Origin of the sequence: Microbacterium sp. JZ31 (genome assembly GCF_016805985.1) — a bacterium.
Taxonomy (GTDB): domain Bacteria; phylum Actinomycetota; class Actinomycetes; order Actinomycetales; family Microbacteriaceae; genus Microbacterium.
The window spans coordinates 2,313,051-2,427,707 of the sequence record NZ_CP017661.1 but is presented as its reverse complement, the minus strand read 5'-3'; the positions used below and the strand labels follow the sequence as shown (position 1 = coordinate 2,427,707).

Below are 114,657 nucleotides of genomic sequence, written 5' to 3'. Positions count from 1 at the left end.
AACACGAACCACCAGGATGAGCGCGGCACGCTCGTCGCGTTCGTCTCCGACGCGCAGGCGGACGGCGTGTTCGAGCTGCCCGCCGAGGAGCGCAAGGCGCGCATCCTGGACTCCCTCGCGGCCTACTACGGCCCCGAGGCCAAGAACCCCGTCGTGTACTACGAGAGCGACTGGGGCGCCGAGGAATGGACCCGCGGCGCCTACGCCGCGAGCTTCGACCTCGGCGGCCTGCACCGGTACGGATCGGACCTGCGCACCCCCGTGGGTCCCGTCCACTTCGCCTGCAGCGACATCGCAGGCGCCGGCTACCAGCACGTCGACGGCGCGATCCGCATGGGCCGCCTCGTCGCCGACACCCTGATCACCGACCTCGGAGCCTGATATCCCCACCCCGGGCCCCACCTACCCGAACCCCAGAGGAACCCGCATGACCGAAACAACCCGCCAGGCCGACGGCGCCGGCGAGACCGCACAGGCCGGCAAGCCCGGCCTGATCACCCAGGTGATCTCGAGCAAGGGCCTCGCCGTCGGCGCGGTCGGACTGTTCGGCGCCACCGTGATCGGCGTGTCCACCGTCGCTCCCGCGTACACGTTCACGATCTCGCTCGGCCCCGCGGCCGCCGAGGTCGGCACGCAGGCCCCCGCCGTCATCCTGCTCGGCTTCATCCCGATGCTGCTGGTGGCGCTCGGCTACCGCGAGCTGAACAAGGTCATGCCCGACTCGGGCACGACGTTCACGTGGGCCACCCGGGCCTTCGGGCCGTGGATCGGCTGGATGGCGTCGTGGGGCCTCGTGATCGCCACGGTGCTCGTGCTGTCGAACCTCGCGGCCGTCGCGGTGGACTTCCTCTTCCTGCTGATCTCGCAGATCACCGGCAACCCCGCCATCGCCGACCTGACGTTCAACCCCTTCATCAACGTCGCCGTGTGTCTGCTCTTCATGGTCGGGGCGGCGTACCTGTCGTTCCGGGACATGAAGGAGTCGAAGGTCTTCCAGGTCGTGCTGGTCGGATTCCAGGTCGCGGTGCTGGTGCTGTTCGCCGCGCTCGCGATCGGCAAGGCGCTCGAGGGCGGCGTGAACTCGATCCCGTTCGACGCGAACTGGCTGAACCCGTTCACGGTCGGCAGCCTCTCGGCGGTCGTCGCGGGCCTGTCGGTGTCCATCTTCATCTTCTGGGGATGGGACGTGACCCTCACGATGAACGAGGAGACGATCGACCCCGAGCGCACGCCGGGCCGTGCGGCCACGCTCACCGTGATCGTGGTCGGCGGGCTCTACCTGCTGCTGGCGTTCGCGCTCATCATGTTCGCCGGCGTCGGCGAGGGCGAGGGCGGCCTGCTCAACGAGGACGTGGTGGAGAACGTCTTCTTCGGCCTGGCGGATTCCATCATGGGCCCGTGGGCGTTCCTGATCTCGCTCGCGGTCCTGGTCAGCTCGGCCGCCTCGCTGCAGTCCACGATCATCGGCCCCGCGCGCACGCTGCTCGCGATGGGCCACTACAAGGCGCTGCCGGCGAAGTTCGACGCGGTGCACCCCACGCACAAGACCCCCGTGTTCGCGATCATCGTGTCGGTGGCCGTCGCGGGAGGCTTCTACGCCGTGATGCGCTTCGTCAGCGAGAACGTGCTGTGGGACACCATCCTCACGCTCGGCATGATGATCTGCTTCTACTACGGCCTCACGGCGTTCGCCTGCGTGTGGTTCTTCCGCAAGCAGTGGTTCGACTCCGTGTCGGCCTTCCTGACGCGGTTCCTCGCCCCGCTCCTGGGCGGCATCATCCTGCTCGCACTGTTCGTCATGACGCTGTCCGACTCGCTGGACCCGACCTACGGCTCGGGCGAGAACATCGCGGGCGTCGGCATCGTGGGCATCCTGGGCATCGCCATCCTCGTGCTCGGCGTGATCATCATGGCGATCATGGCCGTGCGGCAGCCCGAATTCTTCCGCGGTCGAATCCTCCCCGTGGGAGCACCTGTCAGCGCAAAGGAGAGCATCCGATGACCTACGCAGTCGTGAACCCCGCCACCGGCGAGACGGTGGCGGAGTACCCCGAGGCCACCGACGCCGAGATCCAGGACGCGATCGCCACGGCGCACGCGGGCTTCCAGGCCTGGCGCGCCACGCCGGTCGCGGACCGCGCGGCGGTCGTACGCCGCATCGCCGAGCTGCACCGCGCGCGCCGCGAGGAGCTCGCGGCCGCCATGACGCGCGAGATGGGCAAGCCGCTCGAGGCCTCGCGCGGCGAGGTCGACTTCGCGGCGGACATCGTGGAGTTCTACGCCGACAGCGCCGAGAAGATCACGGCGGATCAGCCGATCGACATCCTCGGCGAGGGCAGCGCGGTCGTGCGCCGCGCCCCGCTGGGCGTGCTGCTCGGGATCATGCCGTGGAACTTCCCGGCGTACCAGGTCGCGCGCTTCGCCGCGCCGAACCTCGTGATCGGCAACACGATCATCCTGAAGCACGCGCCGCAGTGCCCCGAGTCGTCCGCGATCCTCGCGGGCATCTACGCCGACGCGGGCCTGCCCGAGGGCGGCTACGTGAACGTGTACGCCTCGAACGAGCAGGCCGCGACGATCATCGCCGACCCGCGCGTGCAGGGCGTCTCGGTGACCGGATCCGAGCGCGCCGGCGCGGCCGTCGCGTCGCTCGCGGGGCAGCACCTGAAGAAGGTCGCGCTCGAGCTGGGCGGATCGGATCCGTTCGTGCTGCTGTCGACGGACGACCTCGACACGGTCGTGCAGAACGCGGTGGACGCGCGCCTGGACAACACCGGCCAGTCCTGCAACGCCGCCAAGCGCTTCATCGTGGTCGACGAGCTGTACGACGCCTTCGTCGAGAAGTTCACGGCGGCGATGGCTGCCGCCAAGGTGGGCGACCCGACGGACGAGGACACCGTGCTCGGCCCGCTGTCGTCGCTCGCAGCGGCCGAGCGGCTGCAGGAGCAGGTCGACTCGGCGGTGGCGCAGGGCGCGCAGGTCGCGGTCGGCGGCACGCGGGACGGCGCGTTCTTCCCCGCGACCGTGCTCACCGGCGTGACGCCCGACATGGACGTGTACCGCGAGGAGCTGTTCGGCCCGGTCGGCGTCGTCTACCGCGCGGCCGACGAGGCGGACGCCGTGCGCATCGCGAACGACACCCCGTTCGGCCTCGGCTCGTACGTGTTCTCGACGGACCCGGCCCAGGCCGGCCGCGTCGCGGACGCGATCGAGGCGGGCATGGTCTACGTCAACTGCGTGCTCGCCGACAGCCCCGAGCTGCCGTTCGGCGGCGTGAAGCGCAGCGGCACCTCGCGCGAGCTGGGCCTGCTCGCGGCCGACGAGTTCGTGAACAAGAAGCTCATCCGCGTGGCCTGAGAGCCGCACACGCGAGAACCCCCAGGGGGCGGGGAAGGAATCCTTCCCCGCCCCCGTTCGTCGGTCCGGGCGGTTTCGACTCGGTCGCTGCGCTCCCTCGCTCAACCAGCAGGCGGGTTGTTTTCCCTGTTGTTCGTTGAGCGAGCGAAGCGAGTCGAAACGGGCCGGTCCCTGTCGCTGCGCTCTCTCGCTCAACCATAGGGCGGGGTGTTTCCCCTGTTGTTCGTTGAGCGAGCGAATCGAGTCGAAACGAGCCGGTCCCTGCCGCTGCGCTCTCTCGCTCAACCAGCGGGCGGGGTGTTTTCCCTGTTGTTCGTTGAGCGAGCGAATCGAGTCGAAACGGGCCGGTCCCTGCCGCTGCGCTCTCTCGCTCAACCAGCGGGCGGGGTGTTTTCCCTGTTGTTCGTTGAGCGAGCGAAGCGAGTCGAAACGGGCCGGTCCCTGTCGCTGCGCTCCCTCGCTCAACCAGCAGGGGGTTGTTTTCCCTGTTGTTCGTTGAGCGAGCGGAGCGAGTCGAAACGGGCCGGTCCCTGCCGCTGCGCGCTCTCGCTCAACCAGCGGGCGGGGTGGGTCAGAGCGGGGGCGTGAGCGGGGGAGGAGTGCGGCGCGAGCCGGTCGCCTCGAACGCCGCCGCGAGCGCCAGCAGCGCGGCGTCGTCGTACGCGCGCCCCGCGAACGTCAGGCCTGCGGGCATCCGGGTGTCGGGCATCGTGCCCATGGGCACCGTGACGGTCGGCACGCCCAGGTGGCGGATCGCGAGATTGCCGTTCGCGACCCATACGCCGTTGCGCCAGCCGAGGTCGGCGGACGCGGGATCCACGTCCATGTCGGCCGGCGCGACGTCCGCCATGGCGGGGAACGCGACCGCGTCGAGGCCGAGGTCGTCCATCCAGCGCTCCAGGTCGATCCGGCGCGTCTCCTCGAGGCCCGCGAGGCCCGCAGCGAGGTCGGCGAAGTCCTGCAGCGTCGTGCCGGGATGCGCGCGCACCCAGTCCGGGTACGCCGCGATGTCGTCGTCGAAGCCCGAGTAGCGGTCGGGGAGCGCGCCCTCGGGCGCGGGGAAGATCGCCGCGCCGTCGACCTCTGCCAGCCCCGGGAGGGCCGGATCGCCGTTGGCCGCGAGGAAGTCGTCCCACGCCCAGGCCGACAGGTCGAGGATCTCCCGGTCGAGGTACTCCGGCGGGACGATGCCGCGCGTCCGGATCGTCGGCGCGCCGGGGCGGTCGCCCTCGTAGTTCGTCACGAGCGGGAAGGCGACCTCGACGACTTCGGCGCCGGCCGCCTCGAGCGCCGCGCGCGCGTCGGCCCACAGGCCGAGGACGGAAGGGCGGGTGACGATCCGCTTTCCCGTGGACCCGCCGATGCCGCCGTCCGGGTTCGTGCCGGCCTCCGGATCGCGTCCGATGTACATGCGCGGGACGCCGATCCGACGCCCCGCGAGCGAGGCCTCGCGCGCGAGCGCGGGGTACGACGCGGGACGGGAGACGGGCGGAACCGGCACCCATGGCTGGGAGCGCCAGAAGTCGCCGCGCGTGTCGGGATCGGGAGCGACCACGACGTCCAGCAGCTCGAGCAGGTCGGCCATGGTGCGCGTGTGCGGCACGACGACGTCCATCGTCGGCACGAGCGGCCAGTTGCCGCGCACCGAGATCACGCCCCGCGACGGCGTGTACGCGCACAGCGCGTTGCACGACGCCGGCGCGCGGCCGCTCGACCACGTCTCCTCGCCGAGCCCGAAGGCCGCGAAGCTCGCCGCCGTCGCGGTGCCGGAGCCGTTGGACGAGCCGGAGCCGAACGCGCTCGTGAGGTACGCGCGGTTGTAGGGGCTCTCGGCGCGGCCGTACAGCCCACGCTGCATGCCGCCGTTCGCCATGGGGGGCATGTTCGTCAGGCCCAGGCAGATCGCACCGCCCGCGCGCAGCCGCTCGATCGCGAACGCGTCGCGCTGCGCGACCAGGTCGGCGAACGCGGGGCTCCCCGCCGCGGCGGTGAGGCCGCGCACGAGGTAGCTGTCCTTGGCGGTGTAGGGGATGCCGTCGAGCGGGCCGAGGGACTCTCCGGCCGCGCGGCGCTCGTCCGACGCGCGCGCTTCGGTGACGGCCTCCGGGTTGCGCACCACGACGGCGTTCAGCTCCCCGTCGTACGCGGCGATGCGAGCGAGGTACGCCTCGACGAGCGCGACCGCCGTGGTGCGGCCGTCCTCGAGCGCGGCGCGCAGGTCGGCGATCGTCGCCTCGTGCACCTCGATCATCGGACGTCCCCCTGCGCACGCTGCGGGACCGCGGCGAGGGCGGGCTGCTGCTGCGTGATGCAGTGGATGCCGCCGCCACGCGCGAAGATCTCGCGCGCGTCCACGGTCACGACCTCGCGGCCCGGGTACTCGTCCGCGAGGATCGCGGCGGCGCGGGCGTCGGCCTCGGGCTCGCCGAATCCGCAGGCGATCACGCCGCCGTTCACGACGAGGTGGTTGACGTAGCTCCAGTCGACGGGGCCGTGCCCGTCCGTCAGCGTGGCGGGGGCGGGCAGGTCGACGATCTCGAACCGGCGTCCGGCGGCATCCGTCTGGTCCTGCAGGATGTCGCGCAGCTGGCGCGTGACCACGTGATCCGGATGCGCCGCATCCTGCTGGTCGTGCAGCAGCAGCCGCCCGGGGGAGGGGATGGTCGCGACGATGTCGACGTGGCCGTTCGTGCCGAAGTCGTCATAGTCGCGCGTGAGGCCGCGCGGCAGCCAGACCGCGCGCGTCGCGCCCAGGGTGCGGGCCAGCTCGGCCTCGACCCGCGCGCGGTCGGCGAACGGGTTGCGGCGCGGGTCGAGCTGCACGGTGTCGGTGACGAGCACCGTGCCCTCGCCGTCGACGTGGATGCCGCCGCCCTCGTTCACGAGCAGCGACGAGAGGACCTCCGCGCCGACATGCTCGGCGATCAGCCGCGCGTGCGCCGCGGACAGCTGCCACTGCGCCCAGTCGGGGGCGCCCCACCCGTTGAAGACCCAGTCGACCGCGCCCAGGCGCTCGCCGTCCGTGACGAACGTCGGGCCGTGATCGCGCATCCAGAACTCGTCGACCGGCGCCTCGATCAGCTCGATGTCGGCCGGAAGGATGCGCCGGGCGCGACCGATCTCGCTCGGGTCGACGAGCATCGTCACGGGCTCGAAGCGGGAGACCGCGTGCGCGACGGCCGCCCACGCGGCGTAGCCGGCTTCGCGCTCGACGTCGCTCTCGCCGAGCGTCGGGCCCACGCGCGGGAAGGCCATCCAGGTGCGCTCGTGCGGCGCGGTCTCTGCGGGCATGCGCCAGGACATCCGGGTCTCCGTTCTATTGATCATGCGATCAATAAGTCGACGCTAACGGCTACGCTGGCAGGGTGTCAACCGCATCACGCCCGCGCGCCCCGCGCCGCGCCCCGGAGGAGCGCCGCGCCGCGATCGCCGACGCGGCGCGCGCCGTGGCGCTCGCCGACGGCCTCGGCGCCGTGACCCTGCGCGCGGTCGCCGCCCGCGCCGGCGTCGCCCCCGCGCTCGTGGCGCACTACGCGGATGACGGGATGGACGCGCTCGTCGCCGACGCGTTCGCGGGCATCGTGGCGCGCGAGCTCGACGAGGTGACCGCGATCGTGGCGGGAGCGGGAGATCCCCGTGCGGCGCTCGCCGCGCTCATCCGGACGCTCGCAAGCGGCGAGCGCGACGAGGTGACCGCCGTGTGGGTCGAGGCGTGGGCGCTCGGCCGCCGCAACGACGCGCTGGCGGCGGCCGTGCGCACCCAGATGGACGCGTGGCAGCGCCTCGTGCAGGACGTCGTCGAGGCCGGGCTCGCGACGCGCGACTTCCGCGTGGCCGACGCGGCCGGGGCCGCCTGGCAGGTGCTGGCCATGATCGACGGCACAGGTGCACAGGGCCTCGTCCGCTGGGGCGCCGGCTCCGACCGCTCCGCGCTGCTGCTGCGGGCGGTCGAGGGCATGCTCGGCGCCTGAGCCGCTACTCCTCGAAGGCCGTGCGCCCGTCCACGACGGTCCGGACCACGCGTGCGCTCAGCAGCGCGGCCGGATCGCCGAACGGATCGGCGTCGACCACCGCGAAGTCGGCGGCGTAGCCGGGTGCGAGGCGCCCGCGCCACGATCCGTCGCCGATCGACGTCGCGGCGTCCCGCGTCGCGTGGGCCAGCGCGCGATCCAGCGGCACGGCCTGCTGCGGGTGCACGGCGGGCACGGCCGGGTCCAGGGCGGAGGCACGCGTGGCGGCCACGTACATGTTCGCGAGCGCGTCGAGTGGGGCCGTGGGCGCGTCGGTCGAGAACGCGAGGAGCGCGCCGGCCTCCTCGTACTCGCGCCAGGCGAAGCCGCGCTCGGCGCGCGCGTCGCCGAGCTGAGCGGCCCAGTTGGCGAAGATGGCCGGGTCGGCGTGGACCGGCTGCATCGACGCCGTGACGCCGAGCCGGGCCATGCGCTCGGCGGTGCCGGGGGCGGCGTACTCGAGGTGCTCGATGCGGTGCCGGCGCGGGCGCGGGCCGTTCGCGGCGATCGCGTGCTCGATCGCGTCGAGGGCCATGGTGCTCGCCGCGTCGCCGATCGCGTGCAGCGCGATCTGCATGCCGGCGGCGTCGGCGGCGGCCACCACCGGGTCCAGCCGCTCGGCGGGCCAGATCGGCTCGGCGTTCGAGCCGTTCGCGTACGAATCGCGCATCGCGGCCGTGCAGGCGTCGATCGTGCCGTCCAGCACCAGCTTGATGCCGACCACGCGCACGGCGCCCGAGGCCGCGGCGAGCTCCGCGGCGCGCGCGACCTGGGCGAGGTTCGCGTCGTCGTCTCCCGTGTTGGCCACGAACCAGTGGGCGGCCACGCGCAGGGGGAGAGAGCCGCCGCGGCGCGCGTGCGCCCGCTCGAACGCCGCCAGGCCGTGCGCGTCGAACGCCATGTCGACCACGCCCGTGACGCCGGCGGCGAGGTAGGCCGCGATCACGCGCTCGACCGACGCGTCCCGCTGCGCGTCGGTCGTCGTCGCGTCGCGGTGCGCCCACGCGAACTGCTGCGCGGCGGTCTCGTAGAGCATGCCGTCCGGCTCGCCGTGCGCGTCGCGTCCGATGCGTCCGCCGATCGGATCCGGCGTCTCGCGCGTGATGCCGAGCTCGGCGAGCGCCGACGAGTTGACCCAGCACGAGTGGTAGTCGTTCGCGTCGAGGTAGACGGGCACGTCGGCGACCGCCTCGTCGATCATCGCGGCGGTCGGCCGTCCGCCCGGCACCGCGTCGAAGAGCCAGCCGCGTCCCCGCAGGGGCGCGTCGTCCGCACCCTCCGCGCGCGCCCGGCGGAGCAGATCCTGGATGTCGGCGAGCGTCCGCGCGTGCGTCAGGCCGACCTGACCGAGCGCGTCTCCCGTCATCAGCAGGTGCGTGTGCGCGTCGACGAAGCCGGGCAGCACGAGGCGTCCCTCGAGGTCGACGGACGCGGCGGTCGGTCCCGCCTGCGCGACGGCATCCGCCTCCGTGCCGACGAACGCGATGCGCGCACCGTCCACGACGAGCGCCTCGGCGAAGCCCCGCTCGTCGGCCGTGAACACGCGTGCATGGCGATAGAGCGTGCGGGTCATGCGACGGTCTCCATCTCGCGCGCCGCGGCGCGGTCGAGCCGGGTGGAGAGCAGTGCGATCGCGCCGGCGGGGACGGCCAGCACGAAGCTCGCGACGCCGAGCGTGATGGCGAAGCCTTGGTACCCGAAGACGCCCACGAGCGCGGCGCCGATCACCGGCGTGAGCGCGGAGCCCACCAGGTAGACGGCGAACAGCGGGCCCGACCAGCGGCCGTCGGCATCCAGCGCGGCGGACGTCGCGACGAAGTACATGAACGCGACGGCGTAGATCGTGTTCCACGCGATGAAGACGACGATGAACACGGTCGGGTCGGTGACGAAGCCCTCGGCGATCTTCAGGGCGCCGCCCGCGACGAGCAGGACGACGAGCGGCACGGCGCGGCCCAGGCGGTCGCCGAGGATCATGAGCGCGAGCGAGCCGAGCAGGCCTCCCGCGGTCGAGCCGCTGAGGGCGATGCCGAGGCCCTCGGGCGTCAGGCCCGCGAGGTCGGCGCCCATGACTCCGGCCATGGCCCAGAGCGAGTCCTCGCTGACGGCCCAGAGCGCGAACACCGCGAGCAGTCCGAAGCCCGCGATCGTGACGGCGCGCGAGGCGGGGCGCGGTGCGCGGACGGTGCCCGTCGGGGCGACCTCGATCGGCACGGCCTCGGCGATCGCGGCGCCCGCCTGCGGCGCCGCGACGGGCGCGGCGGGCAGCCAGACGGAGACGAGCAGGCCGATGAGGCTGAACAGCGCCAGCGAGCCGAACACGTTCAGCGGCGCCAGGCCGATGGCCGGCACCACGGCCAGCACGATCGTCATCACGGCGCGGTTGGCGAGGCCGTTGAAGCCCGCCACGCGGTCGGGGTTGCGGAACGCGGCGAGCGCGGCGCCCGAGGCGGCCACGGCGCCGCCGGCGCCGATGCCGCCGAGGATGAGGCCGACCGCGATGAGCGACGGGACGAGCGCCGCGGCGGCGAAGCCGGCGAGCGCGACCACCAGTCCGATCCGCGCGACGAGCAGCCGGCGGGCGCCGGCGCACAGCGGGGCGATCCCGAGGCCCGTGACGGCGGTCAGCAGCAGGGTCGCGGTGACGAGCCAGCTGGCGGCGAGGACGTCGAGACCCAGGCCCTCCTGGGCGGCGGTGATCATGTAGGGCGAGAGGTTGACGCCGAGGTAGCCGGCGATGCCGATGGCGAAGGTGGCCGTCGCGGTGGGGAAGCGCAGCGGGACGCGCGTGGACAGGTCGAGGGCAGTCATGACAACTCCGGGTGGGTGGGACCGGCAGGGTGGGGGTGGGGCGGCCTTCGAAAACGAATGGCATTCGTACGAATGGTGTTCGTTATTATGCACACGGGAGCCGCCGGACGGAAGACCCGGCGTCCCTTCGATCCCATCCGGCGAGAGGACGGCCCGGTGCCGAGACCGCGCGTGACAGTGCTGTCGCCCGAACGGATCGCCGACGCGGGCCTGGAGCTCGTGGACTCCGGCGAGCCCTTCGGCGTGAACGCGATCGCGCGGCGCCTGGGCGTGCGGCCGTCGTCGCTGTACAACCACGTGGACGGGCGCGACGGCATCGTCGAGCTCATGCGCGGTCGGCTCGTCTCGCGCTACGCCGTGCATCCGGAGGCGGGGGAGTCGTGGGACGCGTTCCTCCTGCGGCTGATGCGCGCCCATCGGCGCATGTACGCGGATCATCCGCTGCTCGTCCCGCTGCTGGTGGGCAAGACGATCACCCACCCCGCCGTGATCGGCGCCTACGACGAGATGGCCACGGCGCTGGCGGGCGCCGGATTCCCCGACGGCGAGATCCTCACGATCGTCACGCTGATCGACGCGTTCGCGATCGGCTTCGGCTTCGATCTCGCGTCCCCCGCGGACGTCTGGAAGCCCGACGGACCGACGCGCACGCTCGGGCGCGTGCTGGCGGAGGAGTCCGACCGCGACGCGCGCGCCGAGCGGGCCTTCGACCTCGCCGCGCAGGTGCTGCTCGACTCGCTGCGCGCCCGGCTCGCGGCGTAGCGCCGCGGCGGCCGGGCGCGGCCCGGTCCGGAGCGGCGGGCCTCAGCCTGTGGCGAGCAGGCGCCGCAGGTGGGACCCCACGGCGGCCGTCTCGATCAGGAACCCGTCGTGGCCGAAGTCGCTGTTCAGCACCACGGCGTCGTCGCCGTCGAGCGTGCGGGGGATGCCGCGCGCGATCCGGTGCTGGCCGTCGATCGGGAACAGGCGATCCGAATCGATGCCGAGCACGAGCGTCGTCGCCGTGACGCGCGCGAGCGCCGCCTCGACGCCGCCGCGCTCGCGGCCCACGTCGTGCGAGTCCATCGCGCCGACGAGGCGGATGTACGTGTTGGCGTCGAAGCGCCGCGTGAACTTGTTGCCGTGGAAGTCGAGGTACGACTCCACGGCGAACCGGCCGCCGTGGCCGAGCGGGCTGACGCCCGACTGCCACGAGCGCTGGAAGCGGGAGTTCAGCTCCGTGGGGCTGCGGTAGTTCAGCAGCGCCATGCGCCGCGCGAGCGCGAGGCCGCGATGCGGGCCGTCGCCGTCCGCGGCGTCGTAGTACTCGCCGCCGCGGAAGCGCGGATCCATGTCGATCGCCTGCAGCTGCACGGCGTTCAGCGCGATCTGATCCGCGGTCGTCAGGGGCGGCGCCGACAGCACCGCGAGGCGCGCGAGCCGGTCCGGATGCGCCACGCCCCACTCGAGCGCGTGCATGCCGCCCATCGAGCCGCCGACCACGGCCGCCCACACGTCGATGCCCAGCGCGTCCGCGAGCCGCACCTGCGCCGTGACCTGGTCGCGGATCGTGAGGTACGGGAACCGGGACGCCCAGGCCTCGCCGTCCGGATGAATGCTCGCGGGACCCGTGGAGCCCTGGCAGCCGCCGAGGATGTTCGGCGCGACGACGAACCACCGGTCGGTGTCGATCGGGGCGCCCGGGCCGACGATGTCGCCCCACCAGCCGGCCGTGGGATGCCCGGGACCGGCGTCGCCGCGCACGTGCGTGTCGCCCGTGAGCGCGTGCGCGATCAGGATCGCGTTGTCGCGCGCGGCGTTCAGCTCGCCCCAGGTCTCGTACGCGAGCCGGAACGACGGCAGCACGCCGCCGCCCTCGAGTCTCAGCTCGCCGAAGCCCGCGAAGCGGCGGTCGCCGGCCGGGTCGCCGTCGCGCCAGGCGCCGGACGCGGGCGGGCGGCCCACCATGGACCGGGCGTCGGCCTCCGTGACGAGGCTCGACGGCACCGTGTCCTCGGAGATCTGCCAGTCCATGCGCTTCATTCTGCCTGGGCCGGCACGGGCATCCGCCCACTGTTACGCCCGCCGGAAACGCACGAGACCTCATCCCCGGTCCGAGTCATCGCCGTGCGGCGATGACTCGGACGCCGGATGAGGTCTCGCGGCGAAGGCGCCTCAGGCGCGCGCGGCGGCCGACGCGGCGCGCGCGGTCGCGAGCGCCTGCTCGAGGTCGGCGATCAGGTCCTCGACGTTCTCGAGGCCGACCGAGAGCCGCACGAGGCCCGGCGTGACGCCGGCGCTGAGCTGCTGCTCGGGCGTGAGCTGCGAGTGCGTGGTCGAGGCGGGGTGGATGACGAGCGAGCGCACGTCGCCGATGTTCGCCAGGTGGCTGAACAGCTGCAGCGAGTCGACGAACGCGCGGCCGGCGTCCACGCCGCCCTTGAGCTCGAACGACAGCACGGCGCCGACGCCCTTGGGCGCGTACGTGTTCGCCGCGGAGTACCAGGGCGAGGTCGGCAGACCGGAGTAGTTCACGGTGGCGACATCCGGGTGGCTCTCGAGCCACTCGGCGACGTGCTGCGCGTTGTGCACGTGGCGCTCGATGCGCAGCGACAGCGTCTCGATGCCCTGGATCAGCTGCCATGCGCTCTGCGGCGAGATCGCCGCGCCCAGGTCGCGCAGCAGCTGCACGCGCGCCTTGATGATGTACGCGAGCTCGTCGCCCACCGCGTCGGTGTAGACGGCGCCGTGGTACGACGGGTCGGGCGTCGTGAGACCCGGGAACCGCTCGCTGTTCTCCGACCACTTGAACGTGCCGCCGTCGATCAGCACGCCGCCGATCACGGTGCCGTGACCGCCGAGGAACTTGGTCGCCGAGTGCACGATGATGTCGGCGCCGTGCTCGAAGGGACGGATCAGGTACGGCGTCGCGATCGTGTTGTCGACGATCAGCGGCACGCCGTTCTCGTGGGCGATGTCCGCGACCGTGCGGATGTCGAGGACGTTGATCGCCGGGTTGCCGATCGTCTCGGCGAAGAACAGCTTCGTGTTCGGGCGGACGGCCGCGCGCCAGGCGCCCGGGTCGTCCTGGTTCTCCACGAACGTGACCTCGATGCCGAGCTTCGCGAGCGTGTACTTGAACAGGTTGTAGGTGCCGCCGTAGATCGACGACGACGAGACGATGTGGTCGCCGGCCTGCGCGATGTTCAGCACCGCGAACGTCTCGGCGGCCTGGCCGCTCGCGACCAGCAGAGCGCCCGTGCCGCCCTCCAGCGCGGCCAGGCGCTGCTCGACGACGTCCTGCGTGGGGTTCTGGATGCGCGTGTAGATGTTGCCGGTCTCGGCCAGCGCGAACAGGTTCTTCGCGTGGTCGGAGTCGCGGAACACGTACGACGTGGTCTGGTAGATCGGCGTCGCGCGGGCGCCCGTGACAGGATCCGGCGCGGCACCGGCGTGGATCTGCAGAGTCTCGAAGCGCAGCTGCTGCGGCGTGACGTCATCGGTCATGGGAACCTCCGGTCCGGGGTGAAGTCGGCGGCCATGCGAGGCCTTGCAGAGACGTTACGTCCGCCGCCCTGGGCGGGCAATCGAACGGACACGTGACGTCATATTGGCCGCGCGTGCCCGGGTACGGTGGAGAGGTGGCAGACACCCAAGCAGGCGCGGTGAAGCGCGCGGTCGTGACGGGAGCGAGCTCGGGGATCGGCGCCGCCGCGGTGCGGGCCCTGCGGGCATCCGGATGGGACGTGCTCGGCGTCGCGCGCCGGGCCGAGCGCCTCGAGGCCCTCGCGCAGGAGACGGGCGCCGCCGTGTTCGCGGCCGACCTCACGTCGCAGGCCGACGTCGACGCGCTCGCGGCGCACGTCGCGGCGACGGGCGGCCTCCACGCGCTCGTGCACGTGGCAGGCGGCGCGCGCGGCACGGACCGCGTCGAGGACGGCGATCCGGACGACTGGACCTGGATGTACGAGGTCAACGTGCTCTCGGGTCAGCGTCTCGTGCGGGCCCTGCTCCCGCAGCTGCGCGAGGCGATCCGGTCGGGTGCGTCGCACGCCGACACGCTGTTCGTGACGTCGACCGCGTCGCAGGTCGCGTACCCCGGCGGGGGTGGCTACAACGCCGCGAAGGCGGGTGAGGCGATGCTCGTGCACGCCCTCCGTCAGGAGCTGAACGGCGAGCCCGTCCGCGTGATCGAGATCGCGCCGGGGATGGTGCACACCGAGGAGTTCACCCTCAACCGCGTGGGCGACGCCGCCGCCGCCGACGCGCTGTACGAGGGCGTCGACGGGCCGCTGCTCGCGGAGGACGTCGCCGACGTGATCGCGTACGCGCTGAACGCGCCCCGTCACGTCAACCTGGATCTCGTGACGATGCGCCCCGTCGCGCAGTCGGCGCAGCACCTCCTGGCCCGCGGCCCGCTGAAGCCGCGCGACTGACGACGAAGGGAACCACTGTGGCAGACACCCACATCCGCGAGCACCTCACGTGGGACGGCTTCGGCGAGGCCACGCGCGACCTCGCGCGGCGCATCCTGGACGACGGATTCGAGCCGGAGGTCGTCGTGGCGATCGCGCGCGGCGGGCTGCTGCCCGCGGGAGCCATCGCCTACGGCCTCGGCGCCAAGAACTGCGGCGCGCTGAACGTCGAGTTCTACACCGGCATCGGCACGGTGCTGGACGCGCCCGAGGTCCTGCCGCCCGAGCTCGACATGGCGTACCTGGGCGGCCGGCGCGTGCTGCTCGTCGACGACGTCGCCGACTCGGGCCGCACGCTCGCCCTCGCGGTGAACCTGCTGAAGGCCCAGGGCGCGGACGTCCGCTCCGTCACCATCTACACCAAGCCCACGACGATCATCGAGCCCGACTACGCCTGGAAGGCGACGGACCTCTGGATCGACTTCCCGTGGTCGTGGAAGGGCACCGTCCGCGAGGAGGACGCGGGGCTCGAGGCGTCCGCCTGAACGCGACGCCCACGACGGGGGACGAGGGGCACATGGCCAAGACGCTGCCCGAGCTCGCCGCGGCGGGGCTGATGGACGCCGGCTGGGCCGAGGCGCTCGCGCCGGTCGCGGGGGACATCGCCTCGCTCGGCGAGCGCCTGCGCGGCGAGGTCTCGGCCGGGCACGGCTACCTGCCCGCGGGGGACCGGGTGCTGCGGGCGTTCCAGCGGCCGCTCGCGGACGTGCGCGTGCTGATCGTCGGACAGGATCCTTATCCCACGCCGGGACATCCGATCGGGCTGTCGTTCGCGGTCGAGGAGCACGTGCGCCCGCTGCCGCGCAGCCTCGTCAACATCTACCGGGAGCTGCGGGACGACCTCGGCATCGAGCCGGCGCCGCACGGGGACCTGTCGGCGTGGAGCGACCAGGGCGTCATGCTGCTCAACCGCGTGCTCACGGTGCGGCCCGGCGCCCCCGCGTCCCACCGCGGCTGGGGCTGGGAGCGCGTGACCGAGCACGCCATCCGGACGCTCGTCGCGCGCGGCGGGCCGCTCGTGGCGATCCTGTGGGGGCGCGACGCGGCGGGGCTCAAGCCGCTGCTGCAGTCGTCCGGCGCGGACGGCGGGGTGCCGTGGGTGGAGTCCGCGCATCCGTCGCCGCTGTCGGCGAGCCGCGGGTTCTTCGGCTCGCGGCCGTTCTCGCGCGTCAACGCGCTGCTCGAGCAGCAGGGCGCGGCGCCCGTCGACTGGCGCATCCCGGCGCGGCCGTAGGCTGGGCGCATGCTGGAGGAGGAGTACCAGAAGCGCCGCGTGCTGCCGCGCCACCTGCGCAGGCAGCCCGAGCCCGAGCGGCCGTTCTCGTACACGATCCGCCCCGCGACGCTCGCGGACATCCCCGACATCCGCGAGATCTACAACTACTACGTGCGCAACTCCGTCGTGACGTTCGACGAGAAGCCGTGGACGCAGAAGCGGTGGCGCGAGAAGTTCGAGCACCTGCAGAAGCTCGGGCTGCCGTTCCTCGTGGCCGTCGGCCCGACCGGTCAGGTGCTGGGCTACGCGCTCGTGTCGCCGTGGGCGGGGAAGTCGGCCTTCCGGTACACGGTCGAGAACTCGATCTATCTGGGGCAGGCGGCGGCGGGCAAGGGACTGGGCCGCGCGCTGCTCGAGGCGCTCATCGCGGCGTGCGAGGAGATCGGCCTGCGTCAGCTCGTCGCCGTGATCAGCGACAAGGGCGCCGAGGGATCGATCGCGCTGCACGAGAAGCTCGGCTTCGTCGAGGTGGGCAGGATGGGCAAGGTCGGCTACAAGTTCGACCGCTGGCTCGGCACCGTCTACCTGCAGAAGCAGCTGAATCCGAAGAAGAAGACCGGCATCCTGAAGCGGATCTTCGGCGAGGGCTGACGCCCCGTCACGCGGCCTGCGCAACCCGGGAGACGACGGAGGGCACGGGGCGGTGATCGCCCCGTGCCCTCCGTCGTCCGGGATCAGCGGATCCGCACCGGCTCGGACTCCGCGGTCGCGGGCAGCAGGCCGTCGACCTCGCCCGTGACGCGCACCGAGATGTCGCGCCCCTTCCACGAACCGGTCAGGTGGAACTGCTCGCTCGTCGCGCCCCGGATCGGCGTGCCGTCGGCCAGCCACTGGTAGCGGAACGTCGCCCCCTCGGTCCACTCGCCCTCGTCCACCGTCAGCTTCGCACCGGGCTTGATGCCGAGGCGGTGCGTCGAGACGATCCGCGGCTCGCCGGCCTCGACGGCCGGGGCCGCGACGGTCTCGCTGGCCACGAGCGGGTTCGGGATCATCACCTCGCGCAGCTGCTCGTCCGCCGCGAAGTCGTACGCCTTCACCACGAGGCGGTCGGCGTACGCGTCGAGCAGCAGGCCCTGGTCGATGTCGCGCGTGACGACCTCGCTGATGTCCGCCGTGTCCTCGCCGCGCGCATCCCACTCGACGTGCATCGCGAGCGTGTTGACCGCCCAGAAGCCGTCGGGGTGGCCGTCCGCGGTGCGGCGCTGCACGGCCCAGTCGCCGAGCTCGGCGGGGTAGTGCGTGTGGCCGCTGAACACGACGGCGTTGGGGTAGTTGCCGAGGATGCTCGTCAGGCGGTCGTTCATCTTGTGGTGCTCGTGGTAGTGCGGGATCCACGAGGCCGACACGGTGTCGCCGAGCGGGAAGTGCGTCATCACCACGACCTGCTTGTCGAGCGCGGTCCAGTGCGCGAGCCGCTCCTCGAGGAACGCCACCTGCGCGTCGCTCATCGCGACGTCAGAGGGCGAGGCGAACTCCTGCCCCAGGACGATGACGGGCACGTCGCCGCCGGGACCCTCGAGCACGTACTCGTCCCACACCCGGTCGCGCTGTGCGAACGCGAGGAAGCGGTCGCGGTTGGCGTCGAACCCGCCCGCGGCGTACCGCTCGTGGTTGCCGATCGCCGCGATGGTCTGACGGGGCCGGATGCCGGCCGTCGCGTCCATGACGGCGTAGATCTCGTCCCACTCGGCCGCGGTGCCCGAGTTGACCTGGTCGCCGACGAGCAGCATGCCGTCGGCCTCCGGCGCGAGCCGGGCGTAGTCGCCGAGCGCGTGCTGCCAGTCCTCGGGGTGCCCCTGGATGTCGCTCATCACCCACGCCTGCGTCGATGCGCCTTCGGCGTCGACGATGACCTCATGGACGGCGACGGAGTCGATCGCCCAGTACCGGGACGACGCGTCGCCCGTGAGGCGCCACGAGAACACAGCCTGCTCGGCGCCCGCGGGCACCTCGACCGTGACGTCCTGCGCCTCGTTCATGCGGCGGGCGTCGTAGCCGTCGGCGACCGTCGTCGAGTCGAGGCGGAGGACCTGCGTGCGCTCGCCGCCGTCGAAGCTGACCTCCACGACGCCGGCCTGATCCGGGGCGCCGCGGTAGTGGCTGTCGAACGTGAGGCGCACGGCTCCGAGACCGGCCACCGGCACGGGCGCGCCGGTCAGCGTCGCGTCGAACGGCAGGTCGCCGAACTGCTGGGGATCGGCGACCGCGATCGTGTCCTGCGCGCGGGCGAAGCGCGTGCGCATCTCGTCGATGCCCGCGGTCCACTCGGTGCGCGTGGTGAACGTCCAGCCGCGGTGCGCGTCCGCACCCGCGGCCGCCATCGCCTCGTCGAACGTCACGGCCCAGCCGGTCGCGCCGTCGGCGCCGAAGCCCTCGCGCGCGAGGACCTCATCGGTGGCGTTGTCCGTGACCACGGGGTCGATGTCGACCGGCGCGTCGGGATCGCCCGGCTGCGGCCGGTCGGGGTCGGCCGAGATCGTGAACGAGACGGGCGCGGCGAGCTGGGCGTAGCCGTCCTGCGCGAGCAGGTAGACGCTCCAGTCGCCGGCGGGCAGGCCCTCGAACGTGACGGTGCCGGACGCGCCGGGCGTGTACTGCCACTGCGTGGAGCCGGGGCTGCCGTCCGGGGTGCCGGCCGACGTCGGGTAGACGCCCACCCAGTTGAGGGCATGCGGCCGGTCCGTCGCCCACTCGACGACGAGCGGCTCGCCCTCGATCAGCTCGCGGTCCGCGACGGCGAGGGTCGATCCGGAGGCGGCGGCGGTCGTGGCGGGGGCCGCGGGCAGCGCGTCGGTGGCGAGGGCCGGGACGGCGGGGCTCGCGACGAGCACGGCGGCCGTGAGCGCACCGAGCAGTGCCCGGCGGGCGCGGGGCCGTGCGGGGGAGTGTGCGGAGGACATCGCTGGTTCCTTTCCGAAGGGCGCGCGGGTGAGAGCGCCGCGCCGAGTCTTCGAGCCGACGGGGAACGCCGGGTGAACGCGCAGGCAACGCCGCGCGACCGGGGCGCCGCGCGGCCGGAATCCGCGGGGACGGGTGTGCACACCTGTCCAGGACGGCGGTCTCGCGGGCGGGCTGACGTGCCCGCGGGTGCTCAGCCGAGGATGCGCCCGAAGGCGCCGGAGGACGCGCTCGCCCGGGCCTCGAAGGCCACCGTGCCGGGGAGATAGCGGTCCTCGCTGAGGTCGATGGGGCGGCCGTCGCGCGCGAAGGCCTGGCGCTTCACGCGCAGCAGCGGACTGGACCGGCGCACGCCCAGCAGGCGGGCGTCCTCGCCCGAGGCGGCGACGGCGTCGATGCGGTGCGAGCCGAACTCCTCCGCGAATCCGGCGTCGGCCAGCACGGCGGCGTACGACGGCGTGTCGCGGGGGAGCCCCGCCACGGCCGACGCCACGTGCGCGGGGTAGCAGCTGCGCTCGATCATCACCGTCTGGCCGTCGAGCGCCCGCAGCCGGGTGATCCGCAGGACATCCGCGCCCGCTCCGACGCTCAGCAGACGCGCCTCGTCGCCGGTCGCGGGCGCCGTCGTCTCGGCCACGACGAGACCGGACGGCGTGAGGCCGCGTGCGCGGGCCCACGATGCGAAGGATCCGAAGCCCGACAGGCCGTGCGTGAGCGACGCGGACTGCACGATCCAGCCGGCGCCGCGGCGCGGCTCGAGCACGCCGCGCCGCGCCAGCAGGGCCAGCGCACTGCGCACGGTGCCGCGCGCCACGCCGTGCACCGCGGCGAGGCGATGCTCGCCGGGCAGCGCGGCGCCGATGGGCACGTCCCCGTCGGCGATGCTCTGCGCGATCGCCGCCGCCACATCCCGGTACCGCGGAGCGGTCAAGGGCGGGTCCCTCCCGTCAGAACAGCTCGTCGACGACCGACTCGGCGAGTCCGAGGCCGGTCGTCATGCCGATGCCGGTCGTGACCGAGACGACCCGCACGCCGTCCATCGGGGCCGCGCGCAGGAAGTCCTGCGGAGCCGATGCGTAGACGCCCTGCCAGCGCTGACGGATCCGGATCGCCTTGCCGTCGAACAGCTCGCGGGCGAGCCGTGTGAGCAGCTCGAACGCCGCCTCGTCCTGGAACGGCGTGACGGTGGTGCCGCGGTAGTGCGTGTCGCCCACCACGAGCGTGCCGTCGGGCCGCTCGGTGTACATCTGGTTCACGTCGCGCGTCAGGATCTCCGGAGCGTCGGTCTCGAAGCGCCGGCGCAGCGCGGCGGCCGCGCGGGTGCCGGCGAACGCCGAGTAGCGCAGCATCGACGACCCGGTGAGCAGCGGGATCCCGAGTCCCACGCCGTCGGCGAGCATCATGTCGAGCCCGCACCGGACGATCCCGTGCTGCTCGGCGATCTCGGGGAACAGGTGGTCGACGTCGAAGTTCACCGCGAGCACGATGGCGGAGGCGGCGATCTCGCCGCGGCTCGTGTGCAGGACGCCCGGCTCGACGCCGAGCGCCGCGGTGCGCCAGCGGAACTCCACCCCGCGGCGCTGCAGATAGCCGGCGAGCGCCGGCGCCGCGCTGCGGGGATCGACCTGCACGTCGCGGGGCAGGTGGGCCCCCGCGACCGCGCCGGTGACCGGCACGCGGTGCATGACCTCCTCGCCCGTGAGCGCCACGCCCTCGCCCGCCTCGGCGAGCACCGCGCGCTCCTCCTCGGTGCGCGCGACGACGAGGGTGCCGGGCTCGCGCAGCCAGAAGCCCGCGCGCGGCGCGTAGCGCAGCCACAGCTCGCGGGCGCGCTCGGCGTACTCCCGCGCCTCTCCCGCGTGCGCCGACGTGCCGATGTGGCCGAAGTTGCGCACGGTCGCGCCCGTGACGGCGGTCGCCCGGTCGACGACGACCACCTTCAGCCCGCGCTCCATGGCGGCGGCGGCGTGGCCGAGGCCGACGATGCCGGCCCCGACGACCGCCAGGTCGTAGCGCTCCGCCATCACTTCAGAGCGCGGCGGATCAGCACGGACGCGCCCTCGACGATCACGACCATGGCGACGATCACGATGAGGAACGACAGCACCTGGTCGAAGTGACGTCCCTGCAGCGCGTTGAGGAGCAGGAAGCCGATGCCGCCCGCGCCGACGACGCCCAGCAGGGTCGCGGAGCGGATGTTGTGGTCGAGCACGTACATCAGGTGGCTGACGAGCGCGGGCACCGACATGGGCACGGTCGAGGAGAAGAACACCTGTGCGCGGCTGCCGCCCGCCGCCGAGACCGCGCGCTCGGGGCCGTTCGGCACCTCCTCCATTGAGTCGCCGATGAGCTTGCCGAGCAGGCCCACGCCGCCGATGCCCAGTGCGAGCGCGCCGGCCTGCGGCCCGAAGCCGGTCGCGATGATGAACAGGATCGCCACCACGAGGTCGGGGATCGCGCGCAGGAAGATCGTGATGCCGCGGAACGTGTTGCGCACCCACGGCGCCGGCGCGACGTTGCGCGCCGACAGCGGACCGATGACCGCCGAGATGACCGTCGCGAGGAGGGTCGCGGCGAACGCGACCTGCACGGTCGTGAGCACGGCGCCGATCACGTCGGCCCAGTCGCGGCTGCCGAACGACAGCGGCCACACGGCGCGGTCGAGAGCGGGGTTGTGGACCTGGTCCCACTGGGGCGCGAAGATCTTCAGCACGTCGGGCTGGGCGTAGAGGAACGACCCCACGACGATCGCGATGCCGAGCCAGATGCCGACGGTCGACGTGATGCGTCCGCGGTCCCACGGCCGGTGCATGGCGGCCTCGACGCGCTCGTGGCGCTGGGCCACGGCATCGGGGCGGGTCGGGCCGGTCAGGGCCGAACCCGTGCGCTTGGCGATCGCGCGCGCGATCGCGGCGCCCGCGCCCTTCCCGGTGGGTTTCACGCCCAGCAGCCGGGCCCGCAGCAGCGACGAGATGATCTCGAACGCGAGGCACAGCGCGATGATGATGATCACGAGCGGGATGACGCGGCGCATGCCCGACGGGCCCGCGTGCAGCGCCTCGTCGAGCTCGAGGCCGAGGCCGGCCACGCCCACGACACCCAGGATGACCGTGCCGCGCAGGTTGATGTCCGCGCGATGCAGTGCCACGGCGATCCAGGCGGGGAGCGCCTGCGGGACCACGCCGATCCAGAACTCCTGGGCCTTGGATCCGCCCGCGGACCGGATCGCCAGTCGCGGGCCCTCGTCGATCTGCTCGATGGCGTCGGCGAACATCTTCGAGATCATGCCGATCGAGTGCAGCGCGATCGCCACGATCGCGGGCAGGGCGCCCGAGTTGAACCACAGGAAGGCGAAGAACACCACGAAGGCGATGTCGGGGATCGCGCGGGCGAGGACCCCGATGCCGCGGCAGACGGCCATGACGATCGGGCCGGGGGAGGTGTTGCGCGCGGCGCCGTAGGCGACGGGGATCGACAGCAGCGCCGAGAGCGCCGTGGCCGCGATCACCAGCGCGAGCGTGATGACGACGGCCTGCAGGATCTCCCAGACCGGCTCCATGCCGACCCACTCGGACGTGAACGTCTTCACGCCGCCGGCGCCGACCGTGGCGTAGACCTCGAAGCCCGGCCACTGCATCGGCAGGGCCATGCCCAGGAAGCGCTGGATGTTGCCGGATGTCGCCTCGAGGCTCTGCATGCTGTAGTCGAGCGCGACGACCGACCAGATGCCGGCCGCGAGGATGCCGATGATGACGGCGTAGGAGACGACGGTCGAGACGCGCGGCGCGGGGCGCTCGACGAGGGCGATGCGCTCGGCGATCGCGGTCATCACGAGGGGTCCTCCGCGGCGAAGCCCTGCTGCAGGCGGTCGCCCGCGTTGCGCTTCATCTCGGCGGCGAGCACCTGCTCGCGCGCCTCGGCGAGCTCGGCCGCGACGGCGTCGATCTCGGCGGTCGTCGTGGCGACGCGGCCGTAGATCTCCATGACCTGCTCGCGCGTGAGGTTCTCGGTGGTCATGTCGAGCACGACCTCGCCGGCGCGCAGGCCGACGATGCGGTCGGCCCAGCTGAGCGCGAGGTCCACCTGGTGCAGCGAGCACACGACGGTGAGGCCGCGCTCGGCCGCGATCTCGCGGACGAGGGCCATCACCTGGCTGGAGGACTCGGGGTCGAGCGAGGCGACGGGCTCGTCGGCGAGCAGGATGTCCGGGTCCTGCATCAGGGCGCGGGCGATCGCCACGCGCTGCTGCTGACCGCCGGAGAGCGTGTCGGCGCGCTGGTACGCGCGCTCGAGGAGGCCGACGCGGTCGAGGTGCTCGAGCGCCTTCTGCCGCAGGGCCTTCGGGTAGGTGAAGATGCCGACGCGCGGACCCGCGAGGGTGGCCAGCGCGCCCGTCAGCACGTTCTCGAGCACCGTGAGCGGGCCCACGAGCTCGAACTGCTGGAAGATGAAGCCGATCCGGCCGCGGAGCTCCCGCAGGGCGCGGCCCCTGAGCGTCGCGACGTCCTTGCCGAGGGACACGACGGTGCCGGTCGTGGGCGTCTCGAGCCCGTTGATGTGGCGCAGGAGCGTCGACTTGCCCGAGCCGGACAGGCCGAGCAGGACGAGGATCTCGCCGGGGGTGACGGACAGCGACACCCCCGACAGAGCGGGGGTCGACGATCCCGGGTATGTCTTTCCCAGACCGTCGATCCGAACCGCGCTCGCGGTGCTCTGCGTGGGGGTGCCGCTGTTCGTCATCTCAGTTCGCTCTCTCGTTCGGTTCCGTGACGTGCCGGGCGCTTAGGCGCGGCAGGCCTCGACCTGGTCGGCGATCTGCTCGCAGACGCTGCGGATCGTGTCGAAGTACGCGTCGTCGACGGCCTCGAAGCCGAACCAGTTCTCGTCGAGGAAGGCGTTCGACTCGATGCCGGCGGCCTCGAGGTCGGCCGAGGTGCTGTCGGCGAGGTTCTCGACGAGCACGTCCTTGACGTCCTGCGGCAGCGCGGCCTGCATGACGATCGGGGCGCCGGGGACCAGGAAGCGGTCGATCTCCTCGAGCGAGCCCTCCTCGATCAGCGGGTCGGCGTCGGCGTCCTGCGCGAAGCCCACGCTGCAGTCGGTGCCCTCGGCGACCTTGGCGGCGGTCAGGTCGTGCTCCTCGCCGTAGACGATGTCCGACTCGGGGACCTCGACGCCGGCGTCCATGAGCGCGGCGGTCGGGATGGCGCGACCCGAGGTCGACGTCGGGTTCACGAAGCAGACCTTCTGGCCCGCGTACTCCTCGAGCGAGGCGGTGGGGTCGCCGGCCTTCTTGATGGCGACCGAGTAGTAGCCGGCGGGCTCGCCCTCGGCGGTGATCTGCGCGCCGATCGGCTCGATCTCCGCGCCGGCGGCCTGCGACTGGTAGTACGTGAACGACGAGATCTGCGCGACGTCGATCTGACCGGCGGCCAGACCCTGCACGACCGCGGTGTAGTCGGTCGCCTCGAAGAACTGGACCTCCTTGCCCGTGATCTCGGCGACCCAGTCCGCGATCGGCTGCGCGTCCTGGTCGGCGCCCTCGTGGTCGGGGAGGGTGGCGAACACGATCGTGTTCTCGTCCTGCGCGAACGTGCCCTCGGCCGCGGGCGCCTCGGCGCCGGTCGTGCCCTCGGCGGCGGGGGTCTCCGACGCCGACGGGGTCTGCGAGCAGGCGGCGAGGCCGAAAGCGAGCGCGAGGCCCGCGGTGAGCGCGAGGCCGCGCTTCAGGGTGGTCTGCATGAGTACCTTCCGGGTATGTGTGATGCAGCGGGAGATCGCCGGCCCGGGATCAGTCGTTGCTGTGGCCGACTCCGGCACCCTAGGGAAGCCACCGCCCGTCCGTGTTTCCCTCCGGTGGCCCGACGGTGAACGAGCCGTGAAGGTCCGTGGAAGCGGGGCGGGCCGGCGACGTCCCGCCTCGGCCGGGCGGCACCGCGCTCGGCTCAGTCGCGGGCGGGAAGCGTGGGGATGGCCGCGAGCAGGCGACGCGTGTACGCGTGCTGCGGCTTCAGGAGCACATCGGCGGTGGCGCCGTGCTCGACGATCTCGCCGTCCTTCATGACGGCGACCGTGTCGCACAGGCTCTGGACGACGCCGATGTCGTGCGAGACGAGGACGAGCGTGAGCGACTCGCGCCCACGCAGCTCGGCGAGCAGCTGCAGGATCTGCGCGCGCACCGTGACGTCGAGCGCCGACAGCGGCTCGTCGCCCACCAGGACGCGGGGGCGATGCGCGATCGCGCGGGCGAGCGCGATGCGCTGCCGCTGACCACCGGAGAACTCGTGCGGATAGCGTGCGGCCATCGCCGGGTCGAGACCGACGTCGGCGAGCACCTCTCGCACGCGCGCCGCATGGTCGCCCGGGATGCCGAGCGCCCACAGCGGCTCCGCGACGATCCTCTCCACCGTCATGCGCGGATCGAGCGACGCGTACGGATCCTGGAACACGATGCCGGTCGCGCGCCGCAGCCAGTGCAGCGAGCGGGCCCGCGCGGCGGCGTCCACCGGGCGGCCGTCGACCTCGACCGTGCCCCCCGTCGGGCGGTCGAGACCGAGCAGCAGCCGGATCAGCGTCGACTTGCCCGAGCCGGACTCGCCGATCACGCCCACCGCGGATCCGGCGGCGATGTCGAGATCGGTGGGGGCGAGGGCGACGTTCTCCCGGCGCGGCGCGAAGGGCGCCTCCCGGGGGAGCGGATAGCGGCGGGTCAGCCCGCGGGCGCGGATGATCGGATCGGTCATGAGCCGGCCCCCGTGCCGTCCGCGGCCGCCGGCTTCCACAGGGTCGCGGTCGCGTCGCGCAGCAGCCCCCGCGTCACGGGATGGCGGGGCGTGGACAGCAGCCCGGCGATCGGTCCCTCCTCGACCACACGCCCGTCCTCGAGCACCACGCCGTGCGTGGCGACCTGTGCGAGGACCGCGAGATCGTGCGTGATGAACACGAGTGACATCCCGCTGTCCTCCACGAGACCGAGCAGCAGCTGCAGGATCTCGGCCTGGATCGTCACGTCGAGTGCCGTCGTGGGCTCGTCGGCGATCAGCAGCCGCGGCGCGCAGGCGAGCGCCATCGCGATCGCGACGCGCTGGCGCTGGCCGCCCGACAGCTGGTGCGGGTAGCGGCGCACGATCGCCTCGGGATCGGGCAGTCGCACGCGCCGGGCCTCCTCCACGGCGAGGCGCCGCGCCTCGGTGCGCGAGACGTTCCGGTGGATGCGCACGGACTCGGCGATCTGGCGTCCGACCGTCCGGATCGGGTTGAGCGCGGTCTGCGGCTCCTGGAAGACCATCCCGATCTCGTCTCCGCGCAGCCCGGCGAGCTCGCGGTCGCTCCATCCGATCAGCTCGCTCCCGTTCCAGCGGATGCTGCCGCGCGCGGTCGCGCCGTCCGGGAGCAGGCCGAGGATCGCGAGCGCGGTGAGCGACTTGCCCGACCCGGACTCGCCGATGAGGCCGACGCGCGCGCCGTCCGGCACCGTGAACGAGACGCCGTCGACGACGCGGCGTCCGCCGATCTCGATGGCCAGGTCGGTCACCTCGAGCGTCATGCGACCACCCCCGGCGTCGTGTGCGCGATGGCCTTCGGCCCCGCCACGTGGTCGCGGCCCCGCAGGGTCGGGTCGGTCGCCTCGCGCAGGGCGTCGCCCAGCAGGTTGAGCGCGAGCACCGTGAGCGTGATCGCCAGTCCCGGCCATACAACTGACAGCGGGTGGATCTGCAGGTACTGCTGCAGCTCGCTGAGCAGGAGACCCCACGACGGCTCGGTCACGGAGGCGCCGAAGCCCAGGTAGGACAGGCCCGCCTCGGCGAGCACGGCCACCGCCATCGACCACGACAGCTGCACGATGAACACCGGCGCGACGTTGGGCAGCAGGTGCCGGCGGAGGTTCTGCAGGCCCGTCAGGCCGGCGGCGCGTCCGGCGAGCACGTAGTCGCTGGCGCGCACACGACGCAGCTCCGGGCGCGTGACGCGCGCGATGCTCACGCCGAAGCCGATGCCCACCGCCCACACCACGACCCACAGCGATCCGCCCCACACGGACGAGATCATCATCGCGATCAGCAGCACGGGGAACGCGATCAGGATGTCGATCAGCACCGCGACGGACTCGCGCGTCCAGCGCGGCGTGAGGGCGCCGAGCGCGGCGAGCAGGATGCCGACCGCCGTCGACACCACGCCGGCGCCGAACGCGACGAACACGGTCGTGCGCGCGCCCGCCATGAGCAGGCTCAGGATGTCGCGTCCCGTGCCGTCCGTGCCGAGCAGGTGCGGCCAGCCGGGAAGGCCCCAGCGCGCCGCGATGTCGACCGTCTTCGGGTCGAACGGCGTCCAGAACAGCGACACCAGCGCCGTGAGTCCGACGACGGCCATCACGATCAGTCCGAACCTGCCCGTGGAGAGGCGCCACAGGCGAGCGAGCGTGCGCATCATGCCTCCCGCTGCCTGGGATCGATCGAGTGGTGCACGAGGTCGACGACGAAGCCGATCAGCAGCACGAAGCCCGTCAGCACGAGCAGCTCGCCCTGCACCATCACCAGGTCGCGTGATCCGACGTCGGTCGCGAGCATGCGGCCGATCCCCGGCAGGTTGAACACGAGCTCGATCACGACCGCCCCGACGACGATCCCCGCGACCTGCAGCCCCATCACGGTCACGATCGACAGGCCCACGGACGGCAGGCCGTGGCGGATGAGCGCCTGCGTGCGCGTGAGCCCCTTCGCGGCGCCCGTGCGCACGAAGTCCTGCCCCACGGCCTGCAGCGTGGCGCTGCGGACGAAGCGCAGCAGCATCGCGCCCTCCACGATCCCGATCGTGAGGGCGGGGAGGACGAGCGAGCGCAGGGCGAGATCCGGGGTGCTCCAACCCGAGCGCGGGAAGCCCTGGGCCGGCAGCCAGCCCAGCACGACCGCGAACAGCACGACGAGCATCATCCCCGCCCAGACCACGGGGACCGCTGCGAGGGCCTGCGACACGACGCTGATGGCGGTGCCGTCCGCGCGCCCGCGGCGCACGGCGGACAGCACGCCGAACGGCACGGCGATCAGCAGGGCGACGAGCATCGCCAGCAGGCCGAGGGGCACCGTCACCTGGGCCTTCTCCCACAGCTGACCCGCGACGGACGACCCGGTGAGCATCGACGTTCCGAGGTCGCCGCGCACGACGCCGCCGATCCAGGCGACGTACTGCTCCCACAGCGGGCGGTTCAGCCCGAGCTCCTCGCGGATGCGCGCGATCTGCTCGGGGGAGCCCTGCGTGCCCGCGATGAGCTGGGCGACGTCGCCGGGCAGCACCCGCAGCACCGTGAAGATGAGCGCGCTCGCCACGAGCAGGCCGACCACGAGGAGGGCCAGGCGCGTGAGCGCGTATCTGATCACGGGTGCGGGTGCTCCGGCGTCACCGGGTCACGGCGTCGCGAGCGTGACGGCCGAGAGGTCGATGCGCGAGTTGATCGAGTCGACGGGGAAGCCCGTCACCCCCTGGCCGACCGCCGTGATCGTCTCGCCCGTGTACAGCCAGTCGGCGGCGTGGTCCTCGGCGACGATGCGCGCGGCCTGGGCCAGCAGCGCGGCCGACTCCTCGGCGTCGACCGTGGCCATCGCCTCGGCGTACAGCTCCTGCACCTCGGCGTTGTCGTAGCCGAAGTAGTAGTCGGGGTCGGCGAAGTTCGAGAAGTCCCGCGGCTCGACGTGCAGCACGAAGCTGAGGTCGTAGTCCTTGTTGGTGTAGACGTCCTGCAGCCACGTGCCGAACTCCACGGGGTCGACCTTCAGGTCCACCCCGATGTCGTTGAATGCGGACACCAGATACGTCGACACGGTCGTGCCGTAGAACGACGGGATCGTCAGCGTCAGCGACAGGTCCTCTTGGCCGGCCTCGGCCAGCAGCTCCTGGGCGCGCTCGGGGTCGAACGGCGCGACGTCGGACAGGTCCTCGTAGCCCGGGTCGAGCGCGGGGATCGGACCGAACTGCGTCGCGCCCGCGCCCACCGCCTCGATCAGCGCGTCGTGGTCGATCGCGAGGCGCAGCGCCTCGCGCACGCGCACATCGTCCAGCGGCTCGCGCTGGTTGTTGAACGCGAGCGTCGCCTTGTCGGTCGTCGCGCCGCGCGTGAGCGTGAAGCCGTTCTGGCCGTCCAGCTGCGGGGAGAGCTCGGGCTGCACGGCCGTCAGGACGTCGAGGCTGCCGTCGAGCGCGGCGTTCACGCCGGCCGTGAAGTCGGGGATGTAGCTGATCTCGACCGCGGACACCCCCGCCGCGTCGCCCCAGTAGTCGTCGAAGCGTGCGAGCGTGAGCCCGTCGCCCTGGGTCCAGTTCTCGAGCGTGAACGGGCCCGTGCCGTTCGCGGCGGTCTTCAGGTCCGTGTCGTCGCCCTCGTCGAACACGAGGCCCGCGGGGCCCGTGAGCGAGAACAGCAGGTTCTGGTCGGGCTGGTCGAGTGTCAGCACCACGGTGCGCTCATCGGGGGCGTCGACCGCGGTGACGTGCGCGAGCTGCGCGTGACCGATCAGCGTCTCGTCGTTGCGCACCTCGTTGTAGGTGGCCACGACGTCCGAGGCGGTGAGTTCGCCGCCGTCGTGGAACGTCACGCCGTCCGCGAGCGTGAACGTGTACGTGAGGCCGTCCTCGGAGATCTCGTAGTCCTCGGCGAGCGACGCGACGATCTCGTTCTCCTGCGTGCGGGTGACGAGGCCCTCGTACACGTTGTCGATCAGGATCTGCTCGATCGCGGCGCCGGAGGTGTGGCGGATGTCGAGGTTCTCGGGCTCGAGCACGAGGCCCAGGCGGAGGGTCGCCTCCGGGTCCGGCTCGCCCGTGGGCGCCTCGCTGGGCGTCGACGTGCACCCCGCGAGCGCGACGGCGACGGCGGCCGCGACGCCGGCGACGGCGGCGCGGCGCGGATGGCGGGTGGGGAAGCGGTGCATGGGTGTCCTTTCGGAGCGTGCGGCGCGGGTCGCGCCGAGCGGTTCGCGGTTCAGGGCGCGTCCGCTGTCGGGTCGTCTGCGGTGCCGTCGGGGGCGGCCGTCGGATGCGGGGCAAGAGGGTGGGGCGTCGCGGACGGCGGGCGCCCGGCGGTCCCCGCATCGTCCAGGTGCGCCGACACGAGCGCGGCGAGCGCGCCCGGCGCGACCTCCTGCACGTTGTGTGGGGCGTCGAGCGTCACGACCGTCGCGGATGGAAGGCGGCGGGCGAAGTCGTCGGCGGCCGCATCGTCGACGAAGCCGCGCGTGCCGCGCACGAGCGTGACGGGGGCCGCGACGGCCGCGAGGTCGTCCCAGCCCGTCGCGTCGACGAGCGGCGCGGATGCCTCGGCCGGAGCGGGAGCGGCGAGGGCCTGGTGCGCGAGCCGGGCGAAGTGGTGCTTCCACTCCACCGTGCTCCTCCCGTCCGGGCCGGCGGGAAGCACGCGCGTGTTGTGGAACACGCCGCGCCGGGTGTCCTCGAGCGAGCCGCCGAGGCCGAAGGCCATGGCGCGCTCGACGACCTCCTCGCGCGAGGCGAACACGGTCTGCTCGTAGAAGCGGCGCAGCTCGGCCGAGCCCGCGCCTCCGGCCGCGCCGGGGGTGATGTCCACGAGCAGCAGCGCGGCGACGAGATCGGGGCGTGCGGCCGCGACGGCCGCGGCGGTCAGGCCGCCCAGGGAATGACCCACGAGCACGACGGGTGCGTCCGCCCACTCCTCGATCGTCCGGATCGCGTCGGGCGCGAGCGTGCGCGGGCGGTAGTCGGCGTCCTCGCGCCACGACGAGTCGCCGTGTCCCGGCAGGTCGAGCACGAGCGCCGGTGCGCCGAGCGCCAGCGTCGTGGTGTCCCACGTGTGGGCGTTCAGGCCCGCGCCGTGGAGCAGGACGACGCGCGGCGCGCTCTCGCCGAAGAGCAGGGCGCTGACGATGCGGCCATCGGCGAGGGCGGCGTGGACGCGCCGCGCGGTCGGCGTCGCGACACCCAGGTGGGCGGCCTGGCCGGGAAGGAAGGAGAACTCATCGCGCGCGTCGGCGGCGGCCAGGGCGGCGTCGTTCTCTGTCACGGGATGCGTGCTTCCGGTCGAGGTGGATCCCGGCGGAGGCCGGGATGGGTCCCATTGTGCCGCCGCCGCGCGGAGCCCCGGAAATCGCGGATCAACATGCACGCCATATTCGCGAGCTACTGATGCATATGGTGAAATACAGCTAAGTCGGCCATGCAGATTGATCTCGGACGAATCGGCGTTGAGGTCGAAGTCGCTCGATAGGGTGTCCTCATGGCCGAGTTGCGGGTGCATCTGTCGAAGTCGGAGCCGACCGCCTACAAGGCGCTCGACGCCTTCTCGCGCGAAGTCGGACGCATCGCACGCGAGAACGGGGTGGATGACCGCCTCAAGGAACTCGTGCTGCTGCACTGCTCGCAGCTGAACGGCTGCGCCTACTGCGCGCGCATCCACTCCGACCGGGGTGTGGCCGCCGGCATCACATACGACGACCTCGCGCAGCTGCCCGTGTGGCGTGAGTCGGGCGTCTTCAGCGCGCGCGAGCGCGCGGCCCTGGAGCTCGCCGAGGCCTACACCTTCATCCACCGCGACGGCATCCCGGACGACGTGTACGACCGCGTCGGCGGCGTGCTGAGCGAGAAGGAGTACCTCGGCGTGAGCTGGCTCGCGATCTCGATCAACGCCTTCAACCGCGTCGTCATCGCCGGTCGCTACGCCGTGCCGCCCCGCGCCGCCGACCTGGCCTCCGCGCCCGCGACGTCCTGAGCGGGCCGCGATGAGCCTGGTTCCCGGAGCCGTCAACTTCCGCGACATCGGCGGACTGCCCGCCGGGCGCGCGCACACGCGCTCGGGCGTGCTCTATCGGTCCGGCAACCTCGCCGCGATCGACGAGCTCGGGGCCGCGGCGTTCCGCGAACTCGGCGTGCGGCGGGTGATCGACCTGCGCTCGGACGAGGAGGTCGTGCACGCGCCAAGCCGGGTGCCCGGCGTCGAGACGCTGCGCGTGCCGCTGTTCCTCGGATCCGTCACGTCCTTCTTCCTCGAGGACATCTCGCTCGCGCAGATGTACCGCGCCCTGCTGGACCGCTCGGGCGACCGCCTCGTGACCGCGATCCGCGCCATCCTGGGCGCGCAGCCGGTCGTGCTGCACTGCACGGTGGGCAAGGACCGCACGGGCGTCACGGTCGCGCTGGCCCTGGCCGCGGTGGGCGTCGACGAGGACGCGGTCGTCGAGGACTACGCGCTCACGGAGGAGAACCTCCCCGCCTGGCGCGGCGACAAGACGCTGGCGCGCATCCGCGCCGCGTTCCCGGATGCAAAGCATCTCGAGGAGCTCGCCACCCGGTCTCCCGCGGCCGTGATGCGCGACCTGCTGCACCAGGTGCGCGCCGAGCACGCGTCCGTCGCGGGTTACCTGCGCGCGCACGGCATGTCGGAGGAGGAGATCGCGGCACTGCGTCGCGTGCTCGTGGAGGAGTGAGGCGCGCGGCTCCCGCCCAGCGGGCCGGCGTGCCGAGAGAAGGTAAGGCAACCCTCAAACGGGCGTAGACTGAGGAATCATGTCCTCCGTCGATCAGCGTCCCCAGGGTGTCAGCGAGCACAGCGCCGCCGCATGTCGCGCGCAGCGTCACACGCGCGTGCAGCACCTCGTGACCGCCGACGAGCAGTCGCTCGTCGACCTCGAGATGCTGCTGTCGACGCTGCCGATCTGCGCCATGGGGCGCGTGTTCATCGAGGTGCCCGACGCGAGCTGGATCTCGCACGTCGCCGCGCCCCCGCGCATGGTGGTCACCTGGCTCGACCGCTCGGCGCGCTCGGGCGCGCCCGGGACGGGCCGCTCCTGCGCTCCCGGTGCCGCCCTGACCCGCGCGGTCACCGCGTGGGCCGACGAGATGATGTGCGACGAGGGCGACCAGACCCGCGTCGACCTGCTCGGCGGCTACCTCGGCACGGCGGACATCGCCGACCATCTCACGGAGCGACTCGGCGTCGCGCCGGAGCGCATCGGCACGCCGGAGCGCTTCGGCCTGTTCCGCTGACCGCTCGGCGACGGGGTCGGTCGGCTCAGCCGCGTCCGCGGACGTAGCCGCCCGCGCGCAGTCCCGCGGCGATCTCGAACCGGTTGCGAAGCGGGTCCCGGCCCGCGAGCAGGTAGAGCAGCGGCATCAGGAAGCCGTAGCGGCGCCACTGCGTGCGATGCACGGCCTCGTGTGACAGCAGCCGATCGGTGACGGCGGCGTCGCCCGTGAGGAAGCACCCGCCGACGCACACGCCGCCGCGTGGGAAGGCCCAGGCCGGCAGGCCCCGGAACACCCAGAGACCCGCTCGGCGCTCGACGCGACCAGTGCTCCACAGCGTGCCCCAGATCCATCCGATCGCCGTGCCCCATCCATAGCCGACGAGGCTCACGGGGGAGTCGAGCAGGAAGCCGGGGAGGAAGCGGTCGATCCGGTCGCCGGTGCGCAGCGCGCGCTCGGCGCGGGGGCGGATCGCACGGGGCAGCGACGACAGCTCGGCGTGCGGATGGCGCGCCGCGAGCTCGCTCGCGCTCACGCCAGGGCTCCCACGATGCGCAGGATCGCCCCCATGTCCTCGACGGCCGCGGCCGGCGTCTGCGGAGAGAAGCCCGAGATCGCCCCGCCCGCCAGCGGCACGCGCGCCCGCACGGCGGTGATGGCGGCGACGAGCGCGGCCGGGGTGACGCCGAACGGCTCGGGCGACGACACGCCCGCGATGTCGGCGGGGTCGAGCACGTCGAGATCCACGTGGATGTAGACCCGGCTCGCCCCGGTCGCGGCGACGGCCTCGCCGAGCGCGTCCGGGTCGGCGAGATCGGACGGGGTGAACGATCGCACCTCGGAGGCCGCGAGGAGCTCGTCCTCCTCCGGATCGAGCATGCGCACGCCCGCCAGCACGACGTCGCGGGCGGCGATCGTGCCGGGAGCGAGCGTCAGCCCGTCGGCGCCCTCGCCGAGCACGGCACGCAGCGCCATGCCCGCGAACGCGCCACTGGGGGATGTCTCCGGCGTGTGCAGGTCGGCGTGCGCGTCGAACCACATCACAGCCAGCCGTCCGTCGTCCTGGGCCGCGGCGTGGCCGATCGCCGGCACGGACACCGAGCAGTCGCCGCCGATCACGATCGCGGGGGCGGCGACATCGTCCAGTGCGGCGGTGACCGCGTCGCGCGTGCGCAGCAGCGCGCTCGCGCGCAGCACGCCCGTGCCGAGCGGCTCGCCCGCCTCGAGCGGCACCTCCACGAACGTGCAGGCGGAGCGGGGCAGATCGCCCGCGATCGCCTCGGTGCCGTCGATGTGCGCCATCGCGCGCGACGACGGCGACCCCTGCCATTGCGGCACTACGACGAACCGAGCCATGAGAGCAATCCTGCCCGCTTTTCGCGGGCCGTGGTCCTCCTCGGCGCCGCGCGCGAGCCGACTCAGGCGCTGGCGCGCACGACGAGCCGCGGCGGCAGCGTGATCTCGCGGCCGGGGGAGCCGTCGACGACCTCGAGCAGCATCGACACCATCCGCTCGCTGATCTCCGCCCACGGCTGCGCCATGGTGGTGAGCGGCGGATCGTGGGTCTCCGCGAGCCCCGAGTCGTCGAAGCCCGCGACCGCGATGTCGTCCGGCACGCGCAGGCCCTCGCGCGAGAGCACCGAGATCGCGCCGGCGGCCATGCTGTCGGATGCGGCGAACACGGCGTCGATGTCGCGGGAGCGCGTGAGCAGCCGCGCCATCGCCGTGGCGCCGGAGCCGCCGCCGTAGTCGCCGCTCTCGACGAGCGCGGGATCGAACAGCTCGCCCATCTCCTCGCGGAAGCCCTGCAGGCGATAGCGCCCGCCGGGGGTGTCGTCGGGGCCCGCGATGTGGGCGATCCGGCGGTGCCCGCGCTCGAGCAGGTAGCGCGTCATCGCCCGCGAGCCGGCGAGCTCGTCCACCGACACGGACGCGACGAAGCCGTCGGATGCGAGCGGCAGACCCGCGCTCACGATCGGGATGCCCGCGTCGCGCATCTGCCCGAGCAGCGGATCCGACGCGTGGCTGGAGACGAGCAGGACGCCGTCGACGTGCCGGGCGCGCACGTACTCGAGCATGTGCGTCTTCTCGGCGTCGGTCCCCGCCACGAGCAGCACGAGCGTCATGGAGCGCTTCGCGAGCGCCTCGGCCGCACCGCGCACGAGCAGCCCGAACGTCGGGTCCTCGAACAGCAGGTGGTGCGGCTCGGTCAGCAGGAACGCGAGCGACCCGGATCGCCCGGTCGCGAGGCTCCGGGCGGCGTGGTTCGCGGTGTATCCCGTGCGGCGGATCGCGTCCTCGACGGCCGCGCGTGCGTCGCGGGAGACCCAGTGGCCGCCGTTCAGCACACGCGACACGGTGCCGTGCGACACCCCCGCGGCCGCCGCGACATCGCGGATCGTCGGCTTGCGCGCGGCCGGTCCCATGAGCATCGACTCTAGTGCGCGCGCGCTCATCCTGGGACCGGTCACAGTTGCGTAACGGACGTCGGCGGGCATTGTGCGCCGAGGGGCCGCGTCGCACACTGGGACCGGTCACAGTCGACCACGACCCGATGGAGAGTCAATGCCCCTCAGCCGGCCCGTCCTGCCCGGCATCGCCTATGGCGGCGATTACAACCCCGAGCAATGGCCCCGCGACACCTGGCGCGAGGACGTCCGCCTCATGCGCGAGGCGGGAGTCACGATGGTGAGCGTCGGAATCTTCTCCTGGGCGCTGATCGAGCGCCGCGAGGGCGAGTACGACTTCACGTGGCTCGACGAGATCATCGACCTGCTGCATGAGAACGGCATCGCCGTGGACCTCGGCACGCCGACCGCATCGCCGCCCGCCTGGTTCTTCGCCGCCCACCCCGATGCGCGCGTCGTCACGCGGGAGGGCACCGTGCTGGGCTTCGGATCGCGCGGCATGGTCTCGCACTCGGCGCCCGCGTACCGCGAGGCCATCGTCCGGATCGCGTCGGCTCTGGCGGACCGCTACGGCGCCCACCCGGCCGTCGTGATGTGGCACGTGCACAACGAGTACGGCGCGCCGGTCGGCGAGGACTACTCCGAGCACGCCGTGCGCGCCTTCCGCGGCTGGCTGCGCGAGCGCTACCGCACGCTCGACGCGCTCAACGACGCGTGGGGCACGGCGTTCTGGGGCCAGCACTACGAGGAGTGGGACCACATCGGCGCGCCCGCGGCCGCCGCCTCGATCGTCAACCCCGGCCAGCGCCTCGACTTCATGCGCTTCACGGACCACCAGCTGCGGGCGTGCTTCATCGCTGAGCGCGACGCGATCCGCGCACGGGCGGAGCAGCCCGTCACGACGAACTTCATGGCGAACCAGCACTGGAGCACGGACCTGTGGGCGTGGGCGCGCGAGGTCGACGTGGTCGCGAACGACCACTATCTGTGGGCCGCCGACGAGGACGCGCACATCGGCCTCGCGATCGCGGCCGACCTGTCCCGGTCGGTCGGAGGCGGAGAGCCGTGGATCCTGATGGAGCACTCCACCTCGGCCGTGAACTGGCAGTCGCGCAACCTCGCCAAGCGCCCCGGTGAGATGGCGCGCAACTCGCTCGCCCACGTCGCGCGCGGCTCCGACGCCGTGCTGTTCTTCCAGTGGCGCGCGGGCCGCGCCGGCGCGGAGAAGTTCCACTCGGCGATGCTCCCGCACGCCGGCACCGAGTCCCGCATCTGGCGGGAGGTCGTGGCGCTGGGCGCCGATGTGGAGCGCCTGGCTGCCGTCCGCGGCTCGCGTGTGGCGGCGGAGGTCGCGATCCTGTGGGACTTCGAGTCGTTCTGGGCGCAGGATCTGGAATGGCGGCCGACCGAGGACCTCTCGCACCGCGAGCGCATCCGGGCGTTCTACGAGCGGCTGTGGCACGACGGCATCACGGTCGACTTCGCCCAGCCCGGGCAGAACCTCGACCGCTACCGCCTGGTGCTCGCGCCGGCGCAGTACCTGCTGACGAGCGAGGACGCCGCCGACCTGACCCGCTACGTCGAGGCGGGCGGCACGCTCGTCGTGTCATACTTCTCGGCGGTCGTGGACGAGCACGATCGCGTGCACGAGGGCGGCTTCCTGGCGCCGCTGCGCGAGGCGCTCGGCGTCGACGTCGAGGAGTTCCTGCCGCTGCGGGACGGTGCGGAGGCGGACGTCGAGTTCCGCGGCACGCGCATCCGCGCCGATCACTGGCAGGAGGCGCTGCGGCTGCGCGGCGCCGAACCCGTCGGCGCCTACATCGACGGACCCGCTGCGGGATCCGCCGCGATCACGCGCAACCGCCGCGGCGAGGGCGTCGGCTGGTACATCTCCACCCGGCTCGATGCAGAGGGCCTGCGCGCCGTGATGGCCGACGTCTACGCCGACGCGGGAGTCGCGCCGGCAGGAACGCCCGATGGCCTCGAGGTCGTGCGCCGCGTGACGGACACGACGACGTTCGTGTTCGCGATCAATCATCGCGACCAGGACGCCGAGCTCGCGCTGACGGGCCGCGAGCTGCTGCGCGGCGGGCGCGCGGAGGGGCGGATCACGATCCCCGCCGGCGCGGTCGCGGTCGTCGAGCTGGACGACCCGCAGGAACCCTGAGTCACGAATCACCCCACCCCTATCCAAGGAGAAACCATGAACAAGCCCATGGCCCTGGTCGGACTGGCGGCAGCGACGACGCTGCTGCTCGCCGGCTGCACGAGCGGCGGGGGCGCGCCCGCCGCCGAGAGCGCCGCGCCCAGCGAGGAGGCGGCCGGCGCCGGCGCCGAGCTCGTGATCTGGACCGACGCCGAGCGCGAGGAGGCGATCGCGACCGCCGCAGCGGCGTTCGAGGAGGAGACCGGCGCGACCGTCACGCTCGTCCAGAAGAACTTCGAGGACCTGCGCAACGACTTCGTCGCGCAGGTGCCGACGGGCGAGGGGCCCGACATCACGGTCGGCGCCCATGACTGGCTCGGCGCTCTCGTCGCGGCGGGCGTCGTGTCGACGCTCGACCTGGGCGAGGCGGCAGGGGACTTCGAGCCCGTCGCGCTCGAGGCGATGACCTACGACGGACAGCTGTACGCGCTGCCGTACTCGCTCGAGACGATCGCGCTGGTCCAGAACGTCGACATGGTGGGGGAGGAGGCACCCGCCACCTGGGACGAGCTCGTGCAGCGCGCCGAGGAGGCCGGCGCCGAGCGTCCGATCGCGATCAACACCGCGGGCGAGACCGGCGACGGCTACACGATGTACGGCTTCCAGACCTCGTTCGGGGCGCCGGTGTTCGTGCAGGACGAGTCGGGCTCGTACACGACCGAGGTCGGCATGGGCGGCGAGGCCGGCGAGGCGTTCGCGCGGTGGCTGCACGAGAACGGCACCGCCGGATCGGGCATCATCTCGACGACGGTCGACTACGACATCAACAACGAGCTGTTCAACAGCGGCCAGGCGCCGTTCACGGTGCAGGGCCCGTGGGCGATGAGTGCCTTCACCGACGTGCCGAACATCGCCGTGCACCCGATCCCGTCCGCGGGCGGTGAGCCGGCGGCGCCGTTCGTCGGCGTGCAGGGGTTCTACGTGAGCTCGCAGAGCGAGAACGCGCTGCTCGCGCAGGAGTTCCTCGTCAACCACCTCGCCACCGAGGACGCGCAGCGCGCGCTGTACGAGGCCGACCCGCGCATCCCCGCGTTCACGTCGCTCGCGGAGGAGGTCGCATCCGACCCGATCATCGCCGGCTTCCTCGCGTCGTCGCAGAACGGCGTGCCGATGCCCTCGATCCCCGAGATGGGGGCGGTGTGGGACCTGTGGAACGCCGCCGAGGTGCAGATCATCAACGGGGCCGATCCGGTCGCCACCTGGAACCAGATGGTGTCCGACCTCGAGGCCGAGCTGGGCTGATCCGTCGTCCGGGGCGGGCGCGCCGCCCGCCCCGGACGCCGTGCAGGAGGAGGCAACGGATGACACAGCTGCAGACATCGACACCGCCACAGGCGTCCTCGCCCGAGAGGACGCCGCGGCTCGAGTCGCACGCGCGCGCATGGGCGGGCACCGGCTGGGGCTTCGTCGTGAAGCTCGTGCTGATGGCGCTCGTCAACGCGCTCGGAGTGGCGATCGCGATCTCCGCGTGGCAGGCGGGATCGTGGCTGGTGCTGGGCGCGATCGTCGTGCTCGTCGCCGTCGCCGACTGGGTCTACTTCTCCCGGCGGACGCTGCCCCTGAAGTATCTGCTGCCGGGGCTGGCGTTCCTCGCCGTGTTCCAGATCTTCCTGCTCGTGTACACGGCGTACGTCGCCTTCACGAACTACGGCACGGGCCACGCCGGATCCATGGAGCAGGCGGTGGAGGCCGCGCTGATCCAGGACGAGCGGCGCGATCCGGAGTCGCCCGACTACCCGCTGGCCGTCGTCGAGCGGGCCGGCGAACTGGGCTTCGCGATCGTCGACGACGGCGCCGTCCGCGTGGGGGCCGCGGAGGAGCCGCTGACGGATGCGCCGGATGCGACGCTGGGCGACGGCGGCGCGCCGACCGAGGTGCCCGGATGGACCGTGGTGCCGCGCGCCACCATCCTGACCGACACGGATCTGCAGGGCCGGGTCGCGGAGCTGCGGGTGCCGGTCTCGGATGATCCCGAGGACGGCTCCATCCGGACCCGCGAGGGGGCGACCGGCGCGGTCTACACGTCGACCCTGGTGTGGGACGAGCAGGCGCAGACCCTCACCGACACCGAGACCGGCACGGTGTACGCGCCCTCGGACGACGGGCGCTTCGTCGCGCCGGACGGCACGGCGCTGCCGACCGGATGGTACGTCGGCGTCGGCTTCGACAACTTCGTCCGCGCGGTGACGGACGCCCGCCTGGCGGGAGCGCTGGGCCAGGTCACCTGGTGGACGTTCGCGTTCGCGGTGCTCACCGTGCTGACGAGCTTCGGCCTCGGCCTGCTGTTCGCGCTGATCTACAACCATCCCGGCGTGCGCGCTCGCCGCGTGCTGCGGACGCTTTTCATCCTCCCGTACGCGTTCCCGGCATTCATGTCGGCGCTGCTGTGGCGCGGCATGCTGAACGCCGAGTTCGGGGTGATCAACGACCTGTTCTTCTTCGGAGCCGACGTGAACTGGCTCGGCGACCCCTGGCTGGCGCGCTTCGCCGTGCTGTGGGTGAACCTGTGGCTGAGCTACCCCTACTGGTTCCTCGTGTGCACGGGCGCGCTGCAGGCGCTGCCGCCCGACACGATCGAGGCCGCGACGATCGACGGAGCGGGCCGCTGGCGCCGGTTCCGGTCGATCATCCTCCCGCTGCTGCTGGTGTCCACCGCGCCGCTCGCGATCGCGTCGTTCGCGTTCAACTTCAACAACTTCACGATCATCTACATGCTCACGGAGGGCGGCCCCGGCTTCCCCGGCAATTCGGGGCTGGGGGCGACGGACATCCTCATCTCCGCGATCTACCAGATCTCGGGCGTCGCGGGCGGGGCGGCCGACTACGGCCTCGCGAGCGCGCTGTCGATCCTGGTGTTCATCGTGATCGGCGTCGTCTCGATCCTGGCCTTCCGACAGACCCGCAAGCTCGAGGAGTTCCAGTGATGAGCACCGCGACCCAGGCCCTCACGACGACCGGCGCACGCGCACCGCAGCGCCGGGAGCGCTGGTGGCGCGAGATCGGCTGGCGCTACGTCGTGGCGGTGTTCGTGCTCGCGTACGCGGTCTTCCCGCTGCTGTACATCGTGTCGGCGTCGCTCAACCCGCGTGGCAGTCTGGCCGGCTCGAGCGCGCTGTTCTCGGCGATCAGCGGCGACAACTACGCCGCGCTGGGCGGCACGCACTTCTGGACATGGATGGGCAACACGCTCCTGATCGGCGGGGCCGCGTCGGTCGGTGCGGTGCTGATGGGAGCGTCCGCGGCGTACTCGTTCTCGCGGTTCCGGTTCGTCGGGCGCAGGGCAGGGCTCACGAGTCTGCTCGTCATCCAGATGTTCCCGCAGACGGTGGCGTTCGTCGCGGTGTTCCTGATGCTCCTCACGCTGGGGGAGGTCGTGCCCGCGCTGGGCATCAACTCGAAGCTCGCGCTGATCTGCGTGTACCTGGGCGGAGCGCTGGGCGCCAACACGTTCCTGATGTACGGATTCTTCAACTCGATCCCGATCGAGCTCGACGAGTCCGCCAAGATCGACGGCGCGACGCACGCGCAGATCTTCTGGCGCATCGTCATGCCGCTCGTCACCCCCGTGCTCGCGGTCGTCGCCCTGCTGGCCTTCATCTCGGCGTTCGGCGACTTCGTGCTCGCGAAGATCCTGCTCACGAGTGAGGAGAACTGGACGCTCGCGGTGGGCATGTACCAGTGGGTCTCCAACCAGCTCACCTCGCGCTGGGGTCTGTTCGCGGCGGGCTCCGTGCTCGCGGCGCTGCCGGTGCTCGTGCTGTTCCTCGCGCTGCAGCGCTACATCGTCGGCGGCCTGACCGCCGGCTCCGTGAAGGGCTGAACCGGGCCCCGAGAGGCGCACGCCTCGCCTCGGCCGCCCGGCACAGGGCGGCTGACACAAGCCGTATCCCGCACGAAGGAGTGCCACCATGAACCGTCCCCTCCGCCGCATCGTCGCGGCGCTCGCCGCGCCCGTGCTGGCGGTCTCGCTGTGGGCGGCCGCCGCGGCCCCGGCGGCCGCCGCGACCGACGCCGACATCACCGTGCCCGCCGTGCCGGACCTTCCCGCCGACTTCATCGGCGGAGTCGATGTCTCGTCGGTGCTGTCGCTCGAGGCATCCGGTGTCGTCTTCCGCGACGCCTCCGGCGCGCCGGCGGATCTGTTCCACGTGCTCGCCGACGCGGGCGTCACGGACGTGCGGGTGCGCGTCTGGAACGACCCGTTCGATGCGCAGGGCCGCGGGTACGGCGGCGGATCGGTCGACGTCGCGCGCGCCGTGGAGATCGGCGAGCGCGCGACGGCGGCCGGCCTGCGCGTGCTCGTCGACTTCCACTACTCGGACTTCTGGGCCGATCCGGGCAAGCAGCAGGCGCCCAAGGCCTGGGGGTCGCTGACCGTGCCCGAGAAGGCCGATGCGCTGCACGACTTCACCGTCGACGCACTCGAGCGCTTCGAGGCCGCGGGGGTGGACGTGCGGATGGTGCAGGTCGGCAACGAGACCAACAACGGCGTCGCGGGGGTGACCGGCTGGGACGGGATGGCCGCGCTGTTCTCGGCGGGAGCCGCGGCCGTGCGCGAGACGCTCCCCGGCGCGCTCGTGGCGCTGCACTTCACGAATCCCGAGACCGCGGGACGGTACGCGGGCTACGCCGCCGAGCTGGCCGCGCGGGACGTGGACTACGACGTGTTCGCGTCGTCGTACTACCCGTACTGGCACGGGTCCACGCAGAACCTCACCTCGGTGCTGTCGCACATCGCCGACACCTACGGCAAGAAGGTCGTCGTGGCCGAGACGTCGTGGGCGCACACGCTCGCGGACGGCGACGGCCACGGCAACACGATCGATCTCGCGAGCGAGGCGACCGCGTACCCCGTGAGCGCGCAGGGTCAGGCGAACGCCTACCGCGACGTCGTGCAGGCGGTCGCGGCCGTCGGCGACGCCGGCATCGGCGTCTACTACTGGGAGCCGGCGTGGCTGCCTGTCGGGCCGCCCGAGCGGCTCGAGGAGAACCGCGTGCGGTGGGAGCGCGACGGGTCCGGCTGGGCCACGAGCTACGCCGCCGAGTACGACCCCGAGGATGCGGGGCGCTGGTACGGCGGATCGGCGTGGGACAACCAGGCCCTGTTCGCGTTCGACGGCACACCGCTGCCGTCGTTGCGCGTGTTCGAGTACGTCCACACGGGCGCGCAGGGCCCGCGCGAGGTGACGGGCGTGGACCCCGTGCGGCTGACGCTCGAGGAGGGGGACCCCGTGGCGCTGCCGTCGCACGTCACGGTGCGCTTCAGCGACGGCACGTCCGAGCAGCAGGCGGTCGCGTGGGAGGCGGTCGACATCAACGGGCCGGGGGAGTACGAGGTCGCCGGCAGCACGTCGACGGGGCTCGAGGTCACCGCGACGGTGAGCGTGCGCGCACGGTCGTGGCTGCCCGGGGGCTCGTTCGAGGGCGACGATGCCGCCCTGTGGCGCGTGACGGGCACCGGCGGATCCATCGGATGGCAGGCGGATGCGTCCGACGGGACGAACGCGCTGCACTTCTGGCTGGACGCCGACTTCACGGGCACCGCGACGCAGACGGTCCGGGGACTGCCGGCGGGGAAGTACGTGGCGGTCGCGACGTCGCAGGGCGGCGACGCCCTGCCCGGCGACAGGCTGCGGGTCACCGTGTCCACCGCGCCGCCCCTGCCGCGTCACACGCCGGCGTGGCTCGCTCGCCTGCTCACCCGCTCGGCGAGCGCCGGGCTGGAGCTGAACGGCTGGCGCGCGTACGCCACGAGCGAGACGGCTCCCGTGCGGGTGCGCAAGCGCGATGCCGTCACGGTCACGATCTCGTGGGACATGTCCGCCGGCGCGTGGGGCACGGTCGACGAGGTCAGGCTCGTCCGCGTCGGCTAGCTAGCGGGGCGGATCGCCGGATCCGGCACGACGCAGGACCGGACGGCGCGGATGGCGGCGTGTCGCGGCAGACACGCCGCCGGCAGCGGATCGACGTCCTGCGTCCTGCGGATCCAGGGCGTCCGGACGCGACGATGCCCGCCCCGGCAGGGGAGCGGGCATCGTCGTTCGCTGCGGATTACTGGCCGAGCTGGCCCTGCGGCTGACCGCCGGACTTCAGCTGCGCCAGGCGCGCCTCGACCTCGGTCAACTCGCCGAGGTCCTCGAGGCTCTCGAACTGGGCGTCGAGGCTCGACGCGGCGAGCTCCTGCTGGCCCTGGGCGCGGGCCTCGACCCGGCGCACCTTCTCCTCGAAGCGGCCGAGCTCGCTCGTCGGGTCGAGCACGTCGATCGACTTGACCGCGTCGACGACCCGGCTCTGGGCCTCTGCCGTCTTCTGGCGGGCGAGCAGCTCGCTGCGCTTGGCGCGCAGCTGCTCGAGCTTGACCTTCATGCCGTTCAGGCCGGCCTTGAGCTTCTCGACCACCTCGTTCTGCGCGGCGAGCTGCGGCGCGGTGGTCCTGACCTCGTTCTCCGCCGAGATCTGGCGCTGCAGGGCGACCTTCGCGAGCGCGTCGAACTTGTCGGCGTCCACCGTGTCGCCCGAGGCGCGCAGCTCGTCGGCCTTGCGGCTCGCGGCGAGCGCCTTGTTGCCCCACTCCGCCGCGGCCTGCTTGTCCTCGGCGTGGTCGCGCTCGAGCAGGCGCAGGTTGCCGATGGTCTCCGCGATCGCGGCCTCCGCGTCGGCGATGTTGTTGGTGTAGTCGCGCACCAGCTGGTCGAGCATCTTCTCCGGGTCCTCGGCCTGGTCGAGGAGGGCGTTGATGTTCGCCTTCATGAGCGTCGAGATGCGCCCGAAGATGGACTGCTTTGCCATGATGTGCCTTTCGTCTGGCGGATGGTTCTGTCGATACGAATGGGCTCGAGGGTGAGTCTAGAAGCGGCAGCCGCCGGCGGACGAGCGTCCGTCGCCGAACCATCGGAGGCTGCGAGACGACTCGGAGGATCGGGTCCCGACCCCGGCGACGCCTTCCGCGTGGCGCATCAGAAGCGGCCCCCGCCGCGGCGGCCGCTGCGTCCGCCGCCGAAGCCGCCCCCGCGGGAGGATCGTCCCCCGCCGAAGCCGCCACCGCGGGAGGAGCGTCCGCCCCCGCCGCCGAGCATCCCGCCGAATCCGCCGCCGAGGCCGCCGCCGCCCCAGCCGCTGCTGCCGGAGCGCGAGGATCCGCCGCTGAGCCCGCTGCTGATCAGGCCGCCGATGAGACCGCCGACGAGGCCGTCGACCATGCCGCCGCCCCCACGGCCGCCGCCGAGCATCCCGCCCATGCCGCCGCCGTAGCCGCCCATGCCGCCGCCCCATTCGGCCGACTGCACGTCCGCCTGCGCGAGGCGGCTGGCCTCCGCCGCGAGCTGCAGCGCGCGCTGCGCGCGCTGCAGCGCCTGCGCGGGATCGCCGCTCTGCAGGGCCTCGGCGCGGGCCAGCTCGGCGCCGGACTCGGCGAGTCGCGTGCGGGCCTCGGCGCCCACGGCTCCGCGTCGTGCCGCGATGTACTCCTCGGCGCCGGTGACGTGGCTGCGCGCCTGCAGCAGCGTCTGGGAGAGCATCTGCTGGGCCCGCTGGGCGTTGCCGACCACGCCGTCGATCTGGGCGTTCGCGTGCTGCAGGGCGTCGAGCAGCCTCTGCGGGCTGCGCGCGGATCCGGAGAGGTTCTGGCGCGCCTGCGCGACCGCCTGCTCGGTGGCGGTGACCGCTGCAGCGACCTCGCCCGTGGCGGGCAGCGTGCGGGCGCGGGCGAGATCCTGCTCCAAATCGGCCACGAGCGCGGCGGCCTGCTGTTCGGCCGCCCCGAGGGTCGCGCCCAGGTCGGTGACGGCCTTCTCCAGCTCCGCGGCCTGTGCGACCGCCTGCTCGGCGCCGCGGATCGCGACCGCGGCCTGGCCGCCGTCGCCCGCGCCGATCAGCTGCTGCGCGTGCGCGAGTTGCTCGTCCGCGAAGGCGAGCCGTGCCTCCACCTGCGCCGGGTTGTCGGCGACGACGGCGATCGCGTCCGTCGCATACCGTTCCTGCAGCTCGGCCAGCGCCGTGGCGACCCGCTCGCCCGTGCCCTGTGCGGCCGCGCGTCGACGCAGCGCCTCGCTCAGCGCGGCCGGCGCGTCCTGCTCGATGCGGCGCAGGTCGGCGAACGCCGCCTGCTTCTGCTCGAGGATCGCGTCGGCCGCCTCGCACAGCCGGATGATCTCGGCGTTCCAGGCGCGCACATCCCGCTCCGAGTCGGGCTCGTGATCGTCGAGGCGCTGCTTCAGCTCGAACGCCGCCGTGAGGTTCGTCTTGGCCTGTTGCAAGGAGTCCTGGAACTCGGCCGTCGCCTCCGCCCCGAACTGCGCCTCGGCGAAGCCGAGCTCCTGCTCGCTCGCGCGCACGGCGTCGTCCATCGCGACGAGGGCCGAGGACGCGCGGCGTGCCAGCTCCTCCGTCGGCACCTCCGGCTCACCGGCACGATCCGTCGACGCGGCCGCGCCGCGGCGGCGACGGGTCAGGACCCACACCGTGCCGCCGACCGCGGCGACGCCCAGTCCGCCGATCACCCAGGCCGACATGGATCCGCCCGGGCCCTCTGCGAAGCCGCTCGCGGCCACCTCGATCGCGCCGGCCCAGTCATCCCCGCTCAGGGCCTGGCCGACGTCCGCCTCGATGTCGACGAGCCGCGTCTCCGACACGGAGCCGTCCTCGGGTGCCGAGATGAACAGCTGCCTGCCCTCGGTCGCGACGGCGAGCAGGTACTGATCCTGGCCGAGTCCGTTCAGGACGGCCGTCTCGTTCGCCCACGCGATGCGATCCGCCGGGTTCTCGAAGGTGTCGACGAACACGACCCACAGCTGCGGCCCGCCCTCGGCGGACAGCTGCTCGAGGCGCTCCTGCGCCTGGTCCTCCTCGGCGGCGCTCAGCACGTCGGAGCCGTCGAAGACGAAGCCGCTGCCCAGCGTCACCGGCTCCTCGGCCACCGCGGGGGCCGCCGCGAGCAGCGATGCCGCGACGATCCCGAAGGCCGCGATCGCCCGCAGCGTCGTCGTTCCCCGCGCTCGCACCGCGCACCCCTTTCCGGCCGCATCCCGGAACTCGGACCTGGCGGCCGTCCTGTCGATCCTATGCAGGCAGCGGCATGTACAGAAGGCCGGATCGGACGCCTTCGCTCCCAGCGAAGCGGGGCGCGTCGCAGCGAGGCGGCGCGCGTTCAGCCGAGCGGCGTCCGTAAGCTGGAGCGGATGGACGATCGCTACGGCACGGACGTGCTCGCATCCGGATGGAGAGATCGCGGCGCCAAGCAGGTCGCGAAGGTGCCGGCCGAGATCGACCTCGTGGTCGAGGTCGCGGGCGACGGCTTCTGCGGCGCGATCACGCGGCGCGAGGCCGGCACGGTCGAGCTCGAGGACTTCAAGGGGCGCCGGCGGATCTTCCCCCTCGGCCGCGGCTTCCTGATCGACGGCGAGCCGGTCGAGCTCGTGGTCCCGGCTCCGCAGGCGCAGGGCCGGCGCCGCACGGCGTCCGGATCCTTCGCGGTCGCCGACCAGCGTGCGCGCGTCGCGCTGCCGCACCGGATCCTCGTCGAGGGGAAGCACGACGCCGAGCTCGTCGAGAAGGTGTGGGGCGCGGACCTGCGCGTCGAGGGCGTGGCCGTCGAGTTCCTCGAGGGCGTCGACCGGCTGCCGGAGCTGCTGCGCGACGAGGCGCCCGGCCCCGATCGCCGTTACGGCGTGCTGGTCGACCATCTCGTGCCCGGGTCCAAGGAGCAGCGCATCGCCGCCGAGCTCCAGCGGGGGCCGCACGGACGGCACCTGCTGATCGTGGGGCATCCGTTCATCGACGTGTGGCAGTGCGTCAAGCCCGCGGCGGTGGGCATCCGCGCCTGGCCCGAGGTGCCCAAGGGCGAGGACTGGAAGAAGGGCGTGTGCCGCCGGCTGGGCTGGCCCCACGCGGAGCAGGCCGACACCGCCCGCGCGTGGCAGCACATCCTGTCGAGGGTCACGACGTTCCGGGACATCGAGCCGACGTTGCTCGGCCGCGTCGAGGAGCTCATCGACTTCGTGACGGCTCCGTGACGCGCTGACCGCCCCATACGCTTGAGGGATGCCCGACGAGCAGCCTGAGCACGAGCCGACGTTCCGCAAGCAGCCGGTGTCCTTCGTGCGCCGCAGCGGCCGGATGTCGGACGCGCAGGAGCGCGCCTGGAGCGAGCTCGCGCCGTTCTACGCGTTCGACGTGCCGCGCGATGTGGCGTCGACGTCGGTGGACACGCAGGCGCGCTTCGATCCGGCCGAGGTCTACGGCCGCCGGGCGCCGCTTACGGTGGAGATCGGCTCCGGGCAGGGGCATGCGATCGTCGCGGCCGCCTCGGCCCATCCGGATCGCGACTTCCTGGCGGTGGAGGTGTTCCGCGCGGGCCTCGCGCGCACGATGCTCGACGCCGACCGTGCGGGCGCGAAGAACCTCCGTTTGATCGAGGCGAACGCGCCCGAGGTGCTCGCGACGCTGCTCCCGGAGGGATCCGTCGACGAGGTGTGGGTGTTCTTCCCCGACCCCTGGCACAAGAGCCGCCACAACAAGCGCCGCCTGATCAAGCAGGGATTCGGTGCGCTCGCCGGCCGCGCGCTGCGGGACGGCGGACTGCTGCGCCTGGCGACCGACTGGGAGGACTACGCGCTGCAGATGCGCGAGGTGCTCGACGCCGAGCCCGAGTTCGCGCGCGCGTTCGACGGGGCGCCGGATCGGGACTGGGCGCCGCGCTACGACGGCCGGGTCATGACGGCCTTCGAGCGCAAGGGCCTGAACAAGGGGCGCGAGATCCGCGACCTGACCTATCGGCGCGTGGCGCGGGGCTGACATGGTCAGGACGCACCAGGTGCCGGCGACACGGTCCCTCGATCCGCTCGTGCTCTCGGGAGCGCTGCTCGTGTGCCTGTCGGCACCGGCGTTCTTCGTGCTCGAGATCTGGTGGCTGGGCGCGCTGCTGCTCGCGGCGGGCCTCGCCCTCGCCGTCGTCGTGGATCGGCGCGATCCGGATGGGCTCCGCCGCGAAACCGGCCTGACGCGCGACCTGTCGCTCATCGCCTCGGGGCTCCTGCTCGTCAGCTCGATGCCGCTCGAGGCGCAGCTCGACGACCTGTCGATCCTGAGGTTCGGTCTCGTGCTCGGCGGCGCGGTCGCCGTGCCGTACGTGATCTCGCGCTTCGTCTACCGCGACCACGCCGTGCGGTTCCCGTGGCGGGGCGGCGGGCGCTGGGGACGGCTGCAGTGGGGCTGGCTGGTCGCCGTGCTCGTGCTCGGCTGGCTGATCCTGCCGTTCTACTTCATCTCGAGCGGCGTGTACCTGAACTGGCCCGTCGTGGACACTCCGGACCTGATCGCGCGCCTGTTCGTCGGAGTGGGCGCGGTCGGCATCTGGGACGAGCTGTTCTTCATCTGCACGGTGTTCGCGCTGCTGCGCCGGCACCTCCCCGACACGGCTTCGAACCTGCTGCAGGCGATCGTGTTCGTGTCGTTCCTGTGGGAGCTCGGCTATCGCGAGTGGGGGCCCGTCCTGACGATCCCGTTCGCGCTGCTGCAGGGCCTGATCTTCCTGCGCACGCGGTCGCTCGCGTACGTCGTGACCGTGCACCTGCTGTTCGACGCCGTGGTGTTCGCGGTCCTGGTGCACGGACACAACCCGGGACTGCTGGACGGGCTGTTCCTGGTCTGAGACCGCCCGTCGGCGGCTGATTGACTGGGCGCATGAGCTTCATCCCTCCGCCCGCGCACCTGACCCGCCCCGACCTGAAGGGCCGCTTCGGCATGGCGGCGTCGACGCACTGGCTCGCGAGCGCGAGCGCGCAGGCCGTGCTCGAGCGGGGCGGGAACGCGTTCGACGCGGCCGTCGCGGCCGCGTTCGTGCTGCATGTCGTCGAACCTCACCTGAACGGACCCGGCGGCGATCTCACCGCGGTGTTCGCGACCGCGCAGGATCCGTCGCCGGTCGTGCTCATGGGACAGGGACCGGCGCCCGAGGCGGCCACGATCGAGCACTTCCGCGCAGAGGGGCTCGATCTCGTCCCCGGTGCCGGCGCGCTCGCCGCGGCCGTGCCGGGAGCCGTCGACGCGTGGCTCCTGCTGCTGCGCGACCACGGCACGTGGGCCCTCGGCGACGTGCTCGCCTACGCGATCGAGTACGCGGTCGAGGGCCATCCCGTCCTGCGCAACGTGTCCACGACGATCGCGCAGGTGGAGGAGCTGTTCCGCGATCACTGGACGACCTCGGCGGACCGCTGGATGCCGGACGGCCGGATCCCCGAGCCGGACGAGATCGTCTTCGCCCGCACGTACGGCGCGCTGCTGCGGGAGCTCGTGGCGGCGGGCGAGGGGCGCGGTCGCGAGGCGGGCATCGATGCGGCCCGGAAGCGGTGGCGCGAGCGCGTGGGAGCGGCGGTCGAGGACTTCGCGCGCCGGCCGCATCGCCATTCGGACGGCGCCGACCACGCCGGCGTCCTCACGGCGGCGGATGTCGCGGCGTTCGCGGCCACGTACGAGCCCGCCGTGAGCATCGAGTTCCGGGGCCACACGATCGCCAAGACCGGACCCTGGGGACAGGGTCCCGTGCTGCTGCAGGCGCTGCGCATCCTGGACGGCTTCGACGACGCGCACCTGGATCCCGCCACCGAGATCGGCGCGCACACGATCCTCGAGGCGCTCAAGCTCGCGCTCGCCGACCGCGACGCGTGGTACGGCGAGGATGCGGATCCGGATCTGCTCGCGCACCTGCTGTCGGAGGAGTACGCGGCGGGGCGCCGGGCGCTGATCGGCGAGACGGCATCGCGCGAGGTGCGTCCCGGCGTCGAGCCGGGCCGTCCGGCGCCGCACCTGCCGATCCTGCGGGAGAGCTACGATCCCGGCGTCGGCGGGGTGGGGGAGCCGACCGTGCGCGTGGACGGGCTCGAGGTCGACCGGGACGGCGTCACGCGCGGGGACACGTGCCACCTCGACGTCGTCGACCGCTGGGGCAACATCGTCTCGGCGACGCCGTCGGGCGGCTGGCTGCAATCGTCGCCGGAGATCCCCGAGCTCGGCTTCTGCCTCGGGACCCGCCTGCAGATGTCCTGGCTCGACGAGGCGTCGCCGTCCCGGCTTCAGCCGGGGCGGCGGCCGCGCACGACGCTCACGCCCACGCTCGTGCTGCGGGACGGGCGGCCCGTCATGGCGCTCGGATCGCCCGGCGGCGACCAGCAGGACCAGTGGCAGCTGCTGATGCTGCTGCGCGTGCTCGTCGGCGGGTACACGCCCCAGCAGGCGATCGACGCGCCCGCGCTGCACACGACGTCCATGCACGGCTCGTTCTGGCCGCGCACCTGGACGCCCGGCGGCGCCGCGGTGGAGAACCGCCTGGGCGACCACGTGATCGCGGGGCTGGAGGCGCGCGGACACGTCGTCACGCGTGCGGGCGACTGGGCGCTCGGCCGCCTCTCGGCGGTGACGCGCGATCCGGCGACGGGTCTGCTCGGCGCGGCCGCGAACCCGCGCGGCGGGCAGGGCTACGCGGTCGGGCGCTGAGTCGCTGCACCCGGTGCGCCGAGCCTCTGCGTGCGCCGGAGGCCGAGCCGTCGCACGCGTTGCGGCGAGCGCTTGCATGCGGGGCGCTCGTTCGTCAAGCCTTCCGAGGGAAATCGTCGCTCACGGCATCCTTGAGACATGACATCGGCGAGCATCTGCGACGCGGCTTCGGGGGTTCGCCCGTCCGCGGGTGCGCACGCCGATCATGACGGGAGCGGCGATCTGCTGGGGGATCGCTACCGGCTGGAGGAGCTCGTCGGGCAAGGCGGAATGGGTCGGGTCTATCGCGCCACCGATGAGCTTCTCGGCCGTACCGTCGCCATCAAGATCTTCCCTGCCGCGGTGAACAGCGAGGCGGATCGCGCGCGCCGGGCATCCGAGACGCGCCTGCTCGCCTCCCTGAGCCACGGGTCGCTCGTCACGCTCTACGACGCCGTCACGCTCGACAACGGGTCCGGCTACCTCGTGATGGAGTACGTGGACGGCGGCACGCTCGCCGACTGCATCGCCCGCGGGCCGATGGCGCCGCACCACGTGGCCCACATCGCCGTCGACCTGGGCGAGGCACTGCACGCGGTGCACAGCGTCGGCGTGATCCATCGCGACATCAAGCCGCCGAACGTCCTGCTGCGCTCGGCGCTCGGGCGTCCGTTCCACGCGATGCTCGCCGACTTCGGCATCGCCTACCTCGTCGACAGTGCCCGGATGACCACGCCCGGAATGGCCGTCGGCACAGCCGCGTACTTCTCGCCCGAGCAGGCCCGGGGCGCGCAGCCCTCGCCCGCGTCCGACATCTACGCCTTCGGCCTGGTGCTCATCGAGGCGCTCACGGGGCGACGGGCCTTCCCGCAGACCACGCCGATCGAGGCGGCCGTCGCGCGGCTGCACCAGCCGCCCGAGGTGCCCGCGACGTTCGGGTACGGCTGGCGTTCGCTCCTGACCGCGATGACGGCGGTGGATCCGGCGGAGCGGCCGAGTGCGCTGGAGGTCGCCGACCGCGCCCGGGCGCTGGTGACGGACGCCGCGCACGACGATCTGCCCGAGACGACCGAGGCGGCCCTGCCGCTGCCGGCGCCGACGATCGCGGCGCCCCTGTTCGCGGACGAGCCGACGCACGTGGTGCCGCTGGCGCAGCAGTCGCTGCGACCGCGTCACCGCCGCAGCCGCCGCCGCCCCGGCATGCGGACCGGCCTCGCGATCGCCGGAGCGGCCGCGGCCGTCCTCGGCGCGCACATGTGGGTGGGAGCGGCGTTCACCGGTCCCGACGGTGAGACGGACGCGCGGCTGCTCGAGCGCACAGCGATCGAGCGCATCGCGCCGACGCCCCTCGCGGAGCCCGTGGACGCGGAGATCGCCGTCCCGGAGCAGCCGGTGTCGGAGCCGATCGTCGAGCAGGCGACGACGCAGCAGACCTCGCCGCAGCAGACCGCGACGCAGGACGGCGCGACGCAGCCGGCCTCGCAGCAGACCTCGCCGCAGCAGCCGGCGACACAGAACCAGGCCCCCGTCGGATCCTCCAGCAAGGACAAGGGATCCAAGGGTGCCGACAAGGCCCATGGGAATGGGAACGGGAATGGGAGATCCGGCGTGGGGACGCCGGACAACGGGCGCGGCAACGGCTGAGTGCGCGGCCCCTCCTCTGGGACAGGAGGGACGATCCAGCGCCTCGGCAGTGCCGAGCCAGAAGGGCCGCACCGATCCGGTGCGGCCCTTCTTCCGTGAGAGGCACGTCGGCCGCCGTGGAGCCGGCGGGAGAGCCCGTGCAGACGAATCGCGGGCCGCCCCGGAGGGGACGGCCCGCGATGTGTGTTGTGCGCCCGAAGGGATTCGAACCCCCGACACCTGGCACCGGAAGCCAGTGCTCTATCCACTGAGCTACGGGCGCATCTCAACGAGGATATCAGTCGGCGAGGCGTTCACCCGCCGCCAGCAGGGACGGGCGCGCCCGCTCAGGGCAGCGTGGGCGCGACGGCGTCCGGCACGTCCTCGTCCGCGGCCTCGAGCGTGGTGACCGGATCCGTGATCTGCGTGAGTGCATCCGCGAGCCGCTGGGCGAGATACGCGTGACCCGCGACCGAGGGGTGGTCGCGTCCGTAGTCGCTCGTGTCGATCACGCTCGTGTAGTTCTGCGCCGTGATCCAGTCGTCCTGGATCGGCGAGATGTACCACCAGTGGCGGTCGGCGGCCAGCGCCGCGAGGTCCTGGTCGATGCGCGCGGTGGCCGGCTCGACGGGCAGCACCTGCGGTGCCGGGCCCAGCACCACGACGGGCGTGTCCGGATAGATCTCGACGAGCGCGTCCCACGCGGCGTTCACGGCGTCGCGGTATCCGGCCGCCGGTTCACGGCGGTCGTTGATCGAGCCCTGCAGCACGATGAGGTCGTAGCGCGCCGACGGGTCGAGCGCGGCGATGCGCGTCCCATAGTCGGGACGGTCGAGGCCCGGGCGCAGGTAGCCGCTGCCGCGTCCGCCGTCGACGACCGTCCGGGCCTCGAACAGCTCGCCGAGCACATACGCGTAGCCGCGGCGGATGGGCGTGGCCGCGGAGCCGTACGTCCACGAGTCGCCGAAGACGAGGATCTCCGGCTCAGCCGGCAGGCTGATGGCGGGCGGCGTGATCACGGGCGTCTCTGCGGCGGCCTGGTCGGCGGCGGCGGTCGGAGCCGCCCACGGGCGCAGCGCCCCCGCCGCAATGGCCGCGATCACGGCGACGAGCGCGGTGAGGGACAGGGCGACGGCGGTGCGACTGGGACGTGTCACGGACGCCATGCGAAGAAGCGTAGGCGATCGTGCTGGAAGCGTGTCCAGCCGCGTCACGCGACGTTCCCGACCAGCGGTGCAAACATTCACGTCCGGCCCGCCGAGCGGCGCTCCGAGGAAGCGGGGTGATGGGGGCGCAATCGCCTCGAGCGTGTCGGTGTGCCGCCGCCCATCGGCCTGGCGGGTCGGCTTCAGCCATGAGCACTAGCATTGAGGGCCTATGAATCCCGACGCCCTCGCCTCCGCCCTGCTCGCCGTCGTCACGCCCATCGCCGCGCGACGACGCCCCGAGGAGGAGCTCGAGCTGACGGCTGCGGATGTGACGCTGGAGCGTCCGAGGAACCGCGATCACGGCGACTGGGCGACCAATCTCGCGATGAAGCTCGCCAAGCGCCTGGGCACCAACCCGCGCGAGCTCGCGCAGGAGATCGCCGACGGCCTCGCCGAGACGGACGGCGTCGCGAGCGTCGAGATCGCCGGTCCCGGCTTCATCAACATCCGTCTCGAGGCGGGAGCCGCGGGCGCGCTCGCCAAGACGATCGTCGAGGCGGGCGCCGACTACGGCCGCAACGACTCGCAGGCAGGCAACACGATCAACCTCGAGTTCGTCTCCGCGAACCCGACCGGTCCGCTGCACATCGGCCACACCCGCTGGGCGGCGCTCGGCGACAGCATCGGCCGGGTTCTGCAGTTCTCGGGCGCGACGCTCGCCCGGGAGTTCTACATCAACGACGCCGGCGTGCAGATGAACAACTTCGGCGCCTCCGTGCTCGCGGCGATCAAGGGCGAGCCGACTCCTGAGAACGGCTACCCGGGCGAGTACATCGCCCAGCTCGGCCGCCGTGTGCTCGAGGCGCAGCCGGATCTGCTCGATCGCCCCGCCGATGAGCAGCTCACGGTGGCGCGCGATGCGGCGTACGCGCTGCAGCTCGCGGAGATCCAGGAGTCGCTCGCGAAGTTCAACGTGCACTTCGACGTCTGGTTCTCGGAGCGGATCCTGCACGCGAAGGGTGAGGACGGCGGGCCGAGCCTCGTCGACGAGGCGGTCGAGCGCCTGCGCGCGCAGGGCCACGTGTTCGACGAGGACGACGCCGTGTGGGTGCGCACGACCGACTTCGGCGACGACAAGGACCGCGTGATCCGCCGCTCCAACGGCGAGTACACGTACTTCGCCGCGGACGCGGCGTACTACCTGAACAAGGGCGACCGCGGCTTCGCGCACAAGATCTACCTGCTGGGCGCCGACCACCACGGCTACGTGCACCGCCTCAAGGCGCTGGCCGGCGCCGCCGGCGACGACCCGGACAAGGACATCGAGGTGCTGATCGGCCAGCTCGTGTCGGTCAACGGCGCGAAGCTCTCCAAGCGCGCGGGCAACATCATCGAGCTCGACGACCTGCGCGAGTGGCTCGGCACGGATGCGCTGCGCTACTCGCTCGGCCGCTACCCGGCCGATTCGCCGCTGTCGCTGGATCCCGAGCTGCTGCGCAAGCGCACGAACGACAACCCCGTGTTCTACGTGCAGTACGCCCACGCGCGCACGCACAACGTCGGGCGCAACGCGGTGGATGCGGGTGTCGACCGCTCGGAGTTCGCGCCCGAGCTGCTCACGCACGAGACCGAGGCGGCGCTGCTCGGAGCGCTGCAGGAGTTCCCGCGCATCGTCGCCTTCGCGGCCGAGGTGCGCGAGCCGCACCGCGTCGCGCGCTACCTCGAGGAGCTCGCCGGCCTGTACCACCGCTGGTACGACAACTGCCGCGTGACGCCGCTCGGCGACGCGCCCGTGGAGCGCGTGCACCACACGCGCCTGTGGCTGAACGACGCCACGGGGCAGGTGCTGCGCAACGGCCTCGGACTGCTCGGAGTGACCGCGCCCGAGCGCATGTGACCGATCCGACCGGGCGCCGCCCGGGAGAGCCGGACAAGACCGGGGGAGAACCGATGGAGCCTGTCACCGCACGGATGCCGATCCCGCAGGCGGAGGCGCCGCGCCGCCGCCGGGGACGAGGATGGATCGCCCTGGTGGTCGTCCTGATCGTCGTGATCGCACTCGCCGTGGCCGCCGAGTTCGCCGCGCGCGCCGTGGTGCGCGACCAGGTGCGCGAGCGCATCGTGAACGAGCTGGCGCTGCCGGCGGATCATCCGGTGGACGTCGGGCTGGAGGGGATCGTCCTGCTGCAGCTCGCCGCAGGGACGCTGGATGCCGTCCGCGTCTCGAGCGACGACGTGCCGGTGGGCGACATGGCGGTCGACGCGGACGTCGAGCTGACCCGGGTGCCCGTCCGCGACGGTGCCGCCGCGGGACCGGGCACGGGACAGCTGCGGCTCGATCCGGCGACCGTCGAGCAGCTGCTCGCGCAGTCCCCGCTTCCGCAGGTGCTCGCGGGGGCCTCCGTCGCGCTCGCGGAGCCGGAGGTCGTGCTGTCGAACGAGTTCACGGTGCTGGGCTCGCAGGTGCCGGTCGAGCTGGCCGTGACCCCAGGCGCCGCCGACGGCGGACTCGCGCTCACGCCCACCCGCGCCACGCTCGGCGACGCCGAGCTCTCGCTCGACCAGCTCGCCGCCGTGATCGGCATCTCGCCCGAGCCGACGACCGTGTGCATCGCCGACCGGATGCCGGCCGGCATCGCGCTGACCGACGTGTCCGTCGTGGGCGAGCAGCTCGTGGCTGAGGCGTCCATCGCGGAGGGAACGCTCTCCGATCCGGCCCTCCAGCAGCTCGGCAGCTGCGGCTGAGCGCGTCCGGTCTGCGGCCGGCTGCGCCCGCTGGCTAGCATCGGGCGCATGCGGACCAGCACGATGTGGACGGATCAGGATGTGCTCGAGGCCGCGGCCCAGTGGACCTGGGTGCCGGATGGGTCGCGCGTCCGCGACGGCGACCTCACGCTGATCCAGCGCCCCGCGTGGGTGCGGGGACATGTCGCGGTGGAGCGGGTCGCCTCCGACCGGCCCGCCGCCGAGCTCGTCGACGAGGCCTCGGATGTCGCGCGCGCGTGGGGAGACGACGCGCTGGAGTGGGCGGTGCCGGAACGGGATGACGCCGCGATCGCCCGGGAGCTGCGGTCCCGCGGTGCCGAGGTGATCGAGCGGCTCGACGTCCTGGCCCTGCCGCTCGTCGGCGCCTCCGCGCCGCAGGTGCCGGAGGGTGTCGAGGTCCACCGGGTCGAGAGTCGTGCGGACGTGCTCGCGGTCGGCGCGATCAACGCCGCGGTGTGGGACAACGCGCTTCCAGACGACGCGCGCGTGGAGGAGGTGCTCGCCGAGCTGCGCCGGGGGACGGGCTTCCGCGTCGTCGCCTCGCTCGAGCGCCGCCCCGTCTCGACCGGCGGCGTGACGCTCGCGCCGGGGCCGCGCGGCACGGTCGCGCGGCTGTGGGGAGCCGCGACGTTCGAGGACGCGCGTGGCCGGGGCGCGTATCGCGGGGTGCTCGCCGAGCGCCTGCGGCTGTCTGCCGAGGCGGGAGCGACGATCGCGCTCGTGAAGGGGAGGATCGCGACGTCGGCCCCGATCCTGCAGCGCGCCGGCTTCCGCCGCTACGGCGGCGAGCGGCGATTCCGGCTGCCGCTCTGAGGACATCCGCCGCGGGACGATCCCCGTGTGTTCCGCGCCCGCCGGATGCAGGACGCAGGACCTCCGGATCCGACACGCCGCGACACGCCGGACACCCGCCGGCGCGGGCGCATCCGGTCCTGCGTTGTGCAGGGCGAGGGGGAGCGGAGAGGCCCGCGGCTCTGCCGTAGGACGCAATCTGCCAACCCGGATGGAGGAGAGATCCGCAACTGAGGACATCCGGATCCGGAAACGTCCGCAATCCGGCAGATCTCCTTCCGTGCGAGCGCTTGGGCGGTCGTCACGCCGTGTCACCGCGGGTAGGGAGCGCTCACGCGGGTGCCATAGACTCGGGGGCACCCGCGGCGCGTGAGCATCCCGCGCAGGCGGACGTCCCCATCCCCGAAGGTGATCCGTGTCCGACGACGCAGCTGCTCCGCAGGAGAGCAGGGCCCTCGCGCCCGACTGGCTGACTCAGCCCGAAGACCCCAACGACCTGGCTCCGGGGGTGTGGCCCGCGTCCGCGCAGCGTGACGCCGACGGCGCCCTCGTGATCGCCGGGATCCCCGCGCCCGAGCTCGTGGAGAGCTTCGGCACGCCCGTGCTCGTGCTCGACGAGGACGAGGTGCGCTCGCGCGCCCGCGGCGCCGTCGCGGCGTTCGGCGACGCGGCCTCCCGCCATGGCGGCCGCGCCCGGGTGTACTACGCGGGCAAGGCGTTCCTCAGCACGGAGGTCGCCCGCTGGATGATCGACGAGGGCCTGAACATCGACGTGTGCTCGGCGGGAGAGCTCGCCGTCGCGCTCGCGGCGGATGTGCCTCCCGCGCGCATCGGCTTCCACGGCAACAACAAGCGCGTGTTCGAGCTCGAGCGCGCGGTCGAGGCCGGCGTCGGCACGATCATCGTCGACTCCGAGATCGAGATCGAGCGACTCGCCGCGATCACCGAGCGGCTGGATCGCCGACAGGCCGTGCTCATCCGGGTCAACAGCGGCGTGCACGCCGAGACGCACCACTTCCTCGCGACGGCGCACGAGGATCAGAAGTTCGGCTTCACCCTCGAGGCCGCCGAGCGCGCGGCCGAGCGCATCCGCGACCTGCCGCTCGTCGACCTCGTGGGACTGCACTGCCACATCGGCTCCCAGATCTTCGGCACGGCGGGCTTCCGCGAGTCCGCGTCGCGAGTTCTCGAGCTGCACGCGCGTCTGCTCGAGGCCGGCATCCTCCCCGGCGACCCGATCCTGAATCTCGGCGGCGGCTTCGGCATCGCCTACACGCGCGCCGACACGCCGACTCCGATCGCCGAGCTCGCGGACGGCATCGTCGACGCCGTCGCGGACGAGTGCGCCGTGCGCGGGCTCGACCTGCCGGTGCTGGCGTTCGAGCCGGGCCGGTCGATCGTCGGCACCGCCGGCGTCACGCTCTACGAGGTCGGCACGACCAAGTCGGTCGCGGTGGGGGATACGGAGCGCCGCTACGTGAGCGTCGACGGCGGCATGAGCGACAACGCCCGCCCGGCGCTGTACGGCGCGCAGTACTCGGCGCGCCTGGCGTCGCGGGAGGGCGTCGAGGCGCCGGTGCTGAGCCGCGTCGTCGGCCTGCACTGCGAGTCGGGCGACGTCGTCGTCGACCACGAGTACCTGCCCGGGGACGTCACGCCCGGCGACCTGCTCGCCGTGCCTGCCACGGGCGCGTACTGCGCGCCGCTCGCGAGCAACTACAACCACGTGCCGCGTCCGCCCGTCGTCGCGGTGTCGGGCGGGCGTGCCCGGATCATCGTGCGCGGCGAGCGGATCGAGGACCTGCTCGCGCGCGACGCCGGCATCGACGTCGCCGGTTCGTCGGGCCCGCACAGCGACCCCGCGCCCGCCGGGCGCGCCGGAGAGGGAGAAGAATGATCGATCACCGCCGCCTCCGGGTCGCGCTGCTGGGCGCCGGATCCGTCGGATCCCAGGTCGCGAACCTGCTGCTGTCGCAGGCGTCCGAGCTGGCGGAGCGCGCAGGCGCCGATCTCGAGCTCGCGGGCATCGCGGTGCGCGACGTCGACGCGCCGCGCGACATCGAGCTGCCGCGCGAGCTGCTGACCACCGACGCGGAGAGCCTGATCGTCGGGGCGGACATCGTGATCGAGCTGATGGGCGGCATCGAGCCCGCGCGTACGCACATCCTCGCCGCGCTGAACTCGGGCGCGGACGTCGTGACCGGCAACAAGGCGCTGCTCGCGACCCACGGCGCGGAGATCTTCGACGCCGCCGATCAGCTGGGCGCGTCGGTGTCGTACGAGGCGGCGGTCGCCGCGGCGATCCCGATCATCCGCCCCCTGAAGGACTCTCTTGCGGGGGACCGGATCCGCCGGATCTTCGGCATCGTCAACGGCAGCACGAACTTCATCCTCGACAAGATGGACCGCGAGGGGCTGAGCGCCGCGGAGGCCCAGCGGATCGCGACGGACCTCGGCTACCTCGAGGCCGACCCGACCCTCGACCTCGAGGGGTACGACGCCGCGCAGAAGGCCGCGATCCTCGCGAGCCTGGCGTTCCACACGCACGTCTCGCTGGACGACGTGCACCGCGAGGGCATCGAGAACATCACGGCCGACATGATCGACGGCGCCCGCCGCGCGGGCTTCACGATCAAGCTGCTCGCGGTGTGCGAGCGCCTGGAGGAGGACGGCGCCGAGGCGATCTCGGTGCGCGTCTATCCCGCGCTCATCAGCCGCGACCACCCGCTCGCGAGCGTGCACGGCGGCAACAACGCCGTGTTCGTGGAGGCGCAGGCCGCGGGCGACCTGATGTTCTACGGCGCGGGTGCGGGCGGCCTGCAGACGGCCTCGGCCGTGCTGGGCGACGTGGTCTCGGCCGCGCGCCGCCACATCGCGGGCGGCGGCGGCGTGGGGGAGTCGCCGCGGCAGAGCCTGCCGACCGCGCCCATCGGGCGGATCCTCACGCGCTACCAGGTGACCCTCGAGGTCGCGGACGAGCCGGGCGTCCTGGCACGCATCTCCGGCATCGTGAGCGAGGGCGGAGTGTCGGTCGCGACGGTCGAGCAGACGCCGTCGAGCGACGCCGAGGGTCGCGCCCACATCGTGCTCGGCACCCACCGCGCGCGCGAGCAGGCGCTCAGCGACACCGTCGCGCGCCTCGCCGCGAGCGACGTCGTCGAGCGCGTCGTGTCGGTGCTGCGCGTGGAGGGCGAGTGACCGCGCCGGCCGCGCCCGCGAGCGTGGCGGATCGGCGCACGCTGCTCGTCCGCGTCCCCGCGACGAGCGCCAACCTCGGCCCCGGCTTCGACACGCTCGGCCTCGCGCTGAGCGTGTACGACGAGCTCGAGGTCACGGCGCTGCCGGAGGGCGAGCTCGAGGTCGACGTGACGGGCACCGGCGCCGACGAGATCCCGCGCGACGCGTCGCACCTGATCGTGCGCACCATCCGGCACTGCTTCGAGGCCGTGGGACGCACGGCTCCCGGGCTGCGTTTGATCGCGCGCAACGCCATCCCGCATGGCAAGGGGATGGGATCGTCCGGCGCGGCGGTCGCCGCCGGCGTGCTGGCCGCCAAGGGGCTGCTCGGGCGGGAGAGCGGCGGCGACGTCGAGCTGACCGACACCGACCTGCTGCGGCTCGCGACCGAGGTCGAGGGTCATCCCGACAACGTCGCGCCCGCGCTCTTCGGCGGCCTGACGATCGCCTGGACCGAGCACGGCGTGCCCAAGCACAAGAAGCTGCTCGTCCACCGCGGCGTCGCGCCGGTCGTGTTCGTGCCGGATCGCACGATGTCGACCTCCGCCGCGCGCAGCGTGCTGGAGGCCGCGGTGTCGCGCGAGGACGCGGTGTTCAACGTGTCGCGCTCGGCGCTGCTGATCGCCGCTCTCACGCAGAGCCCGGATCTGCTGCTGTCGGCCACCGAGGACAAGCTGCACCAGGCGCAGCGCGCCCAGGCGATGCCCGAGACGTCCGCGCTCGTGAGCGCCCTGCGCGAGCGGGGCTTCGCCGCCGTCGTCTCGGGAGCGGGTCCCAGCGTGCTCGTGCTCGCCGACGGACCGGGGCGGCGTCTCGAGGCCGCCGAGGTGGTCGCGCAGACCGCGACAGGATCGTGGCAGTCGCTGATGCTCGCCGTGGACTTCCTGGGTGGCACCGTGAGGGCCGCCGCCGACGTCGACCTGGAGGTGCCCATTGGCCTCTGACCAGCAGTACATCTCCACGCGCGGCGGCGGGGAGCCGCTGTCCTTCAGCGAGACGCTGATCGAGGGGCTGGCACGCGACGGCGGGCTCGCGGTCCCCGCGAGCATGCCGCATGTCGCGACCGAGACGCTCGAGCGGTGGCGGGCGCTGACGTACCCGCAGCTCGCGACCGAGGTGCTCGCGCTGTTCGCCGGCGACATCCCGCGTGAGGACCTCGCGCGCATGACCGACGCGGCGTACGCGCCGTTCCCGGCGGAGGTCGTGCCGCTGCGCCAGATCGGCGACGGGCTCACGCTCGTGGGCCTGTCGGAGGGGCCGACGCTCGCGTTCAAGGACATGGCGATGCAGTTCCTCGGTCAGGTGCTCGAGTACGCGCTCGAGCGATCGGGCTCGGTGCTCAACGTGCTCGGCGCGACCTCGGGGGACACCGGATCCGCCGCGGAGCACGCCCTGCGCGGCAAGGACCGCATCGCGGTGTTCATGCTGTCGCCCCGCGGCCGGATGAGCGCTTTCCAGCGCGCGCAGATGTTCTCGCTCGACGACGCGAACGTGCACAACATCGCGGTCGACGGCGTGTTCGACGACTGCCAGAACCTCGTCAAGCGGCTCGCCGGCGACGTGGAGTTCAAGCGCGCCCACAATCTCGGCGCGGTCAACTCCATCAACCTCGCGCGCATCACGGCGCAGGTCGTCTACTACTTCTGGGCGTGGCTGCGCGCGACCGACGCGGGCGGGGCGACCGAGGTGTCGTTCACGGTGCCGTCCGGCAACTTCGGCAACATCCTGTCCGGCTTCTACGCCAAGCGGATGGGCCTGCCGATCCGCCGGCTCGTGCTCGCGACCAACGAGAACAACGTGCTCGACGAGTTCTTCCGCACGGGCGTGTACCGGCCCCGCACCGCCGCCGAGACGCTCGCCACGTCGAGCCCGTCCATGGACATCTCGAAGGCGTCGAACCTCGAGCGCTTCATCTTCGAGCTCGTCGACCGCGATCCCGCCCGGGTGAACACGGCCTGGCACGAGCTCGACGCGCAGGGCTTCTTCGACTTCACGGCCGAGCAGCCGCGCTTCGCGGACGAGTTCGGTCTGGTGAGCGGCACGTCGACGCATGCGGACCGGATCGAGACCATCCGCTCGGTGCACGCCGGGACCGGCGAGATCATCGATCCGCACACCGCGGACGGCGTGAAGGTCGCGCGGGAGCACGTCGAGCCCGGCGTGCCCATGCTCGTGCTCGAGACGGCGAAGCCGCAGAAGTTCGCGGACATGATCCGCGAGGCACTGGGCGTCGAGCTCGAGTACGCGCCCGAGCTGCAGGCGATGCTGGACGCGCCGCAGCACGTGACCGACATGGCCGACGACGCGGACGCCCTGCGCGCCTACATCGCGGCCGCCGCCCTCCGAGGTGCTACAGTTGGTCACAGCCCGGTGGGTGCCGATCGGCACGAATCTTGACCACCGGCTCGCAATCTGCGAAGCCCCGCACAGGTCCCCGACCAGCTTTCTGCGCAGCTTGTTCATCTGAGCAGCCTGCGCTCGAGCGCCTGGGCGACCGTCGCGTGTCCGCACGCGTCACCCGAAAGTGCATGGGCACCATCACCCGTTCCAGAGGAGCACTCGTGGAGACCATCTCCGAGATCCAGGATGAGGCCGCCGCTGTGACCAGCGCGCAGCCCGCCGACACGGCCGCCGAGGCGGCCCCGACCCAGGCCGACGAGGCGCCGGCGAAGGCGCCGCGCAAGCGCGCCCCCCGCCGCGCCACGTCGTCCTCCGCCAAGGCGGCGGCCGCCGACGCGGCGCAGGCCGAGGCGCCCGCGGCGGAGACGCCCGACGCGGCGCCGGCCGCCGAGGCCGCGCCGACCGAGGAGGCCGCGCCCGCCGAGAAGCCCAAGCGCGCGCCGCGCAAGCGCGCGCCCAAGGCCGCGCCGGCCGAGGCCCCGGCCGAGGAGGCTGCCCCGGCCCCCGCCGAGCCGGAGGCTGAGACCCCCGCCGAGACGCAGACCGAGACCCCCGCCGAGGCGCAGACCGAGACCCCCGCCGAGGCACAGACCGAGCCCGCGGCCGCGGACGCCCCCGCCGAGGCGCCGGCCGAGGACGCGGCGCCCGCCGAGGGAGAGTCGCAGGACGGCGCGGACGCCGAAGGCGCCGCGCAGGAGGGCACCGGCCGCCGCAGCCGCAGCCGCAGCCGCAGCCGCAACCGCAACAAGGGCGACCGTGCCGAGGGCGGCCAGAACCAGGGCGGCCAGAACCAGGGCGGCCAGAACGCGCAGGCGCAGGCTCCCGAGTCGGACGACGACGCACGCCTGTCCGGCGAGGCGGGCGGTCGCAACGCGCGCAACGGCCGCAACAAGCGCCGCGGCGGAAACCAGACCGGCGACGAGTTCGAGACCGAGATCACCGAGGACGACGTCCTCATCCCGATCGCGGGCGTCCTCGACGTCCTCGACAACTACGCGTTCGTGCGCACGACCGGCTACCTCCCGGGCCAGCAGGACGTCTACGTCTCGCTCGGCCAGGTGAAGAAGTACAACCTGCGCAAGGGCGACGCCGTCGTCGGCGCCATCAAGCAGCCGCGCGAGGGCGAGCAGCAGGGCCGCCAGAAGTACAACGCGCTGGTCAAGGTCGACTCGATCAACGGCCTGTCGGTCGAGGACGCGGCCACTCGCGTCGAGTTCTCCAAGCTCACGCCGCTGTACCCGCAGGAGCGCCTGCGCCTCGAGACCGCGCCCGAGAAGCTGACGCAGCGCATCATCGACCTCGTCGCCCCGATCGGCAAGGGTCAGCGCGGCCTGATCGTCGCGCCCCCGAAGGCCGGCAAGACGATCGTGCTGCAGCAGATCGCGAACGCGATCGCGCAGAACAACCCCGAGGCCCACCTCATGGTCGTGCTCGTCGACGAGCGCCCCGAGGAGGTCACCGACATGCAGCGCACGGTCAAGGGCGAGGTCATCGCCTCGACCTTCGACCGCCCGGCGGAAGACCACACGACGGTCGCCGAGCTCGCGATCGAGCGCGCCAAGCGCCTCGTGGAGCTCGGTCGCGACGTCGTCGTGCTGCTCGACTCCATCACCCGCCTGGGCCGCGCCTACAACGTGTCGGCCCCGACGTCGGGACGCGTGCTGTCCGGCGGCGTGGACGCGTCCGCGCTGTACCCGCCCAAGCGCTTCTTCGGCGCCGCGCGCAACATCGAGAACGGCGGATCGCTCACGATCCTCGCGACCGCGCTCGTGGAGACCGGATCCAAGATGGACGAGGTCATCTTCGAGGAGTTTAAGGGCACCGGCAACATGGAGCTGCGCCTGTCGCGTCAGCTCGCCGACAAGCGCATCTTCCCGGCCGTCGACGTCAACGCGTCGTCCACGCGCCGCGAGGAGATGCTGCTCTCGGGCGACGAGGTGAAGATCACCTGGAAGCTGCGCCGCGCGCTCGCCGGGCTGTCGCCCGAGCAGGCTCTCGCCGTCGTCCTGGACAAGCTCAAGGAGACGTCCTCGAACGTCGAGTTCCTCGTGCAGATGAAGAACGCCCAGATGTCCGTGGGCGGTCGTTCGTCGGGTCACGAGAACGACATCCGCTGAGCGCGTGTTCGAATCCGTCGACGCGCTGATCGACGAGCACCGCCGGGTGCAGGAGGAGCTCTCCGACCCGGCGGTGCACGCCGACGCCGCGCGCGCAAAGCGCGTCAACCGCCGCTACGCCGAGCTGAGCCGGATCGTCGCGGCGCATGAGGCGTGGACGGCCGCGGGCGACGACCTCGAGGCCGCCCGCGAGCTCGCGCGGGAGGACGAGGCGTTCGCCGCCGAGATCCCCACACTGGAGGAGAAGCGCGCGCAGGCGCAGGAGCGCCTGCGGCGCCTGCTGATCCCGCGCGATCCGGATGACGCGCGCGACGTGATCATGGAGATCAAGGCCGGTGAGGGCGGCGCCGAGAGCGCGCTGTTCGCCGCCGACCTGCTGCGCATGTACACGCAGTACGCCGCCTCCAAGGGGTGGAAGACCGAGCTGCTGGAGCGGAACGAATCCGACCTCGGCGGGTACAAGGACGTCCAGGTCGCGATCAAGGGCTCCTCCGCGGATCCCGCCCAGGGCGTGTGGGCGCACCTGAAGTACGAGGGCGGCGTGCATCGCGTGCAGCGTGTGCCGGCCACCGAGTCGCAGGGGCGCATCCACACGTCGACGACCGGCGTGCTGGTGTTCCCCGAGGTCGACGAGCCGGAGGAGATCCAGATCGATCAGAACGATCTGAAGATCGACGTGTTCCGCTCGTCCGGGCCTGGCGGGCAGTCGGTCAACACGACCGACTCGGCCGTGCGCATCACGCACGTGCCGACCGGGATCGTCGTGTCGATGCAGAACGAGAAGTCGCAGCTGCAGAACCGTGAGGCCGCGATGCGCGTGCTGCGCGCACGTCTGCTGGCGCGCCAGCAGGAGCAGCTGGACGCGGCAGCGGCCGACGCCCGCAAGTCGCAGATCCGCGGCATGGACCGCTCCGAGCGCATCCGCACCTACAACTTCCCCGAGAACCGCATCGCAGACCACCGCACCGGCTACAAGGCGTACAACCTCGACCAGGTCATGGACGGCGCGCTCGAGCCGATCCTGCAGTCGTGCATCGAAGCGGACGAGGCCGAGCGCCTCGCCGCCCTGGGCGACACCGCCGCGTAGTCCATCCCGACCCTCACCCCGCCGCCCCGGCTCCGTGTATCAGGAGCCGGGGCGGTCGCTCGTGCAGGACGAGGCTCCCGTGCGTGCGGGAGGGGAGAGGACGAGAGCTCATGCTGCAGGGGATATGGGCCGGTGCGGCCGTGGCGCTCGCGCTCGGCGCGACCGCGGCGACCGCGGCGACCGGAGTGGACGAGGTGTACGCACCCGAGCAGCCCGCCGAGCCGTCGCTCAACGCCAGCGCGTACGGCGAGTGCGTGAACGATGCGCCCTACGTCGTCTACGACGTGACGCGCGTCGATCCGGATGGCCGGGCGGCGTCGAGCGAGGTCACGCTCGTGTTCGAGAAGGGCGCTCTGCGTCACGAGGTCGCGCTCGGCGCGCTCGGTGACGACGGACGGCTCGCGGGGCGCGTGCTGTGGCCCGCCGCCGCTGTCGACGCATCCGGGCAGGGCACCGACTGGCCCGGATGGGTGCGCCGGGACGGTGAATGGGTGGATGTGGGAGAGGACGACCTCGGATGGACGCGCGCGGGCGCCGCCATCACGCTGGTGGTCAACCCCGAGGTGCCGGTCGCGGTGTCCTACCCGCCGGCGACGCCCTTCTGCGCGGTCGGCCCTGCCGGCTCCGTGGCGGGGTCCGCGGCGGCCGCGGTCGCCGGAGATCCTCCCGCACTGGCCGTGACGGGTCCCGAGATCGTCGCCCCGCTGCTGCTGGGCGCGGGCATGCTCACGGGCGGGCTCGCGTTCGCGACCGCGCGGCGCCGGCCGAAGGTCTGATGTTCCGACGAGCGGGCGGCAGCGCGGCGGCGACGCCTCGCGTGCGCAAGCCGCGCTGGCGGCGCATCACGGTGCGCGTGCTGCTCGGTGCGGGGGTGCTGCTGTTCGCCGCCGGCGCATGGCTCGCCGTGCGGGGTGCACTGGCCGTCGGCGAGGCGAGCGCTTTGCGCGCGGCCGCCGACCGCTTCGAGGCGACGCTCGACGCGGCGTCGTCGGACGCGGCGCACGCGGCGTCCTTCCTGGACCGCGTGTCCGGCGACGCGGGGGCGCTCGCCGGGCACGCTTCGACGCTGGCGTCGCTGACGTCGGATCCGGTGTGGCTCGTCGCCGAGCACGTGCCGTACGCGGGCGCTCAGCTGCGGGCCGCCCGGGTAGGCGCGGGGGAGCTGGCGCGGCTGACGGCGGCGGGCCGCGACGTGCTCGACGCCTCATCCGGCGTGCTCGCGAGCGCGAAGCCGAGGGGCGTCGACGTCGACGCCGTCCGCGCGCTCGTCGTCCCCCTCGACCGCGCCGTGGCCGCGATCGGCGGTGCCCGCGGGGCGCTGTCCGACGTGGATCGCACGCAGCTCGTGGGACCCGTCGCCTCGGCGCTGCGGCTGCTCGACGACATGATCCAGCGCGTCGGGCCCGCACTGGAGGCGATGCAGGCGACGGCGGCGGTGGTGCCGCCCATGCTGGGGGCCGATGCGCCGCGCACCGTGCTGCTGATGCTGCAGAACCCGGCGGAGCTGCGCGCGGCCGGCGGCATCACCGGGACGTTCATCGCGCTGCGCGCCGACGACGGCGTCGTGCAGCTGATCGACCAGGCCGACAGCGCGGCGTTCCCGCCCGCGGACGAGCCCATGGCTGCCATTCCGGCGGACGCGTCGGCGCGCGCGGACGACGGCATCGGCCGGTTCGTCCAGAACATCACCGCGACGCCCGACTTCGCGCTGTCCGCCGAGCTCGCGAGATCGTGGTGGCGGCAGGCGCGCGGCGAGGAGGTCGACGCCGTGGTGGCGATCGACCCGCTGGTGCTCGAACCGCTGCTGAACGTGACGGGTCCCGTCTCGGTCGAGGGTGACGAGCTGCGGGCCGAGCAGGTCGTCGACACGCTGCTGCGCCGCCCGTACCTGGAGCGCGAACACGATGCGCAGTCGGCCTACTTCCGCGCCGTGACGGAGGCGGTGTTCACGGCGGCGCTCGCGCGTCCGGCGGAGGTGCCGGGCATGGCGTTCCACCTGGCGCCGCTCGCCGACCAGGGCCGGCTCGCCGTCTGGAGCGCGCATCCCGCGGAGCAGGCCGTGATCGCTCGGACGTCCGTCGCGGGTCTCGCCGCCCGCATGGACCAGCAGGATGCACACGCGCTGCTGTTCGACGACCTGACCGGCGGCAAGCTCGACGCGTACCTGGACGCCTCGCTCTCCCTCGTCGCCGAGTGCCGGCCCGACCGACGCGTATCGATCATGCTCCGGGCAGAGCTGCGCAGCGAGGTGGAGCCCGGGGTCGAGCTGCCCTGGCGGGCGTTCCCGGCCTTCGGCGGCTTCGCGCGCGAGGACATCGGCCTGCGCCTGACTGCGCTCGCGCTGCCCGGCGCCGTGGCGGAGGGCGCGTGGATCGACGGTGCTCCCGCCGCGTGGAGTGCGGCCACCGTCGTCGGCCGCCCCGGTGCGGCGGTGCGCGTCACGCTGCCGCCGGGTGCATCGGCGACCGTCGAGTTCCGCTTCGCCGGGGAGCCTGGCGCGACGCCCGCGCTGCTTCACACGCCGCTCGTCGGCGAGGCCCCGGTAGCTGTCACGGGAGGAGGCTGCGGATAAGGTCCTGCGCGGTGCGCCAGTGATCGGGAGTACGTCACGCTTGAGCGAAAATTATGGTGGCATCGCTTGTGCGGCCCCTCGGCGTGTCGGCACAATGTGGCGGGTGGAGGACATGCCTCCGCCGAGGCGTCCCGGTACCCCGGAACCGGATGCCACACCGCTTGCGTCCCCCGCGCGGCGGCAAAGGTGCCAGAGGCACCCGGCGACGAAGACACCGGCGACGGACGCGCCCGCTGGCGGCTCGCGGCCGACCTGTTCGTGCGCTGGCGCGACACGGGCCAGAGCCGCTCGCTCGATGACCTCGTGCGCCTGCTGAGCCCCGTGCTGTGGCATGTCGTGCGCGCCTACGGGCTGCGACGCGAGACCGCCGAGGACGTGGTGCAGGCGACGTGGCTCGCGTTCGTGCGCAAGCACGATTCGATCCAGGATCCCGAGGCCGTATCGGCGTGGCTGACGATGACCGCCCGCCGGGAGGCGTGGCGCGCGTCGAAGGTCGACACGCGTGCCGACCCGACGGAGGACGAGGCGCTCGAGCTGCGCATGCCGCCGAGCGCGACGGCCGAGGACCAGGCCGTGGGTCAGCTCGAGGCGCAGCGCCTGTGGGAGGCGGTCGGGACACTCGACGAGCGGTGCCGACGGCTGCTGCGGATCGTGGCATTCGACGACCGACCGGACTACCGCCGGATCGCGAACGATCTCCACATGCCGATCGGAAGCATCGGACCCACCAGGCAGCGCTGCCTGGGCAAGCTGCGTGCACGGCTCGATGGCCCGGACGGGATCGAGCGAGGAAGATCATGATCGTGGACGACACGTCGCCTTGGAACGAAGAGGAGCAGGACCGCGAGACGCTCGCGGCGCTCAAGCGCATGTGGGAACGGGTGGACGTCCCTCCCTCCGACCTCGTCGAGCGGATGATCGCCGCAGTGGCCGTCGACGATCTGTCGCGCGAGTACGCGCTGCTCACCGAGGTGTCGGCCGAGCGGGCCGCCGTGCGCACCGAGCAGGAGCGGCTGACCCTTCAGTTCAGCGACGACACGACGAGCGTGCTGCTGCACGTGTCGGCGACCGAGTCGGGAAGCCGTCGCGTGGACGGCTGGTCCGCACCCGCGGTGCTCGCCGCGCGTCTGTCCCAGGGGGCGCGCGAGTGGGCGGCGGCGCTCAACGACGAGGGCCGGTTCGCGTTCGACGAAGTGTCGCCCGGCCTGTCGGCCGTGCGTCTGATCGTCCGGATGGACGGAGCGCTGAGAGAGTTCATCACACCGCAGTTCGAAGTGTGATCCTCTCTCGGCACGACGGCGGCGCCCCCACGCCGCCGTGAGGTCGAGCGCGGCCCCCGCCGCGCAGAGAGGTGACTCATGGTCGACTCATCGCAGCCCGAGAACTGGACCTGGCGCGATCGCGCAGCCGGATCGGTGCCGAGGGGGCGCACGCTCGACCCGACCGTCGAGCCTGTGCCGGGCATCCAGGCGTTCCCCACCGTGTACGTGCCGGATCGTCTGCTGGTCTCGAGCGACCGGAAGCTCCGCGAGGAGCACCTCCGCGACCTCGACGAGGTCGCCGCGACGTTCGGCTGGCGCATCGAGCCCGAGGACCTGCGCGGCCGCCCTCTGCGCGGATTCGACGCAGAGCCGCAGCCGCTGCTGCCGGGCGTGCCGGGCGTCACCCGCGTGCGCGTCGTCGCCCCCGGCGAGGCGCCGGATGCCGACTCTCCGCTCGCACCCGATGCCTGGCGACTGCTGCAGCGCACGCGCCGGCTGAAGAAGACCAGGCTCGAGGGGGTGGGCCTGGATCACGTGCTGGCGATCGATCCGGTCGGCGTCAACCCGTTCACTCGGACCAACCCGTTCACGCGCACGAATCCCTTCACGCGCACGAACCCCTTCGGCGCCGATGAGTACGCCGAGCCGGGATGGGGTGGGCGTCAGCCGATCACGAGGCTCGGCGCCGCTCCGGCGCGCTCGGCGGAGCTCAAGAAGGGAAAGCGCCGCCCAGTGGTGGCTGTGCTGGACACCGGCTGTGGTGTGCATGAGTGGCTGCCGGATGACATCGTGACCCGAAAGCTCGATCTCGACGGCGTCCCGATCGGATTGACGGATGCGGCGGATCCCGAGCGGTTCGGCGATCTCTACGGGCAGCTCGACGGCGAGATCGATCCGGTCGCCGGCCATGGCACCTTCATCGCCGGAGTGGTCCGTCAGATCGCGCCCGACGCGGACATCGTGTCCGTCCGACTCGCCGACGCGCTCGGCCTCGTCGAGGAGAGCCTGCTGATCCGGACCCTCTCGGAGGTGATCGAACTTGTCCGTCGCCATGCCGTCGGCCAGGCCGGCGGCATGGCGATCGATGTGCTGAACCTGTCGCTGGGGTACTACCACGAGACGCCGGAGGATGGACTGTACTCGCGCACGCTCTACGAGCTGCTGCGCAGCGCGCGCGAGCTCGGGGTCGCGGTGGTCTGTTCTGCGGGCAATGACGCGATCGATCGACCGAGCTTCCCCGCGTCGCTCTGGCCATGGCCGGGCGCAGACAACGGGATTGCACCGGATGACTTGGCGGAGCACACCTCAGTGGGTGCGCTGAATCCAGGCGCGATGTCGGTCGCGCTGTTCTCCAACGTCGGCCCGTGGGTGCGCGCATACGCGCTCGGCGCCGCTGTCGTGAGCTGCATGCCCGCCTTCGAGGGCGGCCGTCAGGCCTCATCGCGGGAGGACCTCTACGATCGCCGTCGTCTGACGATCGCCGGCGAGGACTACCGCGGGGGATTCGCGACCTGGAGCGGCACGTCGTTCGCCGCGCCGTTCGTCGCAGGCCTGATCGCTGCGGAGCTGGGGCCGCAGCCCCTTTCGGCTCCTACGGCAACAGCAGACGGAGGGCCGGTCTCACGGTCACGGAAGGCGACCAGAGCCGCGCTTCAGCTCGTCGACCGCGGCGACGGATCTCGGGTGTGAGCGGACGATGCGCAACCACGTGCAGGCGCGCCAGAGTAGTGCGGGTGAAAGGCATTGGGGGGGCCTCGATATCAGGGTAGGACGGGATTCGGGACGTCGAATCGGTCGGGGGCCCGGTCCGCTACCGGACATCATGCACCCGCATCCGGCATCCCGGAAGAGGGATATCTCATATCTTTCAGGGACTGCCGATGCGTCTCACCGCGGATGACCTCCACGCCAGAGGTGTGGCGCTCAGCAATCTGGGTCGCCTGACCGCGGCCCGCCGCGTCCTGCGGGCTGCGGCCGATCGGGCGGAATTCCCCGATCAGCGGGCGAAGGTCGCCGGCACGCTCGCGTACGTGCTGACCCGGACAGGGCGTCCGGAGGAAGCGGAGCGGCTTTGCCGGGAGATCCTTGAGGACTCAGGAAGCGTGCGGGCGATCTCGCCTGCTTCTGCCGCCCTTCTCCAGGGCCAGCTCGGTGCGCTCGCCGTGGAGCGCGGCGATTTCGCCGACGCGGTCCTCTGGCTGGATCGTGCGCTCGCAGCAGAGAGGAACGACGTGCGCCGCGCAGCGATGCTGACGAATCGCAGCGTCGCTCACATGCGCCTCGGTCACCTCGCGGCAGCGCGGAGCGACTTGGATTCCGCGGCTGCGATCTATCAGCAGGCCGGCCTCATCGAGGACCACGCCGCCACGGTTCACAATTCCGGGTACATGGCTCTTCTCGACGGCGACCTCGTCACGGCGCTCGAGCGCATGTCCGCCGCGCGCCCCGTCATGTCATCGTCCCCCGCGAATGCGGCGATCTGCGATCTCGATCGCGCGGAGGTGCTGCGCGAGGCGGGGCAGGTGCTCGAGGCGGAGAAGACGCTGGAGCAGGTGGCACGGTCGTTCGGCGCGGCCCACATGCCGCAATCCCGGGCCGAGGCCGAGTTCCACCTCGCGCGGTCGCTGCTCACCTACGACCTCCCGCGTTGCGCGGAGGTCGCCGGGCGCGCAGCACGCCGTTTCCGGAGCCTGGGCAGTTCAGCGTGGGCTGTACGAGCCGAAGGCATCCGGCTGCGTGCGCTGCTGTACATGCCCGACGCCGGTCGGCGCCGCCCTGCCGCGCAGCAGGTCGAGCAGACGGTCGAGGCGCTCGAGCAAGCGGGATTCCCGAGCGAGGCGCGGATGCTGCGGCTGACGCAGTGGATCGCGTGCGCGCGCCGCGGAGAGGCCGATCCCGGCGTGGGCAGGCTCCGCCGCACCGATCCGCTGCCCGTTCGCCTGCTCACGCACGAGGCACGTGCGGTGCAGGCCTCGGCGCGCGGCGACGACCTCGCGGTGCGGCGTCACGCGGCCGCAGGCCTGGACACCCTGTCGGAATGGCAGCGTTCGTTCGGCGCGCTCGATGTGGCATCCTCCATCGCGATGCACGGCAACGGCGTCATGTTCGAGGGGCTCTCCGCCGCGATCCGGTCCCGCCGGCCGGATGTGCTGTTCGAATGGTCGGAGCGCGCGCGTCATTTCGCGCACCAGGTGAGCCCCGTGCGTCCCCCGCGCGATCCGGAGCACGCAGCCGACCTCGCGCAGTTGCGGCTGCTGCGTGAGGAGGCGGGGGCGTCGTGGGAGCAGGACCCCCGCGTGCGGCAGCTGCGGGAGCGCCTGCGAGAGCGGCAGTGGGCGACGGTGGGCGACGGGCATCGCATCCCGCGCGTCGACCTCGAGACGCTGCGTTCCCATCTCGAGAGCGACACGGCGCTGCTGACCTACGTGTACAGCCGCAATGCGCTGGTGTGCCTCGTGATCCCCGCGACCGGGAAGCCGCGCATCGTCGACATCGACGGCGCCTCCGTGCACGACTGGATGCCCGGGCTGCGAGCAGACCTCGACGTGGTCGCCTCGGTGGGAGCCGGGCCCATGGCGCAGGTCGTCGGCCGGGCGCTCGATGCGCGCCTCTCGGCCCTGTCACGCCTGCTGGTCGAGGCCCCGCTCGCCGCGGCCGGCGATCCGCGCCGTGTGCTGATCACCGCTCCGGGCATCCTGGCCGGAATGCCGTGGACGATGTTGCCGGGCATGCACGGCCGCTCGGTGTCCCTCGCGCGCTCCGCCTCTCGCTGGATGGCGGCGCGTTCGTGGGAGCGCACGGGCAGGAACGCGGGCTTCGCCGTCGGGCCGGGCGTTGCGCGCGGCGCGGAGGAGGCGCTGACCGCGGCCTTCGCGTGGGAGGTCAACGGCGTCGACCGGGGCGGCACGTCGCCCGCGCCGCGCGTCCTGCAGGGCGGTGCCGCCACCGTCTCCGCCGTGAGCGCGCTGGCCGACGAGGTCGATGTGCTGCACCTCGTCGCGCACGGCCGTCACGCGCTCGACGCGCCGATGCTCTCCGGCCTGAGCCTCGCCGACGGCACGCTGTTCGGATATGACATCGACCTCATCGGCCGACCGCCCAAGACCGTCGTGCTGTCGGCCTGCGAGCTGGGGCGCTCTTCGGTCCGCTGGGGTGCCGAGGCCATGAGCATGGCGCACGCGTGGCTGCACGCGGGCGCCGTCTGCGTGGTCGCGGCCCCCGTCACGGTGGCCGACGATGTCGCGGCCGAGCTGCTCGCCGCCCTGCACGGCGGTCTCGCCGCGGGTTTGGCGCCGTCGGATGCGCTGGCGGCCGCGCAGGTGGAGACCGGCCTCGTGTCACCGTTCCTGGTGCACGGCAGCGGATTCTGAGCTGCGTATCAAACCGGCTTCACCGGTCTCCAGGACGGATGTCATCCGGTATATTCGGAACTGGGCAGTTCTGCCCACCTCATCCGGGTATCATCTGCGGCCTGATCGGGTCCTGTCCGTCATGGAGACGCAGGTGAGCGCGGACGAGCGAAAGCCCGGCGCAGCGCGCATTCAGCAGCCATACGGCGGTGCGCGTCGCGAACTGATAGACGACGGTGGATGATCATGAGCGTGGATGACGAAGGCGCGATTCTCGCCGACCTGCGCTCGATGTGGGAGCGCCACGACGCGCCTCCCGCCGACATGACGGCGCGGATGATCGCGGCGGTGGCCGTCGAGGACCTCTCGCGGGAGTACGCGCTGCTGACCCAGGTGCCGGCCGAGCTCAGCGCCGTGCGCAACGAGCACGAGCGACTGACGCTGCAGTTCAACGACGAGGCCACGAACGTGGTGCTGCACGTGTCGCAGAGCGAGTCGGGCATGCATCGAGTGGACGGATGGGCGGAGCCCGAGGTGCTCGCGGCCCGCCTGTCGCAGGGCGATCGCGAGTGGGCGGCCGAGATGGCGGGCGAGGGCCGGTTCGCATTTGCGGACGTCGAGCCCGGCCTGTCGAACGTGCGGCTCGTCGTGCGGATCGACGGCGACCTTCGCGAGTTCATCACCCCGCACTTCGAGGTCTGAACGGCGCCGGTTCGCCGGCAGCCCGTATCACCGCTCCCTCTTCCTGCTCTCTCATCTCGCCGGTCGCGACCGCGTCGGTGAAGGCGGGAGCTCGGACTCCCGCGTATGAGCGGGGAGCACTCCGTGGCAGAGCGACACAGCGTTGCGTCGTGTGGCGCCGGGGCGATCGCATGATGTCCCTGGCGGGGGAACGCATCGTCATCACCGGCGGCGCCGGCTTCATCGGCAGTCATCTGGTGGAGGAGCTCGTCACCCGACGCCGCGCGACGCAGGTCACGGTCGTGGACTCGTTCACGACCGGACGCCGCGCGAACGTCCTGCGGTGGATCGACGATTCGCGGGTGCGGATCGTGCAGGCGGACATCCGGTCCGAGGCGGCACTGCGCGCGGTCGACGACGCCGATGTGGTGTTCCACCTCGCGTGTCTGTGCGCCAGGAAGGCCGCACAGGACCCCGTCGAGAACCACGACGTCAACGTCACCGCGACGCTGGGTCTCGTCGAGCGCGCACGCGCCGCGCACGTGCGCCGCTTCGTGCACGTCAGCACCAGCGACGTCTTCGGCGCCTCCCAGCGCACGCGCGTCGACGAGCGGCATCCCACGAGGCCCGCGACCGCGTACGGCGCGTCAAAGCTCGCCGGGGAGGCGTACGTGCGCGCGGCCCACCGCGAGCACGGTCTGCCGGCGGTCGTCGTGCGGCCCTTCAGCGCATACGGGCCGCGCAGCCATTTCGAGGGCGACAGCGGCGAGATGCTTCCGCTCACGATCCTCCGGAACCTCTGCGGTCTGCCCGCGATCGTCCACGGCGACGGGCGCCAGACGCGCGACTTCATCCATGTGACGGATCTCGCGCGCGGGCTGGCGACGATCGCGGAGTGCGACGCCGCGGTCGGGCGCGCGGTCAACCTCGGCTCGGGACGGGACATCTCCATCCGAGCCCTGGCCGAGACGGTGGCGCGGCTCGTGGGTCGCCCCGATCTCGTCCCCCTGCACGTGGATCCGCGTCCCGGGGAAGCGCGGCATCTGGTCGGGGACGGCCGGCTCGTGCACAAGCTCACCGGCTTCACGGCGGCGATGCCGTTCGAGGCAGGCGTCGCCGACCTCGTCCGCTGGTTCCGCAGCTGCCTTCGGACGCCGCAGCAGATCCTGGCTCGGCTGGAGGAGCGCGACCGCGGCATCGGGCGCCCGGGCCTGCCCGGCTTCGCGGCGGGCGGCCAGTTCGCCTGACCGCGTCGCCGGCGGCGGACCGCCGCCTCGCATCCGCCACCCTCCCGGGGGAGGCGGGCACTCGATGCGGCGGGCGGCGCGCGTACGCGCCGCCCGCGGCGATCACGCCGAGGCGACCGACAGGTCGACGGCGGCGAGCGCGCCGTCCTGCTCGCGGTACCGCTCTCCGGTGACCGGGCAGATCCACTCGTCGCCGGACTGCTCGAGCGGTCGGCCGGAGCGGCCGACCCACCCCACGCGCCGCGCGGGGACTCCGACCATCAGCGCGTGCGCCGGGACGTCCTTCGTGACCACGGCTCCCGCGGCGACGAGCGCCCAGGCGCCGACCGTGACGGGAGCGATGCACACCGCGCGGGCGCCGATCGACGCGCCCCGTTCGATTGTGACGCCCACGGCATGCCAGTCCTCCGCGCCCTTGAGGCGCCCCTCCGGTGTGACGGCGCGCGGGAACTCGTCGTTCGTCAGCACCACCGCGGGTCCGATGAACACGCCGTCGCCCAGCCGAGCCGGCTCGTACACGAGCGCGTGGTTCTGCACCTTGCACGCGTCTCCCATGACGACGCCCGGGCCGATGTAGGCGCCGCGGCCGATGATGCAGTCGGCACCGAGGCGGGCCTGCTCACGCACCTGCGCGAGATGCCATACGCGCGTGCGATCGCCGACGACGGCGTCGGACGACACATCGGCCGTGGCTGCGATGACGGGGGAGTGGGACATCTCGGTCCTTTCGTATCAGGGCCCCACCGGGGCCCTCTGTTCTTGCGCGGACCGGGACGGTCGGCATCCTGACCGGGTGCATCAGCGCCCATGCACAAGGAGAGACACCGTGACACGGAGATACAACGCGGCGGTCATCGGCGCCGGCTACTGGGGCCCGAACCTCGCCCGCAACTTCCGCACGTCCGACGACTGGAACCTCGCCGCCGTGTGCGACCTGGATCGCGAGCGCGCGCGGCGCGTGGCGGAGTCGGTGGGCGGCGCCCCGGTCACGACCGATGTCGACGACATCCTGTCCGATCCGCTGATCGATGCCGTCGCGATCGCGACGCCCGCCCGCACGCACCACGCCCTCGTGTGCCGCGCCCTCGACGCGGGAAAGCACGTCATGGTCGAAAAGCCCCTCGCCGACAGCGATGCCGCGGGCGAGGACATGGTCGCCCGCGCCCGCGAGCGCGGTCTCGTGCTGATGACGGATCACACGTACTGCTACACGCCCGCCGTGCTGCGCATCCGCGAGATGATCGCCGAGGGAGCGCTCGGCGACATCCTCTACGTCGACTCGACCCGCATCAATCTCGGGCTCGTGCAGCCCGACGTGGACGTGCTGTGGGACCTGGCGCCGCATGATCTGTCGATCCTCGACTTCGTCCTGCCCGGTGGACTGCCCACCACCGACGTGACGGCGCGGGGCGCCGACCCGCTCGGCACCGGCCGCGCGTGCATCGGCTACCTCTCCTTGCAGCTGCCCGGCGGCGGGATCGCCCACATCCACGTCAACTGGCTCAGCCCGACCAAGATCCGTCGCCTCGTCATCGGCGGCACGCGCCGCACGCTCGTCTGGGACGACCTCAATCCGCAGCAGCGGCTCAGCGTGTTCGACCGCGGCGTCGACATCGGCGCGGAGGACGCTCAGACCGCACGCGTGTCCTACCGCCTCGGGGACACCTGGTCACCGGCGCTCCCCGAGCGCGAGGCGCTCGGTGGCGTCGTCGCAGAGTTCGCCGCCGCCATCCGGGAAGGGCGCAGCGCCCGCACGGACGGCAGTGCCGGTCTCCGCGTGCTGTCGGTTCTGACGGCCGCCTCCCAGAGCGCACAGCTCTCCGGCGTGCCGGTGTCCGTGGGACGGGCCTCGGCCGACGTCGACGAGTCGAGCGCAGCGGGAGTGCCCGCGTGACCGACGTCCCTCCGCGGGTCCCATCGCGGCCGCTGCGGCGTGGCAGACGAAGCAGTTCGTCGCTCGCGCTGGTCCTGGCGGTCGCGCTGGGCGCCGGTTGCGTCGCTGCGACCAGTGCGAGCGCGTCCGCCGCCGCGACCACGTCGCCGACCGCGGCGACTGCCGGTGCCGTCTCGGCCGGGGTCGCCGCGGCCCCGGCCGCCGTCCCTGCCAACGTCGCGCCGGCCGCCACCACGGCCGGCGACCTCGAGGTCTCGCCGTCGCAACTCGCCTTCGCCGGCGTGGACGGCGAGGGCTGCGCCGCCGAGCAGTCGGTGTCGATCGTCAGCTGGGGCGCGGCAGAGCTCAACTGGACCGCGACGACCAGCGCGCCCTGGGTGCAGCTGTCGGCCGCCACGGGCCTGACACCGGCGCAGATCTCCGCGACCGTCGACTGCGCGGCCCTGCCCGCCGGCGTGCACGACGCGACGATCTCCGTGAAGGTCGCAGGCCAGACGTTCCCCGCTCAGGTCGCGGTCGCCGCGGTGGTCAACCCCGACGTCCCGGTGCGCGTCGCAACCTGGCGCGACGACCACGCCGGCGCCTTCAGCGTCTCCACGGACGACGGCCGCTCCTCGGGCGCCGTCGAGCTGATGCAGAGCGGCGTGCGCGGCACGTTCGTGATGAACGGCACCACGCCCCCCGCGCGCTATCCGCAGCTGCACGCGGACGGTCATGAACTCGGCTCCCACCTCGTGAGCCACTACTGCGAGCGCATGGGGCGCGCGACCCTCATCGACGAGATCGAGGACAACATCGATGGCGCCGTGATGGCCACGGGCACGATCCACGACGTGATCTCGCTCGTGTGGCCGTGCGGCTTCCGCGACATCGAATACGGCGTCATCGCCTCGAACTACTACCTTTCGGCACGCGGGTACAACATCAACGAGCTCGAGTCGCCCACGCCGGCGGACTTCATGAACCTCAAGAGCTTCAATTCCCCCGAGCACGAGCCGCTGCCCCCGCCGACCTGACCTCCATCGTCGATCGCGCCGAGGCCGAGGGCGGATGGGCGCACTTCGTGCTGCACGACTTCACGAACGACGCAGGCACGATCGCCTCGGCCGCCGATCACGACGTCTGGACGGCGCCGATGGGCGCGGTGACGACCTACATCCTGCAACGGGACCGCACGGTCGTCTCCAGCTACGCGGCCACGGGCGGCTCGCTCGGCTTCGACATCCGCCGGCTCGCGCTGCCCACGTCTTCGCTGCGCCAGTTCGAGCCCACTGTCGGGCCCGACGACCAGGTCTCGTTCACGGTGCAGCTGCCGGCGGGGCAGCACGCCGCCGACGTGAAGGTCGGCGGCACCTCGCGACCGTTCACGACGACGGGGAGCCCCGCGACCGTGACGTTCTCGGCGCCCGTCGCGCTGCAGGCGCAGCGCGTCGAGGTGGCGCTGTCGAGCACCCCGCCCGCGCGCGTCACCGCCGATGCGGCCGCGCTGCGCTTCTCCGGTGAGACGGGGGAGGACGTGGCGTCGCAGACCCTGCAGATCGGGAACGGCGGCAGCGGGACGCTGACCTGGCAGGCGCAGGACGACGCCGACTGGCTGTCGCTGTCGCCCGCGTCCGGCACGGGTGCCGGCGCCGTCACGGTGCAGGCCGATACGGAGGGCCTGTCGGCCGGAATCCATCGGGCGACGATCTCGCTGACTGCCACCGGCAATGCCAACGTCGTGAAGGTTCCCGTCACCTTCCTCGTCGCGCAGGCGAGCATGCAGATCCTGCCCATGGACTATCCGAACCGCGCCGCATTGATCGCGGACGGCTGGGACTTCATCGCCCGGACATCGAGCGGCGCGGCGCGGAACACGGAGAGCGCGGCTTCGAGCGCTCCGATCCGTTACGGCACTCGCGGCGTGCGGATCCCGGTGGGGGACGGCGATCTATGGGCGGGTGCAAACGACACGCTCGACACGCTGCTGCGCGACCTGCCGCAGACGTGGAGCACCGTGCAGGCGCAGGTGACCTTCGACCCCGACCGCAGCAATCAGCAGGCGGGCATCGCGATCTACGAGCACGACGATCGCTACGTCGCGCTGACCCGCGTCTACAACGGCGGCGGAGGAAACGGAGTCGCGCTCGTGCGCGAGGCGAACGGCTCCGCCGCAGCCGACCGGATCGCGGTCACCGCCACGACCGTGCAGCTGAGGCTCACGCGGGATGCGGGCAGCGGCTCCATCAGGGGAGAGGTGTCCTCCGACGCCGGAGCGACCTGGAGCGAGGTCGGCGCTTTCACGGCGCCGGTCGGTCAGTCCCGCCTCGCGCTCGTGACCGGAGCGTCTCCGACGGGCCTGCCGTCCGCGACGTTCTCCGACGTGCGGATCACCTCGGGCGGAACCGGTCCGACGCCGACTCCCACGCCCACGCCCACTCCGACGCCGACTCCCACGCCGACGCCGACGCCGACGCCGACTCCCACGCCGACGCCGACGCCCGTGCCGATCCCCGAGCCGGGCGCGGGAGAGGAGATCCTGCCGTTCGACTACGCGACCCGCTCGGCACTGCTCGCCGACGGCTGGGACTTCCTCGCTCGACGCGCGTCGGGAAGCGTGCGCGACACCGAGCAGACGACCGGAGCGACCGTGCAGTACGGCGCCGGTGGCCTGCGGATCCCCGTGGACACGGGAGACCTGTGGCAGGGGGCGAACAACACCCGCAACACGCTCCTGCGAGATCTGCCGGACGACTGGGCGAGCGCCCGGATCCGCCTGACCTTCGCCCCCACGGCGGACTATCAGCACGCCGGAATCGTCCTCTACGGCGATGACGACGACTACGTCGAGCTCACGCGCGCGTACAACTCCAGCGTGGGCGGTCACGCGGTCGCGTTCATCAGCGAGGCCGGGGGCACCGCGGCGGACCTGCCGAGGAGGATGACGAACGCCACCGAGCTGACGCTGCGGCTGGATCGCGACCCCGTCGCGCGCACGATCACCGGACTCGTGTCGACGGATGACGGCGCGACCTGGCAGACCGTCGGCACGGTGGGACGGGACATCCTGAACGCGCGGCTGGCCGTGAACGTCACCGGCTCGACGTCGGGCAACCCGCTCGCCACCCTGCACTACGCGGGCGTGACGGTCGCGGCACCGGACCCCGATCCGGATCCCGTGCCCGAGCGCCAGGTCTTCGCATTCGGCGGGCTGAACCGTTCGGGCCTCCTCCAGGCCGGCTGGGACTTCCTGGCCCGCACGGCAGGCGGGACCGTGCGCGACACCGAGCAGCCCACAGGCGTCACGTACGGTGCGGACGGACTCGAGATCGCGGCGGGCCCCGGCGACCTGTGGGGCGGACTGAACAGCACGCGCAACAGCGTGTTCCGAAGCCTTCCCAGCAACTGGTCCGCGGTGGAGCTCTCGCTGCGCTTCGATCCTGCCGCCAACCATCAGCAGGCGGGGCTCGTCGTGTACGGCTCGGACGACGACTACGTGCAGGTGACGCGCAACTACAACTCCTGGCTGGGTGGCAACCGCACCGTGTTCGTGACGGAGTCCGGCGGCGCCGCGACGGCGCCCGGGATCGCGAACACCCCCCAGACGGAGATGCAGCTGCGGCTGCAGCGCACGGGCGGCGTCCTCTCCGCGGCGTACTCGACCGACGGCGGCACCACCTGGTCCGACCTCGGCTCGGTGACCCGCCAGATCACCTCCCCACGCGTGGGAGTGATCGTCGGCGCCAACGAATCCGGCGGCACCGCGCCCGTCGCGACGGTCCGCAGCGTGACGGTCACGACGCCCGCCCCGCAGGGCACCGACTGACCGTCGAGCCAGACCCGAACCCGCCCCGACGAGGAGACATGATCCGAATGAGCGTTCCCTTTCTCGACCTGAAGGCCCAGGCGGCCGAGATCGCCGACGAGGTGCTGCCCGTGTGGCGCCGGCTCTTCGCGGACGCCGAGTACATCGGCGGTGCGCAGGTCGCCGGCTTCGAGCAGGAGTTCGCCGCCTACAGCGGCGTCCGTCATGTGATCGGCGTCGGCAACGGCACGGATGCGCTCGAGCTCGCGTACCGGGCCGTGGGCGTGGGCGCCGGCGACGAGGTGATCGTGCCCGTCAACACGTTCATCGCCACGGCCGAGGCGGTCTCGCGCACCGGCGCCGTTCCCGTCTTCGTCGACGTCGATGAGCATCTGCTGATCGATCCGCAGGCCGTGGAGGCGGCGATCACGCCGCGCACCCGGGCCATCGCGCCCGTGCACCTCTACGGGCAGACGGCCGATCTCGCAGCGCTGTCCGCCATCGCCGCTAAGCACGATCTCGTGATCGTGGAGGACGGCGCGCAGTCGCAGGGGGCGACCTCGCCTGCCGGGCGTGCGGGCGCGATCGGACGGGTCTCCGCCACCAGCTTCTACCCGGGGAAGAACCTGGGCGCGAGCGGGGATGCGGGTGCCGTGCTGACGGACGACGACCGGATCGCCGAGTACGTCCGCTCGGTCGCCGCGCACGGCAGCACCGTGAAGTACGTGCACGACCACGTCGGCGTGAACTCCCGCCTCGACGCCGTCCACGCCGTCACGCTGCGCGCCAAGCTGCGGCGGCTCGACGCGTGGAACGCGGCACGCCGGGCGGCGGCCGACAGGTACGCGGAGCTGCTGCGCGACCTTCCGGGGGTCGCGACGCCGGTCACGCGGCCGGGCAACGTCGACGTCTGGCACCTGTATGTCGTGCAGGTCGACGACCGCGAGCGCGTCATGGCCGCACTCGCGGAAGCCGGCGTGGGCGCGGCGATCCACTATCCGCACCCGCTGCACCTGACGGACGCCTACGCGGACCTCGGCTACTCCCGCGGACAGTTCCCCGTGGCCGAGGCGGCGAGCGACCGGATCCTGTCGCTGCCGATGTTCCCGCACCTCACGGCCGGTCAGCAGGAGCAGGTCGCCGAGGCGCTCGTGAACGCGGTGTCCCTGGCGGGAGTGCGCGGATGAGGGTCCTCGTCACGCCCCACCACTTCGAGATCGGCGGAAGCCAGATCAACGCGCTGGAGTACGCCGAGGCGGTGGCGAACATGCCGGGATTCGATGTCGCGGTGTACGCGCCGGACGGCGTGCTCGTCGACGACGCGCGCGCACGGGGCCTGGATCTCCACCTCACGAAGCTGAACCTGGGCGCGCCCTCGCCGCGTCGCATCCGCGAGATGACGTCGCTCGTGCGCACGCTCGACATCGACCTCGTCCACTCGTACGAGTGGCCGACCACGATGGACGCCATGCTGGGCCCGAACGCCCTGCTCGGCACGCCCATGCTCGCCTCCGAGAACGACGTCCAGGTCACCTACTTCCTGCCGAAGTCCCTGCCGATGACCGTGTGCATGAACTCGATCTACGAGGAGGAACGGGCCCAGCGTCCCGACCTGCACCTGCTCGAGGTGCCGGTCGACACGACCGCGTTCTCTCCGGAGAGCGTGTCGGACGAACGGGCCGCGGCCGCGCGGCGCGAGTGCGGGGTGGGCGAGGACGAATTGCTCGTGGTCGTGGTGAGCAGGATCTCCGCGCACCTGAAGATCGAGGGCCTGCACGCGCTCGCCGCGGCCGCGGGGCGTCTCGGACGCGATCACCGGTTCAAGGTCGCCGTCGTCGGCGACGGGCCCCTTCGTCCCGAGCTCGAGCGGACGGTCGCGGCCGCCAATGCGCAGGCGGGGCGGGACGTCGTCGTGCTCCTCGGCGAGCGCTCGGACCCGCGCCCCTACTACCGCGCGGCGGACATCGCCGTGGGGATGGGCGGGTCGGCGTTGCGCGCCATGGCGTTCGGCAAGCCGCTGCTCGTGCAGGGTCAGCAGGCCTTCTGGTCGCTGCTCGACGAGACCACGCAGCACACGTTCTTCGCGCAGGGCTGGTACGGGCTTGCCGACGGCGAGGACGGCGTCAGCCGGTGCGCGCAGCTGCTGGCGCGCCTGCTGAGGATGTCGCCGGATGAGCGCGCCCGTCTGGGGGCGCTCGGCCGGCGGATCGTGCGGGAGCGCTACAGCCTGCAGGCCCGGGCACGACAGCTCGCAGATCTGTACACCGAGGTGCACGCGCGCGGCGGCCGGCGCACGGCCGCGGCCGTCCGAGCGCTGGGTACGACCGCGCGGCTGCCGAAGTTCTATGTGGCGCGCACCGTGTACGGCTGGCGGACGCGGCACGCCCGGAGCGCGGCGGGACCGCAGCCGGCGAGCGTGGCGGCGACATGATGACCGCGCGTCGCAGCGTCGCCGCCGCGGCGGGCTGGAGCGGGATGAGCAACATCGTCCTGCGTCTCGGCGGTGTCGTCGTCGGCGTCATCCTGGCGCGCATCCTCACCCCCGAGGAATTCGGCATCTACGCCGTGGCCCTCGCGGCGCAGGCGGTGCTGCTCACGCTCGTGGACCTGGGCCTGTCCGCCGAGATCGTGCGCAGCGAGGACCCCGAGCCCAAGATCCCCACGATCGCGACGCTGGGCCTGGTGCTGGGAGCCGCGATCACGACGTGCGCGATCGTCTGGGCGACCCAGATCGCCGAGCTGCTCGGCAGCGCGGACGCCGCGCCCGCGATCGCCGTGCTCGCCGTGACGGTCGTGCTCGGCGGCGCCGGCGTCGTGCCCTACGCGCTGCTGATGCGGCGCTTCCAGCAGCGCGAGCTGTTCGTGATCTCCGCCGTGGACTTCGTCGTGTCGACCGCCGTGACCCTCGTTCTCATCGGCCTGGGGTGGGGAGTCGTCAGCCTCGCGGTGGGCCGCGTGAGCGCGCAGGCTGTGAGTCTCGTGCTGCAGTTCGTCGCGGCGAAGGTGCGTCCGCGGTTCGGGCTCGACCTCACGCTGCTGCGGCCGATCGTCGCCTTCGGCGTGCCGGTCGCCCTTGCGAACCTGGTCGCCTGGCTGCTCCTCGGCGCCGACAAGGTCGTGCTGAGCACGGTGGTCGGCGTCACGGCGCTGGGCTTCTACACGCTCGCCTTCAACGTGTCGAACTGGCCCATGAGCGCGCTGTCGCAGATGGTGCGATCCATCTCGCTCCCGCTGTTCTCGGGCGCGAGCAAGGAGCACGCAGACGACATGCTGGCCCGTGTGACGGGCATCGCCTGGGCCGGCGCCTTCCCCGCGGGCGTCGTGCTGGCCGTTCTGAGCGAACAGGTGATCGGCGTCGTGTACGGCGAGAAGTGGCTCCCGGCGGCACCCGCGCTCGCGGCCCTCGGCGCGTTCGGGGCGATCCGCGTGCTGTTCGACGTCGCGACGGGCTTCCTCTACTCCCGCGGCCGGTCCGGCCTGGTGTTCTGGATCCAGTGCGCGTGGGCGATCGCGCTGATCTCCGCGCTCATCCCGGCGACGCACTTCTTCGGCATCGTCGGCGCGGGACTGTCCCAGATCGGGGTCGCGGTGCTCGTCGTGCTGCCCGCTTTCGCGGTGGTGCTGCGGATGGCGAGGGTGCGCGTGGGTGCGGTGCTGCGGGAGATGGCGTGGCCGACGGCGGCCGCGCTCGCGACGGGCGGCGTCGCCGCGGGCGTCGGCCTCCTCGTCGACGGCCCGCTCATCGAGCTTCTGTCGGCCGGCGCGAGTGCGGTGCTCGTCTATCTCGCGCTGATGTGGCGATGGGGCAAGAGGCGGCTGCGCGGACTGCGCACGTCGCAGACGCAGCCGGCGTCCGAGCGCGACGCGGTCCCGGAGCTCGGCCGCGTCGGCTGAGCTCCGTCGCTGCGTGGGCACTTCACGGATCGCGTATCAGCCCGGTCCGCTTCCGCTCTTGCTCAAGGACGGAGGGGGACACATGTCACGCAGGATCCACGACGCGCACGCGGCGATGCTCGAGGCGACGCGCCTGGCGCCGAAGCCGCCTCTCCGGCAGGCGACGGTCACGGTGGTGATCCCCTGCTTCAACTACGCCCGCTACGTCGAGCAGGCGGTGCACAGCGCCCTGAATCAGGGCGGTGTCACCGTCGAGGTCATCGTGGTGGACGACGCCTCGACCGATGACAGCCTCGCGGTGCTCCGCCGGCTCGCGGAGGAGGACCCGCGGGTCCATGTGCTCGCGAACGAGACCAATCGCGGCCCGGTCGCGACGTTCAACCGCGGGCTCGCCGCCGCGACGGGGGAGTACCTCGTCCGGTTGGACGCCGACGATCTGCTCACGCCCGGAGCGCTGCTGCGTGCGGCCGCCGTCCTGCAGCATCTGCCGGAGGTCGGTCTGGTCTATGGACATCCCCTCCACTTCCTCCACGGTCGCGGCCCCGCCCGGACGAAGGCGACCGGGTGGACGGTCTGGCAGGGACGCGCGTGGCTCGCGACGCGCTGCGCCTCGGGCGACAACGTGATCACGTCCCCCGAGGTCGTCATGCGGCGCAGCGTCCTCGACGAGATCGGCGGCCAGCGCGACCTCGCCCACACCCACGACATGGAGCACTGGCTGCGCATCGCGGCGCATGCCGACGTCGCCTACCTCGAGGGCTGCGACCAGGCCTGGCACCGCGAGCACGAGGGCAGCCTGTCGACGCGCGCCGACGAGCCGATCGTCTTCCTGCGGGAGGCGAACGCGGCGTTCGAGACGCTGTGCGACCAGCTCTCCGGCGCGGAGGACCTGCGCCTCGCGGCCCGCCGCGGCGTCGCGCTCGCGGCCCTGCGCTACGCACGCCGCGATGTCGACCGCGGCCGGATCAGCGAGGTGGCCGAGCTGCTGCGCGACCTCGCGCTCGAGCTCGACGCCGGCGTCCTCGCCACCCGTGAGGGAGGCGCATTCGCGTCCGCGTGGCGGCGTGCGTCGACGTGGCCGCACGCCGCCGCGAGGATCTCGGGGCTCGTCCCGCTCGTGCGGCGCCGGCGCTGGTCGGACGCGCGCTGGCGCCGCTGGCGGCGGACGGGCGTCTACGAGCCGCTGCGCATCGTGTCGGCAGCGCCCCCGCAGGGCGCTCCGGCCCCTGCCCTTCCGGCCGCCGCGCCGGTCTCCGCCTGGGGTGCGGCGTGAGCGGCCTCGGCACCGGCATCCGCGTGCTGGCGCGTTACGGGGCGCGGGAGTTCTCGCGACGCGCCGTGCGGCGGCTGTCCGATCGGATCGGCGCCGCGGCTCCCGAGATCGCCCTTCATGACGCCGACATCGCCGACTCCGGTCAGCTCGACCTCCGCGTGCCGTCGACGCGACCGCGGCAGGGAAGTCCTCTCACGATCGGATGGGTGCTCACTCCTCCCGGACCCGGGTCCGGAGGCCACACGACCCTGTTCCGCATGGTCGCGGCCGCCGAAGCGGCGGGGCACCGCTGCATCCTGTTCCTCACCGACTACTACGGCGGCGACAGGACACGGCACGAGCGCGTCATCCGGCAGTGGTGGCCGCAGCTGCGCGCCGAGGTGCGCTCGGCCGACGACGGCATCGTCGGCCTCGACGCGGCCGTCGCGTCCTCCTGGGAGACCGCGCATGTGCTGGCCACGCGCGGGACCGGGCCGATGCGGCGGCTGTACTTCATCCAGGATTACGAGCCGTGGTTCCACCCCCGCGGTGCCGCCTCGGCCCTGGCGGAGGACAGTTACCGCTTCGGCTTCCGCTGCATCGCGCTCGGAGAGACCGTCGCACGCGCGCTGCGCGAGGAGGTCGGCGTTGCCTCCGAGGTCGTGACGTTCGGATGCGACACATCCGTCTACCGCCTGACCCCGGGCGCCACGCGCGAGGGCGTCGTGGCGTTCGCCCGGCCGGGAGTCGCCCGCCGCGGCTGGGAGCTCACCCGCCTCGCGCTGGCGCGCTTCCACGCGATGCGGCCGGAGGTGACGATCCACACGTACGGTGACCGCCTGCCGGATCTGCCCTTCGCCGCGACCCAGCACGGCAGGCTGACTCCCGCCGAGCTGAACGACCTCTACGCGCGGTGCGTCGCCGGGGTCGCGATGTCGTTCACCAACATCACGCTCGTCGCCGACGAGATGCTCGCCGCGGGCGTCGTGCCCGTGATCGGCGACAACGAGTACGCGCGCGCGGGTCTCGCGGGCGCGGCGGTCGCGTGGGCGCGGCCGACGCCGGGCGGCATCGCGCAGGAGCTCGCGGCGGTGCTGGACCGACCGGATCGCGAGGCGCAGGCGCGTCACGCGTCGACCACGGCACGGCCGGACGGCTGGGCGCGCGCGCAGGCCGAGGTCCTCCGGATCATCGAGGACGAGGTGCACGGCGACGTGCTCGACGTCGTGCCTGCGGAGGCGGTGGCCCCGTGACGCTGCGGGGTCTGCTCGGCGCGATGCGCCGGCGCTGGTACGCCGTGGCCGTGGTCCTCCTCGCGACGGCCGGCCTCACGGCGCTCTTCGCGGCCTCCGCCGACGGCGTCTACACCACGCGCACGGCGGTGTCGTTCACCTACGGCTACGAGACGCCCCTCACGCCGTCCAACTCGCTCGTCGACGAGGACGTCATCGCGTTCGCCGGCGCGGTCGCCGCCGACGTCGGCGGCGTGCGCGAGGTCGTGCGCTACTCCGCGGCGGACGCGCCGTACTACGGGGCCGGGCTCCGGGAGGGCATGTTCGTGGGGCTGCTCGACCACGGCAGTCAATGGGGGCCGAGCTACGGGGTGGCGGTGATCGTGGTGCAGCTGGTGGGACCGACGAAGGAGTGGGTCCAGACCCGTCAGCAGGACGCGCTCGCGCGGATCGCCGGGAGCGTCGCGGCGCATCAGCCGCAGGGCCCGGAGGTAGACATCGCGACGCACATCGACCCGCTCAGCATGCGGATCGAGCGGATCGCACCCAACCGGCTCAGTCAGATCGCGGCCTTCGCCGCGCTGGCGGCCGCGGGGGTGCTCGCCGCAGCCGCGGCCGCGGTCGGCACCGACCGCGTCCTCGCGCGCGGCCAAGAGACGAGGGCCGCAGGGGGCGGCTCGAGGGAGGAAGACAGATGAACATCGCTGAGACGCTGCGCGGACTGCGCCGCCGCTGGTACATCGTGCTGCCGGGCATCATCGTCGCCGCAGGCCTCGCCAGCTGGATGTGGGTCTCGACCCCGCCGATGTACGAGCGCACCGCCACGCAGCTGCTGCTTCCGGGGGCCGCGACCCTGCCGGAATCCACGGAGGGTGCGCCCAACCCGTTCCTGTACCTCGGCGGTCTGACCACCGCGGCCGACGTCACCGTCGGCGCGCTCAACGCACCCCAGATCGTGCGTGAGGCCACCGAGGCGCATGCCGGTTCCGAGGTGAGCGTGACGCGCGACCCCAGCACCTCCGGCCCCGTCGTGCTCATCACGGCGACCGCGCCGAGTGACGAGGCGGCCGCCGACATCATCGACACGATGCTCCAGCAGACGGTCGACGTGCTCGATGCCCTGCAGAGCGAGCAGGAGGTGACCGAGGACGCGAAGGTCACGGTGTCCACGCTCGCCGTGGCCGACGAGAGCGAGCTGAACTACCGCGACCGCGCGCTGTACTCGGTGGGAGCCGGAGCCGGCGCCGTGCTGCTGGCGCTCCTGCTGGCCGCGGCGGTCGACGGCCTGGTGCGGCAGCGCGGGCGCCGGCGGGTGCGCGCCGCGCGCAAGGAGCGCCGCGCAGGCGGGGCGGCGAAGCGCCGCGACACCGCGACCGCGCTCGCCGGCGCCGACGAGGTCGACGATCCGATCGAGGACGTCGACAAGCCCCGCACCGAGACGGTCGATGCGCCCCGGACCGAGAAGGCGGGTGTCGGGCCGGATCCCGTCGCGTCGCCGTCCGCGGAGAAGAGCGCGCCGAAGCGGAGCACGACGCCCGGGAATCGGGCCGCGGTCGCCGACCTGGAGGTGCTGGCGGAGGTCGATGTCGCGCTCGACCGGCTGCTGCTCGCCGAGCGCGCGCCGATCGGAGCGCGGAGGCAGGGCAACCCGTGAGCGCGGTCGTCGCCCTGCCGCCGCCCCTGCGGGCGGATCGCGCGGTCACGGGACGCACGCGCACCGGGACGGCCCTGACCATGCTGACGGTGTACGTCGTGCTGCTGTGCGGCGTGCCCTCGAACGTCACGATCTCGCCCCTGGGCGGGCTGGGGCGACCGGCACTGATCTGGGGCTTGCTGCTGCTGCTGTGGTGGGTGATCGCGCGGCTGCAGGCGCGATCGGTCGACGTGTCGCGCGCGACGCAGCCGGCCCGGTGGGCCTACCTCGCGCTGCTGGTGATGGTGCTGGTGAGCTTCGCGGCCGCCATGCTGCGGGGCCAGCCGGACGACCAGGTGACCGTGGCGATCGCCGCCGTGATCCGACTGCTCTCCTGGGGCGGTGTCGCGCTCGTGCTGATGGACGGCATCCGCACGCTGTGCGACGCCGATCGGCTGCTCGCCTGGATCGTCTGGATCGGGGCGGGGCTGGCGGTCCTCGGCATCGCGCAGTTCGCGACCGGGCAGTCGCTCCTCGAGTGGCTGACGCAGGTGCCGGGCATCTCGGTCGAGGCGAGCGGCGCCGGTGCACGCGGAGCGTTCTTGCGGCCGTCGGGGACGGCGACGCATGCGCTCGAGTACGCCGCGGTGATCTGCTCCATCCTGCCGCTCGCCATCACGCTCGGCGTGACGCGGGCGCATGCCGGTCGCGGCCGCCTGCCGTGGACCTGGATCCCCGCCGCGCTCATCGCGATCGCGGCGCTCATCTCCGTGTCGCGCTCGGCGATCATCGGGGTCGTCGTCGCCGTCGCGGCGTCGCTTCCTGCGCTGCCGGTCGCGTATCGCTGGCTGGTCGCGGCGGGCGGCGTGATCGCGGCCATCGGCATCGTCGCCGTGGTGCCGGGGATGTTCGGCACGGTCGTGGATCTGTTCGCCGGATCCGACAAGGACCCCTCCACGCTGTCGCGCACCAACGCGCTCGCCCAGGTGCCCGAGTTCCTGGCCGCGAGTCCCGTGATCGGGCTGGGCTTCGGCACCTTCCTGCCGCGGTACTACATCTTCGACAACCAGTGGGTGCTGATCCTGCTCGAGCTGGGCCTGCTCGGCCTGCTCGCGTTCGTGGTGTTCGCCTTCACGGCGATGTGGAGCGCGGTGTCGACGATCCGCCGCTCGCCGTACTCCGACGTCGCATCGCTCGGACGGGGCATCGTCGCCGCGCTGCTGACCTCGCTGGTCCTGTTCGCCTTCTTCGACGGGCTGAGCTTCCCGATGTCGGCGGGCATGTTCTTCGTGCTGATCGGCCTCGCCGGGGCGATCCGGACGATCGGCGCGGCGGACGCGAACATCCGCCCGCCCCAGCGTGAGGAGCAGGACGCATGACCGCTCGCACGCTCGAGCTGATCACGCCGAGCTACGCACCGGACTTCGAGCTGTGCCGCGACCTCGTCGCGTCCGCGCGGCGCTTCGCACCGCCCGGCACCCGCCATCGGCTGCTCGTGCCGCGCCGGGACCTCGCGATGTTCGCCGCACTGCGGGGCGAGGGTGTCGAGGTTCAGGACGTCGCCGACGTGCTGCCGCGCACGCTGCGACGGGTGCCGGGGTGGAACGGCTGGATCGACCTCCGCGCGCCGTGGCCGCCCGTCCGCGGCTGGGTCGCGCAGCAGCTCGTCAAGCTCGCCGCCACGGCGTCGAGCACGGCGGACGAGGTGCTCGTGGTCGACTCGGATGTCGTGTTCGTCCGCCCGTTCGAGGCGCTCTCGCCGGACGACGGCGAGCTGCTCTACCGCCTCCCCGACGTCGTCGACTCGCGGCTTCCCCGGCACGTCGTCTGGGACGACGTCGCCCGCCGGCTGCTCGGACTGCCGGCCACGGACGCGCCCACCCGGCACGACTACATCTGCTGGCCGTGCCCCTGGAGCCCGCGGGTCGTGCGGATGATGCTCGAACGGATCTCGGCGGTGGCGGGCGGCGCGCCGTGGGCGCGGGTCATCGGGCGGGAGCTGCACGTGTCCGAGATGGTGCTCTACGGCGTGTTCGTGGACGAGGTGCTCGCCGCCCGGACGCGCGTGGTGCACACGGACGACACGCGCTGCCTGACGCAGCCGGACGAGATCCCGTTCGACCGCGCGCAGATGCGCGCGTTCCTCGACGGTCTGCGCCCCACGGACACGGCCGTCATGGTGTCGGCGAAATCCGGGACCGGCCTCGAGCTGCGCCGCGCGGAGATCACCCGGATCACGGAGTCGATCGCCCGCTGAAGCCGGCCCCGACCCGGGTCACCCGAGCGGGATCCGGTACACGTGGTGCGAGGACTCGTCGGCGAAGGAATCGCTGAAGGCGCCGTCGACGACGGGGAGCGTGCGGTCCTCGCCCACCACCTCGACGGAGTCGCCCGTCGTGCCCGGCGGCAGCGTGAAGGTGCGCCGGCCGGCCTGCCCGTCGGTCATCGCGAGCACGTACGCATCGCCGTCGTACACCTTCAGTGCGGTGTCCAGGCGCGGACCGAAGTCCCACTCATAGGTCGGGGTGTTGATGACCGGCGCGAGCGAGGCGACCTCGGCGTTGATCGCCGCGACACCGTCCCTGAGCTCCTGCGAGCACTCCACGAGGGAGTAGTTGCCGCAGCCGTCGTTGTTGTGCTGGAAGTACGCGATCCCGGAGGCGCCGTGGATGATGGCGTTCCACACCGCGCCGCCGATCTGATCCCGCCTGATGGTGCTCGCGCCCAGTTCGGTGAGATACGGCTTCGCGGTCTCGACGAAGACCCAGTTCGGCTTGGCGGCGCCCGGCGTGAAGGTCTCCATGCGGTCCTGCTGCCAGCCGTACGCCGCCGCGGACGAGGGGTTCTTCGTGAGCGGCCAGAACGGGGAGGCGCGGAAGAGCGCCTGCACGTGCGGGCTGGTGTAGGCGTACTTGTCCACGCTCGACACGTCGACGAGATCGAGGTGGTCGGGCATCGTGTCGGGGGACCACCAGGTCCCGAGCACGCCGTTGCCGAAGTTCGCCTGCAGGAACCGGCCGTCGTCCTTGGCGGCGTATTGCGCGGCGAGCTCGCGATGGATGGCGAGGCGGCCGTACTGGTCGTCCGCACGCGAGCAGACGCCGTAGCCCATCTCGCACTCGTCCGAGAGATGCCAGCCGACGACGCGGCGGTTGCCCGCCACCTCCTCGTCCGTCCACTCGCCCTGCGCGAGCACCGAGATCCCCGCGTTCGTGACGTCGCTGATCGGCGATCCGTCGTACTCGGCGCCCATGTAGGTGTTGATGCCGAGCGCTGCGAGGCGGGGTGCGTGCTCGGGCTTGCCGTAGAACACCGCGATCGGGAAGAACGTCTCCTCGTCCCAGCCGGCGGCATCGGCATTCGGGAACTGCGCGTAGTAGGACGGTCCGCCGTACCAGGGCTCGGTGGGGAGGTCGAGCGAGCCGCCCGGGTCCGGGGTCGGCGTGGGCTCCGGCGTCGGAGTGGGCTCCGGGGTGGGAGTGGGCTCCGGCGTCGGCGTGGGCTCCGGCGTCGGGGTGGGGGTGGGCTCCGCGGTCGGCGTCGGCTCCGGGGTAGGAGTGGGCTCCGGGGTGGGCGTGGGCTCCGGCGTCGGCTCAGGGGTAGGCGTCGGGTCCGGGGTCGCCGTGGTGTCGGGGGTCGGTGTCGCGGTCGGTGTCGGCTCCGGCGTCGTGTCCGGTGCGGTGACGAGGATGTCGCGCACCGTCGCGGATGGGTTGCCGCCGCGCGTCTCGTCGGCGCCCACGATGACCCCGACGCGCGGGGCGGAGACGTCCTTCTCGGTGGTCCCCGCGTCGGTCCAGGTCCTGCCGCCGTCGGTCGAGAAGGATCCGGAGATGAGGGTGCCCGAGCGCTCCAGCCGAAGCGTCACGAAGGCCGCCGTGGCCGGCGCATCGGTCTGAGCGGGCTCGCCATCCGCTTCGTCGATGAACGAGACGGTCTGCCCTCCGACACCGCTGTGATGATTGCGCGCAAGGAGCACGTAGTTGTCGTCATCGCCGTACAGGGCGATGCCCGCCTGGTGGTAGTTGGCACGAGGAGCGAAGATCAGGTTCGCATCGATGCGCGTCCAATCCCGCGGCAGGTCGCGGAACAGGCTGTTGCGCGTGTTGTTCAGGCCCTGCCAGAGATCGCCGGGGCCGGCGGTGATCTGCAGGCCCCATGAGGAGGGGGTGATCCCGACCGGCTGCTCGGTGTCCCGGGACTCGCCGGACGCGGTGCGCGCCGTGAAGTCCCAGCCGGACGCGAGCAGATCCGCTCGCGACTGCCCGCCGAAGAGGAAGGTCTCCGTCGCGAGCTCGGACGATTCGGCGACCGCTTCCGTCCGCGCGGCCGCGACGGCGATCGACGAGGGAACCAGGAGAGCCACGACGCCGAGCGTCGCGATCGCGAGGCGCGCGTGCCATCGGGCGGCACCTGACGGTGCTGCGTGCGCGGGAGCCATGCTCGATCCTCCAGACGACGGGCGAGCGGACGGGTACCGCTCGTCGGATTGTTCGCTGGGGAGCATTGCCATGCTAAGCGCTGAGCGAGCACCCTCCAAGGTGCAGAGTGGGCAGTTATGCCCACCAGGGCCGCCCGGATCCGCCCTCCTGCCGTCCGTGCCCGCTGACCGGGACCTGCCCGGGCATCCGGGATGTATCGCCGCGGCCGCCGAGAACTCCCTGTGAAGACGGAGAGGGGAGTGTCCGGCGCACGCCGGCACCCGTGAGCGGTTCCGCGGTGCGGGACGGACAAGGACGGACGATGACCGAGGTCAGGATCGACGGCGAGACGCGGCGGGATCACCGGACCCGGGTGGCCGCGGAGCGAAGGCCCCGGGACCTGACCGCCGGCGCCCCGGCGATGAGCGGCTCCCACCTCCCCTCGCTCGCGGGCGTGCGCTTCGCGGGCGGCGCGGTCGTCTTCGCGTGCCATGCGATCGTGCTGCTGCCGGATGCCGAGCCCGGGCTGCTCGGTGCCGGCATGTCGATGGTGTCGATGTTCTTCGTGCTCAGCGGCTTCATCATGGCCTGGGCGCACCGTCCCGGCGACACGGCGCGCGCCTTCTACCGGCGCCGCTTCGCCCGCATCTACCCGGCCTACTTCGTGGCGGTGACGGCCGCGATCGTCGTGTCGCTCGTGTACGCCGGCTTCTCGCCGCTCAATCTCCTGCCGTACACGCTGATCCAGGCGTGGTTCCCCGACCCGATGGCGCACTTCGCGGCCAACGCGGTGTTCTGGAGCCTCTCCTGCGAGGCCTTCATGTACGCGATCTTCCCGTTCGTCGCGATCCTGCTGCATCGCGCCTCCGCCCGCCTCCTGTGGGGCCTCGCCGCCACATGCACCGCGCTCGCCGTGGTCATCGGCGTCGTCGCCACTTTCCTGTGGGGCGACCCGGTGGTCCAGTGGTTCGTCTACGTCTTCCCGCCGATGCGCGTGCCCGAGTTCCTGCTGGGCGTCGCCCTGGGCTTCCTCGCGCGCAAGGGACTGCGGGTGCGCATGCCGGTGTGGCTGGCGACCGTGTTCGCCGTGCTGGCCGTGATGGGCGCCTCGTTCGCGCCCCCGGGACTGCAGATCATCGCGGTGACGATCGTGCCGCTGACGCTCATGATCCTGGCGCTCGCGACGTCCGACATCGAGGAGCGGCGCTCGTTCTTCTCGCACCCCGTCTCCGTGATGCTCGGCAGCTGGTCGTTCTCGTTCTACCTGCTGCACGGCATGATCCTCGCCTGGATGATCCTGCTCGCGGACGTGCTCGAGCTGCCGCTCGTGCTGGGCGCCGTGCTCGCCTTCCCTGCGTCGCTCGTGGCGTCGTGGCTGATGTACGAGTTCGTCGAGCGCCGCTTCGCGCGCCTGCTCCGGCCGCGCGTGCGGGCGCCGCGCCTGCCCGCGACCCTGGCGGTGTCGTCCGCGACGTGAGGATGCCCGCACTGCGGGCCGCGAAGGACCGCGCCACCGGTGCGACGCCCCGGTGACGCGGTTCTTCTCTCGCGTCCGACGCGCCTCACCGGAACGGTCGACGGCGGTATCGCGTCGGGCGGTCCACACCGCGGTGGGCAGCCGGTAAGAGATCGCCGGCGCGACCCCCAGCGGGGTCCGCGCCGGCGATCCGGCGTCTCAGGCGGTGGCGACCCGCGTCGAGCCGTCGCGCTCCCAGCGCACCCTCGCACTCGTCGCGCGGCGGCGGGCGAGAAGCGCGAACGCCGCGTAGACGGCGGCGTCCCACGCGTGGGAGGCGCTCGTGGCGGTGCGCAGCAGCTCGCGGGCCGTCGAGTCGCCCGTGTCGACCCCCTGCTGCGCGGGGCCGCGACGCACGCGGACGAGCGTGTCGAGCAGGGCCGGAGCCGTGAGCGGCACGCGCACGCGCACGGGCGCGAGCGGGGGGATCCGCTTCTCCACGGGCCGCACGCGTCGGTCGACGTAGACGTCGTCGGCCGTGACGGGAGGGATCGGCGTCACCCGCGCGGCGCCCTCGCGCGTCAGGGCGTAGACGCCCGCGCCCCACAGCGCGGTCGACATCGCGGGCATGCGCGAGCGCGCACGGTAGTACGAGCGCACCCACGGATCCGTCCGCGCCAGGTCGTACTCGAAGGGCGGGCGGCCGCCGACCGCGCCCGGCGCACGCAGCGCCCGCACCAGCCCCGGGATCGCGGCCGACGACAGCTCGATGTCCGCGTCCAGCACCAGCACGGGCCGCGCGGTGGTGCGCGCGATGCCGGCGTTGATGGCGTTGGGCTTGGACCCCTCGGCGAGCTCCACGACGCGCACGCCCGGGAAGGTGCTCGCGCGCGCCGCCGTGTCGTCCGTGCAGCCGTTGCACACGACGACGACCTCGAGGGATCCGGCGGCGGCGGGCTCGGCGAGGCGCGAAAGAGTTCGCTCGATCACCGCGGCCTCGTCGAACGCGGGGATGACGATCGCCGCCTGCGGCGACCCCGGGCCGCGCCAGGTCGCGGCCGGCAGGTCGTGCCAGCCGCGCTCGTCGCGCAGGACGCCGAGCAGGCGTCGGTGGCGCGCGGATCGCGGCGCGCGGATCGCCGCACCCACCGTCACCGCGGCGCGGTACGACGCGGCGCGGCGCGGGGCGTGCTTGCGCACGTAGCGCACGCGATTGACCTCCAGCAGCGCCTCGAGCGCGGGGGAGGATCCGGATCCGCCCTGGCTGTGCGCCACGACCGCGTCCGGCACGTAGCGCACGGTCAGCCCGGCCTCGCGCACGCGGCGCAGGACGTCGGTCTCCTCGGAGTACAGGAAGAAGCGCTCATCCCATTCGCCGACCGCGGCCGCGGCGCGCTCCGAGAACAGCACGGCGGCGCCCGTCGCCCAGTCGACGTCCTGTTCGCGCCCGTACGCCCGCGGGTCGCGCACGCACTCGGACAGCGCGGCGGGTCGCCCCGGCCACAGCGGTCCGAGCACGGCGTCGCCCAGCGCGCGCAGCACCGCGGGCTCGCGGAAGAGCGAGAACGACGTCGCGCCGGTCTCGTCCACGATGCGGGGCACGACCGCACCGCGACCGGGATCGGCGCGCAGCCGTTCCAGCAGCGTGCGCAGGACGCCCGCGTGCACGCGCAGATCCGGATTCAGGATCAGCACCGACTCCGCATCGCCGACGTACTGAAGGCCCACGTTGATTCCGCCTGCATAGCCGAGGTTGCCGTGCGTCGGCACCGCGATCACGTCCGGGTGCGCGCGCGCCACGCGGAGCGTGGCGTCGTCCGGCGAGTTGTCGGCGATGATCACGCGGAGCGAGACGTCCCGCGCCTCCGCACGCAGTCCCTGGATCAGCGGACCCAGGTGCGCGGCGCTGCCGTAGGTCACGACGACCGCGGCGACCTCGACCCGGCCGGTCAGGGCGAAGCGGCCCTCGTCCGGCTCACGCATGCTGCGGGACGCCCAGCGCGGCCCCGCGCAGCGCCGGGCGGGCCGAGCGGCGCAGCGCGAGGTACGCGGGCGGGCCCTGCACGAGATAGCGGTTCGCCAGTCGGCGCGGCTCCAGCATCAGGCGCCACGCCCACTCGAGGCCGGCTCGGGAGATCCAGCCCGGCGCACGCGCGACGCGGCCCGCGAGGAAGTCGACCACGGCGCCGAACGCCAGCAGCACGCCGGCTCCCGAGCGCGCGCCGTACTGCTCGATCCACTGCTCCTGACGCGGTTTGCCGAGGCACACGAGCAGGATGTCGGGACCGGCCGCGCGGATCTCCTCGGCGACCTGTGCGGCGCCGTCGGCGGTCGCGAGCTGCTCGCGCGGCGGCGTCCAGTGCCCCGCGAAGCGCGCGCCGGGCCATTCGGTCCCGAGGCGATCCCGCAGCGGCTCGGTCACCGCCGGGTCGCCGCCCAGCACCGCGACCGACAGTCCGCGCGCCGCGGCGAGGCGCAGCACCTCGACCACGAGGTCGCTGCCGGAGAGCTTGGGGTAGGGCTGCCCGGTCTCGCGCTTCGCGTGCGCGGCGATGGGCGCGCCGTCGATGAGGTTCAGCCACTCGACGGGCCCTCCCGCGGGGGAGGCTTCGGGGTTCGTGTGGCGTCCGAAGTGGTGCAGGTGATCGAGGTTGATGGAGGCCACGGCGAGAGGCCGCGCGGGGCGGCGCTCGGCCGCCTCCGCGATGAGGTGCAGCGCGGGCTCGGCGGTGACCAGATGGATCGGCACGCCGTCGGTGTCCAGCGTCGGGATCGCTCCCGTCAGGGTGTCCATGGAGCTCATGCACTGTCAGAGACCCCAAGTCGCGCTGTGATGCATCGACGTCGCGGATTGCCGCGGCCGGTGCGAGATCCCTCAGACTCCCGGGGCCAGGGGAGCGAGCCGCGGGAGCGCTCGAGGTGGGCAGCGAGATGCAGGATGAGCGCCTCGCCGCCCGGGCGGCCGATGAGCTGCACGCTGACGGGATGCCCGTCGGCGAGCACCGGCACCGTGACCGCGGGCAGGCCCGCGACGTTCACGAAGCTGCTGTACGGCGCGTACTGGCACTGGCGCGTGAAGCTCAGCTCGGGCTCGTCCTGCGCGAACCAGCCGAGCGGCTGCGGCGGCAGCGCGAGCGCGGGCGTCAGCACGGCGTCGAACCCGTCGAAGGCGGTGATCGTGGCGCGCTCGAACGCGGTCGCGTCGGCGTACGCCTCCAGCAGCCGCGCGGCGCCGAGCGCGCGCCCCTCGCGGATGAGCCAGGCCGTGACGGGCTCGACCTCGTCCAGCCGCTCGTCCGGCACGGGGATGCGCGCCGCCGATGCGCGCCACAGCGTCATGAACATGTCGCCGTAGCCCGTCGGGCGCCACGCGGCGTCCTCGATGTCGTGACCGGCGCCCGCCAGCACGCGGACCGCCTCGTCGAGCGCGCCTCGGGCGCTCGGGTCGAGGCGGATGTCCATGGTCTCCTCCCACGGCGACGTCGTCGTGACGCCGAGCCGCAGCTGCCCCGGCAGCACGCGCGACGCCTCGGAGATCTGACTGTCGCCGGTCGCCCGGGTCGCGTACGGGTACGGTCCCGCCGCGAGCACGTCGAGCAGCATCGCTGCATCGTCCACCGTGCGCGCGATCGAGCCGGCGACCGCGAGCCCTCCGGGGGAGTCGAGTCCCGACCCGGCGGGCACGCGCCCGCGCGACGGCTTCACGCCGACCACGCCCACCGTCGCGGCCGGGATCCGGATCGAGCCCCCGCCGTCCGACGCGGGCGCCGCCGGCAGCAGGCCCGCCGCGACCGCGACGGCCGCGCCGCCGCTCGAGCCGCCCGCGCCGTTCTCCGGATCCCACGGGTCCCGCGCGGGAGATCCGATCCGCGTCTCGGTGAAGCCCGTCAGCCCGAACTCCGGCGTGCTCGTCTTGCCCAGGCTGATGGCTCCGGCGTCGTCGAGCACCTTCGCGAGCGGGTCGGATCGCTCGGGCACGTGATCGGCGAACGCCCGCGACCCGTACCGGGTCGGCACGCCTTCGCGCGCCGTCAGGTCCTTGTCGGCGAGGGGCACGCCCCACAGCGGCGGCGTCTCCGTCGGGGGAGCGCCGAGCGCCGCCGCGCGCTCGCGGGCCGCGTCGGCCGTCACCTCGGCGAACGCCCCCAGCCGCTCGTGCGCCTCGGCGCGCGCCAGGAAGTACGCGGTCGCCTCGACCGGCGTCACGTCGCCGTCGCGCAGCGCGGCAGCGAGTGCGCGCAGTCCCAGTTCGTGCAGCTCGGCCATCGTCAGATCATGTACTCGGGCGCCATCAGCACGCGCCGGGTGTCCTCGTCCGTCGCCCGCGGGCGGGCCTTGGCCGGCACGCCGACCACGACGCTGTACGGCGGCGCGTCCTTGGTCACGACGGCGTTCGCCCCCACGGCGCTGTGCGCGCCGATCGTGACGGGGCCGAGGATCTTGGCCCCGGCACCGACCGCGACGCCGTCGCCGAGGGTGGGGTGCCGCTTGCCCGGGGACATCGTCGTGCCGCCGAGGGTGACGCCGTGGTAGAGCATCACGTCGTCGCCGATCTCGGCCGTCTCGCCGATCACGACGCCCATGCCGTGGTCGATGAAGAAGCGCCGCCCGATGCTCGCTCCCGGGTGGATCTCGATCCCGGTGAGCCAGCGCGTGAGCTGCGATCCCGCGCGCGCGACGAAGCGGAAGCCGCGACGCCACAGCGCGTGGTTCACCCGGTGCGCCCACACGGCGTGCAGCCCGGGGTAGAGCGACGCGATCTCGAGGAAGCCGCGCGCCGCCGGATCACGACGGCGCGCGGCTTCGACATCCTCGCGGACGTGCAATCCCATGCGGACGAGCCTAGGTCAGGCCTCTTCCCGCAGGTCCTCGAACAGCGCCGTCGAGATGTAGCGCTCACCCGTGTCGGGGACGATCACGACGATCTTCTTGCCGGCGTTCTCCGGGCGCTTGGCGAGCTGCACGGCAGACCACACCGCGGCGCCGGCGGAGATGCCGGCAAGGATGCCCTCGCCCGAGGCGAGCGCGCGCGAGGTCGCGAGCGCGTCCTCGAACTCCACGGTGACGACCTCGTCGTACACGTCGGTGTCGAGGATCGGCGGCACGAAGTTGGGCCCGATGCCCTGGATCTTGGCCGGTCCGGGGGTGCCCGTCGACAGCAGCGGCGACGCGGTCGGCTCGACCGCGACGACGGTGACGTCCGGCTTGCGTGACTTCAGCACCTGCCCGACGCCCGTGATCGTGCCGCCCGTGCCGATGCCGGCGACGAAGATGTCGACCTCGCCGTCGGTGTCCCGCCAGATCTCCTCGGCCGTCGTGCGGCGGTGGATCTCGGGGTTCGCCGCGTTCGCGAACTGTTTCGCCAGGATCGCGCCCGGCGTCTCGGCGACGATCCTCTCCGCCTCGGCCAGCGCCAGCTTCATGCCGCCGGTCGGGTCCGTCAGGATGAGCTCGGCGCCGAAGGCCTTCAGCAGCACGCGGCGCTCCTTCGACATGGAGGCCGGCATGGTCAGGATCACCTTGTAGCCGCGCGCCGCACCCACGAGCGCGAGGGCGATGCCCGTGTTGCCGCTCGTCGACTCGACGATCGTGCCGCCCGGCTTGAGCTCGCCCGAGGCCTCCGCCGCGTCAATGATCGCGATGCCGAGGCGATCCTTGACCGACGAGCCGGGGTTGAAGTACTCGAGCTTGGCGTACACCTCGGCGCCGGCGTCCTCGGTGACGCGGTTCAGCTTCACGAGCGGCGTGTTGCCGAACGCGGTGGTGATGTCTGCGTGGACACCGGACATGACGGTTCTCCTCGTTCAGGGTGGGCCCGGACGTCGGGCGGGCCGGGGCGACGGCGGATCCTGCCCGCCACGCACCAGCGTATTGCGCGAGCGGGCCCCGGCGAGCGCGTGTGACGCGCGCGGATTAGGCTGTCTGCTCATGACCGCCCTGCACCCCGCCGAGGAGCTGCACGACTCTCGCGCCCTGCGCGACGTGCTTCGTGCCGCGGCCGGTCGCCTCGCCGAGGCCGGCGTGCCCGATCCGCAGGTCGACGCCGAGCTGCTGCTGGCGCACCTTCGCGATCAGAGCCGCGGCGAGGTGCAGACGGGCGTCATCCGCGGCGACGAGCTCACGGCCGACGAGGTCGCCGCGTACGAGGAGCTCGTCGCGCGACGCGCCGCGCGGGAGCCGCTGCAGCACATCACCGGGGTCGCGTACTTCCGCCACCTGGAGCTCGCGGTCGGGCCCGGCGTGTTCGTGCCGCGCCCCGAGACCGAGTCCGTGGCGCAGCTCGCGATCGACGCGCTGCGCGCCGCCGGATCGCCCGAGCCGGTGGGCGTCGACCTCGGCACGGGCAGCGGGGCGATCGCGCTCTCTCTGGCGACGGAGGTGCCGCACGCGCGGATCCACGCGGCGGAGAACTCGGCCGCCGCGTTCGTCTGGACCCGCGAGAACCATCGCCGCGTGGGGGCTCCGAACCTGCGCCTGGCGTTCGTGGATCTCGCCGTGGCGTTCCCCGAGCTCGACGGCACGGTCGACGTCGTCGTGTCGAATCCGCCGTACGTCCCGGACGACGCCGTGCCGCGCGACCCGGAGGTGCGCCTGCACGATCCGCACGCCGCGCTGTACGGCGGGCCGGACGGCCTCGACGTCGTGCGCGAGCTGAGCCGCGTCGGCATGCGCCTGCTGCGCCCGGGCGGGCTGCTCGTGATCGAGCACGGCGAGCTGCAGGGACGCGCGATCCGCGACCTGCTGGGGGAGGCAGGATGGCGCGCCGCCGCCACGCATCCCGACCTGACCCGCCGCGACCGGACGACGACCGCGATCCGGCCGTAGCCCGCCGCCGCCGGATCAGTACGCGCCGCGCGGCCGCAGGACCGCCCCCACCGTCTGCAGCATGAGCTGGAGGTCGCGCGCGATGGAGCGGTTCTCGACGTAGTGCAGATCGAGCGAGACGCCGCGCTCCCAGCCGAGGTCGCTGCGCCCGCCGACCTGCCATGGGCCGCTGATGCCCGGCTTGATGTACAGCCGGCGCCGCTCGTCCTCGGCGTATACGGCGACCTCCGACGGCAGAGCGGGGCGCGGGCCGATCACGCTCATGTCGCCCGCCAGCACGTTCCAGAACTGCGGCAGCTCGTCGAGCGAATACTTGCGCAGGATGCGCCCCACCCGCGTGACGCGCGGGTCGTGATGGATCTTGAACATCGGGCCCGCGGCCTCGTTCGCCGTGATCAGCGCGGCCCTGTCCCGCTCGGCGCTCGCCGTCATGGAACGGAACTTGAGCATGGGGAAGAGCCTGCCGCCCTCGCCCACGCGGTCCTGGCGGAAGAACACCGGCCCCGCGGAGTCGAGACGGATCGCGAGCGCGATCGGCACCGTCAGGATCGAGATCGGGATCAGCGCGATCGTCGCGACGACGACGTCCACCACGCGCTTGGCGGCGCGGCGGGCGTCGTACACGGGCTGGGCGACGCGCAGCAGCGGCACGTCGCCGCCCCAGTGCATGCGCAGACGCGGAGCCGAGACCTCGGCGATGCCGGGCCACACCACGATCTCGTCGACCGTGCCCTCCAGCGCCCACGCGAGGCGACGCAGGAGGTGCGGGCCCGCGGGCACGCGCGCCACGATCACGGTGTCGGCACGCAGCGACGTGGCGGCGTCGACGGTCCGGCGCAGGGCGGCCGACCCGTCCTCGCGCCCCATGAGTGCGGCGTCGTCCCACATGACGCTGCCGCACACGCGGATCTGCTCCGACCGGGACAGCGCCTCGGTGAGCGAGGAGACCTCGTCCGCCGCGCCGATCACGATCGCGCGCGTGAGGTGCTCGCCCACGCGCAGCTGCGCGGACAGGCGGCGTCGCCACAGCGAGCGCACGGCTCCCAGGCCGACCAGCGTGGCGGGCGCGACGGCGAGCAGCGGCGCGAGCCATGCGACGTCGACGATCGCCGAGGGCAGCGCCGAGAGCATCACCGTGACGACGGCGAGCGCGCCGAGGGCGGCTCCGCTGGCCATCGCGACGCGGATGAGCTCGCGCGAGAGCGGCAGCAGCGGGTCGCGCGAGCGCGACGCGGCCAGGCACAGCCACCATCCGATCGCCGCGATGCCGAGGGGGAGGAGCGCGTCGACGCTCGCTTCGATCGAGGCGACGACGCCCCACGTCGTGGCGAGCACCGCCGTGTCTCCCGCGAGCACCAGTCGCCGGTGGACGGCCTCGCGATGACGGCGTCGTGCCAGCGACGGGGCCGTCGCCGGGGCCGCCAGCCCCGGGAGGATCCCGGAGCCGGCGTCCGACGGCTCCGGTGCCGCGACGAGTGGAGCGACCGGAGCCGCGGGGCGGCCCAGAAGCGGACGGGGTGCATCGATCGTGGTCATCGGGCGATCCTCAGGTCCTGTTCTTGGTCGGGTCGTCCGCCACCGGGAACGGATCGCCTCCCCGCCGGTGCAGGGCCCGCGCATCCGTGACGGACGTGTTGCGCTGACGCAGAGGAGTGGAGCCTCATCCGCGTGATACACGCCGGACAGCGGCGTCCGCCGCTGTCCGGACGGCGGGAGAGCGTGCGGCGAGGACGGCCGGGAACCCGCGGAGGGAAGCAGACAGGCGATGCAAATAGAATCGTGCCGATGTCCTCCCCCCTCTTCGACTGCAGCGACGGGGCCGAGCTGCTCTCCGGCATGCGTCAGGCGCGCCAGGCGATCGCGCGCGGCCACCTCATCGTGATGCCGACGGACACCGTCTACGGCGTCGCGGCCGACGCCTTCGACGCGCAGGCCGTGCAGCGGCTGCTGGATGCGAAGGGCCGCGGCCGGCAGCAGCCGCCGCCCGTGCTGGTGTCGGGCGTCGACGCCATGCGCGCGCTCGTCGAGGAGATGCCCGAGCCGGTCGAGCGCCTCGTCGAGCGCTTCTGGCCGGGCGGGCTGACGATCGTCCTCCCGGCGCAGCCGTCGCTGTCGTGGGACCTCGGCGAGACGAAGGGCACGGTCGCCGTGCGGATGCCGGATCACCGGATCGCCCTCGAGCTGCTGACCGAGACCGGCCCGCTCGCCGTGTCGAGCGCGAACCTCACGGGGCAGCCCGCGGCCGTGACGGGCGACGGCGCGCGCGACATGCTCGGAGACAGCGTCGCGGTGTACCTCGACGACGGTCCCTCGCGGACGGGCGTCGCCTCCACGATCGTCGACGCGACCGCGCTCGTCGGCCCGCGGGACGACGAGCCCCGCGTGCGCGTCCTGCGCGACGGCGCCGTGTCGCGCGACGAGCTGCGCGAGGTGCTGGGCGACCTGCTCGAGCCCTCGGACGACGACGGCCCCGCGCCCGCGGCGCACGAGTCCGCGCCGACGGCGCCCGACGAAGAGCCCGCGTGAGGCAGTACCTCTTCACGATCCTGCTCACGGCGGCGCTCACGACGGCGCTCGCCTGGGCGGTGTGGCGCCTGAGCATGCGCTACAAGCTGTACCCCGGCATCCGCGAGCGCGACGTGCACAAGACCCCGACACCGAGGCTCGGCGGCATCGCGATCTTCCTCGCGATCGTCACGGTCGTGCTGGTGTCCGCGTCGAATCCGTTCTTCCAGATCTTCTGGGTCGATTCGCGCGCCGTGTGGGCGATCCTGGCCGCCTCCCTGCTGATCGTGGTCGTGGGCGTCGCGGACGACCTGTGGGACCTCGACTGGACGATCAAGCTCGGCGCGCAGTTCCTCGCCGCGGGCGTGATCGCCGTCGGCGGCGGGCTGCAGATCTACGCCGTGCCGATCGGCGGCATGACGATCTTCTCCAGCTGGGTGAGCATCGTCCTGACGATGTTCTCGATCGTCGTCGTGATGAACGCGGTGAACTTCATCGACGGTCTGGACGGCCTCGTCGCGGGCGTCTGCCTGATCGCGAACGGCGTCTTCTTCGTCTACACGTACATCCTCACGCGGGACACCCAGACGACGAACTCGAGCCTCGCGACGTTCCTCGCCGCCGCCATGATCGGCGCCTGCGCGGGGTTCCTCGTGCTCAACTGGAAGCCCGCCAAGCTGTTCATGGGCGACTCCGGCGCGCTCCTGCTGGGGCTGCTGATGGCGACCTCGACGATCGTCGTCACGAGTCAGATCCCGCCCTCCGCGCTCGACCCGCAGGACGGCATCGGGCGCTCGCAGCTGTTCGGCGCGTTCCTGCCCACCCTGCTGCCGCTCGTCGTCGTGCTGCTGCCGCTGGCCGACTTCGGCCTCGCCGTGCTGCGGCGCACGCGCGCCGGCAGGTCGCCGTTCTCGCCCGACCGCAAGCACCTCCACCACCGCATGCTCGACCTCGGCCACAGCGACCGCGACGCCGTGCTGATCTTCTACGCGTGGACGGCCGTGATCTCGCTCGCGGTCCTGCTGATGTACCTCGCCTCGCGCGAGAACTGGCCGGGGGAGTACTGGATCGGCGTCGTGTTCGGGGTCCTGGGCGTCGCCGCGTGCCTCGTCCTGACCCTCCTGCCCACACGCCGCCCGATCGCCGACTCCGCCGAACCGCCCGCCGCACCGACCCACGCCGCCCAGGAGGCCTGATGACCACCCCGCAGCCCGCGTCCATCTCCAGCACACCGGTGCTGCGCACCGCGCTCGTCTGGGGTGCCGTCGCCACGGTCGTGATCGCGGTGGTCGGCGGCGCCATCGGCTACGCCATGGCGGGCACCGACGGCATGTTCAGCGCCCTCGCCGGTGCCGCCATCGCGGCCGTGTTCATGCTGCTGACCGCGGTCAGCATCCTCGTCGCCAACCGCTGGTTCGGCGATCAGCTCTACGTGCCGATCTTCTTCGGCATCGTGCTCGGCGGCTGGCTCCTCAAGCTCGTGCTGTTCATCGTCGCGCTGCTGATCCTGCGCGGGCAGCCCTGGATCGTGCCCGGTGTCTTCTTCGTCGCGCTCGTCGTGAGCGTCGTCGCCTCGCTCGCGATCGACGGCATCGCGATGTTCCGCTCGCGCGCCCCGTACGTCGATGTGAAGCTGCCAGGGGAGGACGCTCCCGGCGACGACGGCGAGACCCGCTGAGCAGGTTTTCGACGCGGCGTAGAAGCGCCCGAAACTTTGATAGGCTGAGCGAGTTCCTGCCGATTCCCCCGCGGATGCCGATGGTGACATCGGGACGGCAGATGACGACTTCCTGCCCCTCCCGGTCCTCATGCCGGAGCTATGAAGCCGGAGCCACACGTTGACTCAAGCCGCGATGCTGATCGCCTCTGCCGAATCGAGCGATGGCGCGTTCCACCCGCCGTCCATCACCGACTTCTTCCCGCCGGCGATCTTCCAGCTCGGGTTCCTCGAGTTCACGCGCATCAATGCGGCGCAGCTGCTCGCGACCGCCGTCCTGGTCATCCTGCTGATCGTCGGCACGCGCAACATGCGCGTCGTGCCCGGCCGCCTGCAGAGCATCGTCGAGATGGGCCTCGACTTCGTCCGCGTGAACATCGCGCACGACATCCTGGGTCGCAAGGACGGAAACCGCTTCCTGCCGCTGCTGACCACGATGTTCTTCATGATCCTGTTCATGAACCTGACGGGCATCATCCCCGGCATCAACATCGCGGGCACGAGCGTCATCGCGGTGCCGCTGCTGCTGGCGGTCATCTCGTACGTGACGTTCATCTACGCGGGCATCAAGAAGAGCCCCGGCAACTTCTTCAAGAACTCGCTGTTCCCGGCGGGCGTCCCCGCGGCGCTGTACATCATCGTGACGCCGCTCGAGTTCCTGTCGACCTTCATCATCCGCCCCGTCACGCTGACGCTGCGACTGCTGATGAACATGATCGTCGGCCACCTGATGCTGGTGCTGTTCTTCTCGGCCACGCACTTCTTCTTCTTCACCGCAGGCGGATGGTGGGCGCCCCTGGGCGTCGGCACGCTCGCCTTCGGTCTCGCCTTCACCCTGTTCGAGGTCCTGGTGGCATTCCTCCAGGCCTACGTCTTCACGATCCTCACCGCGGTCTACATCCAGCTCGCGGTTGCGGAAGAGCACTGACGGTCCGCCACACGGCGCACCGCCTAACCGAAAGGAAAAATCCGTGGACGCTACTACGGTTCTCGCCAACGTGTACGGCTCGATCGCGACGGTCGGCTACGGTCTCGCCGCCATCGGCCCGGCCATCGGCGTGGGCATCGTCGTCGGCAAGACCATCGAGTCCGTGGCCCGCCAGCCCGAGCTCGCCGGTCGTCTGCAGGTTCTGATGTGGATCGGTATCGCCTTCACCGAGGCCCTCGCGTTCATCGGCATCGCGACCGGCTTCATCTTCGGCTACGCCCCCGTCCAGTAATCCACTGCTGCTGACACGTAAGGAGACAGGATGCTGAACGCTCTTGTCACGCTTGCCGCGGAGGAGTCCCACGAGACTCCGAATCCGCTGGTGCCGGCGGTCTACGACATCATCTGGTCGCTCGTCTGCTTCCTCGTCATCCTGTTCGTGGTGTGGAAGGTCGCTCTGCCGCGCCTGACCGCCATGCTCGACGCGCGGTCCGCCGCGATCGAGGGCAACATCGCCAAGGCCGATGAGGCGCAGCGTCAGGCCGAGGCCGCGCTCGAGGAGTACACGAAGCAGCTCGCCGACGCCCGCAAGGAGGCCGGTGACATCCGTGAGGCCGCCCGTGAGGACGGCAAGCGCATCGTCGCCGAGGCCAAGGCCAACGCGAGCACCGAGGCCGAGCGCATCACGTCGACCGCGCACACGCAGATCGAGGCCGAGCGCCAGGCCGCTCTCGTCACGCTGCGCAGCGAGGTCGGCACGCTCGCGATCGACCTGGCCGGCAACGTCATCGGCGAGACGCTGAGCGACGACCAGAAGGCGGCGGCTGTCGTCGACCGCTTCCTGGCCGACCTCGAGGCCTCCGAGAAGGCGACCAACTGATGGGCAGCGCGACCACTCAGGCCCTCGCGGCGAGCGTCTCGGCGCTCGGCGCGGCGACGGTCGACCTCGACACGGCTCGCGAGCTCTTCGCCGCCGCCCGTGCCGTCGCCGGCTCGCCGGCGCTGAGCGGCGCGCTGGCCGACCCGGCTGCGGCGCCCGAGGCCCGCAGCGCGCTCGTCACCCGGGTGTTCGGCAGCCTCTCGCCGACCACGCAGTCGCTCCTGACGACGGCCGCCGCGCAGCGGTGGTCGTCGCAGGACGAGCTCGTCGACGGCATCGAGGAGCTCGCCATCCGCTCGGCCGCCAAGGCCGACTCGGGCGACCTCGAGGGGGAGCTGTTCCGCGTCTCCCGCATCGTCGCGGAGAACCCCGAGCTCGAGCTCGCGCTCGGCAGCCGCCTCGGCGACGGCCGGGCGAAGGGCGCACTCATGCAGACGCTGCTCGGCGGCCGCACGAGCGAGGCCACGACGCTCGTCGTGTCGTCGCTGGTGCAGGAGCCGCGCGGGCGCCGCGTCCGCGGCATCCTCGCCCGTGCCATCCGCATCGTCGCCGCCCAGCGCGGCCGCACGGTGGCCACGGTCACGACGGCCGCCCCGCTCACCGCTGACCAGACCGCGCGTCTGGCCACCGCGCTCTCGCGCACCTACGGCGGCGAGGTGACGATCAGCCCGGTCGTCGACCCCTCGGTCGTCGGCGGCGTGCGCGTGCAGATCGCGGACGACGTCATCGACGGCAGCATCGCCTCGCGCCTCGCGGACGTGCGCCAGAAGCTCGCGGGCTGACCTCACAACTTTGCCGCCCGTTGCCCATTCGGACGTGCGGACTCACTTGGGGATCGAAGATCCCACAACATGAAGGAAGACAATGGCAGACATCACGATCAGCCCCGACGTCATCCGTGACGCGCTGAAGGACTTCGTCGCCGCCTATGAGCCCACCGGCGATGCGGCGACCGAGGTCGGCACCGTCATCGACGCGGCAGACGGCATCGCCCACGTCGAGGGCCTGCCGGGCGTCATGGCCAACGAGCTCGTCCGCTTCGCCGACGGCACGCTGGGCCTCGCCCAGAACCTCGACGAGCACGAGATCGGCGTCGTCGTGCTCGGCGAGTTCGCCGGCATCGAGGAGGGCCAGCAGGTCACCCGCACGGGCGAGGTGCTCTCGGTCCCCGTGGGCGAGGGCTACCTCGGCCGCGTGATCGACCCGCTCGGCAACCCGATCGACGGTCTCGGCGAGATCACCGGCATCGAGGGCCGCCGCGCCCTCGAGCTGCAGGCTCCCGGCGTCATGATGCGCAAGTCGGTGCACGAGCCGATGCAGACGGGCATCAAGGCGATCGACGCCATGATCCCGGTCGGCCGTGGTCAGCGTCAGCTCATCATCGGCGACCGCCAGACCGGCAAGACCGCGATCGCGATCGACACGATCATCAACCAGAAGTCGAACTGGGAGTCGGGCGACCCGACCAAGCAGGTGCGCTGCATCTACGTCGCCATCGGTCAGAAGGGCTCGACCATCGCCTCGGTGAAGGGCGCCCTCGAGGAGGCCGGCGCGATGGAGTACACCACCATCGTCGCGGCCCCCGCGTCCGACCCGGCCGGCTTCAAGTACCTCGCCCCGTACACCGGCTCGGCCATCGGCCAGCACTGGATGTACGACGGCAAGCACGTCCTGATCGTGTTCGACGACCTGTCGAAGCAGGCCGAGGCGTACCGCGCCGTGTCGCTGCTGCTGCGCCGCCCGCCGGGCCGCGAGGCGTACCCCGGTGACGTCTTCTACCTGCACTCGCGTCTGCTCGAGCGCTGCGCGAAGCTCTCGGACGAGCTCGGCGCCGGCTCGATGACGGGTCTGCCGATCATCGAGACCAAGGCGAACGACGTCTCGGCGTACATCCCGACCAACGTGATCTCGATCACGGACGGCCAGATCTTCCTGCAGTCCGACCTGTTCAACGCCAACCAGCGTCCCGCGGTCGACGTGGGCATCTCGGTCTCGCGAGTCGGCGGTGACGCGCAGCTGAAGCACATCAAGAAGGTCTCCGGCACGCTGAAGCTCGAGCTCGCCCAGTACCGCTCGCTGGAGGCGTTCGCGATGTTCGCGTCCGACCTCGACGCCGCGTCGCGTCGTCAGCTGGCCCGTGGTGCGCGCCTGACCGAGCTGCTGAAGCAGCCGCAGTACTCGCCGTACCCGGCCGAGGAGCAGGTCGTCTCGATCTGGGCCGGCACGAACGGCAAGCTCGACACGATCGAGGTCGAGGACGTGCTGCGCTTCGAGGCCGAGCTGCTCGACCACCTGCGTCGCAACACGACGATCCTCAACACGCTGCGCGACAGCGGCAAGCTCGAGGACGACACCGTCGCCGAGATGGAGAAGGCGATCGACGCCTTCGTGCTCGAGTTCCAGGGCGGCAAGGGCGTTCACCTCGGTGCGCCGGGCCACGAGGAGCACAGCGCGGCCGATGTCGCCGACGTCGACCAGGAGAAGATCGTCAAGGGCCGCCGGGCGTAAGCCCGTCGGAGACGACGCATCATGGGAGCAAAGCTCAGGGAGTACAAGCAGAAGATCTCTTCTGCTCAGACGACCAAGAAGATCACGAAGGCGATGGAGCTCATCGCGGCTTCGCGCATCCAGAAGGCGATGGCGCGCGTGCGCGCGTCGGAGCCCTTCTCCCGCGCGGTGACGCGGGCGGTCTCGGCGGTCGCCACGCACACCGACATCGACCACCCGCTCACGCGGGAGCCGGAGTCGCTGACGCGCTCGGCGATCCTGATCCTCAGCTCCGACCGGGGACTCGCGGGTGCCTTCAACTCGCAGGTCATCCGCGAGGCGATGGAGCTCGCCGAGCTCCTGCGCTCGCAGGGCAAGGACGTCGTGTTCTACCTGTTCGGCCGCAAGGCCGTCGGCTACTTCCAGTTCCGCGGCATCACCGCGGAGGCGGAGTGGACGGGTGACGCGGACGTGCCGGCCTTCGCGACCGCCGAGGAGATGTCGCAGGCGCTGCTCGAGGCCTACGAGAAGGACAACGCCGACGGGGGCGTGGACGAGATCCACGTCGTGTACAACCGCTTCGTCAGCATGATGACCCAGGAGCCGGTGCAGATCCGCCTGCTCCCGCTCGAGGTCGTCGAGGGCGCGGACGACGCGGACGCGAGTGGCGAGGTCTACCCGCTGTACGAGTTCGAGCCCGACGCCACCGTCGTCCTCGACCGGCTGCTGCCGGTGTACATCCAGAGCCGCATCTTCAACGCGCTGCTGCAGTCGGCCGCCGCCAAGCAGGCCGCGACGCAGAAGGCGATGAAGTCGGCCAGCGACAACGCCGACAAGCTCATCACCGACTACACCCGCCTGCGCAACAACGCGCGTCAGGCCGAGATCACGCAGCAGATCGCCGAGATCGTCGGCGGTGCCGACGCCCTGGCGTCCTGATAGACGTTCTGAAAAAGAGAGAGACGAAATGACTGTCATCGAGACCGCGGTCGTCGGTCGGGTCGCCCGCGTGACGGGTCCCGTCGTCGACATCGAGTTCCCGCACGACGCGATCCCCGAGGTCTACAACGCGCTCAAGACGACAATCGTCATGGGCGAGGAGGCCACCGAGATCACGCTCGAGGTCGCGCAGCACCTCGGCGACGACATGGTGCGCGCCATCTCGCTGAAGCCGACGGACGGCATGGTCCGCGGCCAGGAGGTGCGCGACACCGGCGCCCCCATCTCGGTGCCGGTCGGCGACGTGACCAAGGGCAAGGTCTTCAACGTCACCGGCGAGGTGCTGAACCTCCCGAGCGGCGAGGCCATCGAGGTCACCGAGCGCTGGCCCATCCACCGCAAGGCGCCGAACTTCGACCAGCTCGAGTCGAAGACCACGATGTTCGAGACGGGCATCAAGGTGATCGACCTGCTCACCCCGTACGTGCAGGGTGGAAAGATCGGCCTCTTCGGCGGTGCGGGCGTCGGCAAGACCGTCCTCATCCAGGAGATGATCCAGCGCGTCGCGCAGGACCACGGTGGTGTGTCGGTGTTCGCCGGCGTCGGCGAGCGCACGCGTGAGGGCAACGACCTGATCCACGAGATGGAGGAGGCGGGCGTCTTCGACAAGACCGCGCTCGTCTTCGGTCAGATGGACGAGCCGCCGGGGACGCGTCTGCGCGTCGCGCTGTCGGCCCTGACGATGGCCGAGTACTTCCGCGACGTGCAGAAGCAGGACGTGCTGCTGTTCATCGACAACATCTTCCGCTTCACGCAGGCGGGCTCCGAGGTGTCGACCCTGCTGGGCCGCATGCCCTCCGCCGTGGGCTACCAGCCGAACCTCGCGGACGAGATGGGCGTGCTCCAGGAGCGCATCACCTCGACGCGCGGCCACTCGATCACCTCGCTGCAGGCGATCTACGTGCCGGCCGACGACTACACCGACCCGGCGCCGGCGACCACGTTCGCGCACCTCGACGCCACGACGGAGCTCTCGCGTGAGATCGCGTCGAAGGGTCTGTACCCGGCCGTCGACCCGCTGACGTCGACCAGCCGCATCCTCGACCCGCGCTACATCGGCGAGGACCACTACCGCGTGGCCACCTCCGTGAAGCAGATCCTGCAGAAGAACAAGGAGCTGCAGGAGATCATCGCGATCCTCGGTGTCGACGAGCTGTCGGAAGAGGACAAGATCGTCGTCGCCCGCGCGCGCCGCATCCAGCAGTTCCTCTCGCAGAACACCTACATGGCGAAGAAGTTCACGGGTGTCGAGGGTTCGACCGTTCCGATCAAGGAGACGATCGAGTCGTTCGACGCGATCGTGAAGGGCGACTTCGACCACGTGGCCGAGCAGGCGTTCTTCAACGTGGGCGGCATCGGCGACGTCGAGGCGAACTGGGCACGCATTCAGAAGGAGAACAGCTGACCATGGGTCTGCAGGTCACCCTGGTCTCCGCCGAGGAGGAGGTCTGGACGGGCGAGGCGAGCCTCGTGGTCGCCAAGACCATCGAGGGTGAGATCGGCTTCATGCAGGGTCACGAGCCCATGCTCGCCATCCTCGCCGAGGGCCAGGTCCGCATCACCGAGCCCTCGGGCAACAAGGTCATCGCGGACGCGCGCGACGGCTTCGTGTCGATGGAGAACAACCGCCTCACGGTCGTCGCGGGCAACGCGGCGCTGAGCTCCTGACCACGATCCTCCTGCCCCCTTCGGAGACGAAGCGGGCAGGCGGATCGGACGCGCCACTCGATTTCGACGGCCTCGCGCTGCCGGTGCTCGCACCGCAGCGCGAGGCCGTCGTCGCGTCCCTGGTGGCGCTGTCGGCCGATCCGGATCACGCGGCCCGGGTTCTCAAGCTCTCCGCGCGCCAGTTCGGCGAGATCGCCGTGAACGCCGCCGTGCGCTCCGCGCCCACCATGCCGGCGATCGACCGCTACACGGGCGTGCTGTTCGACGCACTCGACGCCGGATCGCTCGACGAGGGCGCGCGAGCCTGGCTGGGCGAGCACGCCCTCATCCAGACCGCTCCGCTCGGGCCGGTCGGCGCGCTCGATCCGATCCCGTCGTACCGGCTCGCCGCCGGCGCATCGCTGCCGGGCGTGGCGCCGCTCAAGCGGATGTGGGCGGATCCGGTGCGCGCGGCCTTCGCCGCGCTGCCGGGGCTCGTGATCGACCTGCGCTCGGAGGCGTACGCGGCGCTCGGACCGATTCCGGACACCGTGGCGAGCACGTACGTGCGGGTCGTGTCGGAGGGTCCGGACGGTGCCGTGCGCGCGCTCAATCACTTCAACAAGCGCTCCAAGGGGCTGCTGACGCGCCGGCTCGCGCTGGACCGCCCCGACCTCCGCTCGGTCGCCGACCTCGTGGTCTGGGGCGCAGCCGTCGGAATCGTCATCCGCGGCGCGACGCGCGACGGCGAGACCGAGCTCGTCGTCGACGGATAGGGGCGGCCGCGCTGTTCAGCGAGCGCTCAGGATCGATAGCCTGGGTCCGGCGGTCGGCCCTCGGCCGCGGAAGATGGGGAGAAATATGTCTAGTGGAGATGAGCTCAGCGCCCTGCTCGCGGTGTACGCGATCCTGACGCTGGTCTTCTCGTTGGTCGGCATCATCAGCTACGTGC

General features: G+C 72.3%; 99 protein-coding genes, 1 tRNA gene and 1 pseudogene (2 of these 101 running past the window's edge). 67 read left to right on the top strand and 34 right to left on the bottom strand.

Annotation, left to right across the window (positions count from 1 at the left end):
* The 3 genes in view from BJP60_RS11560 to BJP60_RS11550 are tightly spaced (at most 46 nt apart) and all read left to right on the top strand, a layout consistent with a single transcriptional unit that may run on beyond the window.
* Window positions 1–381, top strand: partial view of a flavin monoamine oxidase family protein gene (locus BJP60_RS11560; RefSeq protein ID WP_203135899.1) — the end only. It extends 978 nt beyond the left edge of the window; 381 of the gene's 1,359 nt are visible here — the last part of the coding sequence; its start codon lies off the left edge, out of view; the stop codon is at window positions 379–381.
* Window positions 382–427: 46 nt separating this feature from the next.
* Window positions 428–2,002 (top strand): APC family permease, encoded by a 1,575-nt coding sequence (locus BJP60_RS11555; RefSeq protein WP_203135898.1) that lies wholly within the window; start codon window positions 428–430, stop codon window positions 2,000–2,002.
* Window positions 1,999–3,357, top strand: coding sequence for an NAD-dependent succinate-semialdehyde dehydrogenase (locus tag BJP60_RS11550; RefSeq protein ID WP_203135897.1), 1,359 nt, complete (start codon window positions 1,999–2,001; stop codon window positions 3,355–3,357). Before BJP60_RS11555 ends, BJP60_RS11550 begins: the two co-directional genes overlap by 4 nt.
* A gap of 571 nt (window positions 3,358–3,928) precedes the next feature.
* Here the strand turns inward: BJP60_RS11550 and BJP60_RS11545 are convergent.
* Window positions 3,929–5,608, bottom strand: a complete 1,680-nt coding sequence (locus BJP60_RS11545; protein ID WP_203135896.1) for an amidase — start codon at window positions 5,606–5,608, stop codon at window positions 3,929–3,931.
* A complete protein-coding gene (locus BJP60_RS11540) occupies window positions 5,605–6,660 on the bottom strand; it encodes an agmatine deiminase family protein (protein WP_203135895.1) in 1,056 nt (351 codons plus the stop codon). Before BJP60_RS11540 ends, BJP60_RS11545 begins: the two co-directional genes overlap by 4 nt.
* Before the next feature lie 62 nt (window positions 6,661–6,722).
* On the opposite strand from BJP60_RS11540, the gene BJP60_RS11535 reads away from it, so the two are divergent.
* Window positions 6,723–7,328: a TetR family transcriptional regulator C-terminal domain-containing protein gene (locus BJP60_RS11535; RefSeq protein ID WP_203135894.1), complete on the top strand. Its 606-nt coding sequence runs from the start codon at window positions 6,723–6,725 to the stop codon at window positions 7,326–7,328.
* Between the two features lie 4 nt (window positions 7,329–7,332).
* Here the strand turns inward: BJP60_RS11535 and BJP60_RS11530 are convergent, their stop codons facing one another.
* Window positions 7,333–8,940 (bottom strand): amidohydrolase, encoded by a 1,608-nt coding sequence (locus BJP60_RS11530; protein ID WP_203135893.1) that lies wholly within the window; start codon window positions 8,938–8,940, stop codon window positions 7,333–7,335.
* Window positions 8,937–10,178, bottom strand: coding sequence for an MFS transporter (locus tag BJP60_RS11525; protein ID WP_203135892.1), 1,242 nt, complete (start codon window positions 10,176–10,178; stop codon window positions 8,937–8,939). Before BJP60_RS11525 ends, BJP60_RS11530 begins: the two co-directional genes overlap by 4 nt.
* 156 nt (window positions 10,179–10,334) lie before the next feature.
* Between BJP60_RS11525 and BJP60_RS11520 the strand changes: the two genes are divergently transcribed.
* The gene (locus tag BJP60_RS11520; protein WP_203135891.1) at window positions 10,335–10,940 is read left to right on the top strand and encodes a TetR/AcrR family transcriptional regulator; all 606 of its coding nucleotides are present in this window, start codon (window positions 10,335–10,337) and stop codon (window positions 10,938–10,940) included.
* A 42-nt stretch (window positions 10,941–10,982) separates the two neighbouring features.
* Here the strand turns inward: BJP60_RS11520 and metX are convergent, their stop codons facing one another.
* Together metX and BJP60_RS11510 are read right to left on the bottom strand one after the other, a co-directional pair.
* The gene (gene metX / locus BJP60_RS11515) at window positions 10,983–12,191 is read right to left on the bottom strand and encodes a homoserine O-acetyltransferase MetX (RefSeq protein WP_203135890.1); all 1,209 of its coding nucleotides are present in this window, start codon (window positions 12,189–12,191) and stop codon (window positions 10,983–10,985) included.
* Between the two features lie 141 nt (window positions 12,192–12,332).
* A complete protein-coding gene (locus BJP60_RS11510; protein ID WP_203135889.1) occupies window positions 12,333–13,664 on the bottom strand; it encodes a bifunctional o-acetylhomoserine/o-acetylserine sulfhydrylase in 1,332 nt (443 codons plus the stop codon).
* 134 nt (window positions 13,665–13,798) lie between these two features.
* On the opposite strand from BJP60_RS11510, the gene BJP60_RS11505 reads away from it, so the two are divergent.
* Genes BJP60_RS11505 through BJP60_RS11490 form a run of 4 tightly spaced genes read left to right on the top strand, consistent with a single transcriptional unit; the run spans window position 13,799 to window position 16,499 of the window.
* Entirely contained in the window at window positions 13,799–14,593 is a 795-nt protein-coding gene (locus BJP60_RS11505; RefSeq protein ID WP_238439406.1) for an SDR family oxidoreductase, read from the top strand.
* Between the two features lie 17 nt (window positions 14,594–14,610).
* Window positions 14,611–15,117, top strand: a complete 507-nt coding sequence (locus BJP60_RS11500) for a phosphoribosyltransferase (RefSeq protein ID WP_203135888.1) — start codon at window positions 14,611–14,613, stop codon at window positions 15,115–15,117.
* 32 nt (window positions 15,118–15,149) lie between these two features.
* On the top strand, window positions 15,150–15,866 hold the full coding sequence (locus BJP60_RS11495) for a uracil-DNA glycosylase (protein WP_203135887.1): 717 nt from the start codon (window positions 15,150–15,152) through the stop codon (window positions 15,864–15,866).
* Between the two features lie 9 nt (window positions 15,867–15,875).
* A complete protein-coding gene (locus tag BJP60_RS11490) occupies window positions 15,876–16,499 on the top strand; it encodes a GNAT family N-acetyltransferase (protein ID WP_203135886.1) in 624 nt (207 codons plus the stop codon).
* An 83-nt stretch (window positions 16,500–16,582) separates the two neighbouring features.
* Here BJP60_RS11490 and BJP60_RS11485 read toward each other — a convergent pair whose 3' ends face one another.
* From BJP60_RS11485 to BJP60_RS11430, 12 genes are all read right to left on the bottom strand, one after another.
* Complete coding sequence (locus BJP60_RS11485; RefSeq protein WP_203135885.1) at window positions 16,583–18,808, bottom strand: DUF4073 domain-containing protein; 2,226 nt, start codon at window positions 18,806–18,808, stop codon at window positions 16,583–16,585.
* Window positions 18,809–18,999: 191 nt separating this feature from the next.
* On the bottom strand, window positions 19,000–19,737 hold the full coding sequence (locus BJP60_RS11480; protein ID WP_238439405.1) for a GntR family transcriptional regulator: 738 nt from the start codon (window positions 19,735–19,737) through the stop codon (window positions 19,000–19,002).
* Between the two features lie 16 nt (window positions 19,738–19,753).
* On the bottom strand, window positions 19,754–20,830 hold the full coding sequence (locus BJP60_RS11475; protein ID WP_203135884.1) for a TIGR03364 family FAD-dependent oxidoreductase: 1,077 nt from the start codon (window positions 20,828–20,830) through the stop codon (window positions 19,754–19,756).
* Window positions 20,830–22,635 (bottom strand): PhnE/PtxC family ABC transporter permease, encoded by a 1,806-nt coding sequence (locus tag BJP60_RS11470; RefSeq protein WP_203135883.1) that lies wholly within the window; start codon window positions 22,633–22,635, stop codon window positions 20,830–20,832. Before BJP60_RS11470 ends, BJP60_RS11475 begins: the two co-directional genes overlap by 1 nt.
* Window positions 22,635–23,546: a phosphonate ABC transporter ATP-binding protein gene (gene phnC / locus BJP60_RS11465; protein WP_203135882.1), complete on the bottom strand. Its 912-nt coding sequence runs from the start codon at window positions 23,544–23,546 to the stop codon at window positions 22,635–22,637. The genes BJP60_RS11470 and phnC overlap by 1 nt, the downstream gene beginning before the upstream one ends.
* 42 nt (window positions 23,547–23,588) lie before the next feature.
* Window positions 23,589–24,548 (bottom strand): PhnD/SsuA/transferrin family substrate-binding protein, encoded by a 960-nt coding sequence (locus tag BJP60_RS11460; protein WP_203135881.1) that lies wholly within the window; start codon window positions 24,546–24,548, stop codon window positions 23,589–23,591.
* A 203-nt stretch (window positions 24,549–24,751) separates the two neighbouring features.
* Window positions 24,752–25,549 carry an ABC transporter ATP-binding protein gene (locus tag BJP60_RS11455; protein ID WP_203135880.1) on the bottom strand — a complete coding sequence of 266 codons (798 nt, stop codon included), beginning with the start codon at window positions 25,547–25,549 and terminating at the stop codon, window positions 24,752–24,754.
* Window positions 25,546–26,352 carry an ABC transporter ATP-binding protein gene (locus tag BJP60_RS11450; RefSeq protein WP_203135879.1) on the bottom strand — a complete coding sequence of 269 codons (807 nt, stop codon included), beginning with the start codon at window positions 26,350–26,352 and terminating at the stop codon, window positions 25,546–25,548. The genes BJP60_RS11455 and BJP60_RS11450 overlap by 4 nt, the downstream gene beginning before the upstream one ends.
* Window positions 26,349–27,233 carry an ABC transporter permease gene (locus tag BJP60_RS11445; protein WP_203135878.1) on the bottom strand — a complete coding sequence of 295 codons (885 nt, stop codon included), beginning with the start codon at window positions 27,231–27,233 and terminating at the stop codon, window positions 26,349–26,351. Before BJP60_RS11445 ends, BJP60_RS11450 begins: the two co-directional genes overlap by 4 nt.
* Window positions 27,233–28,180: an ABC transporter permease gene (locus BJP60_RS11440; protein WP_203135877.1), complete on the bottom strand. Its 948-nt coding sequence runs from the start codon at window positions 28,178–28,180 to the stop codon at window positions 27,233–27,235. The genes BJP60_RS11445 and BJP60_RS11440 overlap by 1 nt, the downstream gene beginning before the upstream one ends.
* 27 nt (window positions 28,181–28,207) lie before the next feature.
* Entirely contained in the window at window positions 28,208–29,728 is a 1,521-nt protein-coding gene (locus tag BJP60_RS11435; RefSeq protein ID WP_203135876.1) for an ABC transporter substrate-binding protein, read from the bottom strand.
* A gap of 50 nt (window positions 29,729–29,778) precedes the next feature.
* Window positions 29,779–30,831 carry an alpha/beta fold hydrolase gene (locus tag BJP60_RS11430; RefSeq protein WP_238439403.1) on the bottom strand — a complete coding sequence of 351 codons (1,053 nt, stop codon included), beginning with the start codon at window positions 30,829–30,831 and terminating at the stop codon, window positions 29,779–29,781.
* A gap of 213 nt (window positions 30,832–31,044) precedes the next feature.
* On the opposite strand from BJP60_RS11430, the gene BJP60_RS11425 reads away from it, so the two are divergent.
* From BJP60_RS11425 to BJP60_RS11415, 3 genes are all read left to right on the top strand, one after another.
* The gene (locus tag BJP60_RS11425) at window positions 31,045–31,536 is read left to right on the top strand and encodes a carboxymuconolactone decarboxylase family protein (RefSeq protein ID WP_203135874.1); all 492 of its coding nucleotides are present in this window, start codon (window positions 31,045–31,047) and stop codon (window positions 31,534–31,536) included.
* Between the two features lie 10 nt (window positions 31,537–31,546).
* A complete protein-coding gene (locus tag BJP60_RS11420; RefSeq protein ID WP_203135873.1) occupies window positions 31,547–32,251 on the top strand; it encodes a tyrosine-protein phosphatase in 705 nt (234 codons plus the stop codon).
* 79 nt (window positions 32,252–32,330) lie between these two features.
* Window positions 32,331–32,810 (top strand): SIP domain-containing protein, encoded by a 480-nt coding sequence (locus BJP60_RS11415; protein ID WP_203135872.1) that lies wholly within the window; start codon window positions 32,331–32,333, stop codon window positions 32,808–32,810.
* 25 nt (window positions 32,811–32,835) lie between these two features.
* Here the strand turns inward: BJP60_RS11415 and BJP60_RS11410 are convergent, their stop codons facing one another.
* From BJP60_RS11410 to BJP60_RS11400, 3 genes are all read right to left on the bottom strand, one after another.
* Window positions 32,836–33,237, bottom strand: coding sequence for a Fe-S oxidoreductase (locus BJP60_RS11410; protein ID WP_203139285.1), 402 nt, complete (start codon window positions 33,235–33,237; stop codon window positions 32,836–32,838).
* An 83-nt stretch (window positions 33,238–33,320) separates the two neighbouring features.
* Window positions 33,321–34,145 (bottom strand): arginase family protein, encoded by an 825-nt coding sequence (locus BJP60_RS11405; protein WP_203135871.1) that lies wholly within the window; start codon window positions 34,143–34,145, stop codon window positions 33,321–33,323.
* A gap of 62 nt (window positions 34,146–34,207) precedes the next feature.
* Window positions 34,208–35,221 carry a LacI family DNA-binding transcriptional regulator gene (locus tag BJP60_RS11400; RefSeq protein WP_442923425.1) on the bottom strand — a complete coding sequence of 338 codons (1,014 nt, stop codon included), beginning with the start codon at window positions 35,219–35,221 and terminating at the stop codon, window positions 34,208–34,210.
* 133 nt (window positions 35,222–35,354) lie between these two features.
* Between BJP60_RS11400 and BJP60_RS11395 the strand changes: the two genes are divergently transcribed.
* From BJP60_RS11395 to BJP60_RS15450, 5 genes are all read left to right on the top strand, one after another.
* A complete protein-coding gene (locus BJP60_RS11395) occupies window positions 35,355–37,364 on the top strand; it encodes a beta-galactosidase (RefSeq protein WP_203135869.1) in 2,010 nt (669 codons plus the stop codon).
* A 36-nt stretch (window positions 37,365–37,400) separates the two neighbouring features.
* Window positions 37,401–38,645, top strand: coding sequence for a sugar ABC transporter substrate-binding protein (locus tag BJP60_RS11390; RefSeq protein WP_203135868.1), 1,245 nt, complete (start codon window positions 37,401–37,403; stop codon window positions 38,643–38,645).
* Window positions 38,646–38,704: 59 nt separating this feature from the next.
* On the top strand, window positions 38,705–40,327 hold the full coding sequence (locus tag BJP60_RS11385; protein ID WP_203135867.1) for an ABC transporter permease subunit: 1,623 nt from the start codon (window positions 38,705–38,707) through the stop codon (window positions 40,325–40,327).
* Window positions 40,327–41,223: a sugar ABC transporter permease gene (locus tag BJP60_RS11380; protein ID WP_203135866.1), complete on the top strand. Its 897-nt coding sequence runs from the start codon at window positions 40,327–40,329 to the stop codon at window positions 41,221–41,223. The genes BJP60_RS11385 and BJP60_RS11380 overlap by 1 nt, the downstream gene beginning before the upstream one ends.
* Before the next feature lie 88 nt (window positions 41,224–41,311).
* The gene (locus tag BJP60_RS15450; RefSeq protein WP_203135865.1) at window positions 41,312–43,276 is read left to right on the top strand and encodes a glycosyl hydrolase 53 family protein; all 1,965 of its coding nucleotides are present in this window, start codon (window positions 41,312–41,314) and stop codon (window positions 43,274–43,276) included.
* 178 nt (window positions 43,277–43,454) lie between these two features.
* On the opposite strand, the gene BJP60_RS11370 is transcribed toward BJP60_RS15450, so the two are convergent.
* Both BJP60_RS11370 and BJP60_RS11365 read right to left on the bottom strand, forming a co-directional pair.
* Window positions 43,455–44,192, bottom strand: a complete 738-nt coding sequence (locus BJP60_RS11370; RefSeq protein ID WP_203135864.1) for a PspA/IM30 family protein — start codon at window positions 44,190–44,192, stop codon at window positions 43,455–43,457.
* Between the two features lie 167 nt (window positions 44,193–44,359).
* Window positions 44,360–46,402, bottom strand: coding sequence for a TPM domain-containing protein (locus BJP60_RS11365; RefSeq protein WP_203135863.1), 2,043 nt, complete (start codon window positions 46,400–46,402; stop codon window positions 44,360–44,362).
* A 177-nt stretch (window positions 46,403–46,579) separates the two neighbouring features.
* Here BJP60_RS11365 and BJP60_RS11360 point away from each other — a divergent pair, with 177 nt between their 5' ends.
* From BJP60_RS11360 to BJP60_RS11340, 5 genes are all read left to right on the top strand, one after another.
* Window positions 46,580–47,413, top strand: a complete 834-nt coding sequence (locus BJP60_RS11360; RefSeq protein ID WP_203135862.1) for a DUF3097 domain-containing protein — start codon at window positions 46,580–46,582, stop codon at window positions 47,411–47,413.
* Window positions 47,414–47,441: 28 nt separating this feature from the next.
* The gene (trmB, locus tag BJP60_RS11355) at window positions 47,442–48,194 is read left to right on the top strand and encodes a tRNA (guanosine(46)-N7)-methyltransferase TrmB (protein ID WP_203135861.1); all 753 of its coding nucleotides are present in this window, start codon (window positions 47,442–47,444) and stop codon (window positions 48,192–48,194) included.
* Window position 48,195: 1 nt separating this feature from the next.
* A complete protein-coding gene (locus tag BJP60_RS11350; RefSeq protein WP_203135860.1) occupies window positions 48,196–49,050 on the top strand; it encodes a CPBP family intramembrane glutamic endopeptidase in 855 nt (284 codons plus the stop codon).
* A 32-nt stretch (window positions 49,051–49,082) separates the two neighbouring features.
* Window positions 49,083–50,891 (top strand): gamma-glutamyltransferase family protein, encoded by a 1,809-nt coding sequence (locus tag BJP60_RS11345; RefSeq protein WP_203135859.1) that lies wholly within the window; start codon window positions 49,083–49,085, stop codon window positions 50,889–50,891.
* Window positions 50,892–51,113: 222 nt separating this feature from the next.
* The gene (locus tag BJP60_RS11340; RefSeq protein WP_238439650.1) at window positions 51,114–52,514 is read left to right on the top strand and encodes a serine/threonine-protein kinase; all 1,401 of its coding nucleotides are present in this window, start codon (window positions 51,114–51,116) and stop codon (window positions 52,512–52,514) included.
* 189 nt (window positions 52,515–52,703) lie between these two features.
* On the opposite strand, the gene BJP60_RS11335 is transcribed toward BJP60_RS11340, so the two are convergent.
* Window positions 52,704–52,776 (bottom strand) — tRNA-Arg (locus BJP60_RS11335).
* A gap of 64 nt (window positions 52,777–52,840) precedes the next feature.
* Window positions 52,841–53,659: an SGNH/GDSL hydrolase family protein gene (locus BJP60_RS11330; protein WP_203135857.1), complete on the bottom strand. Its 819-nt coding sequence runs from the start codon at window positions 53,657–53,659 to the stop codon at window positions 52,841–52,843.
* Window positions 53,660–53,870: 211 nt separating this feature from the next.
* Here BJP60_RS11330 and BJP60_RS11325 point away from each other — a divergent pair, with 211 nt between their 5' ends.
* The 15 genes and pseudogenes from BJP60_RS11325 to BJP60_RS15565 form a co-directional block, all read left to right on the top strand.
* Window positions 53,871–55,538, top strand: a complete 1,668-nt coding sequence (locus BJP60_RS11325; protein ID WP_203135856.1) for an arginine--tRNA ligase — start codon at window positions 53,871–53,873, stop codon at window positions 55,536–55,538.
* Window positions 55,539–55,591: 53 nt separating this feature from the next.
* Window positions 55,592–56,386, top strand: coding sequence for an LmeA family phospholipid-binding protein (locus tag BJP60_RS11320; RefSeq protein WP_203135855.1), 795 nt, complete (start codon window positions 55,592–55,594; stop codon window positions 56,384–56,386).
* Window positions 56,387–56,434: 48 nt separating this feature from the next.
* Window positions 56,435–57,220 carry a hypothetical protein gene (locus BJP60_RS11315; RefSeq protein WP_203135854.1) on the top strand — a complete coding sequence of 262 codons (786 nt, stop codon included), beginning with the start codon at window positions 56,435–56,437 and terminating at the stop codon, window positions 57,218–57,220.
* A gap of 394 nt (window positions 57,221–57,614) precedes the next feature.
* Complete coding sequence (gene lysA, locus BJP60_RS11310) at window positions 57,615–59,096, top strand: diaminopimelate decarboxylase (RefSeq protein ID WP_203135853.1); 1,482 nt, start codon at window positions 57,615–57,617, stop codon at window positions 59,094–59,096.
* On the top strand, window positions 59,093–60,397 hold the full coding sequence (locus BJP60_RS11305) for a homoserine dehydrogenase (RefSeq protein ID WP_203135852.1): 1,305 nt from the start codon (window positions 59,093–59,095) through the stop codon (window positions 60,395–60,397). The genes lysA and BJP60_RS11305 overlap by 4 nt, the downstream gene beginning before the upstream one ends.
* A complete protein-coding gene (gene thrB, locus BJP60_RS11300; RefSeq protein ID WP_238439401.1) occupies window positions 60,394–61,380 on the top strand; it encodes a homoserine kinase in 987 nt (328 codons plus the stop codon). The genes BJP60_RS11305 and thrB overlap by 4 nt, the downstream gene beginning before the upstream one ends.
* Complete coding sequence (gene thrC / locus BJP60_RS11295; RefSeq protein WP_203135851.1) at window positions 61,370–62,833, top strand: threonine synthase; 1,464 nt, start codon at window positions 61,370–61,372, stop codon at window positions 62,831–62,833. The genes thrB and thrC overlap by 11 nt, the downstream gene beginning before the upstream one ends.
* A 164-nt stretch (window positions 62,834–62,997) precedes the next feature.
* Complete coding sequence (gene rho, locus BJP60_RS11290) at window positions 62,998–64,953, top strand: transcription termination factor Rho (RefSeq protein WP_336244345.1); 1,956 nt, start codon at window positions 62,998–63,000, stop codon at window positions 64,951–64,953.
* 4 nt (window positions 64,954–64,957) lie between these two features.
* Window positions 64,958–66,040, top strand: coding sequence for a peptide chain release factor 1 (gene prfA, locus BJP60_RS11285; protein WP_203135849.1), 1,083 nt, complete (start codon window positions 64,958–64,960; stop codon window positions 66,038–66,040).
* A 110-nt stretch (window positions 66,041–66,150) separates the two neighbouring features.
* The gene (locus BJP60_RS11280) at window positions 66,151–66,816 is read left to right on the top strand and encodes a cell wall protein (protein WP_203135848.1); all 666 of its coding nucleotides are present in this window, start codon (window positions 66,151–66,153) and stop codon (window positions 66,814–66,816) included.
* Complete coding sequence (locus tag BJP60_RS11275; RefSeq protein ID WP_203135847.1) at window positions 66,816–68,612, top strand: DUF4012 domain-containing protein; 1,797 nt, start codon at window positions 66,816–66,818, stop codon at window positions 68,610–68,612. The genes BJP60_RS11280 and BJP60_RS11275 overlap by 1 nt, the downstream gene beginning before the upstream one ends.
* A 186-nt stretch (window positions 68,613–68,798) precedes the next feature.
* Window positions 68,799–69,413, top strand: coding sequence for an RNA polymerase sigma factor (locus BJP60_RS11270; RefSeq protein WP_203135846.1), 615 nt, complete (start codon window positions 68,799–68,801; stop codon window positions 69,411–69,413).
* Window positions 69,410–69,892, top strand: coding sequence for a hypothetical protein (locus tag BJP60_RS11265; RefSeq protein WP_203135845.1), 483 nt, complete (start codon window positions 69,410–69,412; stop codon window positions 69,890–69,892). Before BJP60_RS11270 ends, BJP60_RS11265 begins: the two co-directional genes overlap by 4 nt.
* Before the next feature lie 78 nt (window positions 69,893–69,970).
* On the top strand, window positions 69,971–71,563 hold the full coding sequence (locus tag BJP60_RS11260; protein WP_203135844.1) for a S8 family peptidase: 1,593 nt from the start codon (window positions 69,971–69,973) through the stop codon (window positions 71,561–71,563).
* Window positions 71,564–71,754: 191 nt separating this feature from the next.
* Window positions 71,755–71,952 (top strand): annotated as a pseudogene (locus tag BJP60_RS15565) (tetratricopeptide repeat protein); the annotation flags it as partial.
* A gap of 15 nt (window positions 71,953–71,967) precedes the next feature.
* Here the strand turns inward: BJP60_RS15565 and BJP60_RS11255 are convergent.
* Window positions 71,968–72,234, bottom strand: a complete 267-nt coding sequence (locus BJP60_RS11255; protein WP_203135843.1) for a hypothetical protein — start codon at window positions 72,232–72,234, stop codon at window positions 71,968–71,970.
* A gap of 27 nt (window positions 72,235–72,261) precedes the next feature.
* Between BJP60_RS11255 and BJP60_RS11250 the strand changes: the two genes are divergently transcribed.
* The 3 genes from BJP60_RS11250 (at window position 72,262) to BJP60_RS11240 (ending at window position 76,151) form a co-directional block, all read left to right on the top strand.
* On the top strand, window positions 72,262–74,244 hold the full coding sequence (locus BJP60_RS11250; RefSeq protein WP_203135842.1) for a CHAT domain-containing protein: 1,983 nt from the start codon (window positions 72,262–72,264) through the stop codon (window positions 74,242–74,244).
* A gap of 231 nt (window positions 74,245–74,475) precedes the next feature.
* Window positions 74,476–74,925, top strand: coding sequence for a hypothetical protein (locus BJP60_RS11245; RefSeq protein WP_238439400.1), 450 nt, complete (start codon window positions 74,476–74,478; stop codon window positions 74,923–74,925).
* A 170-nt stretch (window positions 74,926–75,095) separates the two neighbouring features.
* Entirely contained in the window at window positions 75,096–76,151 is a 1,056-nt protein-coding gene (locus BJP60_RS11240) for a dTDP-glucose 4,6-dehydratase (RefSeq protein ID WP_203135840.1), read from the top strand.
* A gap of 102 nt (window positions 76,152–76,253) precedes the next feature.
* On the opposite strand, the gene BJP60_RS11235 is transcribed toward BJP60_RS11240, so the two are convergent.
* The gene (locus tag BJP60_RS11235) at window positions 76,254–76,868 is read right to left on the bottom strand and encodes an acyltransferase (protein ID WP_203135839.1); all 615 of its coding nucleotides are present in this window, start codon (window positions 76,866–76,868) and stop codon (window positions 76,254–76,256) included.
* 109 nt (window positions 76,869–76,977) lie between these two features.
* Between BJP60_RS11235 and BJP60_RS11230 the strand changes: the two genes are divergently transcribed.
* From BJP60_RS11230 to BJP60_RS11175, 12 genes are all read left to right on the top strand, one after another.
* Window positions 76,978–78,045 (top strand): Gfo/Idh/MocA family protein, encoded by a 1,068-nt coding sequence (locus tag BJP60_RS11230; protein WP_238439399.1) that lies wholly within the window; start codon window positions 76,978–76,980, stop codon window positions 78,043–78,045.
* Window positions 78,042–79,061: a BACON domain-containing protein gene (locus BJP60_RS11225; RefSeq protein ID WP_203135838.1), complete on the top strand. Its 1,020-nt coding sequence runs from the start codon at window positions 78,042–78,044 to the stop codon at window positions 79,059–79,061. Before BJP60_RS11230 ends, BJP60_RS11225 begins: the two co-directional genes overlap by 4 nt.
* A 47-nt stretch (window positions 79,062–79,108) precedes the next feature.
* A complete protein-coding gene (locus tag BJP60_RS11220) occupies window positions 79,109–81,850 on the top strand; it encodes a BACON domain-containing protein (RefSeq protein ID WP_203135837.1) in 2,742 nt (913 codons plus the stop codon).
* Between the two features lie 47 nt (window positions 81,851–81,897).
* Window positions 81,898–83,016 (top strand): DegT/DnrJ/EryC1/StrS family aminotransferase, encoded by a 1,119-nt coding sequence (locus BJP60_RS11215; protein WP_238439398.1) that lies wholly within the window; start codon window positions 81,898–81,900, stop codon window positions 83,014–83,016.
* On the top strand, window positions 83,013–84,260 hold the full coding sequence (locus BJP60_RS11210) for a glycosyltransferase family 4 protein (protein WP_203135835.1): 1,248 nt from the start codon (window positions 83,013–83,015) through the stop codon (window positions 84,258–84,260). The genes BJP60_RS11215 and BJP60_RS11210 overlap by 4 nt, the downstream gene beginning before the upstream one ends.
* Window positions 84,257–85,723 carry an oligosaccharide flippase family protein gene (locus BJP60_RS11205; RefSeq protein WP_203135834.1) on the top strand — a complete coding sequence of 489 codons (1,467 nt, stop codon included), beginning with the start codon at window positions 84,257–84,259 and terminating at the stop codon, window positions 85,721–85,723. Before BJP60_RS11210 ends, BJP60_RS11205 begins: the two co-directional genes overlap by 4 nt.
* Before the next feature lie 82 nt (window positions 85,724–85,805).
* Complete coding sequence (locus BJP60_RS11200) at window positions 85,806–86,996, top strand: glycosyltransferase family 2 protein (RefSeq protein WP_203135833.1); 1,191 nt, start codon at window positions 85,806–85,808, stop codon at window positions 86,994–86,996.
* Entirely contained in the window at window positions 86,993–88,228 is a 1,236-nt protein-coding gene (locus BJP60_RS11195; protein WP_203135832.1) for a glycosyltransferase family 1 protein, read from the top strand. Before BJP60_RS11200 ends, BJP60_RS11195 begins: the two co-directional genes overlap by 4 nt.
* Window positions 88,225–88,905 (top strand): hypothetical protein, encoded by a 681-nt coding sequence (locus BJP60_RS11190; protein WP_203135831.1) that lies wholly within the window; start codon window positions 88,225–88,227, stop codon window positions 88,903–88,905. Before BJP60_RS11195 ends, BJP60_RS11190 begins: the two co-directional genes overlap by 4 nt.
* Complete coding sequence (locus tag BJP60_RS11185) at window positions 88,902–89,861, top strand: hypothetical protein (protein ID WP_203135830.1); 960 nt, start codon at window positions 88,902–88,904, stop codon at window positions 89,859–89,861. Before BJP60_RS11190 ends, BJP60_RS11185 begins: the two co-directional genes overlap by 4 nt.
* The gene (locus BJP60_RS11180; protein ID WP_203135829.1) at window positions 89,858–91,219 is read left to right on the top strand and encodes an O-antigen ligase family protein; all 1,362 of its coding nucleotides are present in this window, start codon (window positions 89,858–89,860) and stop codon (window positions 91,217–91,219) included. The genes BJP60_RS11185 and BJP60_RS11180 overlap by 4 nt, the downstream gene beginning before the upstream one ends.
* The gene (locus tag BJP60_RS11175) at window positions 91,216–92,097 is read left to right on the top strand and encodes a DUF6492 family protein (protein ID WP_203135828.1); all 882 of its coding nucleotides are present in this window, start codon (window positions 91,216–91,218) and stop codon (window positions 92,095–92,097) included. Before BJP60_RS11180 ends, BJP60_RS11175 begins: the two co-directional genes overlap by 4 nt.
* Before the next feature lie 18 nt (window positions 92,098–92,115).
* Here BJP60_RS11175 and BJP60_RS11170 read toward each other — a convergent pair whose 3' ends face one another.
* Window positions 92,116–94,281: a hypothetical protein gene (locus tag BJP60_RS11170; protein ID WP_203135827.1), complete on the bottom strand. Its 2,166-nt coding sequence runs from the start codon at window positions 94,279–94,281 to the stop codon at window positions 92,116–92,118.
* 302 nt (window positions 94,282–94,583) lie between these two features.
* On the opposite strand from BJP60_RS11170, the gene BJP60_RS11165 reads away from it, so the two are divergent.
* Window positions 94,584–95,738: an acyltransferase family protein gene (locus BJP60_RS11165; RefSeq protein WP_203135826.1), complete on the top strand. Its 1,155-nt coding sequence runs from the start codon at window positions 94,584–94,586 to the stop codon at window positions 95,736–95,738.
* Between the two features lie 198 nt (window positions 95,739–95,936).
* Here BJP60_RS11165 and BJP60_RS11160 read toward each other — a convergent pair whose 3' ends face one another.
* From BJP60_RS11160 to cysK, 5 genes are read right to left on the bottom strand one after another with little or no spacing between them, the layout of a single operon-like run.
* Window positions 95,937–97,700: a glycosyltransferase family 2 protein gene (locus BJP60_RS11160; RefSeq protein WP_203135825.1), complete on the bottom strand. Its 1,764-nt coding sequence runs from the start codon at window positions 97,698–97,700 to the stop codon at window positions 95,937–95,939.
* Complete coding sequence (locus BJP60_RS11155; protein ID WP_203135824.1) at window positions 97,693–98,511, bottom strand: WecB/TagA/CpsF family glycosyltransferase; 819 nt, start codon at window positions 98,509–98,511, stop codon at window positions 97,693–97,695. Before BJP60_RS11155 ends, BJP60_RS11160 begins: the two co-directional genes overlap by 8 nt.
* Window positions 98,512–98,516: 5 nt before the next feature.
* On the bottom strand, window positions 98,517–99,983 hold the full coding sequence (locus BJP60_RS11150) for an amidase (RefSeq protein WP_203135823.1): 1,467 nt from the start codon (window positions 99,981–99,983) through the stop codon (window positions 98,517–98,519).
* 2 nt (window positions 99,984–99,985) lie between these two features.
* Window positions 99,986–100,549, bottom strand: coding sequence for a serine O-acetyltransferase EpsC (gene epsC / locus BJP60_RS11145; RefSeq protein ID WP_203135822.1), 564 nt, complete (start codon window positions 100,547–100,549; stop codon window positions 99,986–99,988).
* Window positions 100,550–100,564: 15 nt separating this feature from the next.
* Window positions 100,565–101,506, bottom strand: coding sequence for a cysteine synthase A (cysK, locus tag BJP60_RS11140; RefSeq protein WP_203135821.1), 942 nt, complete (start codon window positions 101,504–101,506; stop codon window positions 100,565–100,567).
* A 139-nt stretch (window positions 101,507–101,645) separates the two neighbouring features.
* Here cysK and prmC point away from each other — a divergent pair, with 139 nt between their 5' ends.
* Entirely contained in the window at window positions 101,646–102,542 is an 897-nt protein-coding gene (gene prmC, locus BJP60_RS11135; RefSeq protein ID WP_203135820.1) for a peptide chain release factor N(5)-glutamine methyltransferase, read from the top strand.
* Window positions 102,543–102,557: 15 nt separating this feature from the next.
* Here prmC and BJP60_RS11130 read toward each other — a convergent pair whose 3' ends face one another.
* Window positions 102,558–104,078, bottom strand: a complete 1,521-nt coding sequence (locus BJP60_RS11130; protein ID WP_203135819.1) for a sugar transferase — start codon at window positions 104,076–104,078, stop codon at window positions 102,558–102,560.
* A 249-nt stretch (window positions 104,079–104,327) separates the two neighbouring features.
* Here BJP60_RS11130 and BJP60_RS11125 point away from each other — a divergent pair, with 249 nt between their 5' ends.
* From BJP60_RS11125 to BJP60_RS11065, 13 genes are all read left to right on the top strand, one after another.
* Window positions 104,328–105,068: an L-threonylcarbamoyladenylate synthase gene (locus BJP60_RS11125; RefSeq protein ID WP_203135818.1), complete on the top strand. Its 741-nt coding sequence runs from the start codon at window positions 104,328–104,330 to the stop codon at window positions 105,066–105,068.
* Entirely contained in the window at window positions 105,065–106,243 is a 1,179-nt protein-coding gene (locus tag BJP60_RS11120; RefSeq protein ID WP_203135817.1) for an MraY family glycosyltransferase, read from the top strand. The genes BJP60_RS11125 and BJP60_RS11120 overlap by 4 nt, the downstream gene beginning before the upstream one ends.
* Window positions 106,243–106,725, top strand: a complete 483-nt coding sequence (locus BJP60_RS11115) for a hypothetical protein (protein ID WP_203135816.1) — start codon at window positions 106,243–106,245, stop codon at window positions 106,723–106,725. The genes BJP60_RS11120 and BJP60_RS11115 overlap by 1 nt, the downstream gene beginning before the upstream one ends.
* A gap of 175 nt (window positions 106,726–106,900) precedes the next feature.
* Window positions 106,901–107,692 carry a F0F1 ATP synthase subunit A gene (atpB, locus tag BJP60_RS11110; RefSeq protein WP_203135815.1) on the top strand — a complete coding sequence of 264 codons (792 nt, stop codon included), beginning with the start codon at window positions 106,901–106,903 and terminating at the stop codon, window positions 107,690–107,692.
* A 43-nt stretch (window positions 107,693–107,735) separates the two neighbouring features.
* Entirely contained in the window at window positions 107,736–107,984 is a 249-nt protein-coding gene (gene atpE / locus BJP60_RS11105; RefSeq protein ID WP_203135814.1) for a F0F1 ATP synthase subunit C, read from the top strand.
* Window positions 107,985–108,014: 30 nt separating this feature from the next.
* Window positions 108,015–108,572 (top strand): F0F1 ATP synthase subunit B, encoded by a 558-nt coding sequence (locus BJP60_RS11100; protein WP_203135813.1) that lies wholly within the window; start codon window positions 108,015–108,017, stop codon window positions 108,570–108,572.
* Window positions 108,572–109,354: a F0F1 ATP synthase subunit delta gene (locus BJP60_RS11095; protein ID WP_203135812.1), complete on the top strand. Its 783-nt coding sequence runs from the start codon at window positions 108,572–108,574 to the stop codon at window positions 109,352–109,354. The genes BJP60_RS11100 and BJP60_RS11095 overlap by 1 nt, the downstream gene beginning before the upstream one ends.
* A gap of 82 nt (window positions 109,355–109,436) precedes the next feature.
* Entirely contained in the window at window positions 109,437–111,080 is a 1,644-nt protein-coding gene (gene atpA / locus BJP60_RS11090) for a F0F1 ATP synthase subunit alpha (protein WP_203135811.1), read from the top strand.
* Window positions 111,081–111,101: 21 nt separating this feature from the next.
* Window positions 111,102–111,998, top strand: a complete 897-nt coding sequence (locus tag BJP60_RS11085) for a F0F1 ATP synthase subunit gamma (protein ID WP_203135810.1) — start codon at window positions 111,102–111,104, stop codon at window positions 111,996–111,998.
* A 28-nt stretch (window positions 111,999–112,026) separates the two neighbouring features.
* Window positions 112,027–113,463, top strand: coding sequence for a F0F1 ATP synthase subunit beta (atpD, locus tag BJP60_RS11080; protein WP_203135809.1), 1,437 nt, complete (start codon window positions 112,027–112,029; stop codon window positions 113,461–113,463).
* Between the two features lie 2 nt (window positions 113,464–113,465).
* The gene (locus tag BJP60_RS11075) at window positions 113,466–113,726 is read left to right on the top strand and encodes a F0F1 ATP synthase subunit epsilon (RefSeq protein ID WP_203135808.1); all 261 of its coding nucleotides are present in this window, start codon (window positions 113,466–113,468) and stop codon (window positions 113,724–113,726) included.
* A 5-nt stretch (window positions 113,727–113,731) separates the two neighbouring features.
* On the top strand, window positions 113,732–114,481 hold the full coding sequence (locus tag BJP60_RS11070; protein ID WP_203139276.1) for a YaaA family protein: 750 nt from the start codon (window positions 113,732–113,734) through the stop codon (window positions 114,479–114,481).
* A gap of 85 nt (window positions 114,482–114,566) precedes the next feature.
* Window positions 114,567–114,657 carry the start of a DUF5684 domain-containing protein gene (locus tag BJP60_RS11065; protein WP_203135807.1) on the top strand. The gene runs 737 nt beyond the window's last position, so the window shows 91 of its 828 coding nt (coding positions 1–91); the start codon lies at window positions 114,567–114,569; its stop codon lies beyond the right edge, outside the window.

What these genes read in the sequence shown, in the direction of transcription:
- BJP60_RS11555 (WP_203135898.1), top strand. Translation starts at nt 428, where the DNA reads ATGACCGAAACAACCCGCCAGGCCGACGGCGCCGGCGAGACCGCACAG.
- BJP60_RS11550 (WP_203135897.1), top strand. Translation starts at nt 1,999, where the DNA reads ATGACCTACGCAGTCGTGAACCCCGCCACCGGCGAGACGGTGGCGGAG.
- BJP60_RS11545 (WP_203135896.1), bottom strand. Translation starts at nt 5,608, where the DNA reads ATGATCGAGGTGCACGAGGCGACGATCGCCGACCTGCGCGCCGCGCTC.
- BJP60_RS11540 (WP_203135895.1), bottom strand. Translation starts at nt 6,660, where the DNA reads ATGTCCTGGCGCATGCCCGCAGAGACCGCGCCGCACGAGCGCACCTGG.
- BJP60_RS11530 (WP_203135893.1), bottom strand. Translation starts at nt 8,940, where the DNA reads ATGACCCGCACGCTCTATCGCCATGCACGCGTGTTCACGGCCGACGAG.
- BJP60_RS11525 (WP_203135892.1), bottom strand. Translation starts at nt 10,178, where the DNA reads ATGACTGCCCTCGACCTGTCCACGCGCGTCCCGCTGCGCTTCCCCACC.
- metX (WP_203135890.1), bottom strand. Translation starts at nt 12,191, where the DNA reads ATGGACTGGCAGATCTCCGAGGACACGGTGCCGTCGAGCCTCGTCACG.
- BJP60_RS11510 (WP_203135889.1), bottom strand. Translation starts at nt 13,664, where the DNA reads ATGACCGATGACGTCACGCCGCAGCAGCTGCGCTTCGAGACTCTGCAG.
- BJP60_RS11495 (WP_203135887.1), top strand. Translation starts at nt 15,150, where the DNA reads ATGGCCAAGACGCTGCCCGAGCTCGCCGCGGCGGGGCTGATGGACGCC.
- BJP60_RS11490 (WP_203135886.1), top strand. Translation starts at nt 15,876, where the DNA reads ATGCTGGAGGAGGAGTACCAGAAGCGCCGCGTGCTGCCGCGCCACCTG.
- BJP60_RS11485 (WP_203135885.1), bottom strand. Translation starts at nt 18,808, where the DNA reads ATGTCCTCCGCACACTCCCCCGCACGGCCCCGCGCCCGCCGGGCACTG.
- BJP60_RS11475 (WP_203135884.1), bottom strand. Translation starts at nt 20,830, where the DNA reads ATGGCGGAGCGCTACGACCTGGCGGTCGTCGGGGCCGGCATCGTCGGC.
- BJP60_RS11470 (WP_203135883.1), bottom strand. Translation starts at nt 22,635, where the DNA reads ATGACCGCGATCGCCGAGCGCATCGCCCTCGTCGAGCGCCCCGCGCCG.
- phnC (WP_203135882.1), bottom strand. Translation starts at nt 23,546, where the DNA reads ATGACGAACAGCGGCACCCCCACGCAGAGCACCGCGAGCGCGGTTCGG.
- BJP60_RS11460 (WP_203135881.1), bottom strand. Translation starts at nt 24,548, where the DNA reads ATGCAGACCACCCTGAAGCGCGGCCTCGCGCTCACCGCGGGCCTCGCG.
- BJP60_RS11455 (WP_203135880.1), bottom strand. Translation starts at nt 25,549, where the DNA reads ATGACCGATCCGATCATCCGCGCCCGCGGGCTGACCCGCCGCTATCCG.
- BJP60_RS11450 (WP_203135879.1), bottom strand. Translation starts at nt 26,352, where the DNA reads ATGACGCTCGAGGTGACCGACCTGGCCATCGAGATCGGCGGACGCCGC.
- BJP60_RS11445 (WP_203135878.1), bottom strand. Translation starts at nt 27,233, where the DNA reads ATGCGCACGCTCGCTCGCCTGTGGCGCCTCTCCACGGGCAGGTTCGGA.
- BJP60_RS11435 (WP_203135876.1), bottom strand. Translation starts at nt 29,728, where the DNA reads ATGCACCGCTTCCCCACCCGCCATCCGCGCCGCGCCGCCGTCGCCGGC.
- BJP60_RS11425 (WP_203135874.1), top strand. Translation starts at nt 31,045, where the DNA reads ATGGCCGAGTTGCGGGTGCATCTGTCGAAGTCGGAGCCGACCGCCTAC.
- BJP60_RS11420 (WP_203135873.1), top strand. Translation starts at nt 31,547, where the DNA reads ATGAGCCTGGTTCCCGGAGCCGTCAACTTCCGCGACATCGGCGGACTG.
- BJP60_RS11415 (WP_203135872.1), top strand. Translation starts at nt 32,331, where the DNA reads ATGTCCTCCGTCGATCAGCGTCCCCAGGGTGTCAGCGAGCACAGCGCC.
- BJP60_RS11405 (WP_203135871.1), bottom strand. Translation starts at nt 34,145, where the DNA reads ATGGCTCGGTTCGTCGTAGTGCCGCAATGGCAGGGGTCGCCGTCGTCG.
- BJP60_RS11400 (WP_442923425.1), bottom strand. Translation starts at nt 35,221, where the DNA reads ATGCTCATGGGACCGGCCGCGCGCAAGCCGACGATCCGCGATGTCGCG.
- BJP60_RS11395 (WP_203135869.1), top strand. Translation starts at nt 35,355, where the DNA reads ATGCCCCTCAGCCGGCCCGTCCTGCCCGGCATCGCCTATGGCGGCGAT.
- BJP60_RS11390 (WP_203135868.1), top strand. Translation starts at nt 37,401, where the DNA reads ATGAACAAGCCCATGGCCCTGGTCGGACTGGCGGCAGCGACGACGCTG.
- BJP60_RS11385 (WP_203135867.1), top strand. Translation starts at nt 38,705, where the DNA reads ATGACACAGCTGCAGACATCGACACCGCCACAGGCGTCCTCGCCCGAG.
- BJP60_RS11380 (WP_203135866.1), top strand. Translation starts at nt 40,327, where the DNA reads ATGAGCACCGCGACCCAGGCCCTCACGACGACCGGCGCACGCGCACCG.
- BJP60_RS15450 (WP_203135865.1), top strand. Translation starts at nt 41,312, where the DNA reads ATGAACCGTCCCCTCCGCCGCATCGTCGCGGCGCTCGCCGCGCCCGTG.
- BJP60_RS11370 (WP_203135864.1), bottom strand. Translation starts at nt 44,192, where the DNA reads ATGGCAAAGCAGTCCATCTTCGGGCGCATCTCGACGCTCATGAAGGCG.
- BJP60_RS11360 (WP_203135862.1), top strand. Translation starts at nt 46,580, where the DNA reads ATGGACGATCGCTACGGCACGGACGTGCTCGCATCCGGATGGAGAGAT.
- trmB (WP_203135861.1), top strand. Translation starts at nt 47,442, where the DNA reads ATGCCCGACGAGCAGCCTGAGCACGAGCCGACGTTCCGCAAGCAGCCG.
- BJP60_RS11350 (WP_203135860.1), top strand. Translation starts at nt 48,196, where the DNA reads ATGGTCAGGACGCACCAGGTGCCGGCGACACGGTCCCTCGATCCGCTC.
- BJP60_RS11345 (WP_203135859.1), top strand. Translation starts at nt 49,083, where the DNA reads ATGAGCTTCATCCCTCCGCCCGCGCACCTGACCCGCCCCGACCTGAAG.
- BJP60_RS11330 (WP_203135857.1), bottom strand. Translation starts at nt 53,659, where the DNA reads ATGGCGTCCGTGACACGTCCCAGTCGCACCGCCGTCGCCCTGTCCCTC.
- BJP60_RS11325 (WP_203135856.1), top strand. Translation starts at nt 53,871, where the DNA reads ATGAATCCCGACGCCCTCGCCTCCGCCCTGCTCGCCGTCGTCACGCCC.
- BJP60_RS11320 (WP_203135855.1), top strand. Translation starts at nt 55,592, where the DNA reads ATGGAGCCTGTCACCGCACGGATGCCGATCCCGCAGGCGGAGGCGCCG.
- BJP60_RS11315 (WP_203135854.1), top strand. Translation starts at nt 56,435, where the DNA reads ATGCGGACCAGCACGATGTGGACGGATCAGGATGTGCTCGAGGCCGCG.
- BJP60_RS11305 (WP_203135852.1), top strand. Translation starts at nt 59,093, where the DNA reads ATGATCGATCACCGCCGCCTCCGGGTCGCGCTGCTGGGCGCCGGATCC.
- BJP60_RS11280 (WP_203135848.1), top strand. Translation starts at nt 66,151, where the DNA reads ATGCTGCAGGGGATATGGGCCGGTGCGGCCGTGGCGCTCGCGCTCGGC.
- BJP60_RS11275 (WP_203135847.1), top strand. Translation starts at nt 66,816, where the DNA reads ATGTTCCGACGAGCGGGCGGCAGCGCGGCGGCGACGCCTCGCGTGCGC.
- BJP60_RS11265 (WP_203135845.1), top strand. Translation starts at nt 69,410, where the DNA reads ATGATCGTGGACGACACGTCGCCTTGGAACGAAGAGGAGCAGGACCGC.
- BJP60_RS11260 (WP_203135844.1), top strand. Translation starts at nt 69,971, where the DNA reads ATGGTCGACTCATCGCAGCCCGAGAACTGGACCTGGCGCGATCGCGCA.
- BJP60_RS11250 (WP_203135842.1), top strand. Translation starts at nt 72,262, where the DNA reads ATGGCTCTTCTCGACGGCGACCTCGTCACGGCGCTCGAGCGCATGTCC.
- BJP60_RS11240 (WP_203135840.1), top strand. Translation starts at nt 75,096, where the DNA reads ATGATGTCCCTGGCGGGGGAACGCATCGTCATCACCGGCGGCGCCGGC.
- BJP60_RS11235 (WP_203135839.1), bottom strand. Translation starts at nt 76,868, where the DNA reads ATGTCCCACTCCCCCGTCATCGCAGCCACGGCCGATGTGTCGTCCGAC.
- BJP60_RS11215 (WP_238439398.1), top strand. Translation starts at nt 81,898, where the DNA reads ATGAGCGTTCCCTTTCTCGACCTGAAGGCCCAGGCGGCCGAGATCGCC.
- BJP60_RS11210 (WP_203135835.1), top strand. Translation starts at nt 83,013, where the DNA reads ATGAGGGTCCTCGTCACGCCCCACCACTTCGAGATCGGCGGAAGCCAG.
- BJP60_RS11205 (WP_203135834.1), top strand. Translation starts at nt 84,257, where the DNA reads ATGATGACCGCGCGTCGCAGCGTCGCCGCCGCGGCGGGCTGGAGCGGG.
- BJP60_RS11200 (WP_203135833.1), top strand. Translation starts at nt 85,806, where the DNA reads ATGTCACGCAGGATCCACGACGCGCACGCGGCGATGCTCGAGGCGACG.
- BJP60_RS11185 (WP_203135830.1), top strand. Translation starts at nt 88,902, where the DNA reads ATGAACATCGCTGAGACGCTGCGCGGACTGCGCCGCCGCTGGTACATC.
- BJP60_RS11175 (WP_203135828.1), top strand. Translation starts at nt 91,216, where the DNA reads ATGACCGCTCGCACGCTCGAGCTGATCACGCCGAGCTACGCACCGGAC.
- BJP60_RS11170 (WP_203135827.1), bottom strand. Translation starts at nt 94,281, where the DNA reads ATGGCTCCCGCGCACGCAGCACCGTCAGGTGCCGCCCGATGGCACGCG.
- BJP60_RS11165 (WP_203135826.1), top strand. Translation starts at nt 94,584, where the DNA reads ATGACCGAGGTCAGGATCGACGGCGAGACGCGGCGGGATCACCGGACC.
- BJP60_RS11160 (WP_203135825.1), bottom strand. Translation starts at nt 97,700, where the DNA reads ATGCGTGAGCCGGACGAGGGCCGCTTCGCCCTGACCGGCCGGGTCGAG.
- BJP60_RS11155 (WP_203135824.1), bottom strand. Translation starts at nt 98,511, where the DNA reads ATGGACACCCTGACGGGAGCGATCCCGACGCTGGACACCGACGGCGTG.
- BJP60_RS11150 (WP_203135823.1), bottom strand. Translation starts at nt 99,983, where the DNA reads ATGGCCGAGCTGCACGAACTGGGACTGCGCGCACTCGCTGCCGCGCTG.
- epsC (WP_203135822.1), bottom strand. Translation starts at nt 100,549, where the DNA reads ATGGGATTGCACGTCCGCGAGGATGTCGAAGCCGCGCGCCGTCGTGAT.
- cysK (WP_203135821.1), bottom strand. Translation starts at nt 101,506, where the DNA reads ATGTCCGGTGTCCACGCAGACATCACCACCGCGTTCGGCAACACGCCG.
- prmC (WP_203135820.1), top strand. Translation starts at nt 101,646, where the DNA reads ATGACCGCCCTGCACCCCGCCGAGGAGCTGCACGACTCTCGCGCCCTG.
- BJP60_RS11130 (WP_203135819.1), bottom strand. Translation starts at nt 104,078, where the DNA reads ATGACCACGATCGATGCACCCCGTCCGCTTCTGGGCCGCCCCGCGGCT.
- BJP60_RS11125 (WP_203135818.1), top strand. Translation starts at nt 104,328, where the DNA reads ATGTCCTCCCCCCTCTTCGACTGCAGCGACGGGGCCGAGCTGCTCTCC.
- BJP60_RS11115 (WP_203135816.1), top strand. Translation starts at nt 106,243, where the DNA reads ATGACCACCCCGCAGCCCGCGTCCATCTCCAGCACACCGGTGCTGCGC.
- atpB (WP_203135815.1), top strand. Translation starts at nt 106,901, where the DNA reads ATGCTGATCGCCTCTGCCGAATCGAGCGATGGCGCGTTCCACCCGCCG.
- BJP60_RS11100 (WP_203135813.1), top strand. Translation starts at nt 108,015, where the DNA reads ATGCTGAACGCTCTTGTCACGCTTGCCGCGGAGGAGTCCCACGAGACT.
- BJP60_RS11095 (WP_203135812.1), top strand. Translation starts at nt 108,572, where the DNA reads ATGGGCAGCGCGACCACTCAGGCCCTCGCGGCGAGCGTCTCGGCGCTC.
- atpA (WP_203135811.1), top strand. Translation starts at nt 109,437, where the DNA reads ATGGCAGACATCACGATCAGCCCCGACGTCATCCGTGACGCGCTGAAG.
- BJP60_RS11085 (WP_203135810.1), top strand. Translation starts at nt 111,102, where the DNA reads ATGGGAGCAAAGCTCAGGGAGTACAAGCAGAAGATCTCTTCTGCTCAG.
- atpD (WP_203135809.1), top strand. Translation starts at nt 112,027, where the DNA reads ATGACTGTCATCGAGACCGCGGTCGTCGGTCGGGTCGCCCGCGTGACG.
- BJP60_RS11075 (WP_203135808.1), top strand. Translation starts at nt 113,466, where the DNA reads ATGGGTCTGCAGGTCACCCTGGTCTCCGCCGAGGAGGAGGTCTGGACG.